108 protein-coding genes, 1 tRNA gene, 1 other RNA gene, 1 pseudogene and 1 riboswitch (2 of these 112 cut by a window edge) are annotated in these 115,343 nt (G+C 43.7%); of the genes and pseudogenes, 35 read left to right on the forward strand and 76 right to left on the reverse strand.

Annotation, left to right across the window (positions count from 1 at the left end; translation table 11 throughout):
* Window positions 1-615, reverse strand: the 5' portion of a protein-coding gene (locus M1J35_RS21830; RefSeq protein WP_061809725.1) for an acetyl-CoA C-acetyltransferase. 564 nt of this gene lie to the left of the window's left edge; 615 of the gene's 1,179 nt are visible here — the first part of the coding sequence; the start codon lies at window positions 613-615; its stop codon lies off the left edge, out of view.
* Window positions 616-652: 37 nt separating this feature from the next.
* Window positions 653-2,992 (reverse strand): 3-hydroxyacyl-CoA dehydrogenase/enoyl-CoA hydratase family protein, encoded by a 2,340-nt coding sequence (locus M1J35_RS21835; RefSeq protein ID WP_254653827.1) that lies wholly within the window; start codon window positions 2,990-2,992, stop codon window positions 653-655.
* Between the two features lie 477 nt (window positions 2,993-3,469).
* Here M1J35_RS21835 and M1J35_RS21840 point away from each other — a divergent pair, with 477 nt between their 5' ends.
* Window positions 3,470-3,607 carry a YuzL family protein gene (locus tag M1J35_RS21840; protein ID WP_079532050.1) on the forward strand — a complete coding sequence of 46 codons (138 nt, stop codon included), beginning with the start codon at window positions 3,470-3,472 and terminating at the stop codon, window positions 3,605-3,607.
* 233 nt (window positions 3,608-3,840) lie between these two features.
* Window positions 3,841-4,467: a YczE/YyaS/YitT family protein gene (locus M1J35_RS21845; protein WP_061809726.1), complete on the forward strand. Its 627-nt coding sequence runs from the start codon at window positions 3,841-3,843 to the stop codon at window positions 4,465-4,467.
* A gap of 52 nt (window positions 4,468-4,519) precedes the next feature.
* On the opposite strand, the gene M1J35_RS21850 is transcribed toward M1J35_RS21845, so the two are convergent.
* From M1J35_RS21850 to M1J35_RS21860, 3 genes are all read right to left on the reverse strand, one after another.
* On the reverse strand, window positions 4,520-6,001 hold the full coding sequence (locus tag M1J35_RS21850; RefSeq protein ID WP_224522008.1) for a potassium/proton antiporter: 1,482 nt from the start codon (window positions 5,999-6,001) through the stop codon (window positions 4,520-4,522).
* 90 nt (window positions 6,002-6,091) lie between these two features.
* Window positions 6,092-6,586: a GNAT family N-acetyltransferase gene (locus tag M1J35_RS21855; RefSeq protein WP_224522007.1), complete on the reverse strand. Its 495-nt coding sequence runs from the start codon at window positions 6,584-6,586 to the stop codon at window positions 6,092-6,094.
* Window positions 6,587-6,657: 71 nt separating this feature from the next.
* Window positions 6,658-7,575 (reverse strand): proline dehydrogenase family protein, encoded by a 918-nt coding sequence (locus M1J35_RS21860; RefSeq protein ID WP_254652263.1) that lies wholly within the window; start codon window positions 7,573-7,575, stop codon window positions 6,658-6,660.
* Window positions 7,576-7,899: 324 nt separating this feature from the next.
* Between M1J35_RS21860 and M1J35_RS21865 the strand changes: the two genes are divergently transcribed.
* Both M1J35_RS21865 and M1J35_RS21870 read left to right on the forward strand, forming a co-directional pair.
* The gene (locus M1J35_RS21865) at window positions 7,900-8,157 is read left to right on the forward strand and encodes a hypothetical protein (RefSeq protein WP_254652264.1); all 258 of its coding nucleotides are present in this window, start codon (window positions 7,900-7,902) and stop codon (window positions 8,155-8,157) included.
* 17 nt (window positions 8,158-8,174) lie between these two features.
* Window positions 8,175-8,522 carry a spore coat protein gene (locus tag M1J35_RS21870; RefSeq protein ID WP_148970081.1) on the forward strand — a complete coding sequence of 116 codons (348 nt, stop codon included), beginning with the start codon at window positions 8,175-8,177 and terminating at the stop codon, window positions 8,520-8,522.
* Between the two features lie 99 nt (window positions 8,523-8,621).
* On the opposite strand, the gene M1J35_RS21875 is transcribed toward M1J35_RS21870, so the two are convergent.
* The 5 genes from M1J35_RS21875 to M1J35_RS21895 are packed head-to-tail and all read right to left on the reverse strand — an operon-like array spanning window position 8,622 to window position 12,543.
* The gene (locus tag M1J35_RS21875) at window positions 8,622-8,885 is read right to left on the reverse strand and encodes a DUF2573 family protein (protein WP_254652265.1); all 264 of its coding nucleotides are present in this window, start codon (window positions 8,883-8,885) and stop codon (window positions 8,622-8,624) included.
* Between the two features lie 26 nt (window positions 8,886-8,911).
* A complete protein-coding gene (locus M1J35_RS21880) occupies window positions 8,912-9,697 on the reverse strand; it encodes an IucA/IucC family C-terminal-domain containing protein (RefSeq protein ID WP_254652266.1) in 786 nt (261 codons plus the stop codon).
* Window positions 9,664-10,482: an ABC transporter ATP-binding protein gene (locus tag M1J35_RS21885; RefSeq protein WP_254652267.1), complete on the reverse strand. Its 819-nt coding sequence runs from the start codon at window positions 10,480-10,482 to the stop codon at window positions 9,664-9,666. Before M1J35_RS21885 ends, M1J35_RS21880 begins: the two co-directional genes overlap by 34 nt.
* A gap of 15 nt (window positions 10,483-10,497) precedes the next feature.
* Window positions 10,498-11,553: a FecCD family ABC transporter permease gene (locus M1J35_RS21890; RefSeq protein ID WP_254652268.1), complete on the reverse strand. Its 1,056-nt coding sequence runs from the start codon at window positions 11,551-11,553 to the stop codon at window positions 10,498-10,500.
* Window positions 11,554-11,556: 3 nt separating this feature from the next.
* Window positions 11,557-12,543: a FecCD family ABC transporter permease gene (locus tag M1J35_RS21895; protein WP_254652269.1), complete on the reverse strand. Its 987-nt coding sequence runs from the start codon at window positions 12,541-12,543 to the stop codon at window positions 11,557-11,559.
* Window positions 12,544-12,758: 215 nt separating this feature from the next.
* Between M1J35_RS21895 and M1J35_RS21900 the strand changes: the two genes are divergently transcribed.
* The 4 genes from M1J35_RS21900 (at window position 12,759) to M1J35_RS21915 (ending at window position 17,589) form a co-directional block, all read left to right on the forward strand.
* Window positions 12,759-13,718, forward strand: coding sequence for an ABC transporter substrate-binding protein (locus M1J35_RS21900; RefSeq protein ID WP_254652270.1), 960 nt, complete (start codon window positions 12,759-12,761; stop codon window positions 13,716-13,718).
* 156 nt (window positions 13,719-13,874) lie between these two features.
* Window positions 13,875-15,380, forward strand: a complete 1,506-nt coding sequence (locus tag M1J35_RS21905; RefSeq protein WP_224522002.1) for a spore germination protein — start codon at window positions 13,875-13,877, stop codon at window positions 15,378-15,380.
* Entirely contained in the window at window positions 15,380-16,486 is a 1,107-nt protein-coding gene (locus tag M1J35_RS21910) for a GerAB/ArcD/ProY family transporter (RefSeq protein ID WP_254652271.1), read from the forward strand. Before M1J35_RS21905 ends, M1J35_RS21910 begins: the two co-directional genes overlap by 1 nt.
* Window positions 16,483-17,589: a Ger(x)C family spore germination protein gene (locus M1J35_RS21915; RefSeq protein ID WP_254652272.1), complete on the forward strand. Its 1,107-nt coding sequence runs from the start codon at window positions 16,483-16,485 to the stop codon at window positions 17,587-17,589. The genes M1J35_RS21910 and M1J35_RS21915 overlap by 4 nt, the downstream gene beginning before the upstream one ends.
* A gap of 39 nt (window positions 17,590-17,628) precedes the next feature.
* On the opposite strand, the gene M1J35_RS21920 is transcribed toward M1J35_RS21915, so the two are convergent.
* Window positions 17,629-18,690, reverse strand: a complete 1,062-nt coding sequence (locus tag M1J35_RS21920) for an oxidoreductase (protein WP_254652273.1) — start codon at window positions 18,688-18,690, stop codon at window positions 17,629-17,631.
* Window positions 18,691-18,793: 103 nt separating this feature from the next.
* Between M1J35_RS21920 and M1J35_RS21925 the strand changes: the two genes are divergently transcribed.
* A complete protein-coding gene (locus M1J35_RS21925; RefSeq protein ID WP_224521998.1) occupies window positions 18,794-19,108 on the forward strand; it encodes a thioredoxin family protein in 315 nt (104 codons plus the stop codon).
* A gap of 50 nt (window positions 19,109-19,158) precedes the next feature.
* Here the strand turns inward: M1J35_RS21925 and M1J35_RS21930 are convergent, their stop codons facing one another.
* The gene (locus tag M1J35_RS21930; protein ID WP_224521997.1) at window positions 19,159-20,535 is read right to left on the reverse strand and encodes a PGAP1-like alpha/beta domain-containing protein; all 1,377 of its coding nucleotides are present in this window, start codon (window positions 20,533-20,535) and stop codon (window positions 19,159-19,161) included.
* Between the two features lie 173 nt (window positions 20,536-20,708).
* Between M1J35_RS21930 and M1J35_RS21935 the strand changes: the two genes are divergently transcribed.
* Complete coding sequence (locus M1J35_RS21935) at window positions 20,709-20,849, forward strand: hypothetical protein (protein WP_179126082.1); 141 nt, start codon at window positions 20,709-20,711, stop codon at window positions 20,847-20,849.
* A gap of 49 nt (window positions 20,850-20,898) precedes the next feature.
* On the opposite strand, the gene M1J35_RS21940 is transcribed toward M1J35_RS21935, so the two are convergent.
* Window positions 20,899-21,051, reverse strand: coding sequence for a hypothetical protein (locus M1J35_RS21940; protein WP_156030171.1), 153 nt, complete (start codon window positions 21,049-21,051; stop codon window positions 20,899-20,901).
* 110 nt (window positions 21,052-21,161) lie between these two features.
* On the opposite strand from M1J35_RS21940, the gene M1J35_RS21945 reads away from it, so the two are divergent.
* Window positions 21,162-21,341 (forward strand): H-type small acid-soluble spore protein, encoded by a 180-nt coding sequence (locus M1J35_RS21945; protein WP_254652274.1) that lies wholly within the window; start codon window positions 21,162-21,164, stop codon window positions 21,339-21,341.
* A gap of 51 nt (window positions 21,342-21,392) precedes the next feature.
* Here M1J35_RS21945 and M1J35_RS21950 read toward each other — a convergent pair whose 3' ends face one another.
* From M1J35_RS21950 to M1J35_RS21965, 4 genes are all read right to left on the reverse strand, one after another.
* A complete protein-coding gene (locus tag M1J35_RS21950) occupies window positions 21,393-22,772 on the reverse strand; it encodes an alkaline phosphatase (protein ID WP_034764094.1) in 1,380 nt (459 codons plus the stop codon).
* A gap of 139 nt (window positions 22,773-22,911) precedes the next feature.
* On the reverse strand, window positions 22,912-23,769 hold the full coding sequence (locus M1J35_RS21955; RefSeq protein WP_254652275.1) for a dimethylarginine dimethylaminohydrolase family protein: 858 nt from the start codon (window positions 23,767-23,769) through the stop codon (window positions 22,912-22,914).
* A gap of 183 nt (window positions 23,770-23,952) precedes the next feature.
* Window positions 23,953-25,533: a long-chain-fatty-acid--CoA ligase gene (locus tag M1J35_RS21960; RefSeq protein ID WP_254652276.1), complete on the reverse strand. Its 1,581-nt coding sequence runs from the start codon at window positions 25,531-25,533 to the stop codon at window positions 23,953-23,955.
* 132 nt (window positions 25,534-25,665) lie between these two features.
* Entirely contained in the window at window positions 25,666-27,120 is a 1,455-nt protein-coding gene (locus M1J35_RS21965; protein WP_371928696.1) for a DEAD/DEAH box helicase, read from the reverse strand.
* A 76-nt stretch (window positions 27,121-27,196) separates the two neighbouring features.
* On the opposite strand from M1J35_RS21965, the gene M1J35_RS21970 reads away from it, so the two are divergent.
* On the forward strand, window positions 27,197-27,652 hold the full coding sequence (locus M1J35_RS21970) for a hypothetical protein (RefSeq protein ID WP_224521994.1): 456 nt from the start codon (window positions 27,197-27,199) through the stop codon (window positions 27,650-27,652).
* A gap of 95 nt (window positions 27,653-27,747) precedes the next feature.
* Here M1J35_RS21970 and M1J35_RS21975 read toward each other — a convergent pair whose 3' ends face one another.
* Window positions 27,748-28,911, reverse strand: coding sequence for an iron-containing alcohol dehydrogenase (locus M1J35_RS21975; protein WP_254652277.1), 1,164 nt, complete (start codon window positions 28,909-28,911; stop codon window positions 27,748-27,750).
* A 101-nt stretch (window positions 28,912-29,012) separates the two neighbouring features.
* Window positions 29,013-29,888 carry a LysR family transcriptional regulator gene (locus M1J35_RS21980; RefSeq protein ID WP_254652278.1) on the reverse strand — a complete coding sequence of 292 codons (876 nt, stop codon included), beginning with the start codon at window positions 29,886-29,888 and terminating at the stop codon, window positions 29,013-29,015.
* A 149-nt stretch (window positions 29,889-30,037) separates the two neighbouring features.
* Here M1J35_RS21980 and M1J35_RS21985 point away from each other — a divergent pair, with 149 nt between their 5' ends.
* Window positions 30,038-30,589 carry a flavodoxin family protein gene (locus M1J35_RS21985; protein WP_254652279.1) on the forward strand — a complete coding sequence of 184 codons (552 nt, stop codon included), beginning with the start codon at window positions 30,038-30,040 and terminating at the stop codon, window positions 30,587-30,589.
* A gap of 73 nt (window positions 30,590-30,662) precedes the next feature.
* Window positions 30,663-30,956: a hypothetical protein gene (locus M1J35_RS21990; protein ID WP_034764106.1), complete on the forward strand. Its 294-nt coding sequence runs from the start codon at window positions 30,663-30,665 to the stop codon at window positions 30,954-30,956.
* A gap of 19 nt (window positions 30,957-30,975) precedes the next feature.
* Here the strand turns inward: M1J35_RS21990 and M1J35_RS21995 are convergent, their stop codons facing one another.
* Window positions 30,976-31,416 (reverse strand): MarR family winged helix-turn-helix transcriptional regulator, encoded by a 441-nt coding sequence (locus tag M1J35_RS21995; protein ID WP_034764107.1) that lies wholly within the window; start codon window positions 31,414-31,416, stop codon window positions 30,976-30,978.
* 170 nt (window positions 31,417-31,586) lie between these two features.
* Between M1J35_RS21995 and M1J35_RS22000 the strand changes: the two genes are divergently transcribed.
* The gene (locus tag M1J35_RS22000) at window positions 31,587-32,009 is read left to right on the forward strand and encodes an organic hydroperoxide resistance protein (protein WP_254652280.1); all 423 of its coding nucleotides are present in this window, start codon (window positions 31,587-31,589) and stop codon (window positions 32,007-32,009) included.
* A 115-nt stretch (window positions 32,010-32,124) separates the two neighbouring features.
* On the forward strand, window positions 32,125-33,315 hold the full coding sequence (locus M1J35_RS22005) for an NAD(P)/FAD-dependent oxidoreductase (protein WP_254652281.1): 1,191 nt from the start codon (window positions 32,125-32,127) through the stop codon (window positions 33,313-33,315).
* A gap of 16 nt (window positions 33,316-33,331) precedes the next feature.
* Here the strand turns inward: M1J35_RS22005 and M1J35_RS22010 are convergent, their stop codons facing one another.
* The 4 genes from M1J35_RS22010 to M1J35_RS22025 are packed head-to-tail and all read right to left on the reverse strand — an operon-like array spanning window position 33,332 to window position 36,849.
* Window positions 33,332-33,970: a Crp/Fnr family transcriptional regulator gene (locus tag M1J35_RS22010; protein ID WP_229594731.1), complete on the reverse strand. Its 639-nt coding sequence runs from the start codon at window positions 33,968-33,970 to the stop codon at window positions 33,332-33,334.
* On the reverse strand, window positions 33,967-35,109 hold the full coding sequence (msrA, locus tag M1J35_RS22015) for a peptide-methionine (S)-S-oxide reductase MsrA (RefSeq protein ID WP_371928697.1): 1,143 nt from the start codon (window positions 35,107-35,109) through the stop codon (window positions 33,967-33,969). The genes M1J35_RS22010 and msrA overlap by 4 nt, the downstream gene beginning before the upstream one ends.
* Window positions 35,106-36,161: a sensor histidine kinase gene (locus tag M1J35_RS22020; RefSeq protein ID WP_254652282.1), complete on the reverse strand. Its 1,056-nt coding sequence runs from the start codon at window positions 36,159-36,161 to the stop codon at window positions 35,106-35,108. Before M1J35_RS22020 ends, msrA begins: the two co-directional genes overlap by 4 nt.
* Window positions 36,148-36,849, reverse strand: a complete 702-nt coding sequence (locus tag M1J35_RS22025) for a response regulator transcription factor (protein WP_224521990.1) — start codon at window positions 36,847-36,849, stop codon at window positions 36,148-36,150. Before M1J35_RS22025 ends, M1J35_RS22020 begins: the two co-directional genes overlap by 14 nt.
* A 367-nt stretch (window positions 36,850-37,216) precedes the next feature.
* Here M1J35_RS22025 and M1J35_RS22030 point away from each other — a divergent pair, with 367 nt between their 5' ends.
* The 3 genes from M1J35_RS22030 (at window position 37,217) to M1J35_RS22040 (ending at window position 39,361) form a co-directional block, all read left to right on the forward strand.
* A complete protein-coding gene (locus M1J35_RS22030; protein ID WP_254653829.1) occupies window positions 37,217-38,254 on the forward strand; it encodes an MBL fold metallo-hydrolase in 1,038 nt (345 codons plus the stop codon).
* A 57-nt stretch (window positions 38,255-38,311) separates the two neighbouring features.
* Complete coding sequence (locus tag M1J35_RS22035; protein ID WP_254652283.1) at window positions 38,312-38,854, forward strand: DUF6944 family repetitive protein; 543 nt, start codon at window positions 38,312-38,314, stop codon at window positions 38,852-38,854.
* A 213-nt stretch (window positions 38,855-39,067) separates the two neighbouring features.
* Window positions 39,068-39,361, forward strand: a complete 294-nt coding sequence (locus M1J35_RS22040; RefSeq protein WP_224521988.1) for a hypothetical protein — start codon at window positions 39,068-39,070, stop codon at window positions 39,359-39,361.
* A 93-nt stretch (window positions 39,362-39,454) separates the two neighbouring features.
* On the opposite strand, the gene M1J35_RS22045 is transcribed toward M1J35_RS22040, so the two are convergent.
* Complete coding sequence (locus tag M1J35_RS22045; protein ID WP_254652284.1) at window positions 39,455-40,432, reverse strand: LLM class flavin-dependent oxidoreductase; 978 nt, start codon at window positions 40,430-40,432, stop codon at window positions 39,455-39,457.
* Window positions 40,433-40,655: 223 nt separating this feature from the next.
* Window positions 40,656-41,504 carry a VOC family protein gene (locus tag M1J35_RS22050; RefSeq protein ID WP_254652285.1) on the reverse strand — a complete coding sequence of 283 codons (849 nt, stop codon included), beginning with the start codon at window positions 41,502-41,504 and terminating at the stop codon, window positions 40,656-40,658.
* Window positions 41,505-41,665: 161 nt separating this feature from the next.
* Between M1J35_RS22050 and M1J35_RS22055 the strand changes: the two genes are divergently transcribed.
* Together M1J35_RS22055 and M1J35_RS22060 are read left to right on the forward strand one after the other, a co-directional pair.
* A complete protein-coding gene (locus tag M1J35_RS22055; protein ID WP_034764117.1) occupies window positions 41,666-41,980 on the forward strand; it encodes a winged helix-turn-helix transcriptional regulator in 315 nt (104 codons plus the stop codon).
* A 75-nt stretch (window positions 41,981-42,055) separates the two neighbouring features.
* Window positions 42,056-42,727, forward strand: a complete 672-nt coding sequence (locus M1J35_RS22060; protein WP_254652286.1) for a 5'-methylthioadenosine/S-adenosylhomocysteine nucleosidase family protein — start codon at window positions 42,056-42,058, stop codon at window positions 42,725-42,727.
* Between the two features lie 33 nt (window positions 42,728-42,760).
* Here M1J35_RS22060 and M1J35_RS22065 read toward each other — a convergent pair whose 3' ends face one another.
* Window positions 42,761-43,750: a nuclease-related domain-containing protein gene (locus M1J35_RS22065; RefSeq protein WP_254652287.1), complete on the reverse strand. Its 990-nt coding sequence runs from the start codon at window positions 43,748-43,750 to the stop codon at window positions 42,761-42,763.
* A gap of 288 nt (window positions 43,751-44,038) precedes the next feature.
* Between M1J35_RS22065 and M1J35_RS22070 the strand changes: the two genes are divergently transcribed.
* Window positions 44,039-45,247: an MFS transporter gene (locus tag M1J35_RS22070; protein ID WP_254652288.1), complete on the forward strand. Its 1,209-nt coding sequence runs from the start codon at window positions 44,039-44,041 to the stop codon at window positions 45,245-45,247.
* A gap of 99 nt (window positions 45,248-45,346) precedes the next feature.
* On the opposite strand, the gene M1J35_RS22075 is transcribed toward M1J35_RS22070, so the two are convergent.
* Together M1J35_RS22075 and M1J35_RS22080 are read right to left on the reverse strand one after the other, a co-directional pair.
* Window positions 45,347-45,502 (reverse strand): DUF1540 domain-containing protein, encoded by a 156-nt coding sequence (locus M1J35_RS22075; RefSeq protein ID WP_254652289.1) that lies wholly within the window; start codon window positions 45,500-45,502, stop codon window positions 45,347-45,349.
* A gap of 117 nt (window positions 45,503-45,619) precedes the next feature.
* The gene (locus tag M1J35_RS22080; protein WP_254652290.1) at window positions 45,620-46,828 is read right to left on the reverse strand and encodes an MFS transporter; all 1,209 of its coding nucleotides are present in this window, start codon (window positions 46,826-46,828) and stop codon (window positions 45,620-45,622) included.
* Window positions 46,829-46,975: 147 nt separating this feature from the next.
* On the opposite strand from M1J35_RS22080, the gene M1J35_RS22085 reads away from it, so the two are divergent.
* The gene (locus tag M1J35_RS22085; RefSeq protein ID WP_254652291.1) at window positions 46,976-47,404 is read left to right on the forward strand and encodes a MarR family winged helix-turn-helix transcriptional regulator; all 429 of its coding nucleotides are present in this window, start codon (window positions 46,976-46,978) and stop codon (window positions 47,402-47,404) included.
* Between the two features lie 10 nt (window positions 47,405-47,414).
* The gene (locus M1J35_RS22090; RefSeq protein WP_254652292.1) at window positions 47,415-48,170 is read left to right on the forward strand and encodes a sugar phosphate isomerase/epimerase family protein; all 756 of its coding nucleotides are present in this window, start codon (window positions 47,415-47,417) and stop codon (window positions 48,168-48,170) included.
* Window positions 48,171-48,215: 45 nt separating this feature from the next.
* On the opposite strand, the gene M1J35_RS22095 is transcribed toward M1J35_RS22090, so the two are convergent.
* On the reverse strand, window positions 48,216-49,196 hold the full coding sequence (locus M1J35_RS22095) for a zinc-binding dehydrogenase (protein WP_254652293.1): 981 nt from the start codon (window positions 49,194-49,196) through the stop codon (window positions 48,216-48,218).
* A 281-nt stretch (window positions 49,197-49,477) separates the two neighbouring features.
* On the opposite strand from M1J35_RS22095, the gene M1J35_RS22100 reads away from it, so the two are divergent.
* Entirely contained in the window at window positions 49,478-49,855 is a 378-nt protein-coding gene (locus M1J35_RS22100) for a winged helix-turn-helix transcriptional regulator (protein ID WP_254652294.1), read from the forward strand.
* Window positions 49,856-49,894: 39 nt separating this feature from the next.
* Here M1J35_RS22100 and M1J35_RS22105 read toward each other — a convergent pair whose 3' ends face one another.
* The gene (locus M1J35_RS22105; protein ID WP_254652295.1) at window positions 49,895-50,785 is read right to left on the reverse strand and encodes a TIGR01777 family oxidoreductase; all 891 of its coding nucleotides are present in this window, start codon (window positions 50,783-50,785) and stop codon (window positions 49,895-49,897) included.
* A 345-nt stretch (window positions 50,786-51,130) separates the two neighbouring features.
* Between M1J35_RS22105 and M1J35_RS22110 the strand changes: the two genes are divergently transcribed.
* Both M1J35_RS22110 and M1J35_RS22115 read left to right on the forward strand, forming a co-directional pair.
* Window positions 51,131-52,774: a M4 family metallopeptidase gene (locus M1J35_RS22110; protein WP_034764134.1), complete on the forward strand. Its 1,644-nt coding sequence runs from the start codon at window positions 51,131-51,133 to the stop codon at window positions 52,772-52,774.
* A 159-nt stretch (window positions 52,775-52,933) separates the two neighbouring features.
* Complete coding sequence (locus M1J35_RS22115) at window positions 52,934-54,022, forward strand: GGDEF domain-containing protein (RefSeq protein WP_224521979.1); 1,089 nt, start codon at window positions 52,934-52,936, stop codon at window positions 54,020-54,022.
* Between the two features lie 111 nt (window positions 54,023-54,133).
* Here the strand turns inward: M1J35_RS22115 and M1J35_RS22120 are convergent, their stop codons facing one another.
* A complete protein-coding gene (locus tag M1J35_RS22120; RefSeq protein WP_224521978.1) occupies window positions 54,134-54,535 on the reverse strand; it encodes a DoxX family protein in 402 nt (133 codons plus the stop codon).
* A gap of 82 nt (window positions 54,536-54,617) precedes the next feature.
* The gene (locus tag M1J35_RS22125; protein WP_254652296.1) at window positions 54,618-55,565 is read right to left on the reverse strand and encodes an arginine deiminase family protein; all 948 of its coding nucleotides are present in this window, start codon (window positions 55,563-55,565) and stop codon (window positions 54,618-54,620) included.
* Between the two features lie 129 nt (window positions 55,566-55,694).
* Between M1J35_RS22125 and M1J35_RS22130 the strand changes: the two genes are divergently transcribed.
* Entirely contained in the window at window positions 55,695-56,999 is a 1,305-nt protein-coding gene (locus M1J35_RS22130) for an amino acid permease (protein ID WP_254652297.1), read from the forward strand.
* A gap of 9 nt (window positions 57,000-57,008) precedes the next feature.
* Here the strand turns inward: M1J35_RS22130 and M1J35_RS22135 are convergent, their stop codons facing one another.
* On the reverse strand, window positions 57,009-57,752 hold the full coding sequence (locus M1J35_RS22135; RefSeq protein WP_254652298.1) for a YqcI/YcgG family protein: 744 nt from the start codon (window positions 57,750-57,752) through the stop codon (window positions 57,009-57,011).
* Window positions 57,753-57,816: 64 nt separating this feature from the next.
* A complete protein-coding gene (locus M1J35_RS22140) occupies window positions 57,817-58,446 on the reverse strand; it encodes a LysE family transporter (protein ID WP_254652299.1) in 630 nt (209 codons plus the stop codon).
* Window positions 58,447-58,581: 135 nt separating this feature from the next.
* On the opposite strand from M1J35_RS22140, the gene M1J35_RS22145 reads away from it, so the two are divergent.
* Window positions 58,582-59,214 carry a spore coat protein gene (locus M1J35_RS22145; RefSeq protein ID WP_371928698.1) on the forward strand — a complete coding sequence of 211 codons (633 nt, stop codon included), beginning with the start codon at window positions 58,582-58,584 and terminating at the stop codon, window positions 59,212-59,214.
* A 111-nt stretch (window positions 59,215-59,325) separates the two neighbouring features.
* Window positions 59,326-59,820, forward strand: coding sequence for a L,D-transpeptidase family protein (locus tag M1J35_RS22150; protein WP_034764160.1), 495 nt, complete (start codon window positions 59,326-59,328; stop codon window positions 59,818-59,820).
* A gap of 38 nt (window positions 59,821-59,858) precedes the next feature.
* Here the strand turns inward: M1J35_RS22150 and M1J35_RS22155 are convergent, their stop codons facing one another.
* On the reverse strand, window positions 59,859-61,055 hold the full coding sequence (locus M1J35_RS22155) for an aspartate kinase (RefSeq protein ID WP_254652300.1): 1,197 nt from the start codon (window positions 61,053-61,055) through the stop codon (window positions 59,859-59,861).
* 48 nt (window positions 61,056-61,103) lie between these two features.
* On the reverse strand, window positions 61,104-62,351 hold the full coding sequence (locus tag M1J35_RS22160; protein WP_254652301.1) for a homoserine dehydrogenase: 1,248 nt from the start codon (window positions 62,349-62,351) through the stop codon (window positions 61,104-61,106).
* A gap of 132 nt (window positions 62,352-62,483) precedes the next feature.
* Window positions 62,484-62,594, reverse strand: a riboswitch (SAM riboswitch).
* 301 nt (window positions 62,595-62,895) lie between these two features.
* Here M1J35_RS22160 and M1J35_RS22165 point away from each other — a divergent pair.
* Entirely contained in the window at window positions 62,896-64,236 is a 1,341-nt protein-coding gene (locus M1J35_RS22165; RefSeq protein ID WP_254652302.1) for a DUF2254 domain-containing protein, read from the forward strand.
* Between the two features lie 46 nt (window positions 64,237-64,282).
* On the opposite strand, the gene M1J35_RS22170 is transcribed toward M1J35_RS22165, so the two are convergent.
* The 9 genes and pseudogenes from M1J35_RS22170 to aspA all read right to left on the reverse strand — a co-directional run bounded on the left by M1J35_RS22170 (window position 64,283) and on the right by aspA (window position 82,890).
* The gene (locus M1J35_RS22170; RefSeq protein WP_034764165.1) at window positions 64,283-64,543 is read right to left on the reverse strand and encodes a hypothetical protein; all 261 of its coding nucleotides are present in this window, start codon (window positions 64,541-64,543) and stop codon (window positions 64,283-64,285) included.
* Window positions 64,544-64,571: 28 nt separating this feature from the next.
* The gene (locus M1J35_RS22175) at window positions 64,572-65,783 is read right to left on the reverse strand and encodes a helix-turn-helix domain-containing protein (protein ID WP_254652303.1); all 1,212 of its coding nucleotides are present in this window, start codon (window positions 65,781-65,783) and stop codon (window positions 64,572-64,574) included.
* A gap of 397 nt (window positions 65,784-66,180) precedes the next feature.
* Window positions 66,181-66,678 (reverse strand): protease inhibitor I9 family protein, encoded by a 498-nt coding sequence (locus M1J35_RS22180; RefSeq protein WP_254652304.1) that lies wholly within the window; start codon window positions 66,676-66,678, stop codon window positions 66,181-66,183.
* A gap of 133 nt (window positions 66,679-66,811) precedes the next feature.
* A pseudogene (locus tag M1J35_RS22185) lies at window positions 66,812-66,904 on the reverse strand (spore cortex-lytic enzyme); the annotation flags it as partial.
* A gap of 134 nt (window positions 66,905-67,038) precedes the next feature.
* Window positions 67,039-71,133 carry a S8 family serine peptidase gene (locus tag M1J35_RS22775; protein WP_305882324.1) on the reverse strand — a complete coding sequence of 1,365 codons (4,095 nt, stop codon included), beginning with the start codon at window positions 71,131-71,133 and terminating at the stop codon, window positions 67,039-67,041.
* A 283-nt stretch (window positions 71,134-71,416) separates the two neighbouring features.
* The gene (locus tag M1J35_RS22205; protein ID WP_254652305.1) at window positions 71,417-74,836 is read right to left on the reverse strand and encodes a S8 family serine peptidase; all 3,420 of its coding nucleotides are present in this window, start codon (window positions 74,834-74,836) and stop codon (window positions 71,417-71,419) included.
* A gap of 557 nt (window positions 74,837-75,393) precedes the next feature.
* The gene (locus M1J35_RS22210) at window positions 75,394-79,572 is read right to left on the reverse strand and encodes a S8 family serine peptidase (RefSeq protein WP_254652306.1); all 4,179 of its coding nucleotides are present in this window, start codon (window positions 79,570-79,572) and stop codon (window positions 75,394-75,396) included.
* Between the two features lie 335 nt (window positions 79,573-79,907).
* Window positions 79,908-81,167 (reverse strand): helix-turn-helix transcriptional regulator, encoded by a 1,260-nt coding sequence (locus M1J35_RS22215; RefSeq protein WP_254652307.1) that lies wholly within the window; start codon window positions 81,165-81,167, stop codon window positions 79,908-79,910.
* A 292-nt stretch (window positions 81,168-81,459) separates the two neighbouring features.
* The gene (gene aspA / locus M1J35_RS22220) at window positions 81,460-82,890 is read right to left on the reverse strand and encodes an aspartate ammonia-lyase (RefSeq protein WP_254652308.1); all 1,431 of its coding nucleotides are present in this window, start codon (window positions 82,888-82,890) and stop codon (window positions 81,460-81,462) included.
* Window positions 82,891-83,138: 248 nt separating this feature from the next.
* Between aspA and M1J35_RS22225 the strand changes: the two genes are divergently transcribed.
* Both M1J35_RS22225 and M1J35_RS22230 read left to right on the forward strand, forming a co-directional pair.
* Window positions 83,139-83,504: a cytochrome-c oxidase gene (locus tag M1J35_RS22225; protein WP_254652309.1), complete on the forward strand. Its 366-nt coding sequence runs from the start codon at window positions 83,139-83,141 to the stop codon at window positions 83,502-83,504.
* A gap of 148 nt (window positions 83,505-83,652) precedes the next feature.
* Window positions 83,653-84,075: a VOC family protein gene (locus M1J35_RS22230; protein ID WP_254652310.1), complete on the forward strand. Its 423-nt coding sequence runs from the start codon at window positions 83,653-83,655 to the stop codon at window positions 84,073-84,075.
* Window positions 84,076-84,130: 55 nt separating this feature from the next.
* On the opposite strand, the gene qoxD is transcribed toward M1J35_RS22230, so the two are convergent.
* From qoxD to M1J35_RS22360, 27 genes are all read right to left on the reverse strand, one after another.
* Window positions 84,131-84,427 (reverse strand): cytochrome aa3 quinol oxidase subunit IV, encoded by a 297-nt coding sequence (gene qoxD, locus M1J35_RS22235; RefSeq protein WP_060672612.1) that lies wholly within the window; start codon window positions 84,425-84,427, stop codon window positions 84,131-84,133.
* Window positions 84,427-85,038: a cytochrome aa3 quinol oxidase subunit III gene (gene qoxC / locus M1J35_RS22240; protein WP_034764176.1), complete on the reverse strand. Its 612-nt coding sequence runs from the start codon at window positions 85,036-85,038 to the stop codon at window positions 84,427-84,429. Before qoxC ends, qoxD begins: the two co-directional genes overlap by 1 nt.
* 2 nt (window positions 85,039-85,040) lie before the next feature.
* Complete coding sequence (gene qoxB, locus M1J35_RS22245; protein WP_254652311.1) at window positions 85,041-87,002, reverse strand: cytochrome aa3 quinol oxidase subunit I; 1,962 nt, start codon at window positions 87,000-87,002, stop codon at window positions 85,041-85,043.
* A 16-nt stretch (window positions 87,003-87,018) separates the two neighbouring features.
* Complete coding sequence (gene qoxA, locus M1J35_RS22250) at window positions 87,019-88,047, reverse strand: cytochrome aa3 quinol oxidase subunit II (RefSeq protein ID WP_254652312.1); 1,029 nt, start codon at window positions 88,045-88,047, stop codon at window positions 87,019-87,021.
* A 372-nt stretch (window positions 88,048-88,419) separates the two neighbouring features.
* A complete protein-coding gene (locus tag M1J35_RS22255) occupies window positions 88,420-89,943 on the reverse strand; it encodes a multicopper oxidase family protein (RefSeq protein WP_254652313.1) in 1,524 nt (507 codons plus the stop codon).
* A 51-nt stretch (window positions 89,944-89,994) separates the two neighbouring features.
* Window positions 89,995-90,231 carry an SHOCT domain-containing protein gene (locus tag M1J35_RS22780; protein WP_279724921.1) on the reverse strand — a complete coding sequence of 79 codons (237 nt, stop codon included), beginning with the start codon at window positions 90,229-90,231 and terminating at the stop codon, window positions 89,995-89,997.
* Window positions 90,232-90,458: 227 nt separating this feature from the next.
* Window positions 90,459-90,740, reverse strand: a complete 282-nt coding sequence (locus tag M1J35_RS22265) for a glutaredoxin family protein (protein WP_224521958.1) — start codon at window positions 90,738-90,740, stop codon at window positions 90,459-90,461.
* 28 nt (window positions 90,741-90,768) lie between these two features.
* On the reverse strand, window positions 90,769-93,225 hold the full coding sequence (locus M1J35_RS22270; protein ID WP_254652314.1) for a heavy metal translocating P-type ATPase: 2,457 nt from the start codon (window positions 93,223-93,225) through the stop codon (window positions 90,769-90,771).
* A 15-nt stretch (window positions 93,226-93,240) separates the two neighbouring features.
* Window positions 93,241-93,456 (reverse strand): heavy-metal-associated domain-containing protein, encoded by a 216-nt coding sequence (locus M1J35_RS22275; protein ID WP_034764185.1) that lies wholly within the window; start codon window positions 93,454-93,456, stop codon window positions 93,241-93,243.
* Window positions 93,457-93,479: 23 nt separating this feature from the next.
* Window positions 93,480-93,941, reverse strand: a complete 462-nt coding sequence (locus tag M1J35_RS22280) for a CopY/TcrY family copper transport repressor (RefSeq protein ID WP_224521956.1) — start codon at window positions 93,939-93,941, stop codon at window positions 93,480-93,482.
* 283 nt (window positions 93,942-94,224) lie between these two features.
* Window positions 94,225-94,551: a four-helix bundle copper-binding protein gene (locus tag M1J35_RS22285; protein WP_224521955.1), complete on the reverse strand. Its 327-nt coding sequence runs from the start codon at window positions 94,549-94,551 to the stop codon at window positions 94,225-94,227.
* Between the two features lie 515 nt (window positions 94,552-95,066).
* Window positions 95,067-95,407, reverse strand: a transfer-messenger RNA (tmRNA) gene (ssrA, locus tag M1J35_RS22290).
* 158 nt (window positions 95,408-95,565) lie between these two features.
* A complete protein-coding gene (gene smpB, locus M1J35_RS22295; RefSeq protein WP_201714110.1) occupies window positions 95,566-96,036 on the reverse strand; it encodes an SsrA-binding protein SmpB in 471 nt (156 codons plus the stop codon).
* A gap of 118 nt (window positions 96,037-96,154) precedes the next feature.
* Window positions 96,155-98,497, reverse strand: coding sequence for a ribonuclease R (gene rnr / locus M1J35_RS22300; protein ID WP_254652315.1), 2,343 nt, complete (start codon window positions 98,495-98,497; stop codon window positions 96,155-96,157).
* Between the two features lie 27 nt (window positions 98,498-98,524).
* A complete protein-coding gene (locus M1J35_RS22305) occupies window positions 98,525-99,271 on the reverse strand; it encodes an alpha/beta hydrolase (RefSeq protein ID WP_224521953.1) in 747 nt (248 codons plus the stop codon).
* Between the two features lie 321 nt (window positions 99,272-99,592).
* Window positions 99,593-99,820 carry a preprotein translocase subunit SecG gene (secG, locus tag M1J35_RS22310; RefSeq protein ID WP_060672588.1) on the reverse strand — a complete coding sequence of 76 codons (228 nt, stop codon included), beginning with the start codon at window positions 99,818-99,820 and terminating at the stop codon, window positions 99,593-99,595.
* 164 nt (window positions 99,821-99,984) lie between these two features.
* Entirely contained in the window at window positions 99,985-101,277 is a 1,293-nt protein-coding gene (eno, locus tag M1J35_RS22315; protein WP_034764211.1) for a phosphopyruvate hydratase, read from the reverse strand.
* Between the two features lie 13 nt (window positions 101,278-101,290).
* Complete coding sequence (gpmI, locus tag M1J35_RS22320; protein WP_254652316.1) at window positions 101,291-102,826, reverse strand: 2,3-bisphosphoglycerate-independent phosphoglycerate mutase; 1,536 nt, start codon at window positions 102,824-102,826, stop codon at window positions 101,291-101,293.
* A complete protein-coding gene (tpiA, locus tag M1J35_RS22325; protein WP_254652317.1) occupies window positions 102,819-103,583 on the reverse strand; it encodes a triose-phosphate isomerase in 765 nt (254 codons plus the stop codon). The genes gpmI and tpiA overlap by 8 nt, the downstream gene beginning before the upstream one ends.
* A 61-nt stretch (window positions 103,584-103,644) precedes the next feature.
* On the reverse strand, window positions 103,645-104,829 hold the full coding sequence (pgk, locus tag M1J35_RS22330; RefSeq protein WP_224521949.1) for a phosphoglycerate kinase: 1,185 nt from the start codon (window positions 104,827-104,829) through the stop codon (window positions 103,645-103,647).
* A gap of 182 nt (window positions 104,830-105,011) precedes the next feature.
* Window positions 105,012-106,019 carry a type I glyceraldehyde-3-phosphate dehydrogenase gene (gene gap / locus M1J35_RS22335; protein WP_044338275.1) on the reverse strand — a complete coding sequence of 336 codons (1,008 nt, stop codon included), beginning with the start codon at window positions 106,017-106,019 and terminating at the stop codon, window positions 105,012-105,014.
* 55 nt (window positions 106,020-106,074) lie between these two features.
* A complete protein-coding gene (locus M1J35_RS22340; RefSeq protein ID WP_034764220.1) occupies window positions 106,075-107,094 on the reverse strand; it encodes a sugar-binding transcriptional regulator in 1,020 nt (339 codons plus the stop codon).
* Between the two features lie 148 nt (window positions 107,095-107,242).
* Window positions 107,243-107,488 carry a glutaredoxin family protein gene (locus M1J35_RS22345; protein ID WP_061809793.1) on the reverse strand — a complete coding sequence of 82 codons (246 nt, stop codon included), beginning with the start codon at window positions 107,486-107,488 and terminating at the stop codon, window positions 107,243-107,245.
* Window positions 107,489-107,612: 124 nt separating this feature from the next.
* Entirely contained in the window at window positions 107,613-108,953 is a 1,341-nt protein-coding gene (gene rpoN / locus M1J35_RS22350) for an RNA polymerase factor sigma-54 (RefSeq protein ID WP_254652318.1), read from the reverse strand.
* Between the two features lie 385 nt (window positions 108,954-109,338).
* A complete protein-coding gene (locus M1J35_RS22355; RefSeq protein WP_254652319.1) occupies window positions 109,339-109,989 on the reverse strand; it encodes a 3'-5' exonuclease in 651 nt (216 codons plus the stop codon).
* A 561-nt stretch (window positions 109,990-110,550) separates the two neighbouring features.
* Complete coding sequence (locus M1J35_RS22880) at window positions 110,551-110,646, reverse strand: restriction endonuclease (protein WP_371928771.1); 96 nt, start codon at window positions 110,644-110,646, stop codon at window positions 110,551-110,553.
* A 177-nt stretch (window positions 110,647-110,823) separates the two neighbouring features.
* Complete coding sequence (locus M1J35_RS22360) at window positions 110,824-111,021, reverse strand: hypothetical protein (RefSeq protein WP_254652320.1); 198 nt, start codon at window positions 111,019-111,021, stop codon at window positions 110,824-110,826.
* A 428-nt stretch (window positions 111,022-111,449) separates the two neighbouring features.
* Between M1J35_RS22360 and M1J35_RS22365 the strand changes: the two genes are divergently transcribed.
* A complete protein-coding gene (locus M1J35_RS22365; protein ID WP_254652321.1) occupies window positions 111,450-113,102 on the forward strand; it encodes a diadenylate cyclase in 1,653 nt (550 codons plus the stop codon).
* A 111-nt stretch (window positions 113,103-113,213) separates the two neighbouring features.
* Here the strand turns inward: M1J35_RS22365 and M1J35_RS22370 are convergent, their stop codons facing one another.
* Window positions 113,214-113,516: a hypothetical protein gene (locus tag M1J35_RS22370; protein ID WP_254652322.1), complete on the reverse strand. Its 303-nt coding sequence runs from the start codon at window positions 113,514-113,516 to the stop codon at window positions 113,214-113,216.
* A gap of 206 nt (window positions 113,517-113,722) precedes the next feature.
* Window positions 113,723-113,794: transfer RNA gene (locus tag M1J35_RS22375), tRNA-Arg, on the reverse strand.
* A 585-nt stretch (window positions 113,795-114,379) separates the two neighbouring features.
* Here M1J35_RS22375 and clpP point away from each other — a divergent pair.
* A complete protein-coding gene (clpP, locus tag M1J35_RS22380) occupies window positions 114,380-114,979 on the forward strand; it encodes an ATP-dependent Clp endopeptidase proteolytic subunit ClpP (RefSeq protein ID WP_034764224.1) in 600 nt (199 codons plus the stop codon).
* Between the two features lie 52 nt (window positions 114,980-115,031).
* On the opposite strand, the gene M1J35_RS22385 is transcribed toward clpP, so the two are convergent.
* Window positions 115,032-115,343: the end of an ATP-binding protein gene (locus M1J35_RS22385; protein WP_254652323.1), read on the reverse strand. The gene runs 2,559 nt beyond the window's last position; the window shows 312 of its 2,871 coding nt (coding positions 2,560-2,871); the start codon falls outside the window, past its right edge; the stop codon is at window positions 115,032-115,034.

The raw sequence follows: 115,343 nt of genomic DNA on the forward strand, positions 1-115,343 counted from the left end.
GAATTTATTTTCACCGTTCACTGAACGATGGAGTACATCAACAGGTACGATTTCATCATCGAATTTCCCTTCAGCGATCGCCTTGGCCGCTTTTTGATGACTTCGTACGGCAAAGGCATCTTGATCTTCACGGGATACGCCGAACTTCGTTGCAACCTGTTCTGCTGTATGACCCATGCTCATGTAATATTGAGGGGCGTTTTCAGCAAGCTTCGAGTTCGGACGGACCACATGGCCCATCATCGGGACAAGACTCATGGATTCCGCTCCACCAGCGATCGCCGTGTCAGAATGACCGAGCATGATTTTTTCAGCCGCATAGGCAATGGATTGTAAACCTGATGAACAGTAACGGTTGATGGTGATTGCCGGTACGGAATCAGGAAGACCTGCAAGTCCCCCGATATTCCGTGCCATATTCAACCCTTGCTCTGCTTCCGGCATTGCACACCCGATGATCAAGTCATCGATGTTCCCTTCATAATTCCCTGCACGCTTAAGGGTTTCTTTTACTACAAGTGCTCCAAGATCATCCGGTCTTACCTGAGCCAATGATCCTTTTCGAGATTTTCCGACTGGTGTTCTTGCACCAGCGACAATGACTGCTTCGCGCATGATATTCCCCCGCTTTCTACTATGATTGAAACGCTGATTAGTTGCGTAATGGTTTTCCTTTTACAAGCATGTGCTGCATTCTTTGCTGAGACTTAGGCTGTGCAACAAGGCTTAGGAATGCTTCTCTTTCAAGATCCAACAGATACTGTTCATCAACTTCTGTTCCGTATGGTACTTTTCCGCCTGCAATCACATAAGCAAGCTTCTTCGCGATCATCAGATCGTGGTCAGAAATAAAGCCTGATTGGAACATGGACTGAGCTCCAAGAAGAAGAGTGGCATATCCCGGCTCACCTACGACCGGAACCTTTTTACGGATCGGAGCCGAGTAACCTGCTTCGTATAGGCTGAGTGCTGCCTGTTTTGCATCATATAGTAAATGATCATTGTTCACGCTGACTCCATCGGCTTTATTTAAGAAATTATTATCCCTTGCTTCATCACCGGATGTGGAGACCTTCGCCATGGCAATCGTTTCGAATACTTTATTGGCCACTTTTTGAAGATCGAATTCCACACCGTTTGGCAGGTTGGCTAAGTGCTTCATATAAAGCTCTTTGTTTCCGCCTCCCCCAGGGATCAATCCTACACCGACTTCAACCAATCCCATATACGTTTCCATGGAAGCCTGGATGTGGGCAGCCGGTAGGCAGACTTCACTTCCTCCGCCTAATGTCATACCGAATGGTGCTGCAACAACTGGTTTAGAGGAATATTTAATCTTCATCATCGCCTGCTGGAAGTGTTTCACGACCATGTCAATTTCAAAGACATTGTCATCCTGTGCTTCCATAAGGATCATGGCAAGGTTTGCTCCGACACAGAAGTTCTTGCCCTGGTTTCCAATGACGAGACCTTTGTAGTTCTTCTCTACTTCATCAACGGCAAAATTGATCATTTGCGTGATATCCATGCCGATGGCGTTATTTGGGGAATGGAATTCAAGAAGGGCGATTCCGTCCCCGATGTCAATCAGGCTTGCACCGGAATTCTTTTTGATGAGCTTTCCTGAGTTCTTCAGCGCCTTTAAGTCAATTGCCTTCGGGTTACGTTCTACAAGTCGATACTCGCCATTGTGATAGAAGTAACGCTTACCATTTTCTTCTTTATAGAATGTGGAGTTGCCTTCTGAAAGCATCGTCTCCACCCACTGTGGTACAGTGCGGCCTTCTTCCTTCATACGGGTTACTGATTTTTCAACTCCGATTGCATCCCATGTTTCAAATGGTCCCATTTCCCAACCGAAGCCCCATTTCATGGCTTGGTCGATGCCCACGATGTCATCGGCAATTTCACCATGCAGCTCGGCTGAATACGTTAAGACCGGAGACACGATATTCCACAGTAGGGATCCTGCCTGATCTTTTGCATAAACAAGTGACTTGACTTTATTTTTTAAGCCTTTTTCATTTTTCGCCATTTCAAGTGAAGCTGTTTTCAGCTTTTGGCGGGGCTGATAGTCCATCGTCTCAGGGTTCAGCTCCAGGATTTCCTTCCCTTTCTTAAGGAAGAAGCCCTGCCCGCTCTTACTTCCAAGCCAGCCGTTTTCAAGCATTTTCTGCATGAATGCCGGTACTTCGAACACCTTCTGTTCTTCGCCTTCGACCTGGTCATACACATTTTTTGCAACATGTGCGAATGTATCAAGACCTACGACATCAAGTGTACGGAAAGTGGCGCTTTTCGGTCTTCCGATCGTCGGTCCTGTAATGGAGTCGACTTCCCCTACAGAGTAGCCACCCTTCAACATTTCCTGCACCGTGATCAGTAAGCCATACGTTCCGATACGGTTCGCAATGAAGTTTGGCGTATCCTTCGCCATGACGACACCCTTACCGAGGACATCTTCACCAAATGCCTTCATGAAGCTCACGACTTCAGGATCCGTCTTCTTCGTCGGAATCACTTCAAGGAGTTTCAAGTATCTTGGCGGATTGAAGAAATGCGTTCCTAAGAAATTCTTTTGAAAATCTTCTGTGCGCCCTTCTGACATCGCTTCGATCGAAATCCCTGACGTATTGGAACTGATGATGCTCCCCGGCTTGCGGTAGCGTTCCACTTGTTCGAATACTTTCTTCTTAATATCCAGATTCTCAACGACTACTTCGATGACCCAGTCACAATCACTGATATATTGAAGGTCATCCTCGAAGTTACCTGCCGTAATAAGTGAAGCATTCTGTTTGGACGTCAGTGGTGCCGGTTTTTGCTTAAAGAGCTTTTTTAAAGCGTTTTCACTAAACTGATTGCGAAACGCCTTGCTCTCTTCTGTCAATCCCTTTGCTTTATGTTCGTCTGTCAATTCTCTTGGTACGATATCTAATAACATTGTCGGGATGCCGATATTTGCAAGATGCGCGGCTATTCCTGAACCCATGACTCCTGATCCTAACACTGCGGCTTTCTGAATTCTACGAACCAATGGTATTTCCCCCTTATACACACTTTGAATGAATACTCATTCATTTTTCACTTAAAAAAAAGACTCGAATGAGTTCCTGTTACATCTAATATATCGGAAATTCTAAAATATCGCAATATTTAAAGAGTTAAATTTACAAAAAATTCACTATTGTCTCTCCGAACCTACATGGGCAATCGTCTAAACCAGCCTATTCACCCACCCAAGTCCACGTGCCTCCACACAAGCGCCAACCTATCCTCTCCTATTATATATATGAAATGTTGGAGGGACGGACCTTGGGTAGACGACCATTTCTGCTCCCATTTTTTGTGGCAAGCCCGATATCAAAGGGTTTACATGCTCTGGCGTCTTCGTTTCCACTGAAAATTGGAGGTCCGTCCCTCATATTTTTTTGGGGATCCGGGAATGTTAGGGGTGGAGGTGTTCAAGATGGCGAAGCAGAAGAAGAATCCTTCTAAGGCTGGGGTTAGTGCAGCGAGTGTGAAGGGGGATGCCGGTCCGACGGTTGAGATGGACGGCGGCGGCAAGCGAAACAGTCAAAACAATCAATTTAAGAAGCAACCATAGGAATGGGAGATGGCACCTGATAAAAAATGATCGGGTGCTGTTTTTTTATTTAGCGTCCTCCCCTCTCCCATACAAAAATTAACTTTGCCTTCCCGTTCATTTTACAGTAAACTATTACTATCAATTTAAAGACGTCAGACCTCCTACTTTACCACCAGCATCACAGTCAAAGTAGCACGTCTGTTTTTTTAAGTATATGAATGATAACGTTTACAGATAAGGAGACTATGTGAATGAAGCGCAGATTTTTGTTTTTTACGATTGGACTTTTCATTTTAACGATGGGGGTTGCCCTGATCATTAAGTCGGGCCTCGGAGCTTCTGCCTGGGATGCCCTCGCAGTCGGGGAGTCGAATATGTTCGGATTTACCGTTGGGACGGCCGTATTTATCAATGGGATTGTGTTGATCGGTCTCAATGCCCTCATTATGAAAAAGAAACCTGATGTCCTCGCGGCAGGATCAATTCTTGTCATTGGCCTTTTAATCGATTTTTGGCTGCTTGTTGTCTTTAACAATTATGCACCCGGGATGCTCTTGAATCAGCTGGTTGCCCTGGCTTCCGGGATCTTGACGATGGGGCTTGGAATTGCGATTTACCTTCAGGCGAAGTTTCCAGCGAGTCCGATGGATACTCTTATGGTAGCCATCCATACACGTTTCGGGTTAAACCTTCGTAACTCCCGGATCATCAGTGAAGGGTTTGCCCTTTCCCTGGCATTTCTCTTTAAAGGGGATATCGGAATCGGGACGATCATTGTTACCCTCACTTTAGGGTTCGTGGTTCAGTACAGCTTCCCGTTATTCGAACAGCTCTTCGAGAAAAAAACAATGGGAAAAGCAGCTGTTTCTGCTGACTGATCTTCATTTAAAAAAAGCAATCTTTCCAAAATGGAAGATTGCTTTTTTTCTATCATACTGGATCAACTTTTGTTGAGGGGCTTACATTCCCTTTTTCATTCAACAGTTTATTGACACGCTTTCTCTGACTTTTATCGGCCATTACATAAAGTGTATCGCCTGCTTTAATCATGGTATCCCCTGTGGGAGTGATCAATTCATTGTGTCGGATGACCGCAGAGATCAACGTTTTTTCAGGGAGTTCGATGTCTTTAATCATCCTGTTTGTAATAGAGGCATCGTCATTAATGAGGACTTCAAGCATTTCATTATTTGTTTTCCCGATGGAAACGATTTCGATGCTGTGGGCGACCGGCGGTTTTTCTTCTCCTGCAAGCTTAAGATAGTTGGCCAGAGGGGAGATGGTCGTTCCCTGGATGAGAGCAGAGAGCAGCACGACGAAAAACACGACGTTGAAGATGACTTCGTTGTTTTCAATTCCTGCCACCATCGGATACGTTGCCAATACGATCGGGACCGCGCCCTTTAAGCCTGCCCATGATATGAAGAATTTCTCTTTAGTGGTGAAGTTCTTCGCCAGCGCTAAGCTTAAATAGACTCCGAGAGGTCTCGCTACTACAATCAACAGAATCGCAAGTATGATTCCCTGCCAAGCTATCCCCGGAAGGTGCTGTGGGAAGACCAGCAATCCCAGGAGGATGAACATGACGATCTGCATCATCCACGCAAATCCTTCATTGAAGCGGACAATGGAATGGCGGTAGGTGAGTTCCTTATTCCCGACGACGATTGCCATGATATACACGGCCAAGAGACCACTCGCCTCCAGAATGCTTGTGAAGGCATAAGTGAATATGGCAAGGGAGATGGACAGGACCGGATACAGTCCGGATGAATCCAGATTGATTCGATTGATGATCCACACGGATGCGAGACCCAGGACCAGTCCAAGTACCAAGCCCATTCCCATCTGCCAAAAGAAGCTCAGGATCAGGGAAGCGGGATTCAATCCAGGGAATTGAATCAATTGTAAAAATGCAACGGTTAAGAAAATGGCCATGGGGTCATTACTGCCGGACTCCGCTTCAAGTGTGGCAGATATCTTCGGTTTGATGTTTTTGTTCCCAAGTACGGAAAACACTGCTGCAGCGTCGGTTGACCCGACGATAGCCCCAAATAACATCCCTTCAAGCCAGCTCACGCCGAGTATATACTTGGCTGCCACCCCGATGGATACGGTGGTTGCGACCACCCCGATGGTTGCAAGTGTTAGGGCGGGCTTATACACCTTCTGCACATTCCCCCATTTCGTCTGAAGTCCGCCCTCGAACAAAATGATGATGAGTGCAAGCGTACCGATGAATTGGGTCATAGGGGCATTATCAAAGAAGAAGTATGTATTTAAGACCATTCCCACGATGATGAACAGAATCAATGAGGGGACACCTAATCGTGTGGAGAATTTAGCGGTGATCACACCGACCAACAGCAAGAGGCCAAGGAGCAGGGTCAAATTATCAATGGTTATTTCCATAATATCGCCTCTTATTTCATGAAGATTATTCCTTTCTATCATATAACATTGTGAATTCCGTAACAATTATTATGCCTTCCTCACCAGCCCCTATAAATGCTTGCCCATAATGATATATTCATGTGGGACATTCGGATAAAACCCTTCCCGGATGACCTTAAATCCCCCGGCATGATAAAAAGCGATGGCCGTGTGATTATCTTTGCGGGTCGTGAGGAGGACCCGTTTCTCTTTTCTATTTTGCAGTAATTGCCCAACCAGTAGCTTCCCGATCCCCCTGCCTCTGTATGCTGGGTCGACCCCCAGTTCCACCAGCTCCATGCAATCTTTCATCCATTCAGGTTCGGAATGTAAATGACGTGCCAGCAGTTCGTGATAGTATTGACCCTTTCTTGAAGAATAACCATAAATATATCCTGCCACTTGTTCATCGATAATGGCGAGGTATCCCTCAAAAAGGGGATACGTGGAATGCCGTTTGAATTGGTCTTCCATTCCCCTTGGATCCACCTGAAATAGCCTGCAATATAACGAAATCATTTTCTTGAAATACTTTCCTTCCACCCGAAAAGGAACAATCTTCATTCTCCCTTCCTCCCATCTCCTAAATAAATAAGACCCTATGAGCTTCCATAGAGTCTTTATCTTACTTACTATTATTTTTTCATGACCCCTTTTAGAACAAAGGCGACGTTGGCCGGTCTTTCAGCCAGTCTTCTCATGAAGTATCCGTACCAGTCCGTGCCGTATGGAACATAGACGCGCATTTTGTAGCCTTCCTTGACCAGTTCATGCTGACGTTCCACACGGATGCCGAAAAGCATTTGAAACTCGAACTGATCACGCGGGATCTTGTATTCTTCCACGAGTCTCTTCGTATATTCGATCATCTCATCATCATGGGTGGCAATCGCCGTATAATTCCCGTTCAATAGATGAGTCTTGATGATTTTTTTGAAATTCTCGTCCACGTCCTTCTTTTCCGGGAACGCAACTTCAGGTGACTCTTTATACGCCCCTTTTACAAGACGCAGATTGGGGGAATACGCATTCAAATCATCGATATCCTTTTCTGTTCTATATAAATAGGCTTGGATGACCGTGCCGATGTTATCATACTCTGACTTCAGCCTCGTGAAAATATCAATGGTCTTTCCACAGCGGGAATAGTCTTCCATGTCAATGGTCACGAATACGTTCTGTTTGGTTGCTTCTTCAAGAATCATTCTCATATTCTTCATGACTACCTCTTCAGAAATATCCAGTCCCATTGAAGTCATTTTTAGGGATAGCTGAGAGTCGAGTTTCTCTCTCCCGATGGCACGAATCGCCTCTACACATTCAAGGGCCATTTCGTTTGCTTCACGCTCATTGTCCACAAACTCTCCCAAATAGTCGATCGTTACAACAAGATTCTGACTATTCAGCTCACGAATAACCTCAACTGCCTGCAGGATGGAAGCCCCCGCAACGAACCGACCGGCACCAAAACGCAGGCCATACTTTTTGGCAAGTTTCGTCATCGGCTTATTTTTTGAAAGGAATAAAAAGAAATTACGCATTGCTTGCTCCATGTTGCTTACCCCCTGAAAAAACATATATATCCTACTATGAAACCGTTTTCTTTATTGCTAAAAAAGAGAAGGTTCATACTATTAGTATATTTACCAACATTTTATCACCTTTTAAACGATTTGAATATACTTTCAAAACTTTCTTAGTAGAATATTATCGGAATTTGTAAATACGTGAATAAGGATGTTGGATAGTAGGAAAACTAACCTTTGCCTTCTGATGATACCGCTTTCTTACCGTGCCGTATACAGGGTAATATTACCTATCCGAAAGCACCTGAGAAAGGGTATCGAAGACTAAAAAAGGAAACGGAGGAATGGAATATGCAACAACAACCTCAACAAGGGAGCCAGCAGCAAACGTACACACAGCCGCCGCATATGCTCACTACGAAGGATTCACTTTATTTAAATGACATGCTTGCCTGGAATCTGACTGCCATGAAGAAATGTCATTTTGCCGCTGCTCACTGTCAGGATACGGAGATTAAAGCGGAGCTCGATAAATGCGGCCAGATGCATCAGCGCCATTACCAGCAGCTGCTTGCCCATCTAAATACAGCCAACCAAACTATGATGTAGAAAGGAGTCCTTAAACCATGAATCAACAGAATCAGCAAAAAATCCAAAATCCTCAAACGCAAGTGCCGGAAACGCCACAAATGAATGATCGCGACTTCATTACGGATGTCCTGTCCCATGAAAAATATATGACGGCTTCCTATTGTACGGCTTTGAATGAAGCAAGCCATCAAGCTTTATATCAGGATCTCCTGACGATTTTCAACGAAACGCAAAATGCCCAACGGGAATTATACAATGAAATGTTCCGCAAAGGCTGGTACAAGCTGGAGGCTGCCGACAGCCAAAAGATCCAGCAGTCCTATCAGCAGCATCAGCAGTATTCTTCCCAATTTCCATATGGGTACGGCGGTCAGGTCCAATAATGAACGGAAGGCAGACTCGGGTCTGCCTTTTTTTGTTGGTTAGAATCCAAAAAAAAGCACCCTCTTCACACCAGTAGGGTACTTTTTCAATCAGTATCGTCATTCATCTTTTTTCTTCCTGCTCATTTCCGCCCGATGTGCTTCATTCATCTCTTTGATCTCCCCGACGATCCGTTTCATTTCATCTTTCCCCTCCGGGTAGAGGGAGTTCCAATGTTTCACCAGTGCCGGCATGTTCTTCGCGATAAATGAGTAAAGAGCGTATTGTGTCACCATTTCTTTCTTCCTTGCGTCGGTTTCACCCACCAACAGTTCCGTGTACTTTTCAAGTAACGCATCAAATTGTTCAGGGAATTCCTTCATTGCGTTAGCCTCCTTGCAAATGTGAATTAGGTCTTTTTAACCAGACAGGTCTGCGGACAAGTTTTACAGCGATATTGTTCCCCGTTCTCAAATCTGTAGGAGAAGCAGCATGTTTTTCTGACACGCATTTTTTCCATTTTCCCCTCTACATTTACTTTTCCGCTATAATATCTGGCCAGTGGATTTCGGTGATAGTTTCCGAACAAGGGGCTGTTTTCATCTGACAGGAGCACCCGCAGTTGGTCATCACGGCCGCTCCCCGTCCCATCGTTTAGAAGGAAGTCATCACTCTCGAATATCCAGAATACATATACGGCAATGTTTTCCCAAAGAATCAGGTTCGATAGCTTTGTGGCATGTTTAATCGACTGAATCACGTGATCGAGATGATCCCGGAAAATGGATTGAATGAACATCTTCTTTTCTTCAAGGGATGTAAACTCCGTCACCGACGCATCCTTCAAGTGGAATTGAGGCATCCATAATCCATTTTTCTCCCCATCGACCATGATCAGGTTTTCAGGCTTGAGATTCAATTTCTTATCCCAGTATGTCATGGTCATTAAACCCATTGCTGCTACAAACGCATAGCGCTTCATAAATAAGGAGGCTGCCACTTTAAGGTCATCCGTCCCGATCAGGGAGCGACGCTGGGATAAATAGGATTTCATCTTCCCGCCATCCAGGAATGAGGTTGCCTCTTCCCCTTTTAAAGCAGGGGCGGACGCGTGGAAACGGTATTTCCTCAAGATCTCCCACTGCTGTTCGGTGAGGGTGCTCATCCTGTCCCCACTGCGTCTTTCAAGATGCATCGTCCTTTACCGAACGGGATGCATAAAGGCGTGCCGAATAATGGGTCCCGGGATACCTGGCAGTCCATATCGAACACATTTTTCACGAGTTCACAGCTGATCACCTCTTCGGGTTTTCCTTGAGCATAGATCTGTTTATCCCGGATGGCTACGATATTATGGGCGTATCTGCAGGCAAGGTTCAGGTCATGAAGGACCATGACGATGGTGCGCTGCTCTTTCTCATTCAGTTCGAATAATAAGTCCAGTATCTCGATCTGATGGGTCATATCAAGATACGTCGTTGGCTCATCCAACAGGATGATGTCTGTATCCTGTGCGAGTGTCAGGGCAATCCACGCGCGCTGCCTCTGCCCTCCCGATAGTTCATCCACTTTCCGGTGCTGCAGATCCTCCATCTTCGTTGCTTTCAACGCATCCTGGACAATTTCTTCATCTTTCTGTGACCATTGCTTGAGCCAGGTTTGATGAGGGTAGCGCCCCTGCTTGACGAGCTGAAGGACGGTCAGCCCTTCTGGAGCCGTTGGGGACTGAGGAAGAATGGCCATTTTACGAGCGACTTCCTTCGTTGACAAACGTGAGATCGCCTCCCCATCCAACAGGACCGATCCCTGCTTCGGCTTAAGCAGACGGGCAATGGAACGAAGAAGCGTGGATTTCCCGCAGCCGTTCCCGCCGATGAAGACCGAAATCTCCCCTTGTGGAATGTCAATATTCAATTCATCGATGATCGTCCGTTCCCCGTAAGATAGAGTCAAATCCTTCGTTTGTAGTACGTCACTCATCTATGGCCAACTCCTTTAAGAATTTCTTGTTTTGAATAAAAGATAGATAAAATACGGTGCGCCGATCGCTGCCGTAAAGACACCCGCCGGGACTTCGAGTGGCAGGAAGAGTGTCCTGCCGATCAAGTCTGCCACCATGACGAGGATCCCGCCGATCAGGGCTGCAGTCGGAAGTAATGCCCCGAAAGAAGAACCGACCATCCTCCTTGCCATGTGGGGAGCCATCAAGCCTACAAAGCCGATTCCACCGGCAAATGCGACGGCTCCCCCCACTAATGCCGTTGACATGAGAAGGAGAAAGAACCGCTGCCGTTGAACATTCCCTCCAACACTAGTGGCGATTTCTTCGCCTAGTTCCTGTATATTCAGCTGACGGGTAATAAAGAAGCTTAACAGGATAAAGACCAGGCTCCAAGGAAGCAGGATCCACACATCCTGCCAGTCAGAACCGTTCACTGTACCCGTGATCCAGATATTTGCCTGACTGGCCCTGTAGATCGGGCCGAGTATCATAAGCAACGTGGTCAAAGCTTGAGTCAAAGCCGAGATACCAATGCCGATCAGAACGAGTCTGACAGGTGATACCCCTTTTCGCCAGGCTAAAAAGTAAACCAGAAAGGCAATGACGGTTGCGCCGATGAATGCAGCAACCGGCAGCCATTTAATGCTGACCATCAACGTATTATCATCATTGCTGAAAAGGGTCAGGAAGGCTACGACAGCCGCTCCCGCTCCTCCTGTGATACCGATGATGTCCGGTGAAGCAAGGGGGTTGCGTATCATCCCTTGAAGGATTCCCCCGGCAACGGCTAACGCCATCCCGGCAAGCAGTGCGATGAGGATCCGCGGCAGGCGGAATGACGTCACCACGAGGTGCTCCAGGCTCGTCCCCCCTCCAAAGAAGACACTGATCACCTTCCATGGGGCAATCTTCAAGTCCCCTATTCCTGTACTCATGATCAGAACCAGGAATGTAATCAAACCCAGGATGGTTATTTTTTTAAGTGCTGAAAGATCAACGAGCATCGAAACACGGTCCTGTAGCCATCGTTTTCCTATAAATCGATTCATCGGTTAAAACCCCTTCCTTGCCACATACACGAAGAATGGTGCTCCGATGATGGCGGTCATGACACCGACTGGCACTTCCTGGGGCATGATGACGTAGCGTGCTCCAATGTCGGCAACCAGTAATAAGATCGCTCCGAGAAGTCCCGAGAAAGGAATCAGCCACCTGTGGTCCACACCGATGATTTTCCTTGCTAAATGTGGAATGACAATCCCGATGAAACCGATGGGGCCGGCTACAGCGACGGATCCACCAGCCAAGAGGACGACCACCAATAAAGCAAGAAACTTGATTACATTCGTTTTCAGGCCGAGTCCTTTCGCCACATCTTCCCCCATGGCGAGGATATTCATCTTGCCGGCAATAAAGAGGGCAAGAATCCAGCCAGCCACTATATAGGGAAAGACCCCGCTCAATATATCAAGACTTCTTCCCTGGACAGATCCCGCGAGCCAGAATAACACCTGCTCAAGTGCCGCTTCGTTCAAGACAAGTAATCCCTGTGTAAAGGAAGAAAACATAGCGGTGATTGCCGCCCCTGCAAGCGTCAGCTTCATAGGCGTCAAGCCTTTATCTCCGGCAGAGCTGATGACGAATACGCCGACCGCTGCAATGGCGGCACCAAGAAAGGCGAGCCACGTAAAGGATTGCAGGTTGGTTACGCCAAAGAGCGTTACCGCTACGACCACCATAAAAGCTCCCCCTGCATTGATTCCGAAAATCCCTGGAGATGCGAGGGGATTATTGGTCAACGTTTGCATCAAAACCCCTGAAATCGCAAGGGAACCACCTACGGCCGCTGCAATGAGCGCCCTTGGTAACCGGATGGTCTGAAGCACGATATGCTCCGTCGATCCAGTAGGGTTGGAAAAAGCCTCGATGGCAGTTTGCCAACTTGTATCCGTGTATCCGTATACAATACTGATCCCGATGCACAGGATAAGAAAAAGAAATGTTCCTATAAATAAAAGAAGCTTTTTTTGAATAGTCATTATGTGCTAACCTTTCTATTCCTTAAAGGAAAGGAAATCAATTAAACCATCACGTACTGTTCTTCCCTCTCTATTCTAAAGAAGAATAAAAGGAGCGTCAATGACTTTGAAAATCATTATCATTTAGGTATTGACAATGAAAACCTTCTCAACTACCATTATGAGTGTAAATGATAATCATTATCACCGATAACATATATCAGGAGGATCTACATATGAAATTAAAAAGCTTACTATCTTTACTGTTGATCTCTACGCTTCTCTTTCTTGCTGCCTGCGGAAATAAAGAAGAAAAAGAGGGGTCTGCAGGAAATGATGCGAATGAAGAAACGTATACAGTGAAACACGCAATGGGGACGACGGAAATCAAAGGAACGCCAAAGAAAGTTGTCATCCTCACAAATGAAGGAACCGAGGCCCTCCTTGCCATGGGTGTCACTCCCGTTGGTGCCGTTCAATCTTGGACAGGTGATCCTTGGTATGACCACATCGCCGACAAGATGAAAGACGTGGAAGTCGTGGGTACAGAGAGCGAATTAAACATGGAAGCGATCGCAAAGCTTCAACCGGACCTGATTATCGGGAACAAAATGCGCCAGGAAGAGCAGTACAATCAGTTGAAAGACATCGCTCCAACCTTCATGGCCGAAACATTGCGCGGTAACTGGAAAGAAAATTTCGAGTTATATGCCAAAGCAGTGAATAAAGAAGATAAGGGTCAGGAAGTATTAGCGGAGTACGATCAGCGAATTGAAGATCTGAAAGGGAAACTCGGCGATAAACTGAATCAAAAAGTTTCCATGGTCCGCTTTTTAGCTGGAGACGTAAGAATTTATCATAAAGATTCATTCTCAGGAGTGATCTTGGATCAACTAGGGTTCGCCCGTCCTGAAGGTCAGGATGTAGATGACTTTGCAGAAAAGGGTGTAACGAAAGAACGCATCCCGGCAATGGACGGAGATGTCCTGTTCTACTTCACATATGAAACAGGCGACGGCGAAGCGAACAAACTTGCTGAAGAGTGGCTGAACGATCCGTTGTTCAAAAACCTCGAAGTAGCAAAACAAGACAAAGTATATGAAGTAAGTGATGCGATTTGGAACACGGCAGGCGGGGTCCTGGCCGCAAATGAGATGCTCGATGATATTGAAAAGTATTTCCTGGAACAGGAATAAACGTTAGCTGGAAAGGGCATCCCCCTTTCCGGCTTTTTCTGTGCTGATTTTCATGAGCACTTTACGTATTTTTCCCTATCCCCCTTCCTTTTTCATAATTCTCCTTTTTTCGGTAACACTACAGGATAGACCATACATCGGACATGAGGGATTAGTATGTTTCCATTCTTTAAGAACAAGAAAAACAGCGATAAGAACAGTAAGAAGCAATCATATGAAAGTCTGAAAAAGGAAGCGGAGAAATCTGCCGATTATAAACAGGCCTTTTACCAGAATCCACATACGGGGGTGAAGTTCAGCCTTCACTTCGTGACGACGTTGATTGATGGAAAGATCCTGCAGGAGGATGTCCTTCCTTCCCTGCTTTCAAAGGATTTTCACTCTTTCGATGATTTTAAAACACTGGTCCCTGTATTGGATATTCAAATCTCCACAGATGAAACCCAAATCGAACAGAAGCTGTATAACGGATATACCCTCCTGACAATGGATGCTTCCAACCGAAAATTTGCCTTCATCGCGACCAAGAACGAAATGGGCCGGAAAGTCTCTCAGCCGGAAGTGGAATTCAGTGTCGTCGGACCAAAGGAGGCATTCGTAGAGTCTCTCAGTGATAATCTGAACCTCATAAGAAAGCGGCTGCCTATCAAGGAAATGCTGGTGGAAGAATTCAATCTCGGAACACTCACCCATACCCGGGTCGTGCTGCTCTATATTGATGGACTGGCAGATGAAGCAAATGTCAATACGGTCCGGCAGCGATTAAGGGATATCGACTTTGATCAAATCATGGACAGCTCATTCGTTGAACAGTTGATTGCCGATAACGGTAAGTCCCCCTTCCCACAACTATTGGACTCTGAACGACCTGACCGGGTCGCGTCCGTACTTGCCGAGGGTAAAATTGCCATCATGGTGGATGGATCGCCGCATGCTTTGATCGGGCCGACCACACTTGTAGAATTTTTTAACGCATATGAGGATTATTTCCTGAATTTCTTCATTTCCTCTTTCCTGCGTCTGGTCCGTGTATTCGCCGTGGCATTCTCCATTTTGATCACACCCATTTATGTAGCCGCATTGACGTATCATTATGAGCTCATACCGAAGGATTTAATGGCTACACTCATCACGTCAAGACAAGAGATCCCTCTGCCCCCTATTCTCGAGGCATTATTTCTTGAGTTGACGATCGAACTGCTGCGGGAAGCAGGAGCACGCCTTCCGACCAAGGTTGGTCAGACAATCGGTATCGTTGGAGGTATCGTCATCGGGACGGCATCCGTTGAAGCGGGGATCACGAGTAATGTACTGCTCATATTGGTGGCACTTGCTGCCCTTGCTTCTTTTACCACTCCCGTATACCGGATGAGTAATACGATCCGTCTACTGCGTTTTCCCTTCCTATTGTTTGCACAACTTTGGGGACTGCTTGGGATCGTCTACTGTTTCTGCCTTCTGATGGGTCATCTCCTGCAATTGACGTCCCTTGGCAGACCGTTTTTAGAACCTCTTTTCCCACCGCGGGTAAAAGACTTAAAAGATGCACTCATTCGACTTCCCTTCAGCAGACAAGGCGGCCGTCCTGAATACCTTCGAACAAAGAAACCGTTCAGGTTCCGTCCGTCCGAAGGGAAGAAAAAGCTTGATATCGATGAATAATGGTTGGAGGTGATCAAATGCAGCCGATTCCGGATAGAAGAAAAATATCGCCGTTCATGATCTTTTTTCTCATTCACTCCATTCAAGTCGGGGCAGGGGTCCTCGGTTTCCAGCGTATCATTTCAAAAAATGCAGGCTATGATGGATGGATTTCTGTCATTCTTGCAGGTGTATTCACTCACGTTATCATGTTTCTCATGTATCAGATTTTAAATAGAGTGGATGGAGACCTTGTATCTGCCCACACTGTGGCATTCGGAAAGTGGATCGGGAAAATATTCAGTTTCTTCTTCGTCATCTATTTCAGTTTACTGGTGATTACCATTATGCGTACTTATATCGAGGTATTACAGGTGTGGATGTATCCAAGATTGAGTACGTTCTTCTTTTCCTTGCTCTTTCTCATCCTTGTTTACTATATTGTCAACGGCGGGGTACGGACGGTGACCGGAACGGCCTTTTTTGGTATCTTCCTTCCGAGTTATCTCGTATTGACGTTTGCCTTCACCTTTAAGTATGCCGACTTCCGGAATGTCCTGCCTGTCTTTGATCATACGGTGAAGGATCTATTGATTTCCACCAAGAACATGTCCCTGACGTATTTAGGTTATGAAGCCATTTTACTACTATATCCTTTTGTGAAAGATGCTAAGAAATCTCAGAAATATGCCCACTGGGCATTGTTTACGACCACTATCCTTTATACGATATTAGCCGTTGTTTCTTTCGCGTTTTTCAGTCAGAAACAGCTGGAAAAGACCGTCTGGGCCACTCTTTCTATGTGGAAAATCGTCGAAATGCCATTCGTGGAACGGTTTGAGTATATCGGTATTGCCAATTGGTGTTTGATCATCCTTCCAAACGTATGTATTGCGATCTGGTGTGCAAGCAGAACCTTAAAACGGATGACTCCACTGAAGCACAGGCATACTTTGTTGATCATCTGCCTCCTTTGCTTATCCGCCCTCACCTTTTTCACTGACAGGAAACAAGTGAATTTCCTGAATACGATATCAGGGCAGATTGGATTTTACATTAATTATTTTTACATTCCTGCTCTTCTGCTGCTTGTGATCATCATGAAGAAAGTGAGGAATAAACAATGAAACGTACATGTTTGCTCACTGCTTTTCTCATTTGTTTCTTGTTTCTGACAGGGTGTGTGGAGAAGGAAATCCTGGACGACTTATATATCGAAACAGGGAAAGCCTACGACTATGTAGGAGATGATAGAATAAGGGGGACGGCTCTCTTCCCGATTTACTTAGCCGATAAATCGATTCAAAACGGGACGCTGTCAGCAGAAGCCTCCTCTACAAGGGAAGTGCTTGAGAAATTGGAAAGAAGATCACAGCAACCCCTGGTCCGAGGAAGCCTGGACGTCGTTTTGATCGGTGAGGAGCTTGCCAAGAAGGGGATCATCGATATCGGTGATTCCCTGCAAAGGGATGCGAGTGTTGGGGCCAGGCTTTATTTGACTGTGACTGAAGGGGAAGCCGGCGAGCTCATTAAAGGGAATTACGGCTTAAGGGGGAACGGGACCTACCTCTCCAATCTGATCCACCACAATATCACCCGGAGAGAACTGCCCGAAACCAATCTTCATATGTTCATCTATGATTATTTCCAGGAAGGTCAGACACCTTATCTGCCAATCTTGAAACAATTATCCAATGAAAGCGTGGGTATCACGGGCATCGCCTTATTCGACAAAGACAAAATGATCAAAAAGATTCCTGCCAAGGATATGTTTTATTTCAAATTGCTGGTGGATAAGTATGCTGAAGGCAGTCACGTCATCAAGATGGGAGAAGAAAAGAGCAGCGGCCATGTGGAAAAGTCCATTGAGGCCTCTGTGACCAGTCTCATCTCCAAGAACAAAATCATCGTCAAGCACCATGCCGATCCTGTGGAAGTGACGATCCGCATCAAAATCAGGGGGATCATCCGTGAGTATACCGGAAAGAGATTGACTCCTGAGAAAGTGGTTGAAGTGGAGAAACAAATGAAAAAAGATATTGAAGAAAATGGAATGAAGATGCTGAAAGAATTTCAGGATCTTGGAATCGACCCTGTCGGCATCGGGCAAATCCAAAAGCACGGCGTACGGGGATTTGATTTCAAGGAATGGGAAGACAGCATATATCCGCGTGTGAAATTCAATGTTGACGCCAGGGTTCAGATTTTGGAAGCCGGGACGGTGGAATAAGAGAAGGGACTCCCTGCAAGTTCAGGGAGTCCCTTTTTTTTAGTTTAAAGTGATGACTCGTCCGGAAGCTGCACTTTCTTTACATGCTTCGATGATCGTGATGACGTTCAAAGCCTCTTCCGGGTCGACAGGGAGAGGCTGATTTTCTCTTACTGCCTCGTATACCCCAAGGTAAAATTGAGTGTAGTCCCCTTTTTCCGATGGAATGACTTCAGATGTCACCTCTTCACCTGAGATGGTCGTAAGGACACCCCAATTTTCCTCGTCTTCGATTCCCCATTCTTCAGAAACAGGATTCTTTCCTGCCTTAAGGTCATCCTCCTGACGATCCATTCCATGCTTCACAAAGCTTCCTTTCAGTCCATGAACCTGATAGCGTGGCCCCGGATCCAATACGATTGAACGTGAATACAGCTGAACCCTCATGACGTCATATCCGAGGGTGATGAGGAAGTAGTCCTCTGCCTTTTCCGGATCCCGTTGCGGGAACACATCCGCCTGCACCCAATTGGGTTTCCCGAACAGGGTGAGGGCCTGATCTAGCAGATGGGATCCTAGATCATAAAGGACGCCTGCCCCTTCGATCTTATTCTCTTTCCACCTGTCCTTGATGGCCGGGCGGTACCGGTCAAAATGCGCTTCGTATGTATAGATCGGTCCAAGCGTCCCTTCTTTCACCAATTGCTGAATCGTCAGGAAGTCCGCATCCCAGCGACGGTTATGGAAAACCGAGAGATGAAGTCCTCTTTCTTTCGCCAGTGCCAATAGCTCCTGCCCTTCCCGGCTATCCGTTACAAATGGCTTCTCTACGATCACATGCTTATCGGCTAATAATGATTGCTTGATCATACTGTAGTGAAGGTGATTGGGAGTTGTGATGACGACTAATTCGATGTCTTCCAGAAGCAGGTCTTCAAGGGAGGTCACCACAGTCGTCCCCTCCATATCGTTTAATACTTTTTCCTCATTGGAAGACATGACCGCTTCTATATGAAATTCCTCTAAATGAGAGAGTAAAGGACGATGAAAGCTTTGTCCTGAAAAACCGTATCCTGCTAAACCAACTTTAATGGGCTGCATATTGTCACCTTTTTCTTTCAAAATGTATTCTCATATTATCATGTACAAGATGAGACGAAAAATGATTCGTTTTACAATCAGTCTCTGTTTTGTATAAAATAAGTGGGAAAGGGAGGTTATCATCATGCAATCAATCAAAAATAAAGAAACCTTTGACGATCTTATTACATCAACAGAGCCTGTCATCGTAAAATTCCATGCAGACTGGTGCCCTGACTGCCGTCGAATGGATATGTTCATTGATGAAATCATGGAAGAATTCAATCAATATAAATGGTATGACATCAATAAGGACGAATTCCCGGAAATCGCAGAGAAATATGACGTCATGGGTATTCCAAGCCTGCTTGTCTACAAAAACGGCGAAAAAACCGCCCACCTGCACAGCGCCAACGCCAAATCACCAGAACAAGTGACAGAATTCCTGAACACGCTATAATGTAAAGGTCCGTCCCTATTTATACAGAGGGACGGACCTTTGTTTTTCACTTAATAAATATTTCCCTTTCCATCTACATACACCGTTTGAATCACTGTTCGTTGAAATTCGTTTCCCTGCTCCGTTTTCCCTTCCAGGTCAAGGGTGATGTTGTGAATTCCTTCCTCAAAGTCTGCCAGTGGCAGGGACGACAGATCTTCAGAAGTAATGAGTGTTGAGGGTTTTTTCCCGCTCTTCATTGGGATATGGTGGATCGTATACATTTTTTTCGACAACTTTTGATCACTTGCAGTCAAGGAAGTCACTGCTGATTTCTTATGAAAGAGAATGCTCAGCATATAATGTTCTTGAGACGCGTGAGCCCTTACTTCCCACCTTCCGGGAATGGGGGCAGCAAGCTGGATGCTGTGATGAAAAGCGCCGGGGAAATACCCTGTAGCATCTTCAGCCACACTCCACTGCCTGTATACTTGACCGTCCGGCCCCACCAGTTCATACATCGTATCCCGTTGATCGCTGACCCAGTCGATCGTGAGCCTCTCAACCCTTTCTTCCACAGAGAAATGTTCCACTGCCACACCATTCACTGTCCCTCCTCTGTGAAGCACCGAGGTTTCCTCTTCCTTAACCTGTTCGTTCGCTTCAGCATGAACGACATCTTTCACCTCATCCGAGAGAAGTTCCTTCATAAAGGGAAAAATGGTACTCCCTTCTTTAATGGTCGAATGAGTCCAGTCCCGTACCGCTACTTCTTTGCCATAAGGAAGCCGGGAGCTCTTCACCAGGACAGCACCATCGCTCTGACCAAACCGGCTTAAATAAAGCCCTCCCCAAAACAATTCAGATTGCGCTCCGCCCCAACCCGTACCGCCAAACGTATAAAAAGGGATGCTTCTGGCAAGATCATGCCGGTCCATTTCCGACCTAAAACCTTTCATATAACCCGTTTGCAATGAAAAGACGGCAGGAGTCTTGCTTTTCAACGCATCGGTCAGCCATCCTGCCCATTTACTAAAAGCAAGATCGGCGAGCTCTGATCCATGATGGGGAGTTGATAGTGTAATGACCCGTTCCACATAAGGGGAAGCACCGTAATGCAACAGTGCCGTTTGTGCATCGATCCCTCCCTTGCTGTGACCGACAATCACGAGCTTTTCCTTTAAAGAATCGTACATTTCACCTATCTTTTCTGCTAAAATCCCACCATTCGTCCACATGTCTTCGTCCCGGTGCAAATCGATGAACACCGATTGATAACCTGCTCCACGGATAATGGGAAGCATATCATTATTCGAAAGCCACGTGTCTGATGAAGTATTGATGCCATGGACAAACAAGACCGGAAACCCTTCCGTATTCGCTGCTTCCTCATCTTTGAACCACCTGCCTGGTTTTCCTTCCCGCATTTCTTTCATTCCTTCTTGCATCAGCATAGCCCTCCCAATAGAAAGAGTTCTTTTCTTCATTATCGTTCAGCACTGATAAAAATTCATCCTGATTGTTAAATTCAGGAATAAAGACATATATTCTCCCCGAATTGAATAGTCCCCTTGTCCTTATCAAAAACTAATATCGATTTTACTAATATGGAGGGATTCCTTTGACAAAGAAAAACAACAAAGGCAGTGCAAACCAAAACTCACCAAAACGCGGCACGACAGAGTTCGCAAATGAAATTACAAGCGGTGATAATAGCAAGGGCAATAAGCATAATAAAGATCAAAAAAATAAAACGAAATAGTAAAAACCTGCCTGATTCGTTTCAGGCAGGTTTTTGGTTGGAAAAGGGTTCACTCATCTTCTCCTGAGATATTCACTGGAATCATGTTGGATTCAACATGTATGTGACTCTGGTCGGCTTCCCTCTCATCATCACCATTTAATCGTTCGTTTAATTCCATGTTGGCCTCTGTGGCGGACATATTTTCTTCCTGCTTCTTCATATCATCACCCTTTCACTAATAGAGTATCAATTCCCCATTGGAATTATGCGGCTCATGGTTCTACCGAATTGGGAAACACTAATCAATGAAAACATTAGGAGGTATGAAATATGGACCAAAATCGAGTAAAGCAGATCTTATCTTCTTCAGCTGACATCCAAGTCAAATACAAGGATGCATCCGTTTGGATCGACGCTGTATCAGAAGACGGAAAAACGGCTGTTGTGCATCTTCGAGGGCCTTTGGAAGAACGTTCAGAAGTAAGTGTATCTGATTTAGAAGAGGTATAAAAAAGAAAAGACCACGCCGGGGCAAGTCCCCCGTCGTGGTCTTCATTCAGATCATTTCTTGTCTTTAATCTTCCCTTTGTTCTTCAATAGTTCAAAAATTTGGTTTGCTTGATCGGTATTGTCGATTAAGCCTGCAAATTTTTCTTTTTGAGGACCGTACGCGTACACAGGTACATCGTCACCAGTATGTCCGTCCGTTGTCCAACCGGTACCTGAACGTTTATCAAAAATCTTCTCAATCGCATTATCGATTTCCGTTTGATCGCCTTTTTCAGCAGCAGTTTTCACAGAAGCGATTTCTTCCCCCGTCAATTCAAGGTCGATATTGTCCGCTAATGTTTCTTCAACCGATGCACCGTTCACGATCTGTTCTGCCATATAGTCAGGTGTATGCTTTGCCGCCTGGATTGGAGCCGGATCCCAGTTGTACTCACCGTCAGAACCAATCGAGATACCACCCGTTGAATGATCTGCCGTCACGATGACAAGAGTTTCTCCATTTTCTTTTGCAAAATCCCTTACTTTTTCAAATGCTTGTTCAAAGTCTCTCATTTCGCTCATCGCACCGACAACATCATTATCATGACCGGCCCAGTCGATTTGACTTCCTTCCACCATCAGGAAGAAACCATCTTTATCGCCTTTCAAACGGTCAAGGGCAGCTGTTGTCATGTCCGCTAAGCTTGGCTGCTTCTCATCACGGTCAATCATCTTGTCCATTCCGGATTCAGCGAACAGACCAAGAATTTGATCATTCTTATCTTTTTTCAGCTCATCTGCTGATTTCACATAGCTGTATCCGTCTTTTTTGAATTGTTCTGCAATATTACGATCATCACGCTCGAAGAAATCCGTTCCTCCACCAAGCATGACATCAATCTTATGCTTACCGTTGATCATTTCATCGTAATAATCATTGGCAATCGCATCTTCGCTCTTACGTGACTCTTCGTGTGCCCCGTAAGATGCCGGTGTAGCATGCGTGATTTCTGACGTTGCTACAATTCCTGTAGACATGCCGTTTTCTTTCGCTTGTTCCAGAACCGTTTTTACATCTGATTTATCATTATCTACTGCAATCGCGTTATTATATGTTTTCACTCCGCCGCTCATTGCCGTTGCGGCAGCCGCTGAGTCTGTTACGTTCTCTTTTTCATCTTCCGGGTACGTCGTTTGTAGTCCGACTAGGTAAGGATCAAATGCCGTCTTCTCCATTTCCATCGTATCCGGATTATCGTTCATATAACGAAGGCCGGTTGTGTACGGTACACCCATTCCATCACCGATCATAAAGATGACGTTCTTGGCTTTCCCATTTTTTGATTCCTTGGCTTGTGCTTCTGTGTTGTCCTGGTTCAATCCTATGACACTTCCAAGAGCTAATGAGGATACGACCGCTAACGGAAGGATCTTCTTCATTGATTTCTTCATTTTCCCTACCTCCTATAATTCATGGTACATGTAGAAGCATATAGGGGAAATATGAAGAAGCATTTACGAAACGAATACAGGAAAGTAAAGCTTATGTAAATTGAAAAAAACAGGCAAAAAGTCACCTGTTTTTTCGATATCATTCTCTTATAAGGGGAAGTGTACAGCAGCGGAATGACCCGCCTGACTTGATGATTTCTGATAAGTCCAGCTCCATCACGTCAAACCCTTCCTCTCTGATCCTCTTATTCAAGGCTTGGTTCTGGGTAAGACTGATGATCTTCCCGTCTCCGATTGCCAATACATTCGGTCCCATTTGAAATTGTTCTTCATCCGTCACCGTGATGATGTTGTAGTGCTTCTTGATGGTCTCGAGATCCCCTTCGGAAAAGGCCGGCGGATATACAAGTGCCCATTCACTGGAAATGATGGTGAATACACAATCCAAATGGAGTATGTCTTCCCTTAAAGGGAGTTCATGTACGGTATATGGTGTGAGCTGATTCCTCAGGGATTGTATTGCAAGCTGATTCGTTCGACCGCTCACGCCGATCCAAATATTTTCCTCATCAACAAGAACATCCCCACCTTCAATGGAATGGAGAAGTTCTATATGGGGTACCTCATTTTCTTCCAACCAGTGTTTGAGAGTTTTCACTTCTCCCCGCCTGACATCCGTATTCATCGATGCGACGAAAAACTGATCATGAATCGTAAAACCGATATCTCTCGTGAAGACTTGTTCATTGAATTCAGGCGAAGGTTGAAGATGAATCACCTCAGATCCATTTCTCTCCAATGCTTCAACAAATGCTTTATGTTGGGAAACAGCTTTATCTATATCAATATTCTCTTTCAAAAAATGCTTTTGCGTTTCATTTATGATTTCATTGATTTGCATGTTTTCAGGTGAAACCACGACCACTTTCTTTAATTTTCCATACTCATTGGTACAATGCGTTTTTGATTTTGGAACCAACGGGGAATTTAAACTCATCTTTACGCCCTCCAATTATCTACTCTTAAAAACTGCTTTTCCCTGTTATTATGAAGATAAAACGTCCTTTTTATAACTTATGCCGTCTGGGGATGAACAGGGACAAAGAGCCGCCCGATGGACGAAATAAGGGCATTTGTCACATAAAATGAAAAAGGCGTGCAGGTGCACGCCTTTTTCTCATCAATGAACCATCCGGTCATGATCCTTCCAAAACTCTTTCCGGATCACCACTTTTTGGATCTTTCCTGATGCGGTTTTAGGTAATTCTTTCGCGAAAGTAATGGTCTTTGGTGCCTTGAAGTGGGCAAGCTTTTCTCTCGTAAAATCGATCAGGTCCTGTTCTGTTACGGTGTGACCCTCTCTTAGAACCACTACTGCATGGGGAACTTCCCCCCATCGTTCATGGGGAATGGCCACGACCGCTGCTTCAAGGACGCCATCATGCTCGTAAAGGGCTCCCTCCACCTCGATGGACGAAATGTTTTCCCCGCCGCTTATGATGACGTCTTTCATCCGGTCGACAATTTCGATGTATCCGTCTTCGTCGACCGTCGCCATATCTCCCGTATGCAGCCATCCTTCCCTGATCGTTTGATTGGTGGCTTCCGGGTTTTTATAATATCCTTCCATCACCGTATTGGTCCTCGTCACGATTTCGCCAATCGCTTTTCCATCATGAGGCACCGCTTCCCCGAGTTCATTGACCACCTTCACCATACTCCCGATCATGCTGTATCCCGCTTTTGCCTTCAGGCGATATGTCTCTTCCTTTGGCCGGCCCTGTTCCGAGGACCTTAATATAGAAGTCGTGATAAGGGGTGAGATTTCCGTCATCCCGTAGACCTGGATGAATTCCCACTTTAGATTCTCCTCCACTTTCCGGACGAATGCCGGTGGAGGGGCAGATCCGGCAATGACAACCCTTACTTTTTGCCCGATGGAACGATCCCTGTCCGGATAGGACTCGAGGAGCATGTTGAGAACGGTCGGTGCCATATGCATAACGGTAACATCATGCTTCTCCACCTTATCCAGTATCACTTCAGGATCTACTTTTCTAAGCATCACCTGGGTCGCACCGTTGGCCGTATAATAAAATGGTGACCCCCAACCGTTCACATGGAACATCGGCAGAACGTGAAGAAGCGTATCCTGATCCGTCACCCGCAAATGATGCATGGAAGACAGGGCATGCAAATAATTGGATCTGTGTGTGAGGAGCACTCCCTTCGGATCCCCCGTCGTCCCGCTTGTATAAAGAAGGGAGGCGATATCCGTCTCTTCCAGTTCTGCACGGGAGAACGTCTCGCGACTGAACGAGCCACGCCACTCTTCATAGCCCGGATGACCGTCCATCGTTTTCCCGTGAATGACCACATGCTTCAAGTGAGGAACCTTTGATAGAATCGGCTGAACCAACGGATAGAGCTCCTCATCGACAAACAGGGCCTTACTTTCACTATGGGTGAGGATAAATTGATAATCGGCTGGCTTTAATCTGGTATTCAAAGGCGTCATGACCCCTCCGACAGAGTAAACGCCATAAAATCCTTCCAGCATCTCTGTCGTGTTGGGAGCAAGATACGCCACCTTATCCCCTTTTTCTATCCCGAACGCCTTCAATCCCCTTGCCAGTTGATTCACACGGTCACCGAGCTGTTTATACGTCAAACGCTTTTCATCATCGATGATCGCTACCTTATCCCCGTATAGCTCCACTGCCCGATCCAGAAAATCCGTTAACACCAATGGTACATGCATATGTACATCCATCCCCTCTATTTATCAATCTTATATGGACTATATTAACAGATTCAGACTATTTATGGGAATATTCAGATATTTATACTATCAAAAAAGCATGATGACCCTCTCGTCACCATGCTTTAGAAATCAGCGCCCTCTTCGATTCGAAGAGGATCTGCTGCCATTATTTCCTTGATTACCATTGTTGTTTCTTCCAGACGAGCTGCTTGGCTTACCACGGGAGGCACCCGATGATTCACCACCACCGCGGCGGGGATTCTTGCCTTCACTCTTGGACCTTCGACTGCGCGACGGACCATTCGTGTCACCCGTCCTGGATCTGCCCCCCCTAGGAGACCTTGCTTTTCTCTCCTTACTCGCTTGTATATTCTTTTCGCGGCGATCCTTTACACTTTCACTGGATCCTTTAGGGCTATTGGGGGTTTCTTTAGTAGAAACGACCTCCACCACTCGGCGGGGCAATGAACGTCCGATGCCTTTCTCGATCATTTCAAGATCCTGCTTATCCTTCAGTGCAACAAAGGTGATGGCAAGCCCGTCTTTCCCGGCACGGCCCGTACGCCCGATTCGATGGATGTAGCTTTCCACATCTTGAGGGATATCATAATTGAACACATGGGTCACGCCCTCCACGTCAAGACCCCTGGCCGCCACGTCCGTTGCGATAAGAAGCTGAAGCTTCGCGTCCCGGAACTTCTTCATCACATTTTCCCGTTTCGCCTGGGACAAGTCACCGTGGAGCTCATCGACCAGAAAGCCTCTCGCTTTAAGGTCTCCGAGCAGCTTGCTGACCCTCCTCTTCGTCCGGCAGAAAATGATGCCGAGGAACGGCTGGACGTCGTGGATCGTTTGACTGAGGGCATCCAGCTTCTGACGATCCGTCGTTTCCACGATTTCCTGCTGAATTTCCTGTACGATCTTGTCTTTCTCCCGGATCTGTACATTATGAGGGTTATTCATATAGCGCTTCCCGATCTTACGGATATCCTTGGACATCGTCGCTGAAAACAGGGCGGTCTGACGAGTGAACGGCGTCTCGCGGATGATCGACTCCACTTCATCGAAGAAGCCGATATGAAGCATCTGATCCGCTTCATCCAATACGAGGAACCTAACATTTGAAAAATCGACCGTCTCCCGGCGCACATGATCAAGCAGTCGTCCCGGTGTTCCGATCACAATATGAATCGCCTTATTCTTCAGTCTCTTAATCTGTTTCTCAACATCCTGACCACCGTACACGGCTAATACATGTATATCATCTTCCACAGAAGAAAGGATTTGATTCAATTCAGCAGTTACCTGAATCGCAAGCTCCCTCGTCGGAGTCACGATAAGGGACTGGATCTCATCTTTTTCCGGATCGATTTTCGCAAGCATGGGCAGGAGAAACGCCATCGTTTTTCCCGTACCGGTCTGTGCCTGTCCGATCACGTCCTCACCATTTAATAATACAGGGATGGTTTCGCTCTGAATCGGCGTCGGTTCTGTTATGGATTGTTCTTTTAATGCATTGACGTACTTAGGTTGAATTCCTAAGGAAGTAAAATCATTCAATGGGGTCACCTCTTTGATTCTCATTATACCCGTAATCCTCTATAGAAAATAGGGCACTATGTTATAATGGGAAAATCGTAAAATGAAATGAGGAATTACATTGCTGACATTTGAAGATAAATTAACACTCATAGAAGAATTTCCCGAGCTTACCCGAAAGGACGTTTCACTGAACCGGGTGAACTTCCACTTTGAAGACAGCCTCTATGAAAAAACGACCGTCGTCTATCACCTGCACCCGAACGGGAACGGTTTTGTTTACACAGGCAGTCTGCCTGAATATGAAACCAATCAAAAAGGACTCGTAAATATCCGGGATTTTAATCGTGACGAACTGCGGGACATCATCCGTGCTTCCATTGATCATCTAGCAACGGAAGAAGAAGTCGCCCCTCCCGTGGAGCAGTTGTGGAAAGATGCAGAAGGGCATTCCCTCATGCTGATTGAAGAAGATGACCGCTGGAACATTTATGCCGGTGACAATCTGGAGGACAGCTTCGGCGGGTATGATGAAGCAGCGTTGTATCTGCGTGAAGAAGGATTCCGGAGACGGTAGCATCCGGGGTGGCAAGAAGAATGAAAAAGGACGAATCGGTGTGTCGATTCGTCCTTTTTTTGTCTTCGTGCAGCGTGTGCGATGGGGGGATTCGGTCAAAGAGATCTTGTCAATATATCCCTCACACTGTCCCCGTCCATTTCTTTATACGTACCTACGCCAGGCTTAATGAACGTCTTCTCCACAATGGAATCGAACTGACTATCATCAATGTCATAATCGGCAAGTGTGCCCGGTGCCCCCAGGGAGTTCCAGAAGTCGCGCAGAGCTTTCGCCCCTTCACGTGCGACGTCGATATCTTCCTTGCCTTCAGGCGAGACCCCGAACACATTTACCGCAAGCTGTTTGACCCGGGATGGATCCTCTTCCAGTACATGCTCCAGCCAGTTCGGGAAAAGAATCGCAAGACCGCCGCCATGGGGAATATCGTATATGGCCGAAATGGCATGCTCGATTCGGTGGGTGGCCCAATCCCCTCCGTCGGTCCCGTTTGAAAGAGATCCATTGAAAGCCGTCGTACTGATATACATCATTGTTTCCCTATGCTCGAAGGACTCGAGATCCTCCAGTAGCTTAGGACCGGTTGCAATTGCCGTCCTCAAGAGTGACTCAATGAACCCGTCAATCATCGGCGTATTTTCCGTCCGATGGAAATAATGTTCAAGGGCATGGGACATGCTGTCGACGATCCCATAGATCGTCTGATCGCGGGGTACAGAGAATGTGTAAGAAGGATCCAATATTGAAAACTTCGGGAACACATGCTGTGAGCCCCAACCTAATTTATCATTCGTCTCCCAGTTCGTAATCACAGACACAGAGTTCATTTCAGAACCTGTCGCAGCCAAAGTCAGCACCGTTCCAAAGGGAAGTGCTTCCTCGATCGGAGATTTGGCGGTGATCAGTTCCCACACGTCCCCCTCGTACTTTGCTCCTGCCGATATCGCTTTTGTGCAGTCGATCACACTTCCGCCGCCTACAGCCAGAATGAAGTCAATGCCTTCTGTTTTGCAGATATCGACACCTTTACGGACAGTGGTCAGTCGTGGATTGGGTTCCACTCCCTTTAACTCAAATACGTTGGCATCTATTTGCCCCAACTCTTCCATCACATCATCGTAAACGCCATTTCTCTTGATGCTGCCTCCGCCATAGACCAGTAAGACCTTCAGTCCCTTGTCCAAAATGGAAGACAACTGCTTCACTTCATCCTTTCCAAAGTAAAGCTTTGTCGGATTGTATTGTAAAAAAGTGTTCATGTTCAGCACCTCTTCGTAAGAATTATCCATTCATTTTACCATCTTTTCGACCCATAAAGTTATTGATAGTTTTTCATCTTGCTCATCAATATTTTTGATTTTTAAATAGTCAAGGCTCCGATCAATTGTGTAAGTGGAGGCGTCAGCCACTTTTTTTCTAGATAAATAATCTGTGTATAAAGAGGGCTTTTTTCATGATCAAATGGAATCTGAACGACCTTTCCACTCTCAATCTCCTTTTGCACGGCTATTTCAGGCAGGATGGCCAAACCCAGGTCGTCGGCCACACATTGTTTGATGGCTTCTAAACTACTGAAGGAAATGACAGATTTCGCCTGCACATCGTTCTCTTTCAAAAGGTTCTCCAATAAGACCCGGTACGAACAACCTTTCTCCGTTAAAATGAGGGTTTCCGATTCAAGCTCCCTTACGTTCATTTTCTTCAGAGAATGCAAGCGGTGACCCGGGGGGGCAATCATGACCAATTTCTCCTGCCGGATGGGAATCGTCGTTAAGTCGGGATGTTCTGAAAAACGGTCAAGAAGGATAGCCATATCGTACTTCCCTTCAAGGATGCCGTCCTTTAAGTTCGGACAAAGTCCGGATTCAAGGAGGATCTTTAATTCAGGATGCTTCCCTTTTAATTCTTTGATGTAAGGCGTGATGAAATAAGCTGCGAGGGATTCCACGGTCCCGATCCGCAAGGTCCCCCGCAGATTGCTTTCCTGGGAGATCCGTTCTTCCGCTTCATCCAGAAGGGACACTACTTTTTCCAAGTAGTAGTAAAGCTCTTCCCCTGACTGTGTGAGCCTCATTTTCCCGCCGACCCGTTCAAATAATTTTATCCCATAATACTCTTCCAGCTTCTTGATCTGGGTCGTCACACTGGACTGGGCATATCCGAGTTCCTCCCCGGTCTTCGTGTAACTCCCCCATTTAACCACTTCTTTAAATGTATAAAAATAGTTCAGATCCATTTTTCTCCCCCCTATCATCCATTACAATCATTAGTATCGATAATTATAGATAACTTTAATCTCCCCATCAATGATATACTCTTAACCATTAAGAATCCCATTAGCTGTTAAAGCTAAATATAATGAAATGTATAAAGGAGTGTTCATCAATGAAAGTACTTGCCCTTTTAGGAAGCACACGAAAAAACGGGAACTCCGAATATCTTGCGAAGAAAATCGTCGAAGGTACCGACCATACCATCGTTTCCCTTGCCGATCTGCATATTGAACCGATTGAAGACCTTCGTCACGCTGAAGGAGGATTTCTCCCTGTGGAGGATGATTACGAAGAGCTGGTCCGGATGATGGAAGAGCATGACGTATTATTATTCGCTACACCTCTCTATTGGTATGGAATGAGTGGTCCGATGAAGAATTTCTTCGACCGTTGGAGTCAGTATTTGCGCGACGAGCGCTTCAACCTGAAAGAAGAGCTTACGAAGAAAAAGGCGTACGTCTTGATTACCGGCGGAAGCTCGGCCAACATAAAAGGACTTCCCCTTGTACAGCAATTCAATTACATTTTTGAGTTTGTCCAAATGGAATTCACAGATTATCTGATCGGTGCCGGCGTCAAACCTGGTGAGATCGTGAACGACACGGCTGCACTGGAGAAGGCAGAACGCTGGAACGCGCGATTCAAAATGGATGATCCCTCTTAAGGGGTCATCTTTTTTTGTTAATCCACACACAATAAGGAAATAGTATGAACAAAACCCTTATTGGAGGCTTTATATGGATTTCCCAACGATTCACACAAACTTCTGGGATGCCGTCATCGCCATTCCCGTCATTATCCTGTTAACCCAGCTAATCAAAGTCTTCTTTAAACCACGGGCTTTTCTGGTACCGAATATTGCCGTCTTGCTCGGGCTTTTCATCTCGATTTTCATCAGCCACAGGGGACATCCCGTCACGGGTATATTCATGGGCTTTTTTTACGGTTATGCGGCGATTGGGAATTACGCTTCTTTGAAGACTTCAGTGTTGGCGTTTCGGGGGGAGAAGGAGGAAGAAAGATCTCGATAAAAATAAGGGGCAACCAACGTCACCCCTTCACTTCATTTTGCAGTTTATTGAGGATCGTCGTCAACGTCTGATCCAATTTCGAGAGCTCGTCACCATTCATCTCAAGCCTATCCAATAAACGGGTCGGGACACATTCTGCTTTCTCCTTCATTTCCAGTCCTTTATCCGTAAGACTGATGATGACACTTCTCTCATCCTCTGACGAACGCTTCCGCTCCACCAGTCCGTTTGCTTCCATCCTTTTCAGCATGGGTGTCAATGTGCCGGAGTCCAGGAATAACTTTCTGCCGAGTTCCTTTACGGATATCGTTTTTTCTTCCCATAACACGAGCAAAGCCAAGTATTGAGGATACGTGACACCGATTTCCTCCAGGAGGCTCCGGTAAAGCTTCGTGATCTCCCTCTCAGCTGTATATATTTTAAAACAAATTTGATTTTCCAATAAAAGTGGATCCTTCATACATGTCGATTCCTTTCTTGTACATACTAATCATGTTTATCATACAAAAAAAAGTATCATTTATCAAATTAAATTGCGTGCAATTAAATAGTTGACAACTAGATTCAAATCCGTTATATTTAGTTTTGTAATATTTAATTGCACACAACCAATAAAGAGGAGTGAAAGAAATGGATGCATTATACACAGCAAAAGCAACGGCAAAAGGTGGCCGTGATGGAAAAGTAACAAGCAGTGACGGAGTATTGGATGTCGCTCTAGGCATGCCAAAATCACTTGGTGGTTCCGGGGCAGATGGGGCAACAAACCCTGAACAACTATTTGCAGCTGGATATGCGGCTTGTTTCGACAGCGCTCTTAACTTAGTCGCCCGCCAGGAAAAGAAAAAAATCCAATCCAATGTAACGGCTGAAGTGTCAATCGGTAAAGATACAGACGGAGGCTTTAAATTAGGCGTTGTCCTTTCAGTTGCCGTAAATGGTGTAGAACTGGATAAAGCCAAACAACTGGTGGAAAAAGCACATGGTGTATGTCCTTATTCCAAAGCAACAAACGGAAATATCGATGTAGAATTGCATACTGAATTATTTTAATGGATCAGGATGGGCAAATGAATGCCCATCCTTTTTTTCGATTTCACATGTTTTAATCTCCCCTCCTCAAGGGAATGGAATAGGAATAAATTCATTTCTCAATGGGGGCACCAGGATGGAATTACACAATGGTCAATTGTATTGGCCGACCACATTAAAAAATAGACAAGAAGATTTTGATCAAAAATATGATGCAGCCATCATTGGAGGTGGCATGTCAGGGGCATTATGCGCCTATTCACTCGTCCAGGAAGGCTTGAATGTCGCCATCATTGAAAAACGGACGCTGGCTGCCGGCAGTTCATCCGCCAATACAGGTCTGCTTCAGTTTTCCAATGACGTCATGCTTCATGAATTGATGGACCAGATCGGAGAAGACAAAGCGGTCCGTTTTTATTCCTTATGTATGGAAGCAGTGGAGAATCTGGAGAAGGTGGCGATGAATCTACCGGTTTCTCCAGATTTCATCCGCAGGAAAAGCATTTACTATGCAAGCACGTCCCGACATGTTCCAAAGTTAAAGAAAGAATATAAAACCTTGAAAGAGCACGGCTTCCCTGTGGAGTATTGGTCTCGTAAAGAGATGAAAGACCGCTTGCCTTTTTCAAAGGCTGGCGCGTTGATCACACATGGTGACGCAGAAGTGAATCCATACAAATTCGTGAATGGGATATTTGATTATTTAAAAGAAGGAAAGCAAACAACGATCTTTGAAAATCTTGAAGCAACAAATATAGAAGAACATTCAACAGGTGTAAATATCCATACTCCTGATGGGATCATTGAAGCAACGCATTTGATCCATGCAACAGGCTATGAAACGCCACCCTTGAATAAGAAAATAGGTTCAGACATCAACAGGTCCTATGCCATTGCGACAGAACCGATAGAGGACTTATCTCAATGGGATGACAGAGCGCTCATCTGGGAGACAAAGCGGCCATATTTATACATGCGCACGACGGTAGATAACCGGATTATTGCCGGAGGGTTAGACGAAGACCCTGCAGAGGCGCCTCAAAGTGAGAAGAAAATCGAAAAACGCGGAAAGCGGATCGAAAGAGAAGTTCAGAAACTGTTTCCGGACCTGAAGATCAAGATGGACTATGCATGGGGGGCAAGCTTCGGGGAATCCCTGGACAACCTTCCCTATATCGGCAAACATCCCGACAAAGACAGGGTTTATTATCTGCTCGGTTATGGCGGAAACGGCACTGTCTACAGCATGCTCGGAGCCCACATCCTGCGGGACCTTATCTCGGGCCGTCCCAACCCGGATGCAGAAATCGTCAAATTGGATAGATGAAAGAGGGGACGGACCTTCAGGAAAGATCCGTCCCTGTCACCATATGATAATTTCTATTGATTTTTTGGATGTAGCCTTCTTTGATTAGTTCTTTTGTGAGGCTGGTGACGGTTTCCCTGGTCGAACCAATAAAGCTTGCGATGTCCTGGTGTGTGAGGTGCACATTGATTTTAATCAGGTTACCCTGCTTTTCTCCGAATCGCTTCATTAGAAAGGACAGAAGGAAAAGGATCCTTTCTTTTACAGGGGTATACATGATCCGTTCTATGAATAGATTTCGCATTTTCATTTGTTGGTTAAGAGTTGAATATAATTCCGTCACGGTCAGTGAATGTGTGCCTTTCATACTCTCCACCCGTTTGTGAGAGAGTACATGTAAAATTGTCGGATCGATCGTTTCTGCATACACCCCTTCTTCATCTAAACTGAAACTGGGGATATTGCTAAATATCTCGCCTTCTCCTAAAACGATAAGGATGGTTTTCCGTCCATCCTCACTGTTCTTATAGAGCTTGATTTTTCCCGAATGAATCATATATAGATGCTTATCCAATGAAAAAGGCTGGAAGATGACTTCTTTTTTTGAGTAATTTACGAGCCTCTCGGACAGCTCTTCTAAAATGGAAGTCGATTGCAACGGGGTGGATGAATTCATGACGCCCCCTCCTCTTTTGTTTCAAACTGAGACACAAACTCACCGTATCCCTGCTCTTCTAATTCACCTTTCGGGACAAAACGAAGGGCTGCAGAGTTCATGCAATATCTTAATCCTGTTGGCTGAGGGCCATCTTCAAACACATGACCCAAATGTGAATCAGCGTGTTTACTTCTGACCTCCGTCCTGACCATGAACAAAGTCCGGTCCTTTACTTCTACAATATTATCTTCCACAAGGGGCTTCGTGAAACTTGGCCATCCTGTTCCACTTTTGTATTTATCCTTCGAACTGAATAGAGGTTCACCCGAGACGACATCCACATAGATTCCCTCTCCCTTGTTATCCCAATATTCATTCTTGAAAGCTTCCTCCGTGGCATCTTCCTGAGTGACTTTGTATTGGATATCCGTCAATTTTTCTTTTAACTCATCATCGGTAAAAGAGGGATAAAGAGAATTGGTCTGGAGTTCTATATGGCGATCATCTCCCCACGCCTCATCCAGAAAATCATCCCGGCCTGAATTGCTTCTGTAAAATTTATAGCTTAATTTATTTTTCTTATAATAATCCTGATGGTACTCCTCTGCTTTGTAAAACGTTTTGGCCGGTTGAATCTCTGTTACAATTTTATCTTCAAATCGTCCCGAGTCAGCCAATTCATTTTTTGACTGTTGAGCAGTCTTTTTTTGTTCTTCATCGTGGTAGAAAATCCGGCTTACATATTGAGGTCCCCGGTCTACGAACTGTCCACCTGCGTCGGTCGGGTCAATCTGCCTCCAGAAGACTTTTAGTAACTGTTCATAAGTGATCACGTCAGGATCGTACTCAATTTGAACAGCTTCCACGTGACCTGTCTGTTTGGAGGATACCTCGTCATAAGTAGGATTTTGTTCTTTTCCGCCTGTATATCCTGAAATGACCGAGTATACACCATCCAGTTTTTCAAAAGGTGGTTCCATGCACCAGAAGCATCCCCCTGCAAAGGTAGCGAGTGCATGATCTTCATCGATCATCTCTGTTTTCACCGCTTCACTTCCCAACGATTTCTGGGTCATACTTGCATACAGTTTCGGTCCGAAAAAGGCTCCAATAGCCAATAAGAGTATCAACCCGATTCCGATTATTATTTTCTTCACTGCCTCTCCTCCTCACTATTTTCTATAGGTAATTGAAACCAAAAGGTGCTGCCAGAATGACCATCACTTTCAACCCCCATTTCCCCACAGTGGAGTTCAATGATTTCCTTGCTGATAGAGAGTCCCAGCCCTGATCCTCCTCCCGCTTTAGTACGGGACTTTTCCACTCGGTAAAATCGTTCAAAAATGGAGGTCTGTTCTTCAATGGGTATCCCCTTCCCTTGATCTGTCACGGAAAATTCTATTTTATCTCCTTTTTTCACAGTCCGTATGGTAAGAGCCGTTTGATCGGGCGAGAACGAAAGAGCATTTTGGAGAAGGTTTGTCATGACCCTCTTGATTTGAACAGGCATCAAAGGGATGAGAGGCAAGCTGTCATCGTACTCGACCTTTACTTGTATTCCTTTCTCCTGTATTCTTCGTTCGAATTGCCCAAGGCTGTCAATCAGAAGCTGATCGATTGATGTATGATGTGGATTCCATGGCAGCTTTCTGTTCTCCAATTGAGAAAATTCCAATACTTCTCCTATCAATAGACTTAATTTTTCCGTTTCAGATAGGATCGTTTCATAGTATCGCTTCCGGGTCTCCCGATCTTCGATTATGTCATCATTCAAAGCAGCTACAAAGGAATGGATGGATGACAGGGGTGTCCTTAGATCATGCGACACATTGGCAATCAGCTCACTCTTGAATTTTTCTGATTCCTTCAATTCCTCAAACATCCCTTCTATCTTAGTGGACATGTGATTAAAGTTGGCAGCGAGCTCTTTGATTTCCTGAGGTCCTGCCTCCGTTACCTTTACCTTAAAGTCACCATTGGCCATCTTCCCTGCTTCTCTGCTCATTTGCTTCACGGAATTTAATAAAGGGCTCGTGATCATCAAATTGACTGCAAAAGATAAAACTCCCGCTCCCAATGTAATAAAGAAGAGAAGTATAATGATATCAGTTGAAATAAACATTTGGACATATGATATGGTGAGGAAGATCATGATCACCATCAGGGAAATCGTATTGGCTAAAATGAGGAGGGTCCTAATCTTCACCATGCTGTCCCCCCTCGAATTTATACCCTATTCCCCACACCGTTTTAATCCACTTGGGGTCGGATGGATCAACCTCGATCTTCTCTCTTAACCTGCGAATATGGACATTGATCGTATTGGCATCACCAAGATACTCATATCCCCACAACGTTTCGATCAGTTGGGATTTTGAGAACACCTGAGATTGGTGTTTGGCCAGTAAGGATAACAGTTCAAACTCCTTTACCGTCATTTCAACCTCGTTTCTCCCTGCAATCACTCTCCGTCTAGTACGATCAATGAGCAAACCATCCCATGTGAGAATGTCCTCTTTCCTTTCAGATGAAGAATGGGTTCTTCTTAAAACATTCTTAACCCGTAACAGCAGCTCGCGTGGACTGAATGGCTTGGTGATATAATCGTCTGCTCCTAAGGTAAGTCCATAAATACGGTCCTTCTCTTGCCCAAGAGCCGTCAGCATGATGATCGGAGTGTCATGGTCCTCCCTTATTTTTTCAGCTACCTCCCATCCATCCATTTCGGGCATCATGATGTCGAGAATCACAATGTCCGGGTGGAAGGCGGCATATTGTTGAAGTGCTTCTTTGCCGTTAAAGGCAGCACTAACTTCATACCCTTCCCGGACAAGATAGCGTGAACATACATCTACAATATTTTCCTCGTCATCCACTAATAGAACTTTTTTCGCCATTTAAATGCCCCTTCCTTCAATCCCTCTGATTGGGATCATCTCTGCCAAAGGTTTTGTATATATTCATTGTACCGCTAGTGATTTTGTCTGGCGAAGATGAATCGGTTTCCTTTTACGCAGGTGTATGCCGGTGCTGCCCTGTCTAAAAAGGAGGACACGAGATACTATCTTCTCAAATTCCCATTATCAACAGTATAAATAACAAACCTTATGGAATCTTAACGTAATTCTTAATTATTTCTTAAATGTCACGGGTTTCGTTTTGGACAGGCTCTTACAAATTTGAGATAGTAAAAGATATCGAACGAAAAGGAGAATCTCCATGTTTATCACTCTTATATTGCTTTTAGTCATAGTTTTTACAGGGATGATAATCGTGAGGTATTACCCAGCATTTGGGAAAAAGCCTGCACGTGAGCGAGTCAACTCGTCTCTCCAGTATTCTCAAGGTTCATTTCAAAATTCATTACCCACTTCCATGGGCGCCAGCTTTTCTTCATCCTTTTCAATGATTCTCGACCTCTTCAAACGAAACGCTAATCGCAAACCGGGACAGGATATTCCACGAGTCGCCTTTCCTTCTATTTCCCACCCCCACCCCGTGACGAATATTACGTGGTTCGGACATTCCGCATCCTTGATTGAAATCGATGGAAAGAGACTTCTCCTTGATCCCATGTTCGGAAGATCCCCTTCCCCCTTTCCATGGATCGGTGGAAAGCGCTACAGCAAGGAGCTTCCCTTTCAACTCGATGAACTGCCTTCCATCGATGCTGTGATTTTTTCTCACGATCATTATGATCATCTTGATTACGGAACGATTCGAAAGCTCCGCAACAAAGTGACGCAATTCTTCGTTCCCATTGGAGTAGGAAACCACTTGGAACGTTGGGGTGTCCTTCCCGATCACATAGTAGAACTTGATTGGTGGGAGGAAAAGGAATGGGCTGGTCTTACACTCGTATGTACTCCTGCCAGGCACTTCTCCGGCAGAAGCCTGAATGACCGGAACGCTTCCTTATGGTGTTCATGGTGTATCAGCGGCATTTCCTCCAACATCTTTTTCAGTGGGGATAGTGGGTATGGTCCACATTTCAAAGAGATTGGTGAGAAGTACGGTCCGTTCGATTTGACCTTGATGGAATGCGGACAGTATGACCCCAGATGGGCACCGATTCATATGCTCCCTGAAGAAACCGTCCAAGCCCATATTGACGTGAATGGGAAATGGATGCTGCCCGTCCATTGGGGGGCTTTCACATTATCTTTCCATGCATGGACAGATCCGATTGAACGTGTCACAAAATACGGAGAAGAACGGGATGTTCCCATTGTAACGCCGAAAATCGGGGAAACGTTTCTGGTGGAAGGAGATTCATTTCCTTCTTCGAGATGGTGGGAATGAACAAATAATCCCCGGTATGTATACACTATCTAAGAACGAAAAAGTAGGCGATCAACTATGGGAAATGAGCAAAAAGCCACGTTTGGCGCATGGGTTGCGGCTACCGGGACTGTCATCGCCGCGATCGGGAGTACACCCATTAAGTGGATTCCAAGGGAAACGCTCAATTCTTTTAATCTCATAGGAAATGAACTTCAGGCAACAGGTAGCGCCCTTAGTGCAGATGCCATCAAGGAATTCACTTTGACAAAAGTGGGGAATGGTCTTCAGGCCATTGGAAACCTCATCGTCATTGCAGGCATTGTCAGGGGTACCAATGACATTATCGAGCAGGAATTAATTATCAAGGGAAACCTGGTGCAGGCATTGGGGGCATCCACTGCCCTGGCAGATTCCTTCAATGAAGAACATACAGTAGAAGAACTATTTTCAATATACGGGAACCTTTTGAAAGCCATCGGGAACTCCCTTCAAGCCATAGCCGTCATCCTGGAATTAAACGATAGGGACAGCGGAAACCTTTACGCCATAGGCAGCTGGATCCAGGCGATCGGAGCCATAATTTCAGCACTCGCCCAATCAAAAAAGGCCTCCACTTGATACGCTTTGCGTGTACTCTTATTTCGAAAATGCAGGGCCGATGGATTCGATATAAAAACAATCGAACCCAATCCGAATCCTATGGATATCCAAATCTTCTCCTGACAGCCCACTGGGTACTTTTTCATAAAATCTCTTTATCTGGGTAGACGCCTATACCAATCCCACTCAAACCGAATACTCATAACCTAGATAGAGAGGAGGTTTTATGCTATGAATGATTTTCAAACAGGCAATGAAACGTTTGTAGACTATAGTGATTACCGCCGACCAATCGGACGGGTAGGCTTCGGAAGACCGGGATTTGGTGGGTTCGGGAGACCGGGGTTCGGTTATGGAGGATTCGGAAGACCAGGGTTTGGATTCGGCTTCAGTCCGTTTGTGGGAGGACTTGCCGGTGGATTATTAGGAGCTGCATTATTGAGTCCAGGTTATGGGTATGGTTACGGGTATGGCTATCCGCCTCCTTATTATGGTTATGGTTATTCGCCATATCCTTATTACTAATATCATATAAATCGAAAGGGAACCTTGGCGGGAAAGCGCCATAGGTTCCCTTTCTTATTTCAGGGGTTTTCATGCCTCTCAGGCCCCTATGGATTAAAGAACCGCCTCAGCGATCAACTCATACGACCTTATTTTGTCTTCGAATTGAGACACATTGGTGATGATCATGAATTCATCGGATTGATATACTTCACTTAGCATCAGGAGTTCTTCCTTCACCTGTTGAGGGGTTCCGATTATCGCTCTTTTTCTGTTTTCCTTTACTTTTTCTTTTTCTTCCGGTGTCAGAACTCTTGCCTTTGCTTCTTCTACGGAAGGAATTTCAGTATCAATCCCCTTCTCTACAGCCAATAACCACAAGTCTTGTGTGAGAGCCATTTCTTCTGCTTGCTCCTCGGTTGGAGCGCAAACGACAAAGATACACACATTGCTCAAGGGTCTGGCTAATGAGGATGAAGGCTGAAAGTGAGTTTGATAATAATTCATCGCCCGCTTCCCATTGACCGGATTGATGAAGTGACCAAAGGTAAAGGCCGTACCTTTTTCAGCTGCTACCCTGGCACCTCGGTGGGTGATGCCCAGTATCCATGGAAGTGGAGGAGACGGTATGTCAGGATAAGCCTTCACGCTTTGTTCAGATGAGAGATGCAAGTAATTCTGAAGTGCCTCCACCTGCCCCGGAAACTCATTCATACTCTTTTTCAACCCATCCGTAAGAGCCATCCGTGTTTCATATGATCCCCCTGGGGAACGGCCGATTCCAAGATCGATGCGATGGGGAAATAGGGTTTCCAACACCTTGAAGTCCTCAGCGATTTTGTAAGGACTGTATTGTGGAAGGAGGACACCCCCGGATCCGACCCGTATTGAACGCGTCATGGACGCAATATGTGAAATCAGTACCTGTGGAGCCGAACCTGCAAGACCATTCGTATTATGATGCTCGGCCACCCAGAATCGCGTGTACCCCAACTCCTCTGTAACCTGTGCAAGCTCCACTGTATTCCGAAACGCAGAACCTGCGTCCCCTCCCCTCACAATCACAGACTGATCCAAAACACTCAACTTCATCCATGTCACTCCCCTTCCCAAACCGAATTTCCATTATATGTACTTACATTATCCCACTAACATCTGCAGGACCAAAAAAAACTGCTTAGAGGGACGGACCTCGCTTTCCGCGGGAATATCACGGGAAACACTCTCAATATATCCAGATGAACCCCTCTGTATCAACATTATGAAGAATACAGAAGAGGGACGGACCTCGTTTTTCGAGGTCCGTCCCTCCCTTTTACAGTCTTAAATAGATGTGGTTGCCGGATGGGTCTACTGTGAGGATTGTACCGTCATGTTCCTGTATAGCCGCCCCAATGGATTTGAGATGATGAATGGTGCTGTTGCGCTTTTCTTCATTTGGGAGGTGAAGGGTGAACCAGTTGAGGCCAGCACTGTTTTCGGAAGGAGCCGGAGCACCCACACCATTCCACGTATTCAATCCGATGTGATGATGGTACCCTCCGGTCGAAATGAAGAGCGCCTGGTTCCCGAAACGGCTCACCACGTTAAAGCCAAGACCTTTGCCGTAGAATTCTTCCGCCGCCTTCAAATCCGACACGTGGAGATGAATATGCCCCATCACTGTACCGGCCGGAAGTCCGTCCCACGCTTCCCCCTCTGCCTCGGCTAATATCCCCCGTGCGTCGAGGGGATCGACGGTCATTTCGACTTGATCACCATGCCATGTCCAGGCGCTTGCCGGACGGTCCCTGTAGATCTCGATTCCATTCCCATCAGGATCGGATAAATAGATTGCTTCACTGACAAGGTGGTCAGAAGATCCGAGCTGTATATTCAGCTTGATCAGATGGGCCAGCACCTTACCAAGATCTTCTCTACTTGGCAGCAATAAAGCAAAATGATATAACCCCGTCCTCCCCGGCTCTTTAGGAAATGATTCTTCAAGCTCTTCAATGGATAACAGGGGATGAATACCGTCCGCCGTTAAAGTGGCCCGTTTTTCTGACTGCTCCAGCACTTTAAACCCGATCACTTCCTTGTAAAATGAAAGAGATCGCTTCAAATCCTGTACGATTAAGCTCACTTCCCCAACAAATGTATGGGGTTCTTTATGAAAGTTCATTATGGTTCCTCCGATTTATTTTTAGATGTATTTCACTAAGTTACTTTATGTAACCAATTTTAATTTAATAACTTTATTCCGTCAAGTAATTAAATTACCTAATTACCCGTTATATGGTATACTACAAATTAGAATTTCCATGAATGAAGGAGGCATTGAAGATGAACCAATCTGAAATATGTCCAAGATTTGAAAAAGCGATCGGCATCTTAAGTCAGCGATGGACAGGGCTCATCATTTACCAGCTGCTTTCCGGCCCCCAACGGAACTGCACCATCAAAGACGCAATCGGCATCAGCGGAAGACTTCTATCCGAGCGATTAAAGGATCTTGAACAAGAAGGAATCGTTACACGGACCGTCTATCCCGAGACACCGGTGCGGATTGAATATTCGTTAACAAAGAAAGGTTATTCTTTAGAGCCTTTAATGAAGAATATAGAGAAGTGGTCCCAAGAGTGGATTGAAAAGGAATGAGAACCCGTTATTATTAAGGAGCTCCGTTTTGGGAGAGAAAAATAAAAATAGCTATCTTTACAGGGAGATAAGTCGATGATAGGAATCAGTATAGCAACAAAGTGGGAATATGAAGCGACATTGGAGTATTTCGGTGTAAAAGACCACGAACGTTTCGGTTATCCTTATGGCGAATATTTCAAAAGAACAATGAATGATACCGAACTTGTTTTTTATAGTACCGGTGTAAGGAAGGTAAATGGTGTCGGTGGTAATCAGTATATGATTTCTACCTTTCATTTAACGAAAGTGATCGTTGCTGGAACCTGTGCAGGAATAGATGATAAGTTCAGTAATCTGGATATTTTTGTACCCGACAAAGCCGTTCAATATGATTGCACAGTAAAAGAAATCGAGCCTTTTATTAAGCAATCCTTTATCGTCGATATCGATCTATCAAAATACGGAAATGATTTCTACACCGGAACAATCGGCACCGCTGATAAAGCAGTCGTTATGTGGAAGGACTATTTAGAACTTAAAGAAAACGAAATCACAATAGCCGATACAGAAGCAGGTGCCATTGCGTATATCTGTAAGAAGAATGATGTTGAGTGTATTATCATTAAAGGGATATCTGACTTTCCAACAGTTGAAAGTAATTCTGATACATTCGATTCAAACAATGACCAGATCAATGTTTATATAGAAAACACACCTAAAGTGATGAACAAAATATTTGGCGAATATTTAAATCGATTTATATAACCTACAAATCCAGAGACATTGGCTCTGGGTTTTTTATTGGGATTTTGTTGATTGATTTTCGTTGAATGAAAGGATATATGTGGTTCCTTTTTTGATGCCTGTGGTGGGTAGGTTGAGGGATTGGAGGAGTCGTTTGGCAATATGGGAGGAATTTACATTTAAAAATGTTCTTAACTCAGCATTATTTATTGTGGACCTTATAAGAAGTTCATAATCTTTAAGAGCTTGAACATGAGCATGAGTATTTTCATTATTACATTCCATACAAAACCATTTACCATGTTTCCTTATTAACGGCCGGTGATTGCAAACTTCACATATGCCTCCCTTTAACAGTTCCCTTTCTTTAATTCCATATCGTTCTAAAACAGTGGAAACAGGTTCTGTATGATGTCTTTTTAAAGTGCCGATCAATTTTTTTATGTCTTTTATAGTTGCCGATTCGTTTCTAACAGAACCCTCAATATATTTAACCTTATCGGATAAGGATTGGCGGTGAATGACGATTTTATTAAGGATTTTGTTATCTGGAGAGGTTTTTATAATTGTACGATCGTTACTCATGACTACGCAGGAATATACGGGGATATTGGGGAAGCCATTTTTCTTTAGCCAATCTTGCAGCTTGCTTTCCTGTCTTTTAACTTGAATTGTAGGGTCTGGTAACGCTGATTCATTGCCATCTTTTGTTTGAATAAGCTGATTGAAGATTGGATCGAAGTAAGCAGTACCTGAAAGGTATTTGACTTCAATATTTATGATTACTTTGGTCGTGAGAAGCAGAGTGTCTATTTGAAAAAAGCCTTCTTTGCAGGGGATCCTAAGATCGTTGAGAATGGAGTATTTTTTGTTGTCTAATAAGCTTAATGTGTAATCCAAAGCCTTCTCTCCTTTGAACCCTGCCATTCTTTTACCGAGTTCATCGGTTATGAGGTACAGTTTTGGATGATTGAGTGGTAATCTGCGGATTAATGCTTGCAAAACGAGGATATTTCGAGGGATGATTCGTTCTTTTTCGATCATTTTATCACTCCAGTCCGATTTTATATTACTGGTATTCTTCATGGAACATAGAAAATCCTGCTTGAGTTGGTAAAGCCCAGTTTTATCAGCGGAATTTAAGTTTTATCAGCGAAATTTCAGATATATCGGCGAAATTGACGTTTTATCAGCGATATCTCATTTATATCAGCGAAATGCATTTGCTCCAAAAACACACCCCCTCCCCCAACAAAAAACCATTCCCTTCCCACCCCCAGCATAGTATATTTAGAGTAACGAAATAAATCGACTGCGAGGGACGGACCTACTATGTGGAAAAATAAGAATGTGTGGATATTATTGATCGGGGAATTCATTGCCGGGCTTGGATTATGGCTCGGAATCATCGGAAATCTGGAGTTTATGCAGGAGAAGGTGCCTTCTGATTTTCTGAAGTCAGTCCTGTTAGCTTCTGGTCTCCTGGCTGGCCTTGCTGTCGGTCCGCTAGCCGGCAAAATAACGGATCAGGCAAATAAAAAAACCGTGATGCTCGTATCAGGATTCACACGGGCACTCAGTGTCGTTTTCATGCTGATCGCTATATATACGGGCTCGGTACTATGGATGATCGTCTTCTTAGTCAGCATTCAAATCTCTGCCGCTTTTTATTTCCCTGCCCTACAGGCTGCCATTCCGATGGTGGTGAAAGAGAGTGAACTGCTGCAGATGAACGGTGTGCATATGAATGTGGCGACCCTTTCAAGGATCCTCGGGACGGCTTTAGCTGGAATTCTACTGGTCATCATTTCTTTATCGATGCTGTATGTTCTATCTCTTGTAGCGTACCTTGCCCTGTTCGTCATGACCTGGTTCCTGACAATCGCCGAAAACGAGGAGTCATACGTCAAAACGCAAGGCAACAAGCCAAAAGCAGCAGGCTTCAAGGAAGTATTCCCGGTCATCAAAGGACTTCCCATCGTATTTATGACCCTCGTGATGACACTCATCCCGCTTTTATTTATCGGTGGATTCAATTTGATGGTCATCAACATCAGCGAGCTCCAGGACAGTTCCGCCATTAAAGGATGGATCTATACAGCGGAAGGGATCGCTTTTATGACGGGTGCATTTGCAGTGAAAAAAATCGGTGAAAACGTTTCGCCATATAAGATTCTGTTCAGCTTCAGCTTTGTCATCGGGATGGCGCAAATGCTTCTTTATTTTGCTACAAGTCCCGTCATGTCGGTGCTTGCCTTCACGGTATTCGGCTTCTCTGTAGGGTGTTTCTTTCCGACAGCCGCCACCATTTTCCAAACACGAATCCCGAAAGAATTTCACGGACGCTTCTTTTCGTTCCGGAATATGCTCGACCGGCTGATCTTCCAAGTTGTCCTTCTTTTGACAGGGCTCCTATTAGATCTTGTCGGGCTGCAGATCATGACGGTTTTATTTGGATGCCTCTCCCTGGTGATGACGGGACTTTTCTACTCGAAATACAGGCAGCTCAAAACGACTGTGTTATCGGAACAAGCAAGTTAGCTCACAACTCATTGTGGGCTTTTTTGTATAACAATGAGAATTATTATCAATACTATATAAAAAGAAAGACAACCACGCCTATGGTTGCCTTCTCTAATATTACATACCCGGTTCGAATGTTTTGCAGTCCGTTTCTTCGCTGTTATGCGCTTTGTTCCCTTTATGACTGACAACGAAAATCTGTTCTGCAGAACACTTCTTTCCTTCACTGTTGTACCTGCAGTTGCTCACTTCACATAGTACGTCCTGTGCCATGGTTTTACACCTCCCCTGTACCATTAGAGTGTACGTTTCGTTTCAGGTTCATACCTTCACATTGACCCCTGATCCTTAAAAAGGGACTCACCTCTGAAAGGTAAGCCCCTCTTCATTTTATAACTCTAATGCTTCCTCTTGATGTACAGCCATTGTTCTTCGTTTCGTCACGATTTTATATGCAGCGACTGTAACCAACACCACTCCACTGCAGATGATATATAAAGCCGAAAAACCGAGCTGCGATGAAACAAGCCCCAGCATAAACGATCCTACCGCAATCCCAAGGTCATAAAAAATGAAGAACGTAGCCGTCGCATGCCCTGTTCTCCTCTTCGGTGCAGCCTGTATCGACATGGTCTGGAAACTTGGAAGCAAAGCACCGTACCCGAGGCCGATCAGCGTTCCCGATACCAATAAGAACACGACGGAATGAGTGAAGCTTAAAAGAATCAGTCCAAAGGCAAAAATGATCAGGGACGGGTAGATGACCGCGTTGGGTCCCGACCGGTCAAATAAACGTCCTGTATATGGCCGTGACAGCAGCATGGCCGCTGCAAATACGACGAAGAATAAGCTAACGGATTCGAATAGACCGACAGACTTCGCATAAACGGATATAAACGACATGATTCCTGAATAAGCAAATGAGGTCAGGAACCCCACCAATGCAATCGGGATCGCCTTCACTTCTATTAAATCCTTAAGTGTCAGGCGCCTGCTCACTACCTGTTCCACCACCTCGTTCTCTGTCACCTGAATCCCAAATGAACATAGAAAGCCAATGACAATGATCCATGCAAGACCCATAAACAATGTCGTGTACGGAATCCACTGGAGGAGGGCCAGGGAAAGAAAAGGTCCTACTACTACTGCCAGGTTCATCGACATGGCAAAGTAACCAAGTCCCTCCCCCTTCCTGTTTGCCGGGATCATGTCTGCCGCAATCGCCACCATGACTGTTGAACCGATACTAAACCAGATTCCATGGAAGAAACGGAGCCCCATCAAAAAATAAAAATCATTTACCCAAAAGTAAATAAATGAGGAAATCCCGAACATGAATACACTGAGGATGAGTGTCTTTTTCTTCCCTAACAGCTCAATGATTTTTCCCGAAAAGGGACGCACAATGATTGCCGATAGTAAGAAGACCGTTGTAGCAAGTCCTGCCTGACCTTCTGTCCCGTGCAACTCATCAAGCACATACAGAGGGAGGATCGTAAGCAGTGAATAAAATACCAAAAAGAGAAAAAAGTTATTCAGTAACGCCATAAAAAATGGCCGTGTCCAGATGTTTTGTTGTGTTGAATGTTCCACTATCATTCTCCTTCGCGCAATTAGTTGTTATACTAATTATATCTACAACATGTATATTTGTAAATATAGTTGTTGTGACAATTAATTCAATTTCTTCCGGTTTTCATGTATGATAAAGGGAAGAAACTCACGTAGAAGGTGAAACCAGTGACCATGTCCCGAGATGAATCCATCGGCTTATATACGAGCCACACAGTCAAAAATATCATCCGATTCCTTACCCTCCATCTGAAAGATTTCGATGTGACACCAGAGCAGTGGACCGTTCTGAAGAGACTTGCTGAACAGGATGGAATCAGTCAAAAGCAGCTTGCCATAAGGTCTGAAAAAGACCAGCCGACCGTAACCAGGATATTGGATATTCTGGAAAGGAAAGAACTGATTTATAAACAGAAAAACGCCGAAGACAGACGATCTTTTCTTATTTTCATCACAGAAAAAGGAATGAAAGCAAAGGAAGAGCTTTCCCCATTTATAGAGAATTTGTATGAAGATACGATCCTTAAAGGGATTTCAGAAGAGGAATTAGAAGTATATAAGAGCGTGCTTTCTCAAATCAACGCGAACATGACTAAAGGATAGGAGTGAGCGTATGAAAGAAATCCCTGTTGCCCTCCAGATGTATACATTGCGAAACGAGGCGGAAAAGGATTTTATCGGTACTCTTCAAAAAGTGGCCGATTTAGGTTATGAAGGGGTAGAACTTGCCGGTTATGGCGGTTTATCCGTCAACGAACTGAAAGATTTATTGGATAAGCTGAATCTTCGTGCTGTCTCCAGTCACATTTCTTTATCTGAATTAAGGAGCAATGTGGATCAGGTGATCGGGGATCAGCTTGAGCTTGGAAGTACCTACATTGTATGTCCCTATTTGCTCCCTGAAGAACGAACAGAGGAAGATTATTTCAGATTGATCGATGACCTGAACACCATTGGTGCAAAATGCTTTCAGGCGGGGATCACCCTCTGCTATCATCACCATGACTTCGAATTAAGGACTCTTTCCAACGGAAAAACGGCTCTCGAAACGATTCTGGCTGAAACGAATCCTCACTGGGTCAAAGCTGAATTTGATATCTATTGGCTGACGTATGCAGGGGAGAAGCCTGTTGAATGGCTGAAGCGTTACCAGGGTCGGACTCCCCTTGTCCATTTAAAAGATATGACAACGGATGGCGAACGTTTCTTCGCAGAACTTGGATCGGGTGGAGTGGACCTCGAACCTATCCTGGAATTCGGTATGCACAGCGATGTGGACTGGTGGATCGTAGAGCAGGATGACTCCAAGATCCCGCCAATCGACAGCGTTCGAAAAAGTCTTGAGTACTTACGACATAACCAAGTTTGATGAGATAAAAAGGAGAGCCGGGTCCGATGGCTCTCCTTTTTCACATTATTTCAGTTTCGCTACAATCTTGCCTTTCACATGTCGCTCGGATAAGCGGCTGAGGGCTTCCGGTACTTCTTCAAGTGTCACCGTCTCTTTCAGCATGGCATCCAGCTTCCCTTGTTCCAACAGGTCAAGCATCTCATCCCCGATCACCGCAAAGTCCTTTTTGGCTTTGAAATCTTCCGTTTGATGCGCCGCTGCAAGGGCGATTTCATGATAAGAAACGACTTTTGTGAATGATTTGATTTTGGTGAAATCAGGGGCACCGGCGATGTACACCATGTGACCCATATAGGCTAGGGCATCCAGGGAGTCCGTCGCACTCTGTCTGCTGACCGCATCCACGACGGCGTCCACACCACGGCCATCCGTAATTTCCATTACTTTCGCTGTAACATCTTCTTCCCGGTAGTCGATACAATAGTCTGCTCCAAGTGATTTCACATAGTCATGATTGTGACGGGACGCAGTCGATATGACCGTCTTCCCTGCAAGCTTCGCAAGTTGGACGCCAAACCCGCCTACTCCACCGGCACCTCCGTGGATTAAAATCGTCTCGACGTTGTCCAGGGGCAGTTTACGGTGAATGGCCTGGTAAGCCGTATAACCCGCAGTTGGAAGAGCTGCAGCATCCTCGAAGGAAACACTGTCAGGGATGCGTGAAACCGTGTGTGCTGTGATGATGGCGTATTCTGCATATCCGCCTTTTTTCGTGAAATCCCCGTGGTAAACGACACGATCTCCCTCTTTATAATCCGTTACTCCCTCACCGACTTGTGCGACCACTCCTGCCACATCCAAACCGAGGATATGCGGATAGGACCAGACAGGCATCCCATTCGTGGCTGTCTTGTAGTCAACCGGGTTCAATCCGACGGCATGGACCTCCACGAGAAGTTCTCCTTTTTGCGGTGAAGGTGTTTCGATTTCCTCCACCTTCATGTCTTTCCATAAACCTTTATCTTTCAATAATAAAGCTTTCAATATATTCATCTCCTTAAAGAGCGTTATGATTATTTTGCTTACATGGTATATAATATATACTATAAACACAATAAACAAGTAGGCACTATTTAGTATCCTGGTTACCGTTTGGAAACTGAGTTAATGGGAAGATGCGGTTCAGCTGCTGATTTTTCATTCTTTTTCAGCAGCTGAATATCCGCGAAATATCAGCTGCTGAATGACTTTGATTATTCACCTGCTGAACCAAACAGCACACTCAACAATTCCACAAACAACAATAACATCAAGGAGGTACCCATATGAAACAGCTCAATCCAGAATACCAATGCGCCATCGACCTCGTGATCGATGTCATCGGAGGAAAATGGAAGGTTCTGATACTATGGAACTTAAATGAAGGTGTAAAGAGATTCAATGAATTGAAGCGGTCCCTGCCGAACATCACGCAGAAGATGCTTACCCAGCAGCTGCGGGAGCTGGAAGAACATGGACTGGTCGAACGGACGGTGTATCAGGAAGTCCCGCCAAAAGTCGAATATTCGACCACAGAGATGGGGAAGAAACTCCAGTCCACGCTATTTGAGATGTGTAAATGGGGAGATGAATATGCCGAGCAGAAAGGGATAGGGATGAACCGCTGCTGGACAACCTATGATTTCATGAAGAATGATCAGTAAGGCGAAAAGGACTTGTCACATGGACAAGTCCTTTCATCGTCACTTCGCCAGGATCTGACCCAGTGCCTTTTCAAGCGTATCATACTGAAAGACGAAACCTGCTTTCTCCAACCGTTCCGGAATGACCCATCTGCTTTTCAGGACCAGTTCGGTTTCCGTTTTGATGAACACCGCACCTGCTTCAAGCATCCATTTCGGGGTCGGGAGCCCTATTTTCTTATTCATCACGTTCCTTAATTGAGCCATGAATTCACGATTGGTGACCGGATCCGGCGAGGCACAGTTGAACACTCCGCTTAACTCCTTCTCTTCATTCAAAAAGAGAATGATCCGGTATAGGTCTTCTACATGGATCCAGCTGAATCTCTGGGTTCCCGGTCCCTGCACCCCACCGAGACCAAATCTGACCAGGTTTTTATACGGTGTCATCACACCGCCATCCGGCCCCAGTACGATGGCGATCCGTAGAGCAGCCTGCCGCGTCCCGGGTATTGAAAAGGAAAAGAATGCTTTCTCCCATTCCTTTGCCACTTCAACGGAAAAGCCTGTGCCGATATCGCCGCCTTCCTCCGTCATCGGCCGGTCCTCTGCATGGCGATAGATCGTGGCCGTGCTGGAATTGACCCATAAGGGAGGAGGATTCTGACATTGCAAAAGGGCCTTCCCCAATATGTTCGTCGTCTCCGTCCTGGATTTGAAAATGTCCGCTTTATTCTTTTCATTATAACGACAGTCGACTGATTTCCCTGCAAGATTGATGAGCATATCGGCCCCTTCCAATGCCTGCATCACATCATCAGGCCGGTCCCAGGAAACATGGGGAGTCTGTCTTGAAATGATGGTCACTTTAAAGTCCTTCTCGAGAAACTTCTTCTGAAGATACTGGCCGATAAAGCCTGTTCCCCCTGCTATGACAATTTTCTTTTCCACACTATCCACCCATTTCTTTCGTGTGAATTTGTGAATTAATTCACATTAATTATACCAAATACTGTAACAAATTCAACCGTTTTTTGTCTGATTCCCATATGCACAAAAAATAGTGGAATATTCCTAGAAAAATATTTTTCTTTGAACGGCAAAGATAAAGGTAGAAATTCACCTCAAATTTCGTATATATCGACATTGTTGAACACTAAATATTTCAAATTTACTGAAAATTACCATTTTTTTCATTGTCAATCTTCCTATTTTTTACTAGACTACTAATTAGCCGCCGGGGCCAAAAGAAATAGCTATTTCCAAAATCTATGATCAAAAGGGGAAATTGTAATTATGTCGAAAAAGAAATTAGTCAGTTTAGCACTAGGTACTTCTCTTGTATTCAGCGCATCTTTTACAGGTGCCTCCGCATTCGCCCAGTCTTCAGATTCGATTACTTCGAAAATGGACATTCATCAAAAGGTCATGAACATAGATAAAAAAGGGCCAAGCTTCCTATCTGGGAAACTATCAAAAGGTATTGTAAAGAACGATCAAGACGTGAAAAAGTTCATAAAAGACAATAAAGAGCTTTTTGCCGTCGATCCCCATTCTGAACTGACATTACTTGAAAAGACGACAGATGATCTTGGAATGTCTCATTATCGTTTCACTCAATCAGTGGACGGTGTGCCTGTTGATGGAGCCATCTTCATTGTCCATACAAATAAAAAGAATGAAGTAACGGCTACAACTGGTCAGCTTTATAAAGAAGCTTCTAAAAAGGTAACTAAGACCAAATCCAAAATCAATCAAAAATCCGCGACGGATCTTGCATGGAAGCACATCGGCCTATCAAAAGCCGACACCTTGAAAGGGGCTCAAAACGAGTTCAGCATCGATGCGAAGAAAGACAGTAAAGTTGAAAACACAACTGAAAAAAATGATCTCGTGATTCATGAGAAGGATGGAAAGTTCACTCTTGCTTATAAAGTACAACTTCAATTCATCGAGCCTTATGGAGCGAACTGGCAGATCTATGTGGATGCCAAAGACGGATCGATTGTCGAAGCTTTCAATGCTGTGACAGATGCAGCGACAACCGGAAGCGGTTACGGGGTTTTAGATGACTATAAAACTCTTAATACTTATTCTTCAAATGGAACTTATTACTTATATGATGTGACGAAACCGATGAATGGTGTCATCGAGACCTTTACGGCTCAAAATGGATCAAGCCTTCCAGGGTACTATTCCACTGACAGCAATAACTCCTGGACTGCGTATTCCCAGGCGGCTGATGTCGATGCCCATGCATATGCCGGTAAAGTCTATGACTATTATAAAAACACACATAACCGCAATAGTTTCGACAACAACGGAGCGACCATCCGCTCTACTGTCCATTATGGATCCAACTACAATAATGCGTTCTGGAATGGTTCCCAAATGGTCTATGGTGACGGGGACGGATCTACTTTCACATCTCTTTCCGGTGCACTTGATGTCGTGGCCCACGAGCTGACTCATGCCGTGACGGAGCGTACTGCCGGATTACAATATCAATATCAATCCGGGGCCCTGAACGAATCATTCTCTGATGTGTTTGGGTACTTCTTAGATCCGGGCGATTACCTGATGGGTGAAGATGTCTACACCCCTGGCATCTCTGGAGATGCTCTGCGCAGTCTTTCAAACCCATCTAAATATGGACAACCGGAACATATGAATAACTATGTGAACACTTCTTCCGATAACGGTGGTGTTCATACAAACTCCGGTATCCCGAATAAAGCGGCTTATAACACGATCTCAAGCATCGGGAAAGCCAAAGCAGAAAAAATCTACTATCGTGCCCTGACTGTCTACTTAACACCAACTAGTAATTTCAGTTATGCACGTGCAGCCCTTCTTCAATCAGCAGCTGACCTGTACGGAAGTGGAAGCTCCACTTACAACTCCGTTAAAGCAGCTTGGGATGCTGTCGGGGTTTATTAAGACACGATCCAGTTAGCAGCCAAAAAGCCGTCCTATCCGGGACGGCTTTTTTCCTTTATACGAATCTCAGAAAATACTTCACCAACCTTCCCGGAAATCCGATATACTGAATATAGGTAATATGTCACGGTATCGGTCCATCATGAAGGAGGGATGATCATGTTAGAGCATGTATTCATCAACATATGTATCTTAATATCCTTTTTGTACTTTGCCGGGATTGTGTTGAGAAATCCACAGCAATCACCGATTCCAATGAATGTATTGATTGGTTCCTTCTCCGGGGTCCTTGGGTTGGCTCTCATGTATTTTGCCATTCCCTTGGATCACCACAGTATAGTGGACCTGAGGCATGTAGCGATCGTGACCACTGCCGTCTATGTCGGGTGGATTCCTGCCCTTCTTTCAGCCTCCATCATAACAGTCGGCAGAATGATCATGTTCGGTGTCACGCAGGAATCAATTGTGGCGGCAATCGGTATGTTGGTTATCGGAATCATCTGCAGCATATTAAGCTTTCTCCCTTACCACAGGCTTGTGAAAATTCAAATTATGAACTTGTCCGGACTGATGATCATTTTCATCTCGTTACAAATCAACCTAGGGTTTTTGAATGCATTGAAAATCATTCCTTATCATACGATTACTTCTATTCTGGTCGCCTTTATCATTTATTTTATTGCCGAGCAGATCAAACGTTCAAATGAACAATATCATCAACTGGAACAGAACGCGACGAAAGATTTCCTCACGAGCCTGAACAATGTAAGACAGTTTGATGTTAGTTATAATGAGGCCTTGAAACACGCACATGAAAGAAATGAAAAACTATCCTTACTCCTCATTGATATCGACCACTTCAAGAACGTAAACGATACATTCGGTCATCATGCCGGAGATGTGGTTCTGAAAGAGTTTGGAAAAGTGTTGAAGCACCACTCCAGGACCTTTGATATTGTTTCAAGGAACGGAGGAGAGGAGTTCAGTATCCTCCTCCTGGATTGTCCCCATTTTCATGGGATGGTCATAGCGGAAAGGATAAGGGCAGCTGTTGAAAGACATTCCTTTTTCATTACGGAGGAACAATCGATCCGCATCACGATTTCAATCGGGGTGTCCACTTTCCCAGATACTCTTTCACAGGACGGCGAGGAAATTTTCGAACAGGCAGATAAGGCCCTTTATCTTGCGAAACGGACAGGACGAAATAAAGTATGTGATTTCCAGATGGTTCAAGCCATACACTGATAAAGCACAACAAGTTTCAACATCCTTTCCCAGGAAATGATGTAGAGAATTGGATGAAAAAGGAGAAGGGTGTCGACTCCCTTCTCCTTTTTCATTCATCCAACCTTTCTATCATAAACTGGTGACCTTCTGACGTTGTTTATTGAGCGCACTCATGACGGACCACTTGTCACTTCCCGTGATTGAAAGCATGACTGACAATGCCAATAGCACTAAAGGAAACTCATATCCTCCGATGAGACCCAATTTAAATTTAACTAGTACAATCGCTCCCAACATGGTCACCGCCAATGCAGCAGCTGATGGAATCACATAGAAACCGATGATTAACATTAATCCACCGACAGCCTCTATGATTGCCGTTGTATAGGCCATGATCGCCGGTAAGCCGATTTGATCGAACATCTCGATGGTTTGCTCCATACCCATTATTTTTTGCATTCCATGTGCGACCATGATCATCCCCAGGACCACCCTTCCAATCAGAAGGGACCATTCTACTCTCTTGTTCATCTTAACCACTCCTCTTTAATCAAGCTAACGATCAGTCATCCAAAATGGATCACTTCATTGCTTTCATAAAGGGAACTGTGTATTACTCGCTCCGTTCAAATGGCAAGGTCATACAACGGATTCCACCACCGCCTTTTTCAAGTTCGTTTACGTCCACCTCAATCAGTTTCTTAGCTTTTAATTTCGGATGATCTTTCCATATTTTCTTATTGGCTTTCGTACTTACCAACAGCGTTTCAGGATCCAGATTTAAAAAATTGATGTCAGCCACCGTATGTTTCACATCATCGGTCCAAAGAACATCAAAGCCATGCCGCTTGATGAAGTCTTCCATCATTACATACTTTCCGCTTTCTTCATTGACGACCTGGACTGGGAAAAGTCGCATATAGCTTTTGGCAATGAGGAGGTCCGGTCCTGCTACGTTACAGTTCATATCCAAATGCATTGTTTCACCGGTACGGGGTAAATCGATGATCCCGATTTCAGTAAATCCAGCTTGAAAGATTTTTCCCTTCATCATCTCTACACTTTCAATGCTGGACCGGAGCCCGGTATTGATGAAAACCGTATCACGATTCAAAACGAATACATCCCCATTCTCCAGCGCCTTCAACCGATTATTGTCCTGTATGGAAAAGGTATTCTCATCAAACCATCTCTGAAACAACTCATGACTGTGAACGTATTCCGGAGCTCTCATGGTAATACCTGCATCACCCGGAATCACGGTGTTCCCATATACACATGCCAGATCTCGTACAAATACACGATTGATAAGCTGGTCATTTAACTGCCTGTCCTCATCCTTAAGATGCTTGGAGTAATCGATGACCGTAACACCCGCATTCTCCATCGCACGTATCATCTCTTCGTGATTTTCTTTCGCCTTCTTCTGGTTAACCGGTTTTTCCCATCCGACGTAATCCGCCGTTCGTTGATCAGGTACATCCAATACTGAAGGCGAGCATACTAACACCGTTTTCAATTCCCCATGTTCATTCCAACAATTCGCATTGATCTTTACCATCAGCAGAACCCCCTCTATTATCAGTCTTTCCTTACTTTCTCCGTTCTCATGAAAATCATTCCGGTCCCATTCACATAATTCATCCAGTGGAATGTCACACTATGGGGGATAAAGGTCAGGTGAAGAAATATGAGTAAATGTACGAATGAAACGAACCTTTCGTGGAGGCAGCTATCCTTCATCGGGGTAGGCTGTATCATCGGAACGGGATATTTCCTTGGCTCAGCCATCCCGATTCAACGGGCAGGGTCTTCTGTCCTGCTTGCCTATTTAATTGCCGGTATCGGAACATGGTTGGTATTCCAGGCCCTGGCCAAACTGACGGCAGAACACCCTGAAAAAGGTTCCTTCCGTACCTATGCCAAGAAAGCATACGGTTCATGGGCAGGGTTCAGTAATGGCTGGGTGTATTGGTCAGCTGAGATGTTGATTATGGGGAGCCAGTTAACCGCCCTCGCACTGTTTGCCCAGTTTTGGTTTCCAGAAGTGCCCCTTTGGATGTTCACTGCAGGATTTGCGTGTCTTGGTCTTGTGATCATTCTGTTGGGAGTGAAGAAAGTCGAGCAGATGGAGAATCTATTTGGAGTGATGAAGGCGGCTGCGATCGTCATGTTCATCATTGTAGCGGGTGCCGCCATGTTTGGATGGCTCGGGGACGGGGAATCCGGCCATGAGCTTCAGAATCCCATTTCCGACCTACTTCCCATCGAGGGAAAGGGATTGTGGATTGCCCTTTTATTTGCCTTTTATGGATTTGGGGGAATTGAAGTGATGGGGTTGATGGCCAAAGAACTAAAGGATCCAAAGGATGCCCCTAAGTCCGGGAATATCATGCTGATAATGTTAACCTTCCTTTATGTTCTTTCTTTCTATCTAGTTTTGAAGATGGTGCCGGCGGAAGCGATCGATCCGAATGAAAGTCCGTTTCTGACAGCCCTGAAACAATATGACCTTCCATGGGTCCCACATGTCTTTAACTCCATTCTGATTATTGCGGGTTTCTCGACGATGGTCGCGTCATTGTACGCTGTCACGACGATGCTTGTCTCTCTCGCCGAAGAAGGGGACGCACCCCGGATTTTTGCCAGGAAAGGGAAGTGGGGCATACCACTTCCCGCCTTCGGGTTAACGACTTTGGTCGTCGCCATATCGATTGTGATTGCGATGCTCCTCCCGGAAAAGCTATTTGAATATATCACAACGGCTGCTGGGCTGATGCTTCTTTATACGTGGATCTTCATCCTGGCCTCTTCCCTCAAACTCATGAGCAGAACAGCTTGGAATCTGATTCAGACGCTGATCGCCCTTCTCCTTATCTTATTCGCCATCAGTGGTACTCTCTTTGATGATGTGAGCCGGATAGGGTTCTTTGTGAGTCTCGGATTCATCCTGCTGATTGCCTCTGCGGCATTTGTGAAAAGAAAAAAGAGTTAAAGGCTGCCTTTAACTCTTGATCTTTTTATGCATATGTGAAAACGGGCATTTACTTATAGAAGTATCCTCATCACGCAGATAATATTGCTTCCATTCATAGTTGTCTTCCTGCCCATACCATTTCAGACTTGGGTGAGGTTCGATATCGTCATATTCCACCAGCCGCTTTCGGATGACTTTCTTTAATTTTTGGCCAAATGCCGTTGAGGAGTTAATTTCATCAAAAACCCATCTGGGCTGGAATGCCAATAGAAAGTAAGGAAAATGACGGCTTTTCCTGACATTGTGAGCAGGGGTTGCACAGAAGGCGAAATAAGGTTCTCCATCAAAGCAGAACTCCCACGTATGATCATGGGGATCCTTACCGATGTGATCCGGCCAGGGCTTTTCGTCCATTTGGTGGACACGGTTCAACATATTCCAAAAAACATGCTCATAGGTTTCAACCGACAGATTTTCCCCTGTTACATCAGAATGACAGAACACCACCAGAGAAGCGTAATTTCCAGTCTCCCTGGAAATCTCACCGTATTGCTTTAAGTAAGATGCCAGTTTTTCCGAAGCTTCCCCACTTCTTGGATCCCCCGTAAAACCGAAACGAAGTGTATCAGATTGAAACCCTTGTTTCCCGGGTACGCAAGGATAAGGATGCTCTTCATCCAGCATCATGGCTGAGAAGTGGCGGTAAGCGGATTGCTGCCACGGGGTAAGCTTCTCCATATGTTGATCGATCCAGCTCTTTGAACATAACATATAGCCGATCCCTCCTTAGGATTACTCATGTATCCTATTAGGAAGAAACCGTCTGGGTGTCTGTCTAGCCGAATAATAACCTGCAGGCTTCCACGCCGAAATAAATGCCGAAACCCATCAAAACAATCCCGGAAACAATGGAAATGAAGCGCAGGATCCCCGGACTGACAAGCTTCCTCGCCCCCGTTGCGACACCGGCCATCGTCACATCCCAAATGGTGATACCGAGAAAAATACCCAGACTGTACACTAGGACCTGCCACGATTCGTAAGAGCTTGACGTCTTAGCAAGGATGGAACCATAGATCCCGAGCCAGAATAAAATACTCATCGGGTTGGATATCGCCATAAAAAATCCTGTACGAAAGGCCTTCCCTTTTGTCTCACTATGATTTTTCCCAGCATTAGCCTCAAGGTCTCCGGACTTTAGAAGGCTTTCAATCCCCGTGTAGGTCAGAATAAAAAATCCAATTATCCATAAAAAAAGTTTGATGATCGGGATATCAATGAATTGAGCAATCCCAAAATAAATCAGGAGCATAAAGATCCCGTCCGCCACCATCCCTCCAATCCCGACAAGCCAGGCATGGAGGAAACCGAATCGGATCCCCTTGTCCAACTGAGCTGCATTGATCGGACCCATCGGTGCTGAAAGGGATAAACCCAACACAATATAACTAATAAAGATACTCATGTTCGACCACCTTCAAATCGACTTCTTCCCATTGTATTCGGACAAGTCCGGAAGTATTAAATCTATTTCGGAATAAATATAATCAATCCGGTTATTCTAATCAACGATACTATTTACCATAGGAGGAGAACATCTGTGCAAAATCAACAGCAGCCAATGAACCAACCCGGATCGGGGATGCCACCGAACATGATGAACGCCCAAAGTAAAGATCATGGGGGACATGAGTTGTTCGATGCCCATGAAATCATCGCAGGAATCATCAGCATGCTCGATCAGTATCAAATGTATGATCAACATATTCAGGACCCTGAGTTAAAAGATATCGTAAAACGGCAGACCGCATTTGTAACGACTATGTATAATTCAATCGTAGGGAGCTTTTCAACGGGACATGATCCACAAGTACCCACCCAGCAATACAAAATGAACCAATCCCACACTGCCACTTACGGCATCAAACCGGGTGCTCCTAAAAAGCCCAATCAGTCCGTGAATGACCTTTCAGACAAAGGTTTGTCTGCGTATATGCTCGGACAGACCAAATCATTGGCCACTCTCCTTGCCATGACGGCTCTCGAAATGACAAACCCTGTGTTGCGACGGGTTGTAGCGGACAGTGTGCCGAACTTCATTGAAATGAGCTATGAAATTTTCCTTTATCAGAACAAGCATGGATACTATCAGGTCCCTCAACTGAATGACCAGGATATGACCCTCATGCTGCAAAGCTATACGGAAGTTCCACAGCAGAACCTTCCTCAATAACGTCCACATAACGCCTGCCCCAAAATGCAGGCGTTTTTTATTTTCCGCTTCTCACTGATTTCCTTATCTGCACATAGTATGAAGTGAAAGTGAAACAGGAGGTGACCCCTGTTGATTCATACGGTGAAAACAGGAGAAACACTGGGACAAATATCAAGGGACTACAGGACTCCGCTTTCTGCCATCCTGACTGCCAATCCGGGCATCAATCCGGATCAAATTTATCCAGGACAAACGATCACCATTCCCGGTATCCCCGATACTACCGGCAATCCTTATAGAATAGAAGTCTCTGTTAACAATCGCACCCTCCGTCTATTCAAAGATGGGGTTGAGATAAAACAGTATCCCATCGCTGTAGGAAGAGTCCTGTTCGAAACACCCATCGGGGATTTCATCATCATCAATAAAGCACCGAATCCAGGGGGGCCATTTGGGACGATGTGGATGAGTTTATCGAAGGAAAGCTATGGAATCCATGGTACAAACAACCCTGCTTCCATCGGGAATGCAGTCTCCAAGGGGTGTATAAGGATGTATAACAAAGACGTGGAAGAGCTCTCTAAGATTGTTCCTGTCGGGACGCCTGTGTCCATCAATCCATAAAGAAAAAAGTGTATAGACAGGACTATACACTTTTCCCTTTATAATATCGCCCTTTTGGATTCAATATAATCCAGACCAAAGTGCATGTGGAGAATCCTTGCTGCTTTTTCAACGTCACCGCGATCGACAAGGGCACTTAGGCCAACCGATGATTCCCAAACCGATACTTTCCCGATATGATAATCATGAAAAACATTGGTGACCTTTTCTTTTACTTCACCGGAAGATTGGATACTCCCTATCACACATACTTTCGATAGATCTTCCGCTATTTCAAAATGAGAATATGCCCCGCTATAGCCGCTGACGATTTTCTTCACTGCATGGACATCCTCATCTTTTATGATCAGTGCAAGGTCTTCTCTATGCTTGATCCTCTCTGTTTCGATATGGTGAGAATCAAGGTCATACAGAATCAAGGATTCCCCTCCATCACACCCATGGATGGTAAGGACTGAAATACCTTTCTGGAGCGCAACGCCGACTATGCTTCCATTCTTTTGAGCTTTAGCACTGATAACGGAACCCCGCCCCTCCTTTAAACTCGAACGGACGATTAAAGGGACAAGATGTTCCTTTGCGTGCTTAATCGCTCTAGGGTGCAGGACATTGGCTCCCATCGTGGCAAAACGGAGCATGTCATTATACGATAAACCGTCGATTTTAGCAGCCCGTGGGACCACTCTCGGATCTGAGGTATACACCCCGTCCACATCCGTGTAAATGTCACATCGATCCGCTTTCAGTGCGGAAGCAAGGGCAGCTGCGGTTGTATCTGAACCACCCCTTCCAAGCGTAGTGAGCTCACCATCCTCTGTAACTCCTTGGAAACCAGCGACCACCACAATCCGTCCGGCTGATAATTCCCCTTTGATTCTCCCTGTTTCTATGGAAGTGATCTTGGCATTGCCGAACACCGCGTCTGTCCGGATCCCAGCCTGCCTGCCGGTCAGGGATACTGCCTCCGCCCCTTTATGCTGGAGGGCCATTGTCAGAAGGGAAATCGTGACCTGTTCCCCTGTTGAAAGGAGCATATCCATTTCCCTTTTCCGGGGAACATCAGACAATTCTCCCGCAAGCTTTACAAGGGCGTCCGTCGTTTTATCCATGGCCGATACAACCACCACCACGTCATGCCCTTTCTCCTTTTCCTTCAACGCATAACCTGCTACCCGTTTAATTCGATCCGCAGAACCTACAGAGGTTCCACCAAATTTCTGAACGACGATACTCAAGTGATCCCCCTACTTTCTATCAGATCTGTTGCTTTTTTAATAAAATCGTCAGGAAACCGCAATCCCTTCTTTCACTGCATTTTCAAGTGGGATTTCGTCCAGGATGGACACTGCCTGGATCTGTTCCTGTGATGTAAGAACTGATTCTATGTCCTCTTTCCTGCCTTCTACAAAGACATACAGGAAATCGCCAAGCTGAATGCGGTCTTTCAGTGTGAACAACGGAATCCACCTTTGATAGTCTTCATTTGCAGGAACACGTAAGACCCATTGGCCTGTGCTATCTTCCAGAACCTCTCCATTGTGTACTGCACTTTCAGGAGATGCCGTGTATTTCCCTTGAATCAGTGAAAGAAAGTCCTCCACCATGGCACTTCCTGTCGGACATTTACCGGCGCCTGGCCCAAGTAGTGTGATTCTTCCTACGAGACTCCCTTTTAATGAAATCGCATTTTCCACATCCTCCACCCCGTAGAAAGGATGGGTGTCGTGGACGAGGACCGGCTCTACTTCACCTTTGATCCGATTGAATCCGTCACGTTCCAATGAACCTACGTGTTTAAAGCGCAATCGGAAGGACTCGGCTGCCTGCAGCCATTCTGCCGTCAAGTGTGTGATCCCCCTGCGTCTGATATCCTTCCAATCCGGCTGTCTGCCAAAAGCGGTCTGACTCAAAATCAGCAATTTATAAAAGGCATCATATCCTTCGATGTCGCTCGTCGGATCCGCCTCTGCGTACCCCTTTTCCTGGGACTGCTTTAGAGCGGTCTCAAAGGAAAGACCCTTTTTTCTCATTTGGGACAAAATGAAGTTGGAAGTCCCATTCAATATGCCTTGGATGCTTTTGATTTCATTTACCTTCAGGAGCTGGCGGATCGTGCCGATGACCGGGATCCCTCCGGCTGTTGTCGCTTCGAAACCAACGGATACAGTGTGACGTTTTGCTTTCTCCATAAGGCTGGGGCCGAATTTAGCAAACATGACTTTATTGGCCGTGACGATGTGAATTCCCTTCTCCACCGCTTTCGATAAATACGTGTATCCCGGTTCTTCTCCTACAATCGCTTCAAAAATCACATGAAGATCCGGTATGTCGAGAATGTCCTTGAATTCTGTCGTAACCTTAATGGACGGATCAATTTCCCTTTGTTTAACCGGGTCCTTGATGAGAATCGCCCTCACCTTCACCTCTTTCCCGAGTGTTTCCTTCAACCTGTCCTGGTGAGTATCAATGGCTTCACAAACCCCTTGACCGACAGTTCCAAAGCCCAGTATCGCCACATTTATCGCTGACATCTTTTTAGCCTCCTTTTTGTCGTTTGTATCGCATTGCTTCTTTCTGAAGATCCACCGGGCATGGTGGAAAGAATGAGGGTATAAAGAAAAGCCCTCTTCTTGTAAGAAGAGGGCTTAGTGTGTATGCTCCTCCCCTTATCTTCCAGATTCACATGGAATCTGTAGGAATTGGCACCTTTACAGACTGATCCTGCAGGTTGCCGGGCTTCATCGGGCCTATCCCTCCGCCGCTCTTGATAAGAGATATAACGTTACGTTTTCACTTGATATTTGAGTATGAATTGGATTATATAGGTGATTCATTCCTCCGTCAATACCATTTTCGGTATTTTTAAAAAATTCTTTCTAATTTGTCAGACACCTAATTTCACATGGGTTTACTGTGATTTCCTTTGAAACATCCACCCTCTATGAATCTATTTTTGAAATTCAGGTTTTAACCTACACTGGCAGGGAAAACTAATCCATATCCATTTACTAGAAAGGAACCGTTTCAAACATGTTTAAAAAAATGCTCCCCCTTTCCATCAGAAAATATTTGCTCATGTCCAAACGTCAACGCATGCATGAAATCCGGCTGACCATATGGTATATGCCTTTCTTGTACATATGTCTTGCCGTACTGCTGGTAGCCATTACCCTATACTTGGATCTCTCATTGGAAATCTCACAGTATACGTTTGATCTATTAAGCATGGATGCCTCTGTCACCCGAATCCTTGTGAGCACCCTCATTGGTGGCGTTTTGACGCTCAGTGCCTTCACGCTTAACTCCCTCTTAGTCGTGTTGACGACGTTCAGTGGACAATTTTCGCCAAGGATGCTCTTGGATTTCATATCGGACAGGCAGACGCAGCACGCCCTCGGTATATTTAATGGCAGTTTTGTTTATGTCCTCCTTCTCTTTTTGTTTATCGGCAGTTCAAAGAAGGAGATGTTTGTCGCTGCACCCATGATGACGATCTGCCTTGCCTTTCTATCAGCCATCACCTTCATCTTCTTCATCAACCATGCGTCTACCTGGATGCAGGTCCATAATATCACGTACAATATGAAACAAGTTTCTGAAGTGATGATCCACCAGACACTGAAGAAAGATTTAGAAGCACATCGCACCACTGAAGATGGGGACATCATGGAGGAAGAGAAAAATAACATTCTTCATGTGAAGGCTAAACACTCCGGCTATATTCAATTAGTAGATTTCCAGGGAATGATTCAACTCGCACAGAAAGAGAATTTTGTCCTACAGCTTCATTATAAAGTGGGCGATTATGTACTTGCCGGGAATGAAGTTCTGAGCTTATGGGGGCCGAAGACAGACAATATCTTCACTGATTCATACCTGCAATTCATTGAAATGGGTCATAAAGAGACAGAAATCCAAGACCTGCAGATGGGGATCCACAAACTCGCAGAGGTGGCGATTAAATCCCTGGGGAATGACGATCCCAAAACGGCTTCGAACACGATCGACCAGATGGCCGATCTGATGCTGACGGTGGAGGATCAATTATCCTTCACACCCTATTTAATCGACCAAGATGAAAGGATACGGGTCATCCTCCAATCGGAACCATTTGATTATTATCTCTATCGTGGATTTGGTTATATTCGACACTATGCGAAAAACAATCACTTAATCATAACCGAAATCGTACGTGCACTGGCACTTTTAGCCGAATCCATCCAGCCTTCGAAGCACAAAGATCTTTGGGAATTCGCCTGCAACACCATCGATCATATCGAAAGGGAGGTCATTTACGAATTAGATAAAACCTTTCTTCTTCAAGAGGTTCATAAGCTTGCACGCCTCACCGGCCACTTCAGGGAATATAAAGAAATCGAAGATAAATTCTATCCGAACGCAAACAAAAATACGTAAAGAAGCTTCATTTCTCTCAGAGAGAAATGAAGCTTCTTTACGAGAGTCATATCCACGTTTCGACAATGCTGTCATCTTCCCCTTGAGCTTTCGGTACAACGGAGAATCTTTCAGGGATTTCACTTCTGACCGCTTCTAAAGTTGGTCTCATCAAAATGTTATGGGTCGGCTGGTTCACATCGAATAGTCTTGCTACAAACATGCCTTGATAATCTTTCGGACTCTGATAGATACAGATGATCGGCATTTTATAATCACTTAAGGCCACCTCATCGAATGACGAAATTAATCGATCCGGGTTTTCCATCCTATCTCTCCTTTACAGGGTATTGTGATTAGCTGTTAACGCATTCTTTTTCTTTAACCATTTTCCCATTGTAGAGCTTTTGAATATAGTAATTACACTCGGAGTATTGCCCTTCTTCCTTCAACAATGGGATGATGACATTCTCCATATATTGATAATATGCTTCTTCCCCTTCATGAACCCTGATACCAAGCATCGTAAATAGACACTCTTTGCAGGAATCTTTATTGGCGGTTGCATAACGGAGTCCTTCCTCTATTAACGTTTCCCATTTTTCAAGTACCGGCCCCTCTACATCCATGGAACTCTCAATATAGCCAAAAAGAATTCTGACATAGTCTTCTGTGGGTGACTCATGTTTCAATAATCCATAAGCGACCTGATAGGCATCCCGTGCTTTTCTATCCTGCATCAAGTCCCGATACAACCCACCTAAATTCAGATAAAGAATGGCTTTTCTTCCGTGATCATGCAGATTATCACAATGCTGAATCAACTCATCATATTTCTCTACTATTGACTCGAGAACTTCCTCACCATTTTTGCTTTCCGCAATCAACTGAATCGTAGCGGCATCAATACATCTTGTAAAATTAAATGTTTCTTTGAAATAATTCAAGGCCTGCTGACTATATCGCAAAGACCTGTCATACTGCCCTAATTCATGATAGCCAATGGACAGATGAAAGTATGATTCAGGATTGGAGTAGATATCCCGGTCTATTCTCCCCAAAAACATAATCGCAGATTGGGGATTCCCTTTCTCAAGCTCGTACATCCCCTTTATATGATAGTACAGCTGAAAGTCATAATCGGACATATGAAAGGATAGACGCTTATTAGAGAACTGACTTAAATAGAATCCAGCATCCTTAAGCATACCCTTCATCATAAAGTATCTTGCTTTCAATATCTTATATGTACCGTTCAAGGTTTCGATCTGGATTAACGGATTTTGTTCAATGGTCTCCTTCAATAACTCGACCTTCCCCTTTACCTGCTTGATCATGACATCATGCCACAATTCTAAATCTAATTGTAATTTTTTATATGTTTTTAACTCTTTCTCAATATTGATATGTAATCGTTGATTGAACAGATCGATTTTATCTTTCGTAATTTGTAAATGCCCACTTTCAATTTTACTAATATGGCCTGGAGTACAAATCCCTTCCCCCACTTGCTTCTGAGTCATACCTTTATAGATCCGATAGTATTTAATAAATGCCCCAATATTCATTATTTACCCCCCGTGGTGAATTAGTAGAAAAGCTTCCGTCTCAATAACTGGCCTATCGCTTTATCTTTTTTTATAGCGATATACGTTCTACTAATATTATACTAATAAATAATCGGGATGAAATTGGGGTTTTCTACAGGCATAAGAACCAGCAGGCAGTGACTTTATACCTACATTCATTCTCGCATTTCCGGTCCACACAAAAAAATTTCCGCCTTGCATTCTTTCATACCGAATCTTTTGTCAACAAAACGACCGTTCACTGAATAAATACCCAGGTCTTTTAACCTATTCTTTTTTCCCAACATGAGATTGTCATGGTTGTTATGTTGAAAAAGTGTTTTGATTCCTATCGCCTTTTATAAATAAAAAAACGACGCCTATGTGGCTTTCCTCTTTACAATTGATTTGAAGGCTGAATCGGTGGGTCGAGCTGAATATCCTTGTTACGATAAATCCTGGAAATAATAGACGATCCCATTAATCGGTTAATTTCTTTCGCCGGCAATTCCATCGACACCCCATTAAAAGCTGTCTTATAACGATGAGTGATCCGATAATCCACTTCGTTCTCTTCTAAAAAGGCATGCAGCTCTTTTTCAAACTCCCGATGACTATGTTCAACTTTTTCTTTGGCTGATTCCAGAGTCAGCTCCACTCCTTGTGCTTCTGCTTCCAAAACAGCTATTTTTGCAGGTTTGGTCTTGAATTCTATAATGATGGATACACCCTCCCCACTTGACAGGTCAAGTTCCGGATCCACCTTGATCAACGAATTCATTGTCTCCTTCACCGCCTCTTCATCTCCTTGTTTACCATTGTCCCCTTTATTCAAACAGCCTCCCAGGGCTATCAATGACAGTGCTAAAAGGGCTTTACAGTACCACTTCTTCATCGTCATTCAATCTCCTTTTTTAAATAGTAAAAAAGACAACCTATAAGGAATTTTTCCTGACGATTGTCTTTTCAATAGTATGGATAGGGTGTCAGCCTTACTCTGCTTAGGGTTACATTTCAATTCCTCGTACCTACTTACAGAAAATATGTTTCCTAATTTGCTTGATTTGTGGACGACTCCAAATCCAGTTGCTAGTTGCCGTATCGGGATTGAAATAAGAAAGATTTGAGTTTTGACATAAGAACCTCCATAGAAAGATACATATATTTTCTTCTCAAAAGAGCTAAATTATGTACTAACTCATATTCCGCTCTGATGCAAAGAAAGGCAGCCCAGTTGGACTGCCCTTTCTTTTGATTAGGAATTAATTCCCAATTCTTTTTTGATCGTGTCGATTGTTTCACCATTCGCTTCTGCTTGAGGATCTGGAGTATCTAGTACAAAATCATTTTCAGACAAGTAGTATTTCTCAAGGAGTGTAAAGTCTTTCTCATCTGTCGTGCCGTCGAAGTTAATATCCGTGTTTCGATAGTCCGTTTTCCAATGATCTTGAAGCAATAGAGCATCGTGAATATCAATCACATTGTCTTTATTGATGTCTCCAGGCTTAGATACGGCCATATAATACGTGACATATTCACCAATATTCACACCATTTTCCGTGCGCCCCGCTTCAAGTGGTGTATACGTTGTGTAGTGACCTGGCACATCTGTCACGACTGTGTACTTATGAACCGACGCCGGTAGTTGTTCGAAATTAATCACACCATTTTTCGGTATGGTGACAGGATAGGTATTACCATCCTTATCCTCCAAGTGTATAGTCGCACCTATTTGTGTATAATCGCGGCTATAGTCAAAGCGGCCTGCATCTGTCAGGAGTCCTTCTGCCCCTATGAATCCCGCACCAACTTTTGATACTTTCGGATAGGTTGGATGAGCTCCTATTTTCGTCGGGATCCGTGGTCCGTTATTAATCTTCATCGTACTTACACTACTGAACAATGGAGAATACGTATTGAAGAACTCCTTCTCATTCGTATCGGCTACAATCTTGAATAATGCCACGTCGCCTGATACACCTTCATCTGGAATTTTTATCTCAATATCATTTCTGACACTTGTTGTACCGGTTTTTGTCACATTTAATTCTGTTCCCTCTGGTAACCCATCCGCTAATTGGAATTCAACGGAATCCAAGAACTTACTTGAGTTGTAAGTATACATTGAAAAGGCATGGGCGTTCTCTAAATTTCTACCGTAGAATGTATAGGTTACCTTATCACCCATTTGGTAAGAATCTTTATCCGCTTTCGCAAAAATAAATTGAAATCCTTTCGGAACATAATAGACCATTTTAGGAATGGCTGTGTTTCCAGCATAATCCGTTCCTAAATATTGCATTTCTTTAATGTAAGATGTATTTACATTAATTTCTTTAGAAAACTTTCCATTTTCATCCGCTTGAAGTCGGTAGTTTGGACCGTACGACCCGTACCATATATTATTACTAGCTTGAGTAAATGGGAGATCGGTCTTAGACGTTTCCTCTATTTCAGAATCCAATAAAGTTCCTGATAAAGTAACTGTTTCTTGACCTTCTTCCAGCTCTACAATCGGAAAGTCGCCGGTTGGCATTGCGTCCGTCTGATCATACACAACGGTTGGTGCCCCGTTGTCTAAGCTGATGGTGGATGTTTTGGCGAACTGCTTTCCATCTTTCGTCGTTCCGATCATCTTCACATCATAAATGCCATCTTCCACTCTCACTTTTGTATAGCTGAGTGGCTTTTTATCATTTCCTGTTAATGGATAATAATAACCATAGAACCCTTCTTCAATGTAATAGTCAACATCGATGGCTGCTCCTGCTGAGTTCACCCCAGTAATCCATCCCAGGTCTTCCTTGGTATCATGATCAACCAATACCCAATCCAATCTTTCCATTGGAGAGTTCAATCTGAAATCAAGGTCCGTTTCTTTTCTGCTATAAGGATTATTCACGCGATTCGTGGAAATGCTCTTCGTATACACATCAAAGTAGCCAATTCCTTCTTCCACGACTTTTGCTCCGAATGGGATGCGATAGGTGTCATCTTGATCCTTCTGGTTTTGAATGACAATATACCCTTCATACGTTCCTTTTTGCGCAGATTTCGGAATGGTGAGAACTGCGTTGAATGATTCCACTTCCCCTTTTTTCACTTTCAGGGAGCTTGGCACATCGAGCTTCACACCATTTTTCTCTGCATCCAGTGAATCAGAAGCTCCTGCACCTACATTGTATTCTATTGATATATCATATTTGTTATTTTTATGGCTATTATTTGTAATGGATAGATTCGTCGATCTTGTCAGTTGTTCTTCTCCCATTGGGATAAAACCGTAGCTTAAGCCACCGGTTTGTTCCGGGATGATGATTTCTTCCTGATTCTCAATGAATGGAGTTTCATCCAAAACGGAAATCATGGTCTCAGAATGAATGGCCTGCATCGGATCGACTCTTCCTGCTCCCACTTCAAATACACTATATTGATTTTTCAAAGGATCTGCCGTATTCATTAACACCGATTTAATGTCACTTGGTGTATAATCAGGATGCGCTTGAAGTAATAGTGCAGCAACCCCGGCTACTTGAGGGGACGCCATGGATGTACCTGATAATCGTTGATAGGCATGTGAATAATCCGATGAATCCTCTTTGTTCTGCATATAAGATGGAACGGTTGAGAGAATGTTGACCCCAGGGGCCGTCACCTCCGGCTTGATATCATATAAGGTTCCCGAAGGACCTTTTGAGCTGAAGGATGCCAGTTCATCACCGCTGATTTCAGATTCTCCCGCCTCTCCAAACGTGATAGAAGGGGTTCCGGTTTTAAATAGTTCCTTCACCGATAATCCATCTTGGTTGGTGATCGAGAAGGTTGGGATATTGTCATCACTCTCACCTAAATAGTGAGGTATATGTCCTTCATCCGGGTTGATATTATATATGATGACAGCTTTTGCCCCATGTTGTTTGGCGATATCCATCTTTTCAATGAGTGCATAAGTGCCTCGTGCCACGAATGCCACTTTCCCGGTGACCTCTTTCCCGTTGTAATCGGCTTGTCCACCTTCACCTACATCGACCATTTCATAGCTTTGTCCTTGAAGCTTACTAAACTCATTTGTCCAGTTATTGGTCATTAATTGTAGTTGGCCATCAAGTTCCTTGCCTTCCACAGAGAATTCTCCATCATACGTTGTAACATTGGATGGAGCAGAGCTTGCTCCTACAGTCAAAGCAAGTGCGGCTGCACCTGGGGATCCCAGTGTATAATTTCCTTCGTCACCTGAATTCCCCGCTGCAACGACGGCTGTCACACCACTTAATACGGCATTGTCAACGGCAATGCTCGTTGCATACAATGGGTTATTCGTTGCTGCTCCAAGAGAAAGGTTGATGACATCCATTCCATCTGCCACAGCACGGTCAATCCCGGCAAGAATGTTACTGGTTGATCCAGATCCGTATTTGCCTAATACGCGGTATACATTCAATTCGGCATCTGGAGCGACACCAATGACTTTGTAATCGGAATCATTCGCCGCTTGACCTACGATGGTTCCCGAAACATGTGTACCATGTTCGGTATAATAATAGCTTCCTTGATTCGTTTCTGGATAACCAGAAGCTTTCCAGTCCTCATACGTTGTTTCCATTGGATCGTCATCATTATCTACAAAGTCGTATCCGCCTTTATAGGCAGCTTTTAAATCAGGGTGATTATAATCGATTCCTGTATCGATCACCCCAACTTTAATCCCTTTACCTGTGAATCCTTCTTTATGTAGCTGGTCAATCTTCATGAAAGGGATACTGTCTACTTTTGTGGTTGATCCTTCTTCATCCGTTGCTTTAGGTGGAGGAGAAAGTTGGACTTCTTCCTCACTGTAAACAGCTTTCACTACTTCAGAATCTAATAGGCTTTCAACTTCATTGGCCGGTAGAGCCATCGCTACGCCATTAAACGCATCTTTATACGTGTGCTTAATTTCGTAGTTTTCTTTCCCGGATTTCGTCTTTTTCACCTTTTCATTCAAGTCTTTCTTGAATTTTGCGTGGGACTCTTCTACCTGTTTCTTTGCCTTCTCAAGAGAAACTTCTTTCCCTTTTAAAGATTGTTGAATTTGTTCTGTCTTTGCAGGAAGCTGTTCGAATTCGACAATGACTGTCACTTCTTCTTCACTTTTCAAATCAATGTCTCTTGATAATTGCAGACCCTTCATTGACCGATTGGCTTCAAGTTTGTCCAACGCCTCACGCTGCTCTGTCGACAAACCCGCCAAGATTTTCATTGCATCCGGCTGTGTTTCTGCATGTATCGCAGGTCCATGAGTTAATGGTGCAACTCCACCCATCAGAAGCCCTACACTTAATGCGATCTTTGGATATTTGCTGGCATTCATGACTTCAACCCCCTTTTTCTTTCTAAATAAATTATATTGTCGAATACCTCATACGTCATTGGGGGGGAATTTTATCAAGTTTGGGAGAAGAAATATGGTGATTTTTGTGTAATCCAAAGGACAAAAGTCAGAAAAATCAACTTTTACAGACAGAAACAGTAATTCCACCAACCAAAACAATCCATTAGAACCATTCCTTTTGAACCACTTAAGTTGGGGGATAAAATAACTTTCACATAGAAAAAGCCAAGAAACTCCTTGAGGAATTTCTTGGCTTTGCGGGTCAATGTTTTACTGTTATTTTCTTTTTCTCGGACTTCAGCGATAATCCTGTTTCATCTGTCCCTGTAACAGTTACATAATAGTCACCGTCCGGATATTCACTACCAGCATACCATTTCAACCCATAAATCGAATGTTCATTTTCAATATCGGCATATTCAATCACTTCACCTGCTGCATTAGAAATTTCTATATGCCAATCTATCCGTTTATAGCCAAAGATCAAGATGGAAGCTGGTTTCGTTTCATTTACATTGGATCGTGAAACATTCCAATAATTGATAAAGGGATCTGCATTCAGCAATTCCTCATTTCCAGTATAACCAACACCTACATTCTGGAGAGCATCTATTGCTGAAATCATGACAACCTCAGGCTTTTCGTCGGTAATGTACTCATTTGCATCACTGTATACGCTTTTACGGATACCGCCATTTACCCAGATGAAACTTCCGATATGTTTCGTTTCTTCTTCTGTGACACCCCACGTAATTTTATACTTCCCATCCGTTTGTTCTGTAATCTTGATATTTTTAACACTAGGCGCAACTGAATCCAGTTTAAACGGAATCTTCGTTTGTTGCGGCTCTGCTCCCCCATAATTCAATGTACTCTCGTATACATACGTATAGTTACCGTCAGGAAGTTGGTTCCCCTCATCATCTTTCCCACTCCAGAACACCCCATCGAACTTATAGGAGTAATCTCCATAGCTCATAATGTTCTTTCTGAATGGGTACGGGCTACCATCCTCCGTAAACTCACCGAAATTCGTAATGTGAGCAACTGTTTTTCCGTTCTCATCCTCTACCTTCAGAGACATTTCTTTCAAATTACGAAATGCTGTGAAGGAAGGATATATACCTGACGCAACCGCATTCTTAGAATATCCAATCTTATTTAGATCAAATGTTCCTGTGGAAGTATCATATCCCATTGGCAACTCCATTACGTCATTCCAAAGAACGGTATATCCTAAGTATGGATCTCCTTTAACCGGGCTCTCATCAATATTATCAATGGCACCCCAATCACCGTAGTATCCCATGAATGGCATCGTTAGAGTCGCTAAATATTTTACAGAGCTTCCTTTAGGAACAAAGCGAACAAACCCTTCAACAAAACGTCCTTCACTTAGCTCTTCCGGCAATGTGACAGAGATCTTTACTTCGCCATCACGACGTGGTTTGTATTGAAATTTCTGGTCACCCAGCTGTTTTCCGTTGATTTTTACAACTGCCCCATCGATAGGAACCGAGTGTAAAGTTAGATAGTCTCTTTCCACTCCGTTATATGTCTTCTTCTCTGTTTCATCCATTAGCACATCTACGACGATTTCATACTGGTCATTGGCTTTTTCAAGCTTCCTCGAGAGCGGCTCGACATCCAATGTGAAATCGAATGTTCTGCCTACTTCTTTTAATGCAACAGATGCAGCCTTTTCTAAAGGAGCCCCTACATGTTCTACAAGATAAGGAGATTTAATCGCTTGCTCAATCTTCATTAAGCCTGACCCTTGGCGTCTTGGTGAGTATAAGGAGTTCTCATCATCTGGATTCGTTAACACCTCAGACGTGTTCATTAAAGCATTCTTCGCTTTTAAGACCGTTTCTTCATTTTTTGGTAAACCTAACTCCTCGTAATACTTTTCAAGGAGTAATGCCGCTCCAGCTGCTACATGTGGAGTGGCCATGGACGTTCCACTCATGACTTCATACTTGTTGTTCAATACTGTTGAGCTGATCTTTCCACCCGGTGCTGTGATTTCCGGTTTAAAGCTTAGGTCTGTTGGCGAACCATAAGAAGAGAAATAGGACATTGGTTCCGTTGTCGGATTTTGCACCCAAATCCCTTCATCAGACAATTCTACCGAGATTTTCTCACCGCTTTGTAATCGTTCGATCAATTGAGCTCCTTCTGTATGTCCAGTCGTAACAGCTGGGATAGTGTATCTTGAGAAATTTAAGCTTGCATAAGATGGGTACTTATCCGGTGGAATGACAATGATGCCGACTGCCCCTTTTCTTGCAGAGTCATATTGAAGGGTCGAATAAATTGAATACGATTTTGGCTTTGCAACTACAATCTTCCCTTCTAAATCCAAGCCATCCAGATGGCTGCCAAACCCTTCACCGGCGAAAATCAATTCGTATTCTTTACCGGCTTCGAGTTCATCACTGAACTTTTTAGAACTGTACTGCGTTTGGTATCCAAGCTGACTACCATCATTTAAACTAAGTGCATCTACTCTCATCTGATTATTTTCAGATGAAGCAACCTGCAGTGCGGAGGGCGTTACACCTGGGTCACCTACAAGACCGATATCCGGATTTTTAGCCAGAGGTAATTGAGATCTTTCCAGCAGGTTTTGTTTTGTACTATAAGAAGCATTCCCTGCCGCAGCTACGACCAACACACCATGCTCTGTTGCATATTGAATGGCACGTTGGACCGGATCATTCGCATCTACGCTTCCTGCATCAGATCCAAGGCTTAAATTGATGACATCCGCCCCAAACTCCACGGCATGATAGATTCCCGCTGTAATATCATCGTCATAGGCACCGCTTCTTTTATCAGAGAATACCTTTTCAGCTAATAGCTGTACATCCGGTGCGACCCCCATCGCCTTTTTCTGGGATTCTTCGTATGCCCCGACAATGCCGGCTACGTGGGTTCCATGGGAATTACTTGCCGGGATGACATTGGTATCATGGTCCGCCCAGTCATAGCCTGTAGGTACTTTGTCTGTGTACCAAATATCATCTACTTCCGACTCATCAAGCTTCTCTTGGATGTTGGTTTCATTATACTTTGCTTTTTTCTTCCCTTTATCCGAAAGCGTCATGGCTTCATGTCGATAATCGATTCCCGAATCCACGATCGCTACGACCATCCCGTCACCGCTATAATTATATTTCGTCCATACATTCATCGCTTCGACTAGTTCGTTGCTCTTTACGTCCATATGTTCGTACGTTTTCGCAACGCGAATATCCTTAACGCCTTCCATTTCTTTAATCTTTTCCGCGTCTTTCATCGTCGTTTCCATACTGAATCCATAGAACCCTGTTGAATACGTATGTATGACTTTAGAAGAAGCATCCCTCTTTTTCATAAACGTATTTTGAATCTGCTCAACCTGCTTCTCAGGTGACGTTTTCAGTTTCTTATTGACGTCTACTTCAACGATTAGGCGAATATTTTCATTAGGGTTGAATGCTTTTAAATCCTGTCCATATAATGGATCATCGGTCGCCTTTTTTTCCATATCCATCAATGGAAGTTGTGCCTTTTGGATTTGAGCAGGTGCCTTTTCTTCCTTCGAATGATAGAATTCAGCACTTGCTGGCGAAATCATACTGCTGCTTAGGAGTACGGACATCAATCCAATAGATAACGTATTTTTCTTCGAAACCACTTTGTTTCCCCCTTTAATTAAAATTAGGATTTTCCTTTTTTCATAGCTTGCTAGAAGCTTACAATGATCAAAGCTCTATCTAGTACTCTCGCTTCCTCCTTTGTAGATATCCTAATGACAGTGCCTGTCATGGATACTCACCCCTAAACGTTCCCCTCCTCAATTTTTCGAATTTGGAGTACCACGTAACCATTTCTATTAAATGATCATGTATCCTGTTGGGGGAGTCCCTGTCTATAGAGAGGCGGATAATGGGTCGTTTCACCCTTAAATAGTCAAGGTTTATTTACATTTCCTTTTTACAGCATCAAATAGTAGGAAAATAGAAGTAATATTCAATTAATTTATTGGGGTAATTATCTACACTTGGAGGAAAAACCTGCAGGAACACTTTAAAAGAATTTGTTTTATGAAAATAGGCTCAATCTACTGATGCCTCATACTTTTAAACAAGAGTAATGGGTCATCCCCGAAAATGATAGATAGCAGAAAAGAGGGAGAACGCTGTCCATGGACAGCGTTCTCCCTCTTTTGATTTAGTTGCTCATGAGAAGCTTTTATTCAGTTAGCTCTAATCCCATCATATTCAAATAATAGGCCAGATCTTTTTTCCCGTTTGTTTCCTTAGGTGATTTCCCTTTAGGAGCATCCGGTCCTTTCGTCAGGAAGTTCTTCTCAATGAAACGTACGTCCGTCTCGTTCACGATACCGTCCTGATTGACATCGAATGTTTGGACTTCCGGTTGCTCTTGACCGTAATACTCAACGATGTCACGGACATCTTTGATGTCGATCAAGCTGTCGCTGTTCACATCTCCAGCAAGACTGATCTTGGTTCCTGCTGAAACGAACCTTCCATAGTCTTCGCCTTTCAATTCAAATCCAGGTATGAATGGCGTGTAAGTCTTTAAATGTCCTGGAATTTCCACTACGACATTGTATGTCTCACGTGTAGCAGGGACACCATAGATTGTGTATTTCCCATTTGAAGCGATGATGCCCTCATATTTCTCACCATCCGGTGACAAGGCATATACCTTCGCTCCAATATTTTGAGCTACACCATTTGGTAAAAAAAGATTTCCGCTGCCACTTTTCTTCAAAAATGCTTCTGGTTTAATATTCCCTTCGACCCTTGCATGTTTGGACACGAAGTTATAAGATGAAGTGCTGTAATATGGAAGAGTTACGGCACCATCTTCACCTGCTTTTGTGTAAGTTGACTTTGTGACATCCAGTTTGTCAGCTCCATAAAACCAATCATCTTGAGTGACCTTGAACGTCACGTCCACAACAGGCATGTCACCATTCAAACCGGAGTACCCTTCTCCGTTCAATGCAGCTCCTACCGTTACGTTAGCGTAATATCCAGAATCGCTCTCTACAGGATCAAGAAGGGATGCCTGAAGTCCGTTTTCTTCTGCGTAGGCTTTAAATTCATCATTCAGCTTTGCAGATTCGAATGAATACATTTCCCCTTTATACTGAATTGAATACTCTCCGGAAATGAAGTCTTTCACGTTATTCAGGCTCAGAGTCATGGTGACAGTTTCATCTAACCCGACTTCTTCCTTATTGTAATCAGAAGTCAGATACTCAGTACCTTCCTGAAGGAAAATATATCTTTGGTAATTGACGTTTGCTGCGATATCAGTTGCTGCCAGGCTCAACTTTAATGGTTCGTCTGCAATATCAGAAGGCTCTATACCAAACTCTGTGTCTCCTTCAGAATCCGCTGGAGGGAAACAACAATTAAAGTACTCACGGAAGCCAGTTGCTATTAAAAATTTGTTCGAAGATTGATCATAATTCAATCCTTTTGATTGTAAAACACCCACTGTTTCATCCTGCACATTTCCGTGGAGCCAGAATGCTTTCTTTCCAAACTCTTCTGTGTACATATCTTCATTGATTTCATACACACCAGGAGCTTTATCAAATTCCACTTCTGGTTTTGTATTATCAACGATAACAGGAGTGTCGATCGAATACGTTTTCCCTTCTTCATCATACCCTATGAACTCCATTTTATAGTCCCCTTCAGGCAGATCCACGTATTGATCGGAAATCGGATGTTGTTCATCATTTGTAAATGGATAAACGACTCCAGCAAAAACAGCAGGAATATAATATCTGTAGTCAGCCTTTGCATTTGCTTGTGTGAGGGAGGCTATGAATCCAATTGCCTCATCTGATTGTCCATCCTTTATCACTACGTCTATCCTCGTCAGCGGATTCTTCATTTGAAAAGCTGCTGAGATGTATGGATTGTAGTACTGCCACTTAGGTGTATTATTTGCAAGAGCAGGTCGGTCTGTTTCAAGATAGTCGAACCCTTTTCCTGTGACTCGAATCGCAAACGGAACCTGATACGTTTCACTCGCATCACTTGCATTTGTCAGGTGAATATATCCTTCATATCGCCCTTCTTCTGCATTTTCCGGAACCGTTATCTCAGGTGAAATTTCTTTCGAACTGCTTGCGGCAACCGCTACACTCGTCGGAACGTCTAAATGAATGCCGTTTGCAGCTGAATCCCTGATGCCTGTACGTTCACCATGGTATTCGACTTCAACCTTGAATGACTTGTCTTCTCCACCATTGTTCTCGATGATCATCTTGCTTTCTTCACTAATTCCATTGTCATCCTTGTAGTGACTTCCGAAAGAGATGGAAGCCGTCTCATCAACAATCTCTTCCTCTTCACCATTTTCATTTAAATTTTTTGTTGTATCCATCACTTTGATGGATACATCGGCATGTACCGCATCATAGGCATCCACACGTCCCGCTCCCTGTTCGAATACGGATACGTCACCATTCAAGTCTTCTGCTGTATTCATTAGCGCTTCCTTTACATCAAATGTGGTATACTCCGGGTGTTCTGAAAGGATCAAGGCTGCTACACCAGCTACATGAGGCGTTGCCATGGATGTTCCCTGAAGGCGGGCATAGGCTGCAGAATAGTCTACCCCTTCTTCCGGGCTATTGATGTATTCTGGAATGGTTGAGAAAATCGCTACCCCGGGTGCCACGACATCCGGTTTTATATCTATGCTTCCAGCCACAGGTCCCCTTGAGCTGAAGCTGGCCAGGTTATCTCCTTCTGTTTGGACCGACGCTACATCTCCAAACGTGATGGATGCGTTATCTCCCAGCCCTTTCAAACGCTCTCCGTCCGCTTTCGTCATACGGAAAGTCGGGATATATTCTGAACCTTCTCCCAAGTAAGCCTGGATTTCACCGTCACTATTATTGTAAATGATGACAGCCTCTGCCCCAGCTTCTTTCGCATGTTTCATTTTGTCCACAAAGGCAATTTCACCACGTTGAATCAAGGCGATTTTTCCTGTTAAATCTTTTCCTTCAAAATCTGCCTCATAACCAAGTCCGGCAAAAACAACTGGTTTGGATTGATTTTGGAGTGATGTTAAATCATCAGAGAAATTCTTCCCTAATAATAAAACATTCTCAAATCTCTCTCCGTTTACACTCATGGATTGGAAGGTAGGGATATCCATGTCAAAATCGCTTGCCCCAACCGTAATTCCGAGTGCCGCTGCACCTGGGGACCCCAGTGTTCCTTCATTCGGACCGCTGTTTCCTGCAGCCACCACTGTCACCACTCCCGATAGCATGGCGTTGTTAACGGCTACAGAGGTTGGATATAATGGATTATTCGTAGACGCTCCCAATGAAAGGTTGATGACATCCATTTCGTCATCTATAGCTTTGTCGATTCCTGCAAGGATTCCTGCCGTCGCTCCGGATCCATAGGGTCCAAGTACACGATAGCCATAAAGATCTACATTCGGTGCTACCCCTTTTACGGCGTAATCCACTGAATTCTGTTGGTGCCCAGCGATTGTTCCTGACACATGTGTTCCGTGTTCTGTATAATAAGCAGACCCTGAATTCGGATTAATTTCCGGTAAACCGGATTCTTTCCAATCTTCATATGTGGTTTCCATCGGGTCATTATCGTTATCAACGAAATCATATCCACCTTTATATACATCTTTTAAATCAGGGTGGTTATAATCAATTCCTGTATCCAAAACCCCAACTTTAATGCCTTTTCCTGTTACGTTTTCAGCATGAAGCTTGTCCACATTGATCTGAGGGATACTATCCATCATTTTGGATGTGGAAGCTTCCCCTTCCATGTCCGGAAGATCTAGTTGAACGACTTCATCTTTCCAAACCCGTTTCACGACCCCGGAATCCAGTAAACTCTCAATCTCATTTCCCGGAATGGACATCGCGACACCATTGATGGCTGAACGATATTCTTTCGTGATTTTCGCATCTTGTAATCCAGGACTTACACTCTTTTTATTTTTCATAGAATTGAACTTTTGTTTAAATTCACTGTGAGATTTCTCTACCTTTTCAGAAGCTGCTTTAGTAGTCATTCGGAGTCCCTTAGCCGCCTGCTTCATCACTTCCACTTTTGCAGGGGCCTGTTTGAATTCAACGATGACATCTACGAGCCCTTCACTTTCTGTATTGATATTCGGAGCGATTTCAAAATCCGGTTTCGCTTCGATCTGTTTAAGAGCATTCCTTTGCTCATCTGATAGATTCATTAATGTCTTCTTTACATCTTTTACCTGTGTGAACTTAGACGTACTAGGCGCACTTTCTGCCATAGCGTTAAATGGAATTCCTGATGTTCCTAATAGACTTGTAGTCAGTGCAACCGTCAAGAGCTTAGCTGAACGTTTCTTATTCATACTTTTCCCCCTCTAATATTCATCCGTTGGAGCAGAATTGTTTACAAGGTTCATTGTATTTCTGATTAATGATTCTGTTAATTGGGAAAATTATATACACATTCCGCCAATTTTCTTAGAGTTTCTACTCTCTTCACGGTATTTTCTTTTAACGCAAGATATAAAGATAGGATAAACGTTGGGAAATTTTTTTCTGAAGTAGGAATTATACCTATATAATCATAATCCCCTCTCACTAAACAGGTATAAAGAACCATCTCCCATAGGGTGATAACTCCTATAAAATTTCATAAAAAAACAAGCAACTGTTAATAGTTGCTTGTAAAACGCTTCATTCAAATGGGTTCATTATGATTAAATATCAACTTTTTCAATAGCTCATTCGATAATTGAAGATAGTGATTGGAAGAATTCAGGTCCCCCTTCTCTTTAAAATAAACCGCTAGTCGCTCTGAGAATGCTGCGGCCTTATATCGATCATATTGCTTCATCATGGGCAGACCACGATCGATTAAATAGTCGCTAAGCCGTTTATCATCCTCTGTCGCATCTAAATACAACACCATCAATTCCGTATATTTAACGGACTCTTGATTTTTAAAATCTTTTAAGTTCTCCTGCAAAAGATTGATTGCTGTTTCCCTCTCATTCAAATCCAGCAACACTTGTACCATTTCAATCAATGTGCCGTAATACCCCATTGTATGCTTCTTTTTCAATTTGAGGGACTGGGAGAAATAGTCTAACGACTCTTGTAGCCTTCCTTTTTTTCTATTTAGCAATCCGAAATTATGAAGGGCGGTAATTTTCGATTCGTTATCCTTTAACATCTCGGCATCGTTTAAAGCCGTATGCAGCATGACTTCTGCACGTTCAAGATCGTTAATATAAATCAAGTTAGCCGATAATCCGATTTTCACATGCAGGATCCTCAATATGTTCCCAGTATTCTGAAAAATCCTCAAAGCCTTGTATGAGTAATGCAGAGACAATGTGAAGTGCTTCAACAACCCATGATTAGCCGCTTTATAATAATAATAATCTGTTACTTTCTCACTATAGATATCGGCTCTATCCTCTATTTGATCAAAAATGGAAAGCGCCTTAGAGTATTGTTGTTTTTGTCCGTAGTAAATTCCCTGAAAGAACTCCCACAAATACTTTTCAAACGATGAAAATTTACTCATATTCTTTTTGAGCGCAAGAGAAGCCTGTTCATATTCGGTTGGATTATTCGTGAATAATTGATATCGAAGCATGTAAAGCTCAAATAAGTAAACCATTTCCGTACATTGGATATAGTCTTTATGCCTTTGTAACTCCTGATACAGTCTTTCGGCATGATCTCGATGAAGCCTCTCAATCGCTTCATAGAATTGAGCTAGCTGGCGTTTCAGGTGAAGTGTCTTTGCCGTTTCCTCTTCAATTGATACACCAAGTCGCTTACAAAGTAATTCTAATGTTTCCAGATTTCCTTCTTTAGAACTGTTCTCAATCTTACTTAAATGAGTGGTTGAACATATTCCCTTGCAAAGCTGTTCTTGTGTTTTATTTTGTTTTTTTCGATGATAATAGATAATCCTGCCGATAGACATTGTTTCACTTCCCCCCTGTATATATCTCTCATTATACATAGGGAATAGGTAACTTATAAGCTATTAACGCAAGTATTTTAGCCTGGTGGTGCTGGATAAAAAATATATAAAATCAATAAAAATACATTTTTTCATATTTAAGGAAATTATTTTCAATTTAAATCTATGATTGTTCATGTTTCCTTTTTGGGATCAAAGAACTTCTGCACCAGCCAAAGGGTTTGTAAATATGAAAAGAGAAATCCCTCTCAAATAGAAAAGAGATTTCTCTTACTTTCATCGTTATTGCCGTTTACTCCCGGTCAAATAACACACGACCTGCAATCCCCGGATTCGTCATTTCATAAGGATTCAGGATTAAATCAAGCTCTTCCTCTGTCAAAACATCATATTCAAGGCAAAGCTCTCGTACCGATTTGCCTTTTAGAATAGCTTCCCTTGCGATGCGGGATACGACTTCATATCCCAGATGTGGATTGACAGCCGTTATGATACCCACGCTGTTTTCTACATATTCTTTCATACGTGTCTCATTTGCTTCGATACCGACTAGACAGTTGTCCGTAAAGCTTCTAAACGCATTGTTCATGATACTGATGGATTGCAAAAGGTTAAATACGAGCACAGGCTCCATCACGTTCAATTCGAGCTGACCGGCTTCGGAAGCCAAGGAAATGGTTTGATCATTCCCCATCACCTGGAAGGCTACTTGATTGATCAGTTCCGGCATGACCGGATTCACTTTACCCGGCATGATGGAAGAGCCGGGCTGTCTTGCCGGCAGTGAAATTTCACCAAGTCCGGCACGGGGTCCAGAAGCCATCATACGCAGGTCATTGGCGATCTTGGACATATTGGTCATACATACCTTCAATGCTGCAGAAACCTCTGTATAGGCGTCCGTGTTCTGTGTCGCATCGACCAGGTGTTCAGCCCCTGTCAGTGGCAACCCGCTGATATCCGCCAGGTGCTTGACGACACTCTTGATATAAACAGGATCCGCGTTCAAGCCGGTTCCTACTGCAGTGGCCCCCATATTGACTTCATACAGATGATCGCGAGTTCGTCCGATACGTTTAATGTCGCGTTCTACTACTCTGCTGTAAGCTTCAAACTCCTGCCCAAGGCGAATGGGTACAGCATCCTGCAGATGGGTACGTCCCATTTTAATGATGGGATCGAACTCCTGGGCTTTCTGTCTGAAGGCTTTCAGCATATGCTCCATCGTGTCCAATAGCTTCTCCAGTAATTTCAGAGTGGAAATATGGATGACTGTCGGGAACACGTCATTGGTTGACTGTGACATATTCACATGACTGTTCGGGCTGACCTTCCCATATTCCCCTTTACGGTGGGACATGAGTTCCAGGGCACGATTCGCAATGACCTCATTAGCGTTCATGTTGATTGACGTACCTGCCCCTCCCTGGATCGGATCAACGATGAAGAATTCATGAAGCTTGCCTTCCAGGATTTCATCAGCAGCCTGCACGATGGCTTGACCGATCCCGTCATACAGACGCGTCGTTTCCATGTTTGCAAGTGCGGCCGCTTTCTTTACGACTGCCAGGGCATCAATCATCTCTTTATGGATTTTATATCCCGTAATCGGAAAGTTTTCCACTGCCCGCAACGTTTGTATTCCATAATACACATCTTGGGGTACTTCTTTTTCCCCGAGGAAATCTTTTTCTATTCTAAATCCACTAGTGACGTTTATCATTTCTCTACTCCCCATATTTGGATTGTCTCTCTAATTGATGATTCTATCAATTAGAGAGGGAGTAGGCAACGATTTAGAGGTAAAACCATTAATTTCAAAAATTCCAAAAAAACGCTTTCATTCTTTTGATCTGATTCTCCCTTTTTTCAGAAAAAAGATGGATTTAATAGATTGTCATTACACAATGACAATACGTTCTACACGGGTCTAAATACTCATATATTAACCAGTGAAGGAGGAGGATTCGTATGGGGATCAAACTGATTAAAATTTCAGTCGTCTATTTTATGGTCGGTGTATGTATCGGGTTATATATGTCCATGGTCCATGACTACAGCCTGACCCCGGTCCACGTTCATATTAACTTATTGGGCTGGACGGCACTGACGCTTGCAGGTCTCATTTATCACTTATTCCCGGCTGTTTCAACCACAAAACTGGCCAAAGCTCATTTCTGGCTCCATAATGTCGGACTTCCGCTTATGATGATCGGATTATTCCTGTTTGTACTTGGGAATGAAGCAGTCGTCCCGGTCATTGCAACAGGCGGGGTCTTGACGACAGTTGGTATACTATTGTTTGGCATCAATCTCCTGAGAGAATTAAAAGCTTGAACCAAATCGGAAAACCCCTTTCGCAAGTTGGCAGAACGGGGTTTTTAGTGTTTTTATTTTTTGACTTTTCAAATTTTTATTATTTCATATGCCTACAAAGATGGTAAAATACAGTAGAATACCTATCTCAATTTTAGGAGTGATGTATATGTCGGTCAATGTTTACCTGAATTTCAACGGCAATTGCCGGGCAGCCGCAGAGTATTATGCAGAAGTATTTGAAACCGAACCACCACAGATCATGACGTTCGCTGAGGCACCCCCGCATCCTGACTATCCCCTGCCCGAAGAAGCAAAAGATCTGGTCCTACATACACGACTCACCATCGACGGCAGTCATGTCATGTTTTCCGATGTTTTTCCAAATATGCCTTTTGTGGAAGGAAACAACATCACCCTTGCCCTCGTAAGCGATGATCCTGAAAAACTGATGGCCCGTTTCCACAAGTTGAAAGAAGGCGGCAAAGTGGACATGGAGCTTCAGGAAACATTCTGGAGCAAGCTGTACGGTCAGGTCACCGATAAATTCGGCATCCAGTGGCAATTTAATTACGAAGGCCAGGAAAGGTAACAAACAGGAAACATAAAAAAGAAGCTGCTGGAAACCCAACAGCTTCTTTTCTATTTTAATGCATATTGCTCAATACCCAGACAGATCCGGCCACGATGACAATCGCTATAAATGCCGCCGACATCATCTTACCTACCTGCCATTTGCCTTCACCTTCCGTTACGTGCATGAACATGAAGAGCTGGATGGCAGCCTGTATGAATGCCAGGACGAACACGATCGCTACGATCAGTTCATATGCCATATTCGTATACAGTCCAAACCAGACGGCTAAGAACGTCAACGCAATCGATAAGATAAATCCAATGATCTGAGTCCAAGGTAATCCACTATGATTCGTATGTTGTGACATTATCCCACCATCCCTAATAAGTACACGCTTGTGAACACGAAGATCCAGACAAAGTCCAGAAAGTGCCAATACAAGCTGGATACAAATAGTTTTTTAGCGGTATCAGGATTCAATCCCCGTTTCTTCACTTGGAACATGACGAGAAGGATCCACAAGATACCCACTGATACGTGGAGACCATGCGTCCCGGTCAGTAAATAGAAGGATGACCAGAATGCGTTCGTGCCCATGGCTGCTCCTTCATGTACCAAATGGATGAACTCGGTGATTTCCATATAAAGGAATCCTAATCCGAATAATAATGTGATGATCAGCCAGACCATCATGGATTTGACATTTCTCTTTCGTAATTCATTTATTGATAGACCAGACGTGAAACTACTGATTAATAGTAACAGCGTCATGATGATGGTATTCTTCATATCAAACACTTCACTTGGAAGCGGGCCACCCATCGTTCCGGCCTTCAGAGCGAAGAACGTTGCGAAAATAGTGGCAAACAATGCAATTTCCGCGCCAAGGAAAACCCAGAATCCGAAGATGTTCAGTTTACCGATATCGGATTGATATTCAAGCGGCGTGTTTGGATCTATATTCGTACTATGTGCCATGCTCACGCCTCCCTCTTATACGGATTTTCAGTCTTTTCGATTTCTTCCACACTTACATAATACCCTTCATCCTGCTTATGGGACATCAATGAACGGAATGCCATGCATCCGAATATACCGACAAGCGCCATGATTGCCATCCAGAACAGTTCAAATACTAGACCAAATCCTGCGACGAAGAACAGTGCAGACATGATGAACGGTGTCCCTGCATTGCTTGGCATGTGAATCGGTTGGTATTCAAAGTTGTCAGGTACCATCTTTCTTCCTTCTTGCTTCATATCATAAAATGCATCATGACTCTTCACTTCAGGAACATGTGCAAAGTTGTAGTGAGGCGGAATGGCTGAACTTGTTGCCCATTCAAGGGTACGTCCATCCCACGCGTCCCCTGTTGTTTCTCTCTCAGCAAAACGGTAGCTGTAATAGATACCATAAACGAGTACCATGAATCCTACTCCCATTCCGAAAGCTCCGACTGAAGAGATCACATTCAATGCTGTCCAGCCATCTTCAGGACCGTACGTGTATACTCGTCTTGGCATACCCGCGAATCCTAATACGAACTGAGGTAAGAAACAAAGATTGAATCCGATGGAGAATAACCAGAAAGCCCATCGTCCGATGCGTTCATTCATCTTATGACCAAACATCTTAGGATACCAGTATGCAAGTCCTGCGAAGCAGGCGAATACTACACCGGCAATTAATGTGTAATGGAAGTGAGCAACCAGGAAGTAGTTATTGTGATATTGGAAGTCGGCCGCAGCCATTCCAAGCATAACCCCTGTCACCCCACCGATGAGGAATGTCGGTATGAATGCAACAGACCATAGCATCGGTACTGTAAATTCGATCTTACCTTTAAATAATGTACCTAACCAGTTGAATATCTTAATTCCCGTAGGTATGGCAATCGCCATCGTTGAAATTGAGAATACACTATTTACTGCTGCGCTTCCACCCATTGTAAAGAAGTGATGGACCCAGACAACGAAACTCAATCCAGAAATCGCAACAAGTGAGATAATCATAGATTTATAACCAAATAGTGTTTTTCTTGCAAATGTAGCAATGATCTCTGAGAAAATCCCGAATGCCGGTAATATAACGATATATACTTCCGGATGTCCCCACAGCCAGAATAGGTTTGACCATAGCATCGGGTTACCACCATCCGTAAGCGTGAAGAAGTGGGAACCGAATAAGCGGTCAAATGTCATCAGTGCTAATGTGACAGTCAAAATCGGGAATGCAAACACGATGATGAAAGCCGTAATCAACGTCGTCCATGTGAACATCGGCATGCGTAATAGCGTCATACCTGGCGCACGCATTTTGATGATCGTGACGACAAAGTTGATTCCGGTCAGCAACGTACCGATACCCGAAATCTGTAAGCCCAGCAGGTAATAGTTAATACCCGGTCCAGGACTACCTTCAATCGCAAGCGGTGCGTAGTTCGTCCAACCTGCATTCGGTGAACCACCGAATACGAATGAAATATTGAAAAGGATTGCCCCGAACATGAACGACCAGAAACTCAGGTTATTCAAATAAGGGAAGGCTACGTCCCTTGCACCGATCTGCAAAGGAACGACCACGTTCATCAATCCAAGTAAGAACGGCATCGCCATGAAAAGGATCATGATCGTACCGTGAGTGGTAAAGATTTCATTGTAGTGCTCGGATGTTAAAAATGAGTTATTCGGCACTGTCAATTGTGCCCTCATCAAGAGTGCATCGACTCCTCCGCGGAAGAGCATGACAAGTGCAGCCAGGATATACATAATTCCGATTTTTTTATGATCAACGCTTGTGATCCAGTCGTTCCACAACCATTTCCACTTTTTGAAGTAAGTGAGGACTGCAACGATTCCGATTACGGTGAACACGATCGAAATGTTGGCTCCTATGATCAACGGATCGTTGAGGATCAGATTATCCTTAATAAAATCAAACATTTAAAGTCCTCCTCTCTTAGTGCTCGTGACTACCTTCGTCTTTATGGTCGTCATCTTTATCTTCTTTCTTCATATCATCATGGTTCATACCTTCCATATCCCCATGACCTTCCATATGCATATTGCCATGAACGGACTTAGCATCTTTATCTGCACCACCAACCGTGGTATCAAGTCCGTATTTCTGGCGGATCGCCATGGCATACTCTGAATTCTTACCATGATCGACGAATGCTAAGTGAGTAGATGAAAAGGTCATCTTATCAACCGTTTCAGGAAGCATCAGTTTTTCATACGTATCTTCCGTCAATTTCGGTTCGTCTTGAGCATCTTCTACCCAATCTTCATATTTGTCTTGTTTCATTGCGACAAAATCAAACGTTTGGTGCGTCATTCCCTCACCAGTGAAGTTGGAGTTTCTTCCATCATAGGTACCCGGTTCATCAGCCTGCAGATACAAGTCATTGACCATTCCAGGCATACCATAGATCTGACCGCCGATTTGCGGTACCCAGAAGGAAGCCATGGAATCAGCTGCGGTTACTTTGAAAAGAATCGGATGATCCTCGGGAACATTCACATAGTTTACGGTTTCGATTCCTTCTTCAGGATAACTGAAGATCCATTTCCAATCGACAGCTGTCGCATGGATCACGATCGGGTCTTTATGAGAGGTCGCTTCCGGCGCGTTCCTCAATTCATAAAGGGCCTTTGTATTCGGTATGGATAATGCGATGACGATCAGAACAGGAATCAATGTCCAAATGATCTCAAGGAATGTACTTCCGTGCATATCCGGTTTATAGTCACTATTCTTTTTACTGCTTCGATACTTGAATAAGATGATGGTAAAGAATCCAAGTACAACAACCATAATGGCAATCATATAGTAGATGGACAACATAATCAGATCTTTTTGAACGGCTCCCACCGGTCCTTTGGGATCCAGGATGATTAATTCGCTATCCGTACTGAAAATAATGATGAAAAATAACGAAATAAGACTTATTAAAACAATTAAATACGGTTTAAATTTATTAAACAAAAGAAATCACCTTCCTTTATGTAGAATTTACTCTCGTAGACCTATACTATCAAATTCTCTAATCAGGTACCCTTCATAACTTCATTTTTAAACAGATTTTCGAAATTTCGACGCATTTTATTCACAGAACGGTAACAATGTTGGAAAGAATTGCTCAATGGACAAAAAAATAACTCTCAAAGTTATCTGAGAATAACGTTGAGAGCGGTTTATAGGTTCATTATTTAGAATATTAATAATCATCACTCATAAAATGTGAACAGACCTAAAATTTTTCTCTGATTACCATTATGCTAATAAAACATTCATTATATATATCTGTATCCTCATGAACGTTTTATTCCTCTCTTGTGGTAGTAACTAATGATTGATTCAGTTAGGCTGATTCTCCTCTTGTCCGCCTAACTCAAACGGGGAATATACTCCTTCATAATCGACGATCGTCACCATTCCCCTGGCAGCATGATTGTTATCATGGCAATGGAATAACCATTCCCCCACATTATCGGCTTTAAAATAAATCACGTATTCCTCGCCTGGTTTCACATGAATCAAGTCTTTGACAATCGGTTTTTCAAATTCTGTTCCGTTCTTGGATTCCACCTGGAAACGATGACCATGAAGGTGCATGGGATGATTCATCCTGCCTTTATTTCTTAATGTGACTTTCACGATGTCACCTTCTTCCACCTTGATAGGCGGTGTATCGGGAAAGGTCTCATCGTTAATTTGAAAGGACATGCCTTCTCCCATTGACATGCCCATGCTTAGATCCATGTCATAGGTAACATCGGGGTCAGGGGCTTTGTCGAAAATCAGTTCTTCACTCCCATATGAAATTCCTTTCGCAGTACCTGCTTCCCTTGCAAGCGACGCTTCTTGATCGGAATGAGTCTCATTCGACACAACTGGCAGGATCATGTCTTCTGCGTGGTCTATATTCTGTTCCTGACCAATGAATACCGTATCTTGATCGGGCTTCGTGAATTCCACATCCACTCTTTCCCCAGGGGCAATTTCAAGAACATTGGTGTTTCTATCTTCAGAGATCACTCTTTCTGCATCATTCTCAATAACCTTCATCGATCCCTCCGGAAAGACCAACCGATGAACCTGGTATCCGGCATTCACGAATCTCAATCTTGCTTTTTCACCCGTTTCCATTACAAGGGGTTCAATGGCCTTTCCTGATTTTCCGTTCACGGTAAAGGTATCGTACATTTGTTTCGTATCTGCTTCACCGTCCCCGGACATGGCTCCCTTCATCATTCCTCCCATATTGGTGATGTCCTCTTTTTCTTGATTTACTGCCCACTCATCGAGGATGAAGACTTCATCCTTCTTATACTCTTTTTCCTTTTCTTCCACGATGAACGATCCATATAAGCCTTTGTCGACCTGTACAGAGCTTTGTTGATGGGAATGATACCAATATGTACCCGCATCATGTGCAATAAATTCGTAGGTAAAGCTTTCTCCCGGCTGAACAGCATCTTGAGTCAAACCTGGGATCCCGTCCATTTTATTTGGCAGCAGGACGCCGTGCCAGTGAATGGTAACCGGTACATCAAGCTCGTTCTTAAGCTTTACTTGTACAAAATCTCCTTCCGTCACACGAATGGATTTACCAGGAACCGTCCCATTATAAGTCCAAGCATTCACTTTTTTACCTTCACTGATCTGCCACTCCGTATCCTGAGCCGTTAATTCAAATTTTTTGACATGGCGGTCACCTTTTTCTTGTGCGCTTACGTCTAATATACTCGTCTCTCCGTCCGTCACTCCCTTGGGCAATGCCATTTCCCCATTTTTATACCAGGGTGATTGAAGAAACACGATCACTCCGATTGCCACTAATAACGTAATGAGTATGCTTCCAATAACTTTTCTTTTCATCGCTGCCTCTCCTAACCGTTTGTTGTACCAACCAGTCTTGCAAGTAGGTTATTACTCCTGGATTTTCCGTTTAAGTCGTTCGTATTCTTCTTCCGTTATTTCCCCTTTTGCCAGTCGGTCCTTTAATAAACTCAAAGAATGACGATTTGCATTGTCCGTCGGGTTGTTCTCTTTCGGCGTCTTCGCTCTCATCATCCAGATGAATACCCCCACAATCGCTACGATCAGTAGGATAAAAAGAAAGCCGGTTCCAAAAAATCCGCCGCCCATTCCTCCACCATTCATCATAAAATCATCTCCTTTATGTTTTTTCTTCTTATACCCACTATGGTATTATACAAAACAAAAATTCATTTCTCTTGCAGCATCTTGGGGACACCTTCACTTTTCCCCTTAAATGTGCAGATTTAATGAAGAAAACAATAAAAAAATCAGAAATGTCGTTGATCATCTACTGGACATTTCTGATTTGTTTATAGCAGCCCTCTGCGTCATGATGAGCTGTTTTAGTGAAGTTATTTCAATCCTACTAATTGCTTGATTTCTTCTTTATTGTTCTCAAAACCAATCAAATTCTTTACGATTCTTTTTTTACCGAATATACCTTTTTTGTAAAAAGCAAAGGAAGGAACGATTCTGGAGCCGGATATTTCCTTGAGTTCCTTTTCGAACCTTTCATCTTCTCCTACATCCTTATGGACATACTTGATGTTTTGCCCACTCAGGTATTCTTTAGCAGCTTGACAATCGGAACAGGTGGGTCTGGTGTAAAGTTCTAATTCAAGATCATGACTCATGGCATTCTAGAGCTCCTTTCGTCAAGAACTACGTTTCTGATGGTTTGAATCCTTTCAGGCGCAGGGCGTTCAGCAACACGGATACAGAACTGAAGCTCATGGCTGCACCAGCGATCATTGGATTCAGTAACGGTCCGCCGAGCAGATACAGGATTCCCATGGCAATGGGTATGCCGAGGATGTTATAGCCAAAGGCCCAGAAAAGGTTCTGTTTAATGTTCCGTATGGTTGCTTTACTCAATTCGACGGCTGTCGGTACGTCCATGAGGTCACTTCTCATGAGGACGATGTCTGCCGACTCCATGGCTACATCCGTACCAGAACCGATGGCGATTCCTATATCCGCTTGTGCAAGTGCCGGGGCATCGTTGATTCCATCCCCCACCATCGCCACTTTCCTGCCCTCTTCCTGAAGCTTCTTGACTTCATTTGCTTTGTCTTCAGGCAATACTTCACTCAGTACGCGGTCGATCCCTACTTCTCTTGCGATCGCTTCCGCTGTCCGCTTATTGTCTCCCGTGATCATGGCCACTTGGAGCCCCATCCTGTGAAGCTTTTCAATGGCTTTGAAACTCGTTTCCTTCACCGTATCAGCAACGGCGATGATGCCCGCAATCTCTTCTTCGACGGCGATATACATGGGCGTTTTCCCCTCGGCTGCCAAGCGGTCCGAAACTTCCGCCAGTTCACCGACATCGACATCATTTTCGTCCATCAGCTTGCGGTTTCCGAGGAGGAGATCGTCTCCTTCGACCGTCACTTCAATTCCCTGTCCCGTAATGGCGTCAAAGAAGTCGGTCTTACGCAGGGTGAGCCCTCTTTCTTCCGCCTCTCTGACAATCGCTTCGCCAAGAGGATGTTCAGATCCCTTTTCAGCTGAAGCGGCAAGTACCAGGAGTTCTTCTTCTGAAATGGATTCCGAGGTCACGATATCCGTCACCACAGGCTTTCCTTCCGTGATGGTACCGGTTTTATCAAATACGATGGTTTCGATCTTATGAGTTGTTTCAAGGGCACCACCGCTTTTAATCAATACGCCATTTTCCGCGCCTTTCCCCGTACCGACCATAATGGCCGTAGGTGTTGCGAGCCCCAGCGCACAAGGACAGGCGATGACAAGAATCGAAATCGTGATCGTAAAGGCGAAGAGACCTGACTCACCTGCTATATACCAGGCGAGACCGGATAGGATGGAAAGGACGATGACGATCGGAACAAAATAACCTGAAATGATATCGGCCATTTTGGCGATTGGTGCTTTTGACCCCTGGGCATCTTCGACCAGCTTGATGATCTGGGATAGTGCCGTATCTTTTCCGACTTTCGTAGCCTCGTATCGGATGGTTCCATTTTTATTGATGCTCGCACCGATGACGTTTGAGCCACTGGTCTTCTCTACAGGGATGCTTTCCCCTGTCAGCATCGCTTCATCGACGGATGTTTTTCCTTCCAGCACCACTCCATCCACCGGTATCTTCTCACCGGGTTTCACGATGATGATCTCTCCCACTGCCACTTCGTCCACTGAGATCTCTACTTCTTCTCCATCTCTTACGACAGTAGCCGTTTTAGGGGCAAGACCCATCAGCTTCTTGATGGCTTCAGACGTTTTCCCTTTCGAAAGGGCCTCGAAATATTTCCCTAATGTAATGAGGGTGAGGATGACGGCTGCCGATTCAAAATAAAGGTTCTGCGCATACCGTTCACTGCCTGCTATGATCATGATGCTTGCAAACAAACTATAGAAAAACGCTGCTCCCGTTCCGAGCGCCACCAATGAATCCATATTCGGATGGCGTTTGGAAAGCGTCTTAAATCCTACGGTGAAAAATGGTTTCCCCATCGCTACGACAGGAATGGTAAGCACAAGTTGTATCAACGCAAATCCAGATGGGTTCACCATCGGATCGATTGCATCGGACAGCGGCATGCCGAACATATGCCCCATGGAAACCAGGAGCAAGGGAACGGTGAAGACGGCTGAAACCCAGAAGCGTTTCCACATGGTCTTGATGTGCTCCTCTTTCTTATCCCTGTCTTCGTCCACTGATTGTTCCACATCAGTGTCCTCATCTGCTTCATATCCGGCGTCGGAAACCGCTCCCTTGATATCAGACACGGTAACGACGGCGGGATCGTACTCAATGACCATTTTCTCTGTAGCCATATTGACCGTCGAATCCTTGACGCCATCGAGCCTCCTTGTTGCCTTTTCGACCGATTGCACACAGGAAGCGCACGTCATGCCTGTCACGCTGAATGTCTTTTTCTCCATTTCTGTAACTGCTCTATAACCTGCATCATCCACGGCTTGCTTGATTTCTTCAAGTGAGAGCTCATTTTCATCATAGGTAATATTCAATTTCTCCGTTGCAAGATTTACGCTTGCTTGTTGAACACCAGCCAGTTTCTTCGTTGCTTTCTCAACAGCCTGTGAACAAGAGGCACATGTCATTCCTTCGATGTTCAATGTTTTTTCCGCCATTGTGCTAACCACCTTTTATTTTGCAGGTTCTGTTTGATATCCCGCATCAGACACCGCTTTACTTAAACTGTCTGGTGATTGCTTCGATTCGTCAAACTTCACCTTAGCCGCACCATTCTCGAGATCAACTTTGGCTTTTTCTACTCCGTCCAGTTCATTCAGAACCGTCTCTACTTTTTTCACACAATTCCCACATGTCATTCCAGATACGTTTAATAATGTCTTTTCCATTGAATAAAACACTCCTTTAATTTTTAATGATGGCAGTTCATGCCGTGATCCTTTTTACAGGTACACTGTCCTGGTACGCAATTACATGCGATCTCATCGACAGCATCCCTTTTCTTGGTTTGTAAAACTTGTTCAAGAAGGGCGATATCATCATGGCTCAGCTTTGCCTCTCCAATCAAGTCGGCAATCGTCTTCCCCACCGCCCGGCTGCATATGTGAGTAAATAACCCTGCCTTCAGTGTTTTGAGGCTTTCTTCCTCACTGACTCCCGGCCTGTAAATGAACCGGTTGCCAATTTTCTCAGTCGTCAGCATCCCTTTTTTGACCAGGCGCCCAATAAAGGTTTTGGTCGTTGCCGGTTTCCACTCTTTCTTTTCCTGCAGGACGGAACTTATTTCCTTACTGGTCACTTCTTTGAGCGTCCAGACAACTCTCATCACTTCCCACTCAGAATCCGTGATTTCCGGTTTTTCTTCTTTGGGCAAGATGATCCCCCCTTTTATGTTTACATTTGTAATCGATTTATATTTTTAGTTTACAACTGTAATCGAATTTAGTCAACAGAATTGATTTGTCTACTTGTAAAAATGGGCTGTTGCTCTTTATCTGTGTTTTTATACTGTACCACTGGCGGTATTCTACAAACTCATTTCTCTTAGTAAAAGACCCTTTCGTAAATGAGTCAAAAAAAAAATGATCCCGATATAGGATCATCCCTTTATGTTTATTTAGCTGATGACCACACTCTCTCGGCGACCATTATTGGTGTTAGGCGATTTTTTTACACTCTTCTGCACAGTTAAAGCAGGCATCCGCACATTTTTGACAATGATCATGATCATGTTTCTTACACTCTTCGCCACATGCTTCACAAATCTTCGCACACACCTGGGCGAGTTCCGCTGCAAATGGTGTCCCTCTCACTAAGGACTGCTCTAAGTATGAACAAATATCCGCGCATTCACGATCTAACCGGATGCATCCTTTCATCATGTTAATATCTTCTTCTTTTAAGCAGGAATCGAAACAGTGGTTACAGGCTTCCATACAATCGTGTAGTGCTTTGATGGCTGATTGATACTTTTCGTGTGACATTTTTTCATTCCTCCCGTTTCGTTTGGTTAATGGATACACATTTACTATATCCTGTTAGAATACGTTTAAACGGATTTAGGTTATTTTTATATCCAAATCAATCTGAAACGTCCAAAAAAGCCATGTTCCTTTTAAAACAGGAACATGGCTAACTTAACTAAAGTATATGAAACTAAGGAATATCAATAAAACCACAAATAAAAAACCACCAAATATGTATTTGGTGGAGACGGTGGGACGTGCACTTCCATGCTTTCGACATGGCACTGACTATATCTTGAACCTTGTGTAGTTTCAGGCCCTTTGGCGTATTATGCGAAATATAAATTTATCTGCTGAGAGATAGAATTCCGCATCCTAGTACTACCGGGTTTCGGCAGCCTATAAGTCGATACACGGCTGTTGGATTGCTCCACATACCGCTCGGCATTGCCATATCACACTGGGTGTGACTTAGGTTTCACCGATAAAGCCAAATTTTCACTTATATGTTACCACATAAGGCGACTATGAACTAATCGAACCCACGTCCAGAAACATCGCCACTTAAGCGTCTACGAGCGTAGTCGATATATTCGCAAGTTCGCTACAGCTTCTGCCTATCGACGGGCGTCCGTGCAGCTAGTCTGATTAATCTCTTCCTTTGTCCTCAGACGGTGGACTCCGGCGTAGCCTACTAAGAGTGAGTCCCTTACCCTACCACATAGGCGATGGAGGGAGGAACAGCTAAAGTGCTATTACGCAGCTAAAGCTAGGTTATTGTTAGTTTTGCCAGTTATTATTGGCTTTGGCGTTTTAACGTAGACGACCCCTACGGCTCGCGACCTAAGCTCGAACTATCCCTGTCGAATCCGTAACGTCCCCATGATAGAAAGGGAAGAACGGGAAAGAATAAGTTCAGCGTGTAAGTCACTTATTCAATTGTTCTTACTGCCGCCTGATTACCTTGCGACATATACTAGTATAACAAATCCTGAGATAATTGCAAATGCCAGATTCCGGAAATCTGTAGTATTACATTCCTTTTTGACGCTGAGCCAGTTCCCTTTGGATGGAACGATTCGCTTCTTTACGCTTCAAGTCTTCACGTTTATCATACTTCTTCTTACCACGTGCCAGTCCGATCAGAAGCTTTGCTACACCATTTTTGATGTATAGCTTTAAAGGAACGATTGAGTACCCTGCTTCTTTGGAATCACCGATCAGTTTATTGATTTGCTTTTTGTGAAGAAGTAGTTTACGTGTTCTGAGCGGTTCGTGATTGAATCGATTACCCTGCTCATATGGACTGATATGCATATTGTGAATAAAGATTTCCCCATTTTGCACACGGGCAAAGGAATCTTTCAAGTTCACCCGGCCACCCCGGATCGCTTTGATTTCAGTACCTTGCAGCACAAGACCCGCTTCGTATGTCTCTTCTACGGCATAGTCATGCCTTGCTTTTTTATTTTGGGCAATAAGCTTGCCTTCTCCCTTTGGCATTGGAATCCCCCTAGTCATCGCTGGTTTACTCATTATTATCTCATATCTTGAAGGAAAATTGTATTGTTACACATTGAAAAGAAAAGGAGCAAAGGGCGTCCCATTGCTCCTGATCCGATTATTTCTTCTTTTTCCGTTTGCTTCTAGGTGCATTTTCAAAATGTTTTTTATTTGTTTTTTTCTTCTTATTGTTTTTAGGCGGACGTGTTGACCATTCCCCGTCCTTTTTACTGGAAGAAGAACGATTCGATTTCCCTCGGTTTGGTTTTCCTTGATCTGACGAAATCGAACGGACACGGCCTTCACGCTCTTTACGCTTCCCTTTCATCCCAACAATTTCGAAATCGATGGCACGCTCATCTTTATTGACGCTTACGACACGAACCGTGATCTCATCCCCAATCCTGAATACATTGGCAGTCCTTTCACCGATCATGGCAAGATGGCGTTCATCAAACCGGTAGTAATCATCCGTCATATAGCTTACATGGACAAGACCCTCAATGGTGTTCGGCAATTCGACGAACAGTCCGAAATTCGTAACGGAGCTGATGATTCCATCGTATTCCTCTCCCACCTTGTCTTCCATATACTCTGCTTTTTTCAATTCATCGGTTTCACGCTCTGCGTCCACTGCACGGCGCTCACGGCTGGATGTATGCTCAGCGATATGACCCATTTGCGCACCCCATTTTTCACGGGTGGCCTGATCGATTTTCCCTTCAATCAAATACGTTCTGATTAAACGGTGAACAATCAAGTCAGGGTAACGGCGGATCGGAGATGTGAAATGAGTGTAGAACTCAGTTGCGAGCCCGAAGTGCCCGAGGCTTTCAGGATCGTATTTCGCCTGCTGCATGGAACGGAGCATCATCGTTGAAACGACCATTTCTTCCGGTTCACCCTGTACGTCTTCGACTATTTCCTGAAGGGCACGGGGGTGGATGCTATTAGCTGTTCCTTTTACGATCAAACCGAAATTGGTGATGAACTCGAAGAAGCGCTGAAGCTTGTCTTCTTTCGGATCTTCATGGATTCGGTAGATGAATGGCACTTCCATCCAGTGGAAATGCTCGGCAACCGTCTCATTGGCCACCAGCATGAATTCTTCGATCAGCTTCTCTGCCACTGAACGCTCACGAAGGACTACATCCGTCGGTTCCCCTTCTTCATTCACCAGCACTTTCGCTTCTTTGAAATCAAAGTCGATGGCTCCACGCTTCATCCGTTTTGTACGAAGAACCTGTGCCAGATCCTCCATCTCCTCGAACATCGGCACCAACGGCTCGTACTTTTTGCGGAGCTCTTCGTCTTTATCGACAAGGATCTTGTTTACATCTGAATAGGTCATTCGTTCGGTTGTCTTAATGACACTCTGGAAGATTTCATGCTTGACGACATCGCCTTCAGGTGAGATTTCCATGTCACATGATAACGTTAAACGATCCACTTTTGGATTAAGGGAACAGATCCCGTTGGATAATCGATGCGGAATCATCGGGATGACCCGGTCTACGAGATAGACAGACGTTCCTCTATCGAATGCTTCCTGATCAATCGGTGAGCTCTCTTTGACATAGTACGTCACGTCTGCAATATGTACTCCGAGCTTATAATTCCCGTTGTCCAGTTTCGTCACGGTTACGGCATCATCCAGATCCTTGGCGTCTGCCCCATCGATCGTGACGATGGTTTGATCGCGAAGATCTTTCCGGTTCGGAATTTCCGATTCATCAATTTCACTAGGCACTTTATTCGCCTGATCCATGACCTCTTCAGGAAATTCAACGTCAATCCCGTGCTTATGGATGATGGAAAGTATATCGACTCCCGGATCATTTTTATGACCAAGGATTTCGATGACTTCCCCTTCAGCACTCTTGCGTCCCTCAGGATACGACGTCAACTTTACGACGACCTTATGTCCTTCAGCCGCTCCCATCTGGGCAGACTTCGGAATGAAGATGTCACTTGCAAACTTTTTATCATCAGGGATGACAAAACCGAAATGCTTGCTTTCCGTGAACGTACCGACCATTTGATCGACACCGCGTTCGACAATTCGGACGACGGTCCCTTCTCTTCTAGAACCTGAAGATGAAGTGGACACTCTAACTAATACAATATCGCCATGCATGGCGTTATTCGTTTCATTAGGAGGGATGAAGATATCATCCATACCGGATTCTTCCGGTATCACAAACGCAAATCCTTTTGCATGAGCGGATACTTTCCCTCTTACCAGATTCATTTTCTCAGGCAGGCCGTAGCGGTTGCTTCTTGTACGTACGACGAGCCCCTTTTCTTCCATTACGACAAGTGCTTTGACAAAATCCTTGAAGTTCGTGGACCCTTCAATTCCGAATGCTTCTTCAAGCTCCTGTACCGTCAATGGTTTGTATGCTTCTTCCTTCATATAAGAAAGGAGCCTATCCACATGCACTTTAATATTTTCGTCCATGACAATCCCTCCTGATCATCGAATTCATCAAACCGTCCAATCCAATTTCTCCAGGAAATTGTAGACGTCTTCATGAAGCTGTTCTTTTTCTTTATCCAATGTAATGACATGACCGGACTCTTCGTACCATTTGATCTCTTTCTCATCCGACTCCACGTTGTCGTAAATGATATTCGCAGAATCCGTATTGATCATATGGTCATGCCTTGCCTGCACGACGAACGTCGGTGAATAGATCATGTCCACGTTTTCACGCACATCTGCAATCAATTCCTGCAGGGACTTCAACGTATTCATCGGCGTTTTCTTAAACTCTTCTATTTCTTTTTCAATTTGGTCTTCCTGTTTTCCTTCAAACTTTTTAAATTCACGGGCGTAATCGACTACCCCCTGATACATGACTTCTTCACTTTTTATATACATTGGCGCACACATAGGGACAATACCCTTTACAGGTACAGTGTAACCTAATTTAAGAGAAAATACCCCTCCCAGAGAAAGGCCGGCGACCGCAATCTCTTCGTATCCCTTGCTCTTTAAATGCTCATAACCCTCCATGACATCCTTCCACCAATCTTCTGGCCCTGTATGGACCAATTCTTCAGGTGGAACACCGTGTCCTTTATAGTGAGGGGCATGGGATGAATAGCCCTTCTTTTCTAAGTAGCGTCCAAGCATTCTGACGTCAGCAGAATTTCCTGTGAAGCCATGAAGCAGCAATACTGCTCTTGGACCCGCTTCGAATGTGAATGGTTTTGGTAATACTGTTTTCATCTTTATGACTCCTTTTTAACTCAATTTAAACAAACGTTTGATTAGTCGGCAGAAACCTTGATTTAACAAGCTCCATTCTATTAAGCAGTTGTTTAAACGATTTAGTTATGTACTTTGATTTTACGTGAATTTTTGTTAAACAAACGTTTGATTAGTATCCAGAAAGCTTGTTATGACAGGCTTCGTTCTATTAAACGATCGTTTAGTCCACTCTTCTTCTCTATTTTTAGCAAACATTGGTCAGACAATCCAATATTTCGCTTGAAAATCTGTCTGTCTAAATAAAAAAACCTGACCTTAATGATCAGGTTTTAATTCGTATTAGATAGCTACGATGGCGATGGTTAGTACGAAGAATAGTACCGATAATACGATTGTGATTCTGTGCAGTACCAAGTCAATCCCACGAGCTTTTTGTTTCCCGAAAAGTTGTTCTGCACCACCAGAGATGGCCCCTGAAAGTCCAGCACTTTTACCTGACTGAAGTAATACAAGAGCAATAAGTGCAATTGATACAATAATAAGTAAAGTGACGAGTATTGTGTGCATGAGTCCCACCTCCTGATACGAACATAACATTATCTCTAGTTTACCATAGGGAAGATGAAGTGGACAAGGTAATATTGTTTGAATTGTGGAAAGAGTTGGTACCGGATATGATTTCCAAAAAAACAGCCCCGTCCAAAGACGGGGCTGCCTCTCTTCAATCGCTATTAGCGATTAACGTTATAGAATGTTTTCGCTCCAAGATATTGAGCTGTGTGAGCCAATTGATCTTCGATACGAAGTAGTTGGTTGTATTTTGCTACGCGGTCTGTACGTGATGGAGCACCTGTCTTGATTTGACCAGCGTTTGTTGCAACAGCGATGTCAGCGATTGTGCTGTCTTCTGTTTCACCAGAACGGTGAGAGATGACGGCTGTGTAACCAGCGCGTTTCGCCATTTCGATCGCGTCGAATGTTTCAGTCAGTGTACCGATTTGGTTCACTTTGATTAAGATCGAGTTACCGATTCCTTGTTCGATACCTTGAGAAAGCTTCGTTGTGTTTGTAACGAATAGGTCATCTCCTACTAATTGAACCTTGTTACCGATGCGGTCAGTCAGTAGTTTGAAACCATCCCAGTCGTTTTCGTCAAGACCATCTTCGATTGAGATGATTGGGTATTTGTTACACATTTCTTCGTACCAATCAACCATTTCTGCTGACGTACGAACGACGCCTTCACCGGAAAGATGGTATTTACCGTCTTCTTTGTTGTAGATTTCAGAAGCTGCAACGTCCATTGCAAGAAGAACTTCTTCTCCTGGCTTGTATCCAGCTTTTTCGATTGCTTCGATGATCGTAGATAGAGCTTCTTCATTTGATTTAAGGTTTGGAGCGAATCCACCTTCGTCACCAACTGCAGTGTTGTAGCCTTTTGATTTAAGAACTGATTTCAGGCTGTGGAAGATTTCAGCACCCATGCGAAGACCTTCTTTGAAAGTAGGAGCTCCTACAGGCATAACCATGAATTCCTGGATGTCTACGTTGTTGTCAGCGTGTTCTCCGCCGTTAACAATGTTCATCATTGGTACTGGAAGCTGCTTCGCGTTGAATCCACCAAGGTATTGGTATAATTCCACTCCGAAGAAGTCAGCAGCAGCGCGTGCAACAGCCATGGATACACCAAGGATTGCGTTGGCACCTAATTTACCTTTGTTTTCTGTACCGTCAAGAGCGATCATCGCCTGGTCAATGGCTACTTGTTCAGTAACGTCGTAACCGATGATTTCTTCAGCGATTTCGTTGTTTACGTTATCGACTGCTTTTTGTACCCCTTTACCAAGGTAGCGGTCTTTTTCTCCGTCACGAAGTTCTACTGCTTCGTATTCACCCGTTGATGCTCCAGATGGAACAAGTGCGCGTCCGAAAGCACCTGATTGTGTGTAAACTTCTACTTCGATTGTTGGGTTTCCGCGTGAATCCAATACTTCACGTGCGTATACGTCTGTAATAAATGGCATTTAGAATCTCTCCTTATTTTTTAATTAATGATTTTCCAGTCATTTCGTCTGGTTGGTTTACATTTAATAGATCTAACATGGTCGGGGCTAGGTCTCCAAGGATCCCACCGTCACGAAGCTCCACGCCCTCTTTTGTCACGATGACAGGAACTGGGTTCGTTGTGTGAGCCGTCATAGGAGTGCCTTCTTCCGTCACCACTTCATCAGCATTCCCATGGTCTGCCGTGATGATGGCTGTACCGCCTTTTTCCGTGATGAGGTCGATGATCTTCCCTAGACACTCATCCACTGTTTCGATTGCTTTGATCGTTGGCTCAAGCTTACCTGAGTGACCGACCATATCAGGGTTGGCAAAGTTCAGGATGATGGCATCCTGACGATCTTCACGAATCTCTTCAAGTAGTGCATCCGTCACTTCATATGCACTCATTTCAGGCTTCAAGTCATACGTTGCCACTTTTGGAGAATCAATCAGGATCCGTTTTTCACCTGGGAATTCCTCTTCACGTCCACCGCTCATAAAGAACGTGACATGAGGGTATTTCTCCGTTTCAGCGATGCGCAATTGCTTCAGTCCGTTTTGAGAAAGGACTTCACCAAGGGTGTTATCAAGGTTCGTCGGTTTGAATGCAACAAAGCCGTCAACCGTTTCACTGAATCGTGTCAGGCAGACAAAGTGAAGATCTTTCGGGAACTTGTCTCCGCGATCGAATGAACGGAAATCTGCATTCGCAAATGTATTCGAGATTTGGATGGCACGGTCCGGACGGAAGTTGTAGAAAATGACTGCATCTTCGTCTTTGATTGTTGCTACCGGCTCTCCGTTTTCTTTTGTAATAACAGATGGAATCACGAACTCATCATAGATTCCATTTTCATACGAATCGTTTACAAGTTCGATTGGATCCTGATAGCTTGGGCCTTCACCATATACCATGGCACGGTAGGATTTCTCCACTCGTTCCCAACGGTTATCGCGGTCCATTGAATAGTAACGACCTGAAATCGTCGCAAATTGACCAACGCCGATTTCTTTCATCTTCGCTTCAGCGTCTTCAATGTACTTCTTCGCCGTTTGAGGGCCGACGTCTCGACCGTCAAGGAAGGCATGGACATAGACATCTTTCATTCCTTCTTTGGCCGCTAAACCTAGAAGGGCATAAAGATGCTCGATATGGCTGTGCACTCCGCCATCCGAAAGCAGTCCGAAGATATGAAGATTCGTGCCTTTTTCTTTTGCATGATTGATGGCATCCAGGAATGTGGTATTCTGTTCGAATTCCCCTTCACGGATGGCCAGGTTCACACGCGTCAAGCTTTGGTATACGATACGTCCTGCACCGATATTCAAGTGACCCACTTCGGAGTTCCCCATTTGACCTTCAGGGAGTCCCACCGCTTCGCCACATGCTGTCAGTTGATTATGTGGATATTGATTCCACAGGCGGTCAAAATTCGGCTTGTTTGCTTGAGCGACCGCATTTCCTTCTTTCACATCACGGAAGGCAAAGCCGTCCAGGATGATTAATGCTACTGGTGACTTACTCATTGTTACTAGCACCTTCTAACAATTGAAGGAAGCTTTGTGGCTCAAGGCTCGCTCCACCTACAAGGGCACCATCGATATCCGATTGAGCCATGTATTCTTTGATGTTAGCCGGTTTCACACTACCGCCATATTGAATGCGCACGGCGTCTGCAGCTGTTTCAGAGAATTCTCCTGCAACCACTTGACGGATATGGGCACATACTTCGTTCGCGTCTTCCGCTGTAGAAGATTTACCAGTACCGATTGCCCAGATTGGCTCATAAGCAATGACCGTTTGTTTCACTTGATCTTCAGAAAGACCTGCAAGTGCTTTTTTCACTTGAGTTCCGACAAGATCCTTCGTTTCATTGTTTTCACGCTGTTCAAGTGTTTCACCTACACAAACGATCGGTGTTAAACCGTGTTTGAATGCAGCAAGAGTCTTCTTGTTCACTGACTCATCTGTTTCGTTGAACATTTCACGACGTTCTGAGTGTCCAAGGATGACATATTGTACACCTAAGTCAGAAAGGGCTACAGGACTCACTTCTCCTGTGAATGCTCCGTTTTCTTCAAAGTGCATGTTTTGAGCACCTACAGCCACTTTAGTATCCTTTGTTAGGTTTACCAAGCTTTCTAAAAATAGGGCTGGTGAACAAATGACAGAGTCCACTACTTCCTGATCAGGCACAAGACCTTTTACTTCTTCAGTGAAGGATTTAGCTTCTCCAAGCGTTTTGTTCATTTTCCAGTTACCTGCAATAATCGGTTTACGCATTGTCCTCATCCTTTCTGTTTTTCATATCGGTTCAGCAAGATGTTGGTCTTTGATGAAGCGATTATTTATCGTTAAGAGCTACGACTCCAGGAAGTTCTTTTCCTTCCATGAACTCGAGTGATGCTCCACCACCTGTAGAAATATGACTCATCTTGTCAGCATAACCGAATTTTTCTACGGCTGCTGCAGAGTCACCGCCACCGATAACAGAATATGTATCTGTTGCATCGGCTAACGCCTCCGCTACGGCTTTCGTTCCATTTGCAAATGTTTCTAATTCGAATACACCCATCGGTCCGTTCCAGATCACAAGCTTAGAATCTTTAATCGTATCCTGGAATAGAGCTCTCGTCTTAGGTCCGATATCAAGTGCTTCCCAATCTGAAGGGATCGAATCGATGTCCACTTCTTTCGTATTTGCATCATTTGAGAAGTCATCAGCAACGACTACATCAACAGGCATAAGGAATTTAACACCCTTGTCCTCTGCTTTTTTCATGAATTGCTTCGCTAAATCAATTTTATCTTCTTCAAGAAGGGATTTCCCTACCTCATGGCCTTGGGCTTTCACGAATGTGTAAGCAAGTCCTCCGCCGATGATCAGGTTGTCCACTTTATCTAACAGGTTGTCAATAACACCGATTTTGTCTTTTACCTTTGCACCACCAACGATGGCTGTAAATGGGCGTTCAGGATTAGATAAAGCTTTTCCTAAGACGTCAAGCTCTTTCTCCATAAGAAGGCCTGCAACAGCTGGAAGGTGCTTCGCTACTCCTTCAGTGGAAGCATGTGCACGGTGAGCAGCACCGAATGCATCGTTCACATAAAGGTCAGCAAGCGCTGCGAATTCTTTCGCAAGCTCAGGATCATTCTTTGTTTCCCCAGGGTAGAAGCGAACGTTTTCCAGTACAAGAACGTCACCTTCAGACATGTCACTGATCTTTGATTGAACAGCTTCACCATAAGCTTCATCCGCTTTGGCTACATCTTTACCAAGAAGTTCGGAAAGTCTTTCAGCCACAGGTGTTAAACGCAGTTCTTCCACCACTTCACCTTTCGGACGGCCTAAGTGACTAGCCAGAATGACCTTTGCTCCGCCATCCACTAAATACTTAATAGTAGGAAGAGCAGCTTGGATACGGGTTTCGTCTGTAATCTTGCCTTCAGACATCGGTACGTTAAAGTCTACACGGCAAAATACGCGTTTCCCTCTTACATCGACATCTTTAATCGACTTTTTGTTCATTGTAAAAGGCCTCCTTTGGTTTTCAATTTCTACATCTTTTTCAAAAAAATAGAAACAACAATAAGAAAAGGGAGAGGGGAATCTTCCCCGCTCCCCTTCATCACATCTTCATTATAGATGGTGGGACAAAATTTATCCATCAATCACCATGCTAATGATGTCAATTTACAAAACTTTAAGGATTAAAGTCCTTTTGAAGCGATATAACCAGCTAGGTCTACTACACGGTTAGAGTATCCGCTCTCGTTATCGTACCAAGAGATGACTTTAACCATGTTGTCTTCTAGAACCATTGTAGAAAGTGCATCGATTGTAGAAGAAGCCGGGCTACCGTTGTAATCAGTTGATACTAAAGGCTCTTCGCTGTAAGCAAGGATTCCTTTAAGATCGCCTTCAGCAGCTTCTTTAAGAGCTGCATTTACATCTTCAGCCGTTACGTTCTTATCAAGTTCAGCAACTAAGTCTACTAGAGAAACGTTTGGAGTTGGAACACGAACCGCTCCACCGTTCAGTTTCCCTTTAAGCTCAGGAAGAACTAGAGATACAGCTTTCGCAGCACCTGTAGTTGTTGGAATCATGTTCTCAGCAGCTGCACGTGCACGACGGTAATCTTTATGTGGTAAGTCTAAGATTTGTTGGTCGTTTGTGTAAGAGTGGATGGTTGTCATCATTCCACGCTTGATTCCGAATTTATCGTTAAGAACTTTCGCGAATGGCGCTAAGCAGTTTGTTGTACAAGATGCGTTAGAGATAACGTCGTGGCTAGCCGCGTCGTATTTATCTTCGTTAACACCCATAACAACTGTGATATCTTCATCAGATGCAGGAGCAGAAATGATGACTTTCTTCGCGCCGGCTTCGATGTGTTTCGCAGCGTCAGCACGCTTTGTGAAACGGCCAGTAGATTCAACAACGATATCTACGCCAAGATCTCCCCAACCAAGTTGAGCAGGATCGCGCTCTGCCAATACTTTTACTTTTTTACCGCCAACTACAAGGTAGTCACCGTCAACAGTTACTTTCTCTTGAAGAGTTCCGTGAACTGTATCATATTGTAAAAGGTGAGCAAGCATGTTTGCATCAGTTAAGTCATTAACTGCTACTACCTCTACGTCGTTATTTTTAAGTGCTGCACGGAATACATTACGTCCGATACGTCCAAATCCGTTAATACCAATTTTTGTTGCCATGAATAATTTCCTCCTTTAGATAGTTAAGGATGATTTTTTTATATTTCAAAAGGGCTTACCCTTTTAAAAGCTCTCTCGCTGCTCCTTCATCCGTGATGAGCACGGTCTTGTGTGGAGCACCTTTCATATACGCCCGAATCGCTTTCGCCTTCGAGCTGCCGCCAGCGACGGCGATGACGTTCTCAATGTGACTTAAATCTTCTAATTGCAGGCCGATCGTCGGCACCTTATGTACCACTTCACCTGCTTCGTCAAAATAGTAACCAAATGCTTCCCCGACGGCGTGACCCCCGGTGATTTTCTCAAAATCTTCTTCCGTGGTCTTCCGTCTTTCTGCCATTGTGATAGCATCCCCAATTCCATGGAGAACCATGTTGGCGGATTTGATCAAATTAAGGACCTCTTTGATCATCGGTTCTTTCAAGAAGGACTTATATACTTCTTTACTAACCTGATCCGGCACATATAAAACACGATGACGCGTCCCTGTGTGCTCGGCCATCTTGGCACAGATGGTGTTGGCCTGGTTCTTCACATCTTCCCCGATTCCACCCCGAGCAGGAACGAACAAGGTTTCGTCAGAGAAATCAGGTGTCAGCCTTTCTGCTACGGCTGCCATCGTCGAACCTCCAGTCACAGCGATGATAGTATTTCCCTTAAGTCGGCGTTTCATACTAGCAGCTGAAGCACGCCCTAATTCTTCTTTTACCCAAGGTGACTCATCACTATTCCCCGGAACGATTACAATTTCATGAAGATTAAGTAACGATTTTAATTCCTGTTCCATTACGTTGATCCCGGAAATCTCCCTCATCATGCTTTCAAGGTTCTCTAAAAGCTGGATACCATCTTCCGTCATGATCATCCCGGAAGTTTTGATATCAATGAGATCTTGATTATTCAGGAACTCCACTTCACTTCTCAGTACGCGTTCCGTCAGGCCCATATTCTGAGCAAGACTTCTGCGTCCGACAGGCTGCATGAACCGGATGGAACGTAGAATTTGATGCCTTTTTTGCATAATTTCAAGCAGGTCAGGTAATAATCGCTTTTGTATGTCAATTAAAGATTCCATAGTTAAAAGCTCCTTCAAATGAAGTGCGCGGATGCGGTGGACTTGTTTCGTCCCGCATAGACATATTATGTCCCACTACCTCCAAAAAAATTCATCCCTGCTTACAAGACTTATTTTATCAGGGTATGAATCGTAATTCAACTAGAAACTATCGGGTTTTTTCATGTAAACGCTTGCTAAGCGTAAAATAATCAATCTGCCCATATTGAAGGATTTCGCCGTCCAGTTCCACGACCGGGATCATCAGCCCGAAGCGTTCTGTGAGGTCATCGCTTTTATCGATATCCTCTTCTTCAATGGAAAAGCCCATCTCATCCTGAAGAAGTTTCAGGGTGATTTTTGCGTCTTCGCAAAGTCCGCATTGTGTACGTGTGTAGAAAATGACTTGCTTCATATTGTTGCCTCGCTTTGTTTTAGTTGTAGGTTGGAATGTTGTTTTTGTACCAGGTACATTCGTTGATTGTTGTATCTGGTACAAACCAACCATTATGTACCTGGTACACTCTACATTCTATCTTCTATTCATATCTCTTCCTCATCGTAGAAGAAGTGATCCCCATTTGATCACGGTATTTGGCGATGGTCCTTCTGGAAACATCATAGCCTTTATCCAATAGTAGATTGACAATCTTCTGGTCTGATAGAGGCTTCTTCTTGTCTTCTTCATCAATCAGTTTTTGAAGCTCATTTTTCACGGTCCGGGCAGACGCCGCTTCTGAATCCTCCAGTTTGACCGATTTAATCGCTGAGGTAAAGAAGTACTTCAACTCGAAGATTCCGAAGGGGGTTTGCATATACTTCCCCTTCACGGCGCGGCTGATCGTCGATTCGTGTACATCGATTTCATCCGCCACCTGCTTTAACGTCAGGGGCTGGATCGCAGATGGCCCTTCCAAAAAGAACGACTTCTGTTTCTCAGCAAGTATCTTCCCCACTTTCAGGATCGTCTGTTTCCGCTGTCGTAAACTTTGCAGGAGCCACCGGAAATCCTGCTCCTTCTCTTGAAGATAGGTTTGGACTTCCTTATCCGGGTGATCTTTCATGAAATCGGTGTACTCTTCATTATACGTGACGTTAACGGTTGTCCCATCATATAACGATACGGCCACGGTATGCCCGCCGATCACGTTCACCACAAGCTCAGGCGTAATGTATTCAGCGATGTGCTGGGAGTATTTCGATCCCGGCCTCGGGTTACAGTGTTGGATGAAATCAGCAGCCTGCTGGATGTCTTTCAGTTCAACCCCAAGCTCCTTGCTGATCGCTTTCCACTTCTTTTCCCCGAAGGCTTGAAAATGATCGGTTACAATCTGCTTCACCAAAGGGGGAACATCTGCTTTTCTCTGCAACTGAAGGGAAATGCACTCCTGCAGGGACCTCGCACCTATCCCAGCCGGTTCCAACTCCTGAATCTTCTTAATATAGGTTTCCAGTTGAGCCCATTCCAACCCATGTTTTTGCATGAAGGATAGTTCATCCACTCTTAAATACCCGTTGTCATCCAAGCTGCATATTAATTCATCAAGTATCTTCCGATCGAAAGAAGAAAGCGATTTCAAATTTATTTGAACAGATAAAGCATCCGTAAGGGTACTCGTCGGCACGGAAACATATTCATACCAATCCACCGTATTCCCGGGATTGCCGGCATTTCGTTTATACGTATAAGGTTCTCGTTGATAGAGGGAGTCTTGTTTAGGCGGTTCTACTTGTATAAGGGGATTCTCTAATTGCTTAGCTTCTAAATAAGCATTCAGTTCCATCGTAGAATATTGGAGGATGGTGATGGCTTGAGAAAGCTGTTGAGTCATTTGAAGTTTCAGTTGTTGATTTTGAAAAAGTCCTGCTTTCAAATTCATGATTACTAACCTCCCATTTATCTATTCTACAATAAAATTGGTTGTTCGTTAATGGGAATTCGTTGGTAGTATTATGTATATCATATTTACAAAAAAATTTAACAGGGAATGTGGTGGTTGATTTCCGCTGCAGGTGCTCGCTTTCCGCGGGGCTGGCGGTGAGCCTCCTCGGCTGCGCCTCCGGGGTCTCACCTGTCCAGCGTTTCCCGCAGGAGTCGAGCACCTTCCGCTTCAATCAACTGTCAGAGTGGGGGCGTTCTCCATCCATCTCAACACCATTCTCTTAATATATACAATAGAAGTTAATAATAAAAAGCCTCCTGGAGGATGGGGAGGACGCCACAATTGAATTTCATAATAAGATAAAGGATCTCGGAAAGTTGGGTTATTTAGCAGATTTACTTACTAGTGAAGAGCGGTAGATGCCTTCGGATATTTCTCCCGGTTTGATTCGAGTCTTGTGGTAGAGAGAATCAAAGTCTGTAATCTTATACTCTTCTGCTAGCTTTAGCATTAATTGAGCGCATGCTTTGGCATCATCTGCAGCATGGTGGTGGTTATCTAATTCGATCCCAAAATAAGTGCAAAGAGAGGAAAGCTGATAGGCAGGAAGACCCTTCACCATTTTTCTGGACATTTGATAGGTGCAGAGAAATTGGTTGTACACAGGCTTCATTTCATAACGAGCTAAATTATCCCTCAAAGCGTACCCATCGAAGGAAAGATTATGAGCAATCATCAACTTATTCTCTATTTTGTCCTTGATAGAATGATAGAAAGCATCGAACGTCATCGCACCTTCAACATCTTGTGGTTGAATTCCATGTATGCTGATATTAAACCTATCAAATCCCTCTTCCGGATCGATTAATTCGTAAATGGAATCCACAATTTCTCCATTTTCTACAAATACCATTCCGACTGAGCATATACTGTGTCTTGCACGATTAGCCGTTTCAAAGTCAAATGCTACAAAATCTTTCATTCTAATCCACCATCCCGGTTTTAGATTGTTCTTCTTTGCTATCTCTAACATTCTGATGCAAGGCGAAACCTTCTTGCAACTTTCCTATGTATCTCATTCAAAACTGATCCGGCACTTCTTCAAAACAGGTATATTATATGATTATACAATATACTACAATACCCTTAATCTCAGGAACGAAAAAAAGTGTTTCCACAAATTAAAAACTTGTGGAAACACCTTCATATCAGTATTACTAGATCAACACTTGAATTGCTTCCGCTCATACAGATTCATAACAGAGTGTCGGAGAAGTAGTATTCACCATGTTGGAAAAATCATCAATTAGGGATTACTGTAAACCATCCCCGTCTTGTTCTTGACGTTTTTATACCTGTATTTTGTATTTGATCATCTAAATTGCTGTATCAAAATTAGCTAGTTGAAAAAGTCATTTTATACATGGAAATATCTCTATCCCGGCAACCTATTATCATACTTCTCCAGTGGTATAACTTCATTCTTTCAGCAGGTTATTTCATTGCTTCTATGATCTTAGCTGAGTTTTATATTACCTAGAGCTTATCAAAATGGCTATATTCGTATTTTACTTTTTAATTTCATAACATCGTTTTAATTGTCTAAGATATACATTTTGTCGTGGCAGTTTGGGCGTAAAGCAATTGTATTTTCAATACTATCTTCGTCCCCTTCAAATAACCATACAATGTGGTGTGTACGTAAATGTGGTTCAACTTTTTTATTTTTATATGGTGCTGAGTGTTCTCATAGTTGACATATTCCTTTAGAACAACGTTTAGCATACTCAGTCACAAAAGAATTTCGTTCATAGTTTTTGGAAGTAACAGTTCAACTTACAGCTTTTCTACTAGCATGGTTAGCACTTTATTCAAGCTCTTTATCAGAATTACTTGCAACTTTTTCCCGCTCTTTCTCTTTTGCTTCGATAAGCTTTTTTGAAAGTTTTATTGGCTTTTTACCACCAGCTAATTTTAATGGGAAAACCCACATTTCCCTTAATGCTTTATCCTCATCAAACTGTTCTTCTTGGTATGGGTTTCCAGCGAGAACCACTTTACCCATAAAGATGTATTCGTTTGGTCTAAGAACTTCTAATAGATAGAGAGAGATCTATACCATTTGTATTTGATTCAGCCAGTGTCCTATTTTGATGAAATGAATAGGTTTTGGTCTCCCTTCTTTCCCATTCCAGCGTAACAAAAAATAGTACATTCCCATCTATCCTCGTATAACTGAGTATGGTCAGATACTAGGACTAGTGTATTTGTTTGAAGTGACCTCCTCATTCCCATATAAATAGTGCTTTTAAATTGGCCAGCTATCTCTTGATTAGTTAAAGTCATTCCTACTTTTAATCCAGGATTAAAGCCCAACCTGATTAACCACTAGGCAATAAACATGATTTATAAAATATTTGAAAAATTTTTATTTTATGTTAATTTGTAAATATATGTAGTTTTATGTTTTGAATAAAATCATCGGAGGATAACATGCCAATAGACCAAACGTTTATTAATGACTATAAATCTTCTTTGGAAGATTACTTAGGTTTAGAATTTGACATTGAAATTGATAATAGCGAAGGTGCCACTGCCTTTGCGGTAGAAATTAACAATATTGATGAGGAAGTACTATCAGTTAATGAAGAATTAATCAATAGTACAATTACAGATATGCTAAATTCATTATTAACCTTCTATTCTTCTCATAAGGACTTAAAATTCAAGCCGATATATAGCTCAGTATTAATAGAGGAGCTAGTTCATAACACTATTGATAATAGTTCAAATGTTCAGTTGGCTAATTTTTTAGAAGACCTAAAACGTATTAGTGTAAAGACTTATGAAACTGAATCAACTTCAATGGGGTTTATTGTAATCAAGGAAGACTTAAATAATATTAAGGATGTATTGGCAAACTTAGATATTGAATTTATTGATTATAATTCTGCTTTTAATATAAGAGAAGTAGAAAAAGATAAGCAGGTTTTTAAGTTAGTTGACTCTTTATCCCTTGTATACGTAGTAAATCACAATTACGAAATCATTGGCTTAGGTAAGAAGATGAAAGGAAAAAAAAGTATTTTTGATATTATGATGAACAGGCATAGAAAGCATGATGAGTTATTATTAAAGTATAGTGCATACAGCTACTTCATATCTAACTCAAACGCTAACTTGGAAGGGGAAGAAAAACTTAAAAAATGGAAGAATACACTTACGAAACTTGAAACTTACATTCTAGAAAAAGTCAACCAATTCAATAATTCCTATAATGATATTTCTGATTTAATAGATGACTTTCATGATGGGAAACTAGATGAGAAGAGCTATGAGTCAATCAGAAAAGAGTTGGAGATATACTTAATATACTTTAACAAAACAGAGCTACGAAGGATTGGAGCATTAGAAGAAATAAACTCATTCTTATCAGACCTTAAAGATTTTACTGATAGAGATAGAAATAACTTAAAGTTAAGAAATATAATTGATTTTGTTTATATAAAAGATAAACAATTAAACTGGAGTATTACTCCAAATTTGATAATCAACTTTAATAATGGTAAATGGAAACTGAAAAATTACGCCATTCTTTCTAACATAATTGCAAATTACATTATAAGGCAGTATAGTCCTAAGAACCTCCCTTATGATAAAGAAATTAGATCACTACTCAGAACCATAAGCTTTTCTATTTCAAGAGTTCTTGATTTATTTTCGAGTATTAAATCATTATCAAGTCAAAATAAAGGTGCTTTGATAGTTTTACTAAATAGAACAACCTCAAACAAATCTACAATTTATAAAGGTCTTCTAAAAGAAGGAAAGCTAACTACTGGAGATAATAATAGGATAATTCAAACTCCTTCTAGTAATCCAATTAACATAAGAAGTTGTGATTCCTATATGTTTGAATTATTAGCATCCATCGATGGGGCAATATTATTAGATAGTTACTTCAATTTATTATCTTACGGTGAAATAATTAATAATAATATAAATCAAGCTAATAGTAAAATACAATTTAGAGGAGCACGCACAACAGCAGCTATGAATGCATCTAAGTTTGGATTAGCAATTAAAGTTTCAGAAGATGGGGATATTAGTGTCTTTGAAGATGGGACGCTATTAATGACCATATAAGAGGAGGTTGAGATATACTAAAATCACTTCTTTCAAACCGAATGATTGTAAATAAATTACCAGAATATAAACAATAGAAAAACCGAACTTTTAGATATTTTATTATAGTATCTAAATTAAAGTTCGGTTTTCGTTTTTTTGTGGACCTAGTTTATTCCAATTCTTTTTCAAACAAAAATTAAAGAACGTTATTCCCGCTCTCATATAAGCATTTATTGAAGAAGTAGCTCGGATATTCTTAAGCATATATTCAATCCAATTCTCAACCTCTTCTGTCTTATTTGTTCTAACGGTAGCCATTGATACTTCCAATTCATGAAATGCTCTAAATAATCCTTTACTCTCCTTGTCGTAAAACTTAACTGAATCTGATGAAAGTCCTTTTATCGTACAATGCTTAAAAACTATTCTCACACCGTCTGAAAGTCTATTTATTTCTGCTCTTCCTTTGGCACTAGCGTATTTAATACCTTGCTGCTGCTTTTCTACTTGCTATGTTTATTCCTCCCACTGCGTGTTATTCGTTGCGTGGTATAAACAATTTAAAAGCACCCAAACAACTGAAGCAAAAAAAGACCCCATGTCCGCTGATAAACTCAACAAACACCAGGTCTTTGGTACGCCCTCGGAGGGAATCGAACCCCCATTTTAAGAACCGGAATCTTACGTGCTATCCGTTGCACCACGAGGGCATGAAATAAATAACCGTCACGAATATATATTATAAGCCAGATATTACTTGTTTGCAATAGATATTATCGTTTACGTCTTTTTAAGATTTCTTTTTAATATCCTTTAAAAGGGTGTTCAGTAATTTCTTTAAAGTAAAAATCAATCTCTATAAGAATTTTTTACTGTTGTACATCCTTTTACAAAACCACAGAGTGGATTGAAGCGGAAGGCACTTGACTCCTGCGGGAAAAGCGGGAAAGTTGAGACCCCACAGGGCAGCGCCCGAGGAGGCTCAACTCACGCCCCGCGGAAAGCAAGTGCCTGCAGCGAAAAGGAACGGTCATTATTTTCACCTTATGCTCCTTTTAGAGTAGAATCCCTTTTAATCAAGTTAATTATGGAACTTACCCCAGCTGCCAACCATAAACTTTACAAACACCCGCCCGTTTAAAAAAGGTATGAATGGGTATCATGTAGAAAGGATTTATATACAGGGTAAATAAGGAAGCATTAAGTTTGACCTTTATTGACCATGGGTGTATGATAACAGTACAAAGTGAATAAGTAACTCTAAAAAAATAAAAGATATCTAAGGAGGAACGAGGATGAATTTAATTCCTACAGTTATTGAACAAACAAACCGCGGTGAACGTGCGTATGACATTTATTCACGTTTATTGAAAGACCGTGTCATCATGCTTGGAAGCGGCATTGACGACAATGTGGCGAACTCCATTGTAGCACAGCTTCTTTTCCTTGAATCTGAAAACCCGGAGAAGGATATCTCAATCTACATAAACTCTCCTGGCGGAAGCATCACGGCAGGTATGGCTATTTACGATACGATTCAATACATCAAGCCTGATGTTCAAACGATCTGTATCGGTATGGCGGCTTCAATGGGAGCGTTCCTTCTTGCAGCTGGAGCAAAAGGCAAGCGCCTAGCCCTTCCTAACGCCGAAGTGATGATTCACCAACCACTTGGTGGTGCTCAAGGTCAGGCGACAGAAATTGAAATCGCTGCAAAGCGTATTCTATTCCTTCGTGAAAAACTGAATCAAATCCTTGCTGATCGCACTGGTCAACCTCTTGAAGTAATTTCAAAAGATACAGACCGCGATAACTTCATGACAGCTGAAAGAGCGCTTGAATACGGATTGATCGACCGCATCATCACTCGTAACGAAATGGATAACAATAAATAATGACCAAATAAACCCCCTTCCCGGACTCCGGAAAGGGGGTTTTTAGTTGGCTCTAATTCAATCGCTTTTCCTCAACCGGTACTAGAATCTCCCCGTTCATCCCTTTTTTCAACAACAGATGTAAAATCGTTTTGGACAGCCTGCTGGGATGATATGGTTTGACTAAATAATCATTGGCTCCAAGCGTGAGTCCTTTTTCTTTTTCATCCAGAGCGGAAGAAATGATAATGGGTATTTGGGCAAGTTCGTGGTCCGATTTCATTTTCTCAAGTACATCCCATCCCGACATGCTTCCTTCAAGCATGATGTCCAGAACGACGGCATCGGGTTTCTCTTCCCGCATGTTGGTTAAAGCTTCAGCACC

Source organism: Rossellomorea sp. KS-H15a (assembly GCF_024195245.1).
In the GTDB taxonomy this organism is placed as follows: Bacteria; Bacillota; Bacilli; order Bacillales; family Bacillaceae_B; genus Rossellomorea; species Rossellomorea vietnamensis.

Coding starts and splice junctions, on each gene's coding strand:
- M1J35_RS21835 (WP_254653827.1), bottom strand. CDS start 2,992: ATGGGTTCAGGAATAGCCGCGCATCTTGCAAATATCGGCATCCCGACA.
- M1J35_RS21840 (WP_079532050.1), top strand. CDS start 3,470: ATGGCGAAGCAGAAGAAGAATCCTTCTAAGGCTGGGGTTAGTGCAGCG.
- M1J35_RS21845 (WP_061809726.1), top strand. CDS start 3,841: ATGAAGCGCAGATTTTTGTTTTTTACGATTGGACTTTTCATTTTAACG.
- M1J35_RS21850 (WP_224522008.1), bottom strand. CDS start 6,001: ATGGAAATAACCATTGATAATTTGACCCTGCTCCTTGGCCTCTTGCTG.
- M1J35_RS21855 (WP_224522007.1), bottom strand. CDS start 6,586: ATGAAGATTGTTCCTTTTCGGGTGGAAGGAAAGTATTTCAAGAAAATG.
- M1J35_RS21860 (WP_254652263.1), bottom strand. CDS start 7,575: ATGGAGCAAGCAATGCGTAATTTCTTTTTATTCCTTTCAAAAAATAAG.
- M1J35_RS21865 (WP_254652264.1), top strand. CDS start 7,900: ATGCAACAACAACCTCAACAAGGGAGCCAGCAGCAAACGTACACACAG.
- M1J35_RS21870 (WP_148970081.1), top strand. CDS start 8,175: ATGAATCAACAGAATCAGCAAAAAATCCAAAATCCTCAAACGCAAGTG.
- M1J35_RS21875 (WP_254652265.1), bottom strand. CDS start 8,885: ATGAAGGAATTCCCTGAACAATTTGATGCGTTACTTGAAAAGTACACG.
- M1J35_RS21880 (WP_254652266.1), bottom strand. CDS start 9,697: ATGCATCTTGAAAGACGCAGTGGGGACAGGATGAGCACCCTCACCGAA.
- M1J35_RS21885 (WP_254652267.1), bottom strand. CDS start 10,482: ATGAGTGACGTACTACAAACGAAGGATTTGACTCTATCTTACGGGGAA.
- M1J35_RS21890 (WP_254652268.1), bottom strand. CDS start 11,553: ATGAATCGATTTATAGGAAAACGATGGCTACAGGACCGTGTTTCGATG.
- M1J35_RS21895 (WP_254652269.1), bottom strand. CDS start 12,543: ATGACTATTCAAAAAAAGCTTCTTTTATTTATAGGAACATTTCTTTTT.
- M1J35_RS21900 (WP_254652270.1), top strand. CDS start 12,759: ATGAAATTAAAAAGCTTACTATCTTTACTGTTGATCTCTACGCTTCTC.
- M1J35_RS21905 (WP_224522002.1), top strand. CDS start 13,875: ATGTTTCCATTCTTTAAGAACAAGAAAAACAGCGATAAGAACAGTAAG.
- M1J35_RS21910 (WP_254652271.1), top strand. CDS start 15,380: ATGGTTGGAGGTGATCAAATGCAGCCGATTCCGGATAGAAGAAAAATA.
- M1J35_RS21915 (WP_254652272.1), top strand. CDS start 16,483: ATGAAACGTACATGTTTGCTCACTGCTTTTCTCATTTGTTTCTTGTTT.
- M1J35_RS21925 (WP_224521998.1), top strand. CDS start 18,794: ATGCAATCAATCAAAAATAAAGAAACCTTTGACGATCTTATTACATCA.
- M1J35_RS21930 (WP_224521997.1), bottom strand. CDS start 20,535: ATGCAAGAAGGAATGAAAGAAATGCGGGAAGGAAAACCAGGCAGGTGG.
- M1J35_RS21940 (WP_156030171.1), bottom strand. CDS start 21,051: ATGAAGAAGCAGGAAGAAAATATGTCCGCCACAGAGGCCAACATGGAA.
- M1J35_RS21945 (WP_254652274.1), top strand. CDS start 21,162: ATGGACCAAAATCGAGTAAAGCAGATCTTATCTTCTTCAGCTGACATC.
- M1J35_RS21950 (WP_034764094.1), bottom strand. CDS start 22,772: ATGAAGAAATCAATGAAGAAGATCCTTCCGTTAGCGGTCGTATCCTCA.
- M1J35_RS21955 (WP_254652275.1), bottom strand. CDS start 23,769: ATGAGTTTAAATTCCCCGTTGGTTCCAAAATCAAAAACGCATTGTACC.
- M1J35_RS21960 (WP_254652276.1), bottom strand. CDS start 25,533: ATGCATGTACCATTGGTGTTAACGGATTTTCTGGATCGGGCAGTGGAG.
- M1J35_RS21965 (WP_371928696.1), bottom strand. CDS start 27,120: ATGAGAATCAAAGAGGTGACCCCATTGAATGATTTTACTTCCTTAGGA.
- M1J35_RS21975 (WP_254652277.1), bottom strand. CDS start 28,911: ATGAACACTTTTTTACAATACAATCCGACAAAGCTTTACTTTGGAAAG.
- M1J35_RS21980 (WP_254652278.1), bottom strand. CDS start 29,888: ATGGATCTGAACTATTTTTATACATTTAAAGAAGTGGTTAAATGGGGG.
- M1J35_RS21985 (WP_254652279.1), top strand. CDS start 30,038: ATGAAAGTACTTGCCCTTTTAGGAAGCACACGAAAAAACGGGAACTCC.
- M1J35_RS21990 (WP_034764106.1), top strand. CDS start 30,663: ATGGATTTCCCAACGATTCACACAAACTTCTGGGATGCCGTCATCGCC.
- M1J35_RS21995 (WP_034764107.1), bottom strand. CDS start 31,416: ATGAAGGATCCACTTTTATTGGAAAATCAAATTTGTTTTAAAATATAT.
- M1J35_RS22000 (WP_254652280.1), top strand. CDS start 31,587: ATGGATGCATTATACACAGCAAAAGCAACGGCAAAAGGTGGCCGTGAT.
- M1J35_RS22005 (WP_254652281.1), top strand. CDS start 32,125: ATGGAATTACACAATGGTCAATTGTATTGGCCGACCACATTAAAAAAT.
- M1J35_RS22010 (WP_229594731.1), bottom strand. CDS start 33,970: ATGAATTCATCCACCCCGTTGCAATCGACTTCCATTTTAGAAGAGCTG.
- M1J35_RS22020 (WP_254652282.1), bottom strand. CDS start 36,161: ATGGTGAAGATTAGGACCCTCCTCATTTTAGCCAATACGATTTCCCTG.
- M1J35_RS22025 (WP_224521990.1), bottom strand. CDS start 36,849: ATGGCGAAAAAAGTTCTATTAGTGGATGACGAGGAAAATATTGTAGAT.
- M1J35_RS22030 (WP_254653829.1), top strand. CDS start 37,217: ATGATAATCGTGAGGTATTACCCAGCATTTGGGAAAAAGCCTGCACGT.
- M1J35_RS22035 (WP_254652283.1), top strand. CDS start 38,312: ATGGGAAATGAGCAAAAAGCCACGTTTGGCGCATGGGTTGCGGCTACC.
- M1J35_RS22040 (WP_224521988.1), top strand. CDS start 39,068: ATGAATGATTTTCAAACAGGCAATGAAACGTTTGTAGACTATAGTGAT.
- M1J35_RS22045 (WP_254652284.1), bottom strand. CDS start 40,432: ATGAAGTTGAGTGTTTTGGATCAGTCTGTGATTGTGAGGGGAGGGGAC.
- M1J35_RS22050 (WP_254652285.1), bottom strand. CDS start 41,504: ATGAACTTTCATAAAGAACCCCATACATTTGTTGGGGAAGTGAGCTTA.
- M1J35_RS22055 (WP_034764117.1), top strand. CDS start 41,666: ATGAACCAATCTGAAATATGTCCAAGATTTGAAAAAGCGATCGGCATC.
- M1J35_RS22060 (WP_254652286.1), top strand. CDS start 42,056: ATGATAGGAATCAGTATAGCAACAAAGTGGGAATATGAAGCGACATTG.
- M1J35_RS22065 (WP_254652287.1), bottom strand. CDS start 43,750: ATGATCGAAAAAGAACGAATCATCCCTCGAAATATCCTCGTTTTGCAA.
- M1J35_RS22070 (WP_254652288.1), top strand. CDS start 44,039: ATGTGGAAAAATAAGAATGTGTGGATATTATTGATCGGGGAATTCATT.
- M1J35_RS22075 (WP_254652289.1), bottom strand. CDS start 45,502: ATGGCACAGGACGTACTATGTGAAGTGAGCAACTGCAGGTACAACAGT.
- M1J35_RS22080 (WP_254652290.1), bottom strand. CDS start 46,828: ATGATAGTGGAACATTCAACACAACAAAACATCTGGACACGGCCATTT.
- M1J35_RS22085 (WP_254652291.1), top strand. CDS start 46,976: ATGTCCCGAGATGAATCCATCGGCTTATATACGAGCCACACAGTCAAA.
- M1J35_RS22090 (WP_254652292.1), top strand. CDS start 47,415: ATGAAAGAAATCCCTGTTGCCCTCCAGATGTATACATTGCGAAACGAG.
- M1J35_RS22100 (WP_254652294.1), top strand. CDS start 49,478: ATGAAACAGCTCAATCCAGAATACCAATGCGCCATCGACCTCGTGATC.
- M1J35_RS22110 (WP_034764134.1), top strand. CDS start 51,131: ATGTCGAAAAAGAAATTAGTCAGTTTAGCACTAGGTACTTCTCTTGTA.
- M1J35_RS22115 (WP_224521979.1), top strand. CDS start 52,934: ATGTTAGAGCATGTATTCATCAACATATGTATCTTAATATCCTTTTTG.
- M1J35_RS22120 (WP_224521978.1), bottom strand. CDS start 54,535: ATGAACAAGAGAGTAGAATGGTCCCTTCTGATTGGAAGGGTGGTCCTG.
- M1J35_RS22125 (WP_254652296.1), bottom strand. CDS start 55,565: ATGGTAAAGATCAATGCGAATTGTTGGAATGAACATGGGGAATTGAAA.
- M1J35_RS22130 (WP_254652297.1), top strand. CDS start 55,695: ATGAGTAAATGTACGAATGAAACGAACCTTTCGTGGAGGCAGCTATCC.
- M1J35_RS22135 (WP_254652298.1), bottom strand. CDS start 57,752: ATGTTATGTTCAAAGAGCTGGATCGATCAACATATGGAGAAGCTTACC.
- M1J35_RS22140 (WP_254652299.1), bottom strand. CDS start 58,446: ATGAGTATCTTTATTAGTTATATTGTGTTGGGTTTATCCCTTTCAGCA.
- M1J35_RS22160 (WP_254652301.1), bottom strand. CDS start 62,351: ATGTCAGCGATAAATGTGGCGATACTGGGCTTTGGAACTGTCGGTCAA.
- M1J35_RS22165 (WP_254652302.1), top strand. CDS start 62,896: ATGTCCAAACGTCAACGCATGCATGAAATCCGGCTGACCATATGGTAT.
- M1J35_RS22170 (WP_034764165.1), bottom strand. CDS start 64,543: ATGGAAAACCCGGATCGATTAATTTCGTCATTCGATGAGGTGGCCTTA.
- M1J35_RS22175 (WP_254652303.1), bottom strand. CDS start 65,783: ATGAATATTGGGGCATTTATTAAATACTATCGGATCTATAAAGGTATG.
- M1J35_RS22180 (WP_254652304.1), bottom strand. CDS start 66,678: ATGAAGAAGTGGTACTGTAAAGCCCTTTTAGCACTGTCATTGATAGCC.
- M1J35_RS22775 (WP_305882324.1), bottom strand. CDS start 71,133: ATGAATGCCAGCAAATATCCAAAGATCGCATTAAGTGTAGGGCTTCTG.
- M1J35_RS22210 (WP_254652306.1), bottom strand. CDS start 79,572: ATGAATAAGAAACGTTCAGCTAAGCTCTTGACGGTTGCACTGACTACA.
- M1J35_RS22215 (WP_254652307.1), bottom strand. CDS start 81,167: ATGTCTATCGGCAGGATTATCTATTATCATCGAAAAAAACAAAATAAA.
- aspA (WP_254652308.1), bottom strand. CDS start 82,890: ATGATAAACGTCACTAGTGGATTTAGAATAGAAAAAGATTTCCTCGGG.
- M1J35_RS22225 (WP_254652309.1), top strand. CDS start 83,139: ATGGGGATCAAACTGATTAAAATTTCAGTCGTCTATTTTATGGTCGGT.
- M1J35_RS22230 (WP_254652310.1), top strand. CDS start 83,653: ATGTCGGTCAATGTTTACCTGAATTTCAACGGCAATTGCCGGGCAGCC.
- qoxD (WP_060672612.1), bottom strand. CDS start 84,427: ATGTCACAACATACGAATCATAGTGGATTACCTTGGACTCAGATCATT.
- qoxC (WP_034764176.1), bottom strand. CDS start 85,038: ATGGCACATAGTACGAATATAGATCCAAACACGCCGCTTGAATATCAA.
- qoxB (WP_254652311.1), bottom strand. CDS start 87,002: ATGTTTGATTTTATTAAGGATAATCTGATCCTCAACGATCCGTTGATC.
- M1J35_RS22255 (WP_254652313.1), bottom strand. CDS start 89,943: ATGAAAAGAAAAGTTATTGGAAGCATACTCATTACGTTATTAGTGGCA.
- M1J35_RS22780 (WP_279724921.1), bottom strand. CDS start 90,231: ATGATGAATGGTGGAGGAATGGGCGGCGGATTTTTTGGAACCGGCTTT.
- M1J35_RS22265 (WP_224521958.1), bottom strand. CDS start 90,740: ATGAGTCATGATCTTGAATTAGAACTTTACACCAGACCCACCTGTTCC.
- M1J35_RS22270 (WP_254652314.1), bottom strand. CDS start 93,225: ATGGCGGAAAAAACATTGAACATCGAAGGAATGACATGTGCCTCTTGT.
- M1J35_RS22275 (WP_034764185.1), bottom strand. CDS start 93,456: ATGGAAAAGACATTATTAAACGTATCTGGAATGACATGTGGGAATTGT.
- M1J35_RS22285 (WP_224521955.1), bottom strand. CDS start 94,551: ATGTCACACGAAAAGTATCAATCAGCCATCAAAGCACTACACGATTGT.
- smpB (WP_201714110.1), bottom strand. CDS start 96,036: ATGCCAAAGGGAGAAGGCAAGCTTATTGCCCAAAATAAAAAAGCAAGG.
- rnr (WP_254652315.1), bottom strand. CDS start 98,497: ATGGACGAAAATATTAAAGTGCATGTGGATAGGCTCCTTTCTTATATG.
- M1J35_RS22305 (WP_224521953.1), bottom strand. CDS start 99,271: ATGAAAACAGTATTACCAAAACCATTCACATTCGAAGCGGGTCCAAGA.
- secG (WP_060672588.1), bottom strand. CDS start 99,820: ATGCACACAATACTCGTCACTTTACTTATTATTGTATCAATTGCACTT.
- eno (WP_034764211.1), bottom strand. CDS start 101,277: ATGCCATTTATTACAGACGTATACGCACGTGAAGTATTGGATTCACGC.
- gpmI (WP_254652316.1), bottom strand. CDS start 102,826: ATGAGTAAGTCACCAGTAGCATTAATCATCCTGGACGGCTTTGCCTTC.
- tpiA (WP_254652317.1), bottom strand. CDS start 103,583: ATGCGTAAACCGATTATTGCAGGTAACTGGAAAATGAACAAAACGCTT.
- pgk (WP_224521949.1), bottom strand. CDS start 104,829: ATGAACAAAAAGTCGATTAAAGATGTCGATGTAAGAGGGAAACGCGTA.
- gap (WP_044338275.1), bottom strand. CDS start 106,019: ATGGCAACAAAAATTGGTATTAACGGATTTGGACGTATCGGACGTAAT.
- M1J35_RS22340 (WP_034764220.1), bottom strand. CDS start 107,094: ATGGAATCTTTAATTGACATACAAAAGCGATTATTACCTGACCTGCTT.
- M1J35_RS22345 (WP_061809793.1), bottom strand. CDS start 107,488: ATGAAGCAAGTCATTTTCTACACACGTACACAATGCGGACTTTGCGAA.
- rpoN (WP_254652318.1), bottom strand. CDS start 108,953: ATGAATTTGAAAGCAGGACTTTTTCAAAATCAACAACTGAAACTTCAA.
- M1J35_RS22355 (WP_254652319.1), bottom strand. CDS start 109,989: ATGTTAGAGATAGCAAAGAAGAACAATCTAAAACCGGGATGGTGGATT.
- M1J35_RS22360 (WP_254652320.1), bottom strand. CDS start 111,021: ATGGGTAAAGTGGTTCTCGCTGGAAACCCATACCAAGAAGAACAGTTT.
- M1J35_RS22365 (WP_254652321.1), top strand. CDS start 111,450: ATGCCAATAGACCAAACGTTTATTAATGACTATAAATCTTCTTTGGAA.
- clpP (WP_034764224.1), top strand. CDS start 114,380: ATGAATTTAATTCCTACAGTTATTGAACAAACAAACCGCGGTGAACGT.